The sequence below is a fragment of the Serratia sp. CY55921 genome (assembly GCF_052167655.1).
Lineage (GTDB): Bacteria > Pseudomonadota > Gammaproteobacteria > Enterobacterales > Enterobacteriaceae > Serratia > Serratia ureilytica.
In genome coordinates this window covers 1-112826 of record NZ_JBJNMU010000008.1, presented here as the reverse complement: position 1 = coordinate 112826, position 112826 = coordinate 1, and the positions used below count along the sequence as shown (strand labels likewise).

Genomic DNA, 112826 nt, shown 5'->3' with positions numbered 1-112826 from the left:
TGGAACAGAAAGGTGAAGGCAATACTATCGAGTATTTCGTTAATACGACCTTCAACTATCCGACCATGGCCGAAGCCTACCGGGTGGCGGCGCTAAACGGCTTAAACCGCCTGTTTTAACGCGCTGTCGATGTAGCCCTGCATGTGTTCGCGGATCGCCTCGGCCAGTTGCTCATAACGGCTGCGCAAAGGGGAGCCGGGGCGGTACACCAGCGCGATGGTGCGCTTCGGCTCCGGCTTGTAGCAATCCAGATAGCAGACGCCGTCGCGTTCGCGCTGCGGCGGTACCGCCAGTGACGGCAGCAGGGTAATGCCGCTGCCGGCCGCGACCATATTGCGCAGCGTTTCCAGACTGGTGGCGCGGAAGTGGGTATCTTCGTCCGCGCCCGCCTGGAAGCAGAAGCCCATCGCCTGATCGCGCAGGCAGTGGCCATCCTCCAGCATCAGCAGTTTCTCACCCGCCAAATCCGGCATCGGCACGCGCTCGCGCTGCGCCCACGGGTGATCGGAGTACACCGCCAGCTTCATCGGTTCATCGAACAAAGGCACTTCGATAAACGCCTCGGTTTCCTTAACCAATGCCAGAATGGCGCAGTCCAGTTTGCCGCTGTCGAGTTGCGCCAGCAGCTGATGGGTTTGCGCTTCGTGCAGGTACATTTCCAGTTTCGGGAACGTTTTGTGCAGCGTCGGGATGATCTGCGGCAGCAGATAAGGCCCCACGGTCGGGATCAGGCCGATGTGCAACGGCCCGGACATGGCTTCGCCCTGCTGGCTGGCCATCTCCTTCAATACTTTCACTTCTCGCAGCACAGTACGCGCCTGCTCCACCAGCAACAGACCCGCCTGGGTGAACAGCACCTTGCGGCTGGTGCGTTCGAGCAGCATGACGCCCAACTCGTCTTCCAGCTTGCGGATCTGCCCGCTCAGCGTGGGTTGGCTTACATGGCATGAATCGGCCGCGCGGCGGAAGTGCCGGTGCTCGGCCAAGGCGACCAGATACTCTAAATCACGAATATTCATTGTTTCCCTCCATTCCATGATAGCTCATGGCGATAGATAAGATAGCAATGAGCGATTAGATCTATCAAGCCCCAGCGACAATAATGTGTCCCAACGAAGCGATATCGCGCTAAATGCTAAAAATTACTTTTCCTAATTAAGGGGTTAATCAATGTTTACCAGTCAAGAAGGCAAGAAAGTTCCTCAGGTTACTTTCCACACCCGTCAGGGCGACCAATGGATTGATGTGACCACTGATGACCTGTTCAAAAACAAAACCGTCATTGTTTTCTCGCTGCCGGGCGCGTTCACGCCGACCTGTTCTTCGAGCCACCTGCCGCGCTACAACGAACTGTCCAGCGTATTCAAGCAGCACGGCGTCGACAGCATTCTTTGCGTCTCCGTGAACGACACCTTCGTCATGAACGCCTGGAAAGCCGACCAACATGCGGAAAACATCACCTTCGTGCCGGACGGCAACGGTGAATTCACCAAAGGCATGAACATGCTGGTCGAGAAAGCGGATCTGGGCTTTGGCCCTCGCTCATGGCGCTACTCGATGCTGGTACGCAACGGCGTGGTCGAGAAAATGTTTGTTGAGCCGAACAAGCCGGGCGACCCGTTTGAAGTGTCCGACGCCGACACCATGCTGAAATACCTGGCGCCGGAATTCAAAGTGCAGGAATCGGTCTCCCTGTTCACCAAACCGGGCTGCCCATTCTGCGCCAAAGCCAAGCAGATGCTGCAAGAGCGCGGCATTCAGTATGAAGAGATTGTGCTGGGCAAAGACGCTACCACCGTCAGCCTGCGCGCCGTCAGCGGCCGCGCCACGGTGCCGCAGGTCTTCATCGGCGGCCGTCACATTGGCGGCAGCGACGATCTGGAAACATTCCTGTCAGCTTAATAAGTAATAACAAAGCCAACGTGAACTTTGGCGGGCTACGGCCCGCCCTTTTTTTACCTTTCAGGAGCGGATATGAAACTGTTGAACGTTGATGTCGCGGTCATCGGCGGCGGCACCGCAGGGCTCGGCGCCTATCGCGCGGCCAAACTGTCTACCCCCAGCGTGGTGATGATTGAAGGCGGGCCTTACGGCACCACCTGTGCGCGCGTTGGCTGCATGCCATCCAAATTACTGATCGCCGCCGCCGAAGCGGTGCATCAAATCGAACGTGCGCCGGGCTTTGGCGTGCACCCAACCGGCAAAACGCGTATCGACGGACGCGAGGTGATGGCGCGCGTCAAACGCGAACGCGATCGTTTCGTCGGCTTCGTGCTGGAAGGCGTGGACGAGATCCCGGCCGCCGACAAAATTCAGGGCTATGCCCGCTTTATCGACGACAACACGCTGCAGGTCGATGACCATACGCGCATCGTGGCGCAGCGCATCGTGATCGCCACCGGCTCTCGCCCCAGTTGGCCGGCGCCGTGGAATGAACTGGGCGATCGCCTGATCGTCAACGACGATCTGTTCAACTGGGATGACTTGCCGCAGTCCGTGGCGGTATTCGGCCCTGGCGTGATCGGGCTGGAGTTGGGGCAAGCGCTGCACCGCCTCGGCGTCGACACCAAGGTCTTCGGCATCGGCGGCGCCGTCGGGCCGCTGACCGACAGCGCCGTGCGCGATTACGCTGCGAAGGCGCTGGGGGAAGAATTCTACCTCGACGCCGACGTGAAAGTGGAGATGATGCAGCGCGAAGGCGACCGCGTATTTATCCGCTATCAGGATCTGCAGGGCCAGTCGCAGGAGATCCTGGTGGACTACGTGCTGGCCGCCACCGGCCGCCGCCCCAACGTCGATCGGCTGGGTCTTGAAAACACCGGCCTGCAGCTCGACGCTCGAGGCGTGCCGCTGGCCGACCGCCTGACGATGCAAACCAGCGTGCCGCATATCTTTATCGCCGGCGACGCCAGCAACCAACTGCCGCTGTTGCATGAGGCCAGCGATCAGGCACGCATCGCCGGCGCCAATGCCGGCAGCTTCCCGGAGATCAATCCGGGTCTGCGCCGCAGCGCGATTTCGGTGGTGTTCTCCGATCCGCAGATCGCCATGGTCGGCTCGACCTTCCGCGAGCTGAGCGAGAAGTTCAGCGCCTGCGGATGTTTTGAAGTGGGCAAGGTCTCGTTTGAGAATCAGGGCCGCTCGCGGGTGATGCTGCGCAACAAGGGCGTTCTGCACGTTTACGGCGAGCAAGGCACCGGCCGTTTCCTCGGCGCGGAAATGATCGGCCCGGACGCCGAACACATTGCGCACCTGTTAGCCTGGGCGCACCAACAGCAGATGACCGTCGATCAGATGCTGGACATGCCGTTCTATCATCCGGTGATCGAAGAAGGCTTGCGCACTGCGCTGCGCGACCTGCAGGCGAAGCTCAAACTCGGCACGGCCGAAATCGAACGCTGTCAGCGCTGTCCGGGCGAATAACGCCTTCTTATCCGTTCACACCTACCGGGCCTTCAGGCCCGGTTTTTTTGCGCAGCGCTTTCCAGATTTTCCTCCCTCCTCTTGCCTCACGGCCCTCCTGCGCTCATTTTTTATGCTTCGATATTGAAGTGATATCAATAACGATACTAAAACAAAGGCAACTGAACGAGATCAGGGATGACATCGCTGATTTGCAACAGCGGCAGAACAGCATCGCCGGCTGGCGATCGGCGCGATGGAAGAAGGCGTGAGCCTGAACCGTTATCTCTGCGCACGCCTGGCGGGGTAACGGTTCAAGGGCGGCGCCAGGCCGCCCTCGTCGTCAAGCCAAACGCTGTTTCGCTGCGGCGATGGCCGCGGCCACCTGCTGCGGCGCGACGCCGCCTTTGGCCGCACGTTTGTCCAGGCAGGATTGCAACGCCAGGATTGGGTAGACGTCGTCGCCGATCGTCGCGCTGAACTGCTGCAAATCCGCCAGCGGCAGCGCTTCCAGCGGTTTGCCCTGGCGAATGGCTTCTACCACCGCCTCACCGACGATATGGTGCGCTTCGCGGAACGGCACGCCTTTGGCGACCAGGTAGTCCGCCAGCTCGGTGGCATTCGCATAACCCTGCTCCGCCGCTTCCCGGCAGCGCGGGCGCTTCACCTGAATGCCGTCCAGCACCAGCGCCGCCATCTGCAGGCAGTCCATCCAGGTGTCGAGCGCGTCGAACAGCCCTTCTTTGTCTTCCTGCATGTCTTTGTTGTACGCCAGCGGCAGGCCTTTCAGCGTCATCATCATGCCGGTCAGCGCGCCCTGTACGCGGCCGCACTTGCCGCGGATCAGCTCCAGCGCGTCCGGGTTTTTCTTCTGCGGCATCAGCGAAGAGCCGGAGGTCACGCGGTCAGACAGCTCGACAAACGCCGCCTCGCCGCTGTTGAAGAAGATCAGATCTTCGGCGAAGCGCGACAGGTGCACCATGCTGATGGCGGCGTTGGACAGCAGCTCCAGCACGTGATCGCGATCGGATACGCTGTCCAGGCTGTTGCGGGTCGCCGAGGCGAAGCCCAGCCAGCCAGCCAGCTGCTCGCGATCGATAGGATACGCGGTGCCGGCCAGCGCGCCGCTGCCCAGCGGGCTGACGTCCAGCCGTTTCAGGGTATCCTGCAGGCGGCTTTCATCGCGCGCCAGCATCTCGACATAGGCCAGGCACCAGTGCGCGAAAGTCACCGGCTGCGCGCGTTGCAGGTGGGTATACCCCGGCATCACCGCATCCTGGTTGGCTTCGGCGGTCTCCACCAGCGCCTGCTGCAGCTGGACGATCGCCTGATGCAGATCGCCGATCTGCTGTTTGCACCACAGCTTCAGATCGGTCGCGACCTGATCGTTGCGGCTGCGGCCGGTGTGCAGCTTCTTGCCCAAATCGCCGACCTTCTCGATCAGCTTCTGCTCCACCCAGCTGTGGATGTCTTCGGCATCGCTTTGGACGATCGCCAAAGGATCGGCCTGGACTTCCGTCAGCAAGGCATTCAGCGCCTGCTCCAGCTGCTGTTGCTCCGTTGCCGTCAACACGTTAACGGTCACCAGCGCCTTCGACCAGGCCACCGAGCCCACGATATCTTGCTCCGCCAGGCGATAATCGAACCGCAGCGAATCGTTGAGTTGCTTGAACCGCTGATCCGCCGCCTGAGTGAACCGTCCGCCCCAAAGTGCCATACCTTTACTCCTGAATTTTTATGCGAAAGGGCGCAGCATGCTGCGCCCTTGCAGAGTCACGCCAATCGGTTATTTATTCTTTTTCTCGTTCAACGCGCGGATGCGTGAAGACAGAGAGAACAGGCGGATAAAGCCGCCCGCGTGGCTGTGATCGTAAACTTCGTCTTCGCCGAAGGTGGCGAACTCTTCGGAGTACAGGCTGTTGGCGGATTTTTTCTGGGTCGCCGTCACCTGGCCTTTGTACAGCTGCAGTACCACTTCACCGTTCACCTCTTCAGCCAATGCTTCGGCAGAGGCCTGCAGCGAGCGGCGCAGCGGCGCGAACCAACGGCCGTCGTACACCACATAGGACATCTCCAGGCCCAGCTGCTCGCGCCATTTGAAGCTGTCGCGATCCAGCACCAGCTGCTCGATGGCGCGCAGCGCCGCCACCATGATGGTGCCCCCCGGGGTCTCATAGCAGCCGCGGGATTTGATGCCCACCAGACGGTTTTCCACGATGTCGATACGGCCGACACCGTGCTTGGCGCCCAGCGCGTTCAGGGTTTCCAGGCACTGGTACGGCGACAGCGCTTTACCGTTAACCGCCACGACGCGGCCTTTCTCGACGGTAACGGTCACCTGCTCAGGCTGGTCCGGCGCTTCCTGCGGATCGACGGTCCATACCCAGCAATCCTTGTTTGGCGCGTTCCACGGGCTTTCCAGCACGCCGCCTTCGGTGGAGATGTGCCAGGCGTTCTCATCGCGGCTGTAGATTTTCTCCAGCGATGCGGTGGTCGGGATATTGCGCTCTTTCAGGTAATCCAGCAGCGCTTCACGGGAACGCAGGTTCCACTCGCGCCACGGCGCTACCACTTTCAGCTGCGGCGCCAGCGCGGTGTAGGTGGTTTCGAAACGCACCTGATCGTTGCCTTTGCCGGTCGCGCCGTGGCACAGCGCGTCTGCGCCCACTTTCAACGCCAGCTCGACCTGCGCCTTGGCGATGATCGGCCGCGCCATCGAGGTGCCCAGCAGGTAGCTGCCCTCGTACAGGGCGCCGGTCTGCAGCACTGGATAAACGTAATCGCGGATAAATTCTTCACGCAGATCGACCACGTGACATTCAGAGGCACCGGACTGCAGGGCTTTTTGCTCCACGCCTTCCAGATCGCTGCGCTCCTGGCCGATGTCCGCCACGAACGCCACCACTTCACAGCCGCCGTAGTTCTCTTTCAGCCATGGAATGATGGCCGAGGTATCCAGGCCGCCGGAGTACGCCAGAACGATTTTTTTGATGCCTTGGTTTTGCATGGTCTATTCCTTTCTAATTCTAAAATTAAGCGAGGATCCGGGTGCCAATCGACACGCCGTTAAACAAAGCAGGAAGCTGATCGGCATGGCGCCAGCTGGCGATATCCACCGGGCGGCCGAGGGTGCGGGCAGCGTCGAGCGCCGCATTCACCTTCACCACCATACCATCGGTGATGATACCTTGCGCGATCAGTTGTTCCGCTTTTTGCGCCGTCATTTCCGCAATGCGTTGGCCCTTGCCGTCGAGGATGCCGCTGACGTCCGACAGCAGGATAAGGTCCGCCCCCAGCGTCGCCGCCAGCGCCGTCGCCGCCTGATCGGCGTTCACATTCATTAACTGCCCTTCGGCGGTGATGCCGATGGAGCTGACAACCGGCAGGTAGCCGGCGCCCAGCAGGGTATTGAGCAGCGCGGGCGAACCGGGCTGCGCGTTGCCGACGTGGCCCAATGCCGGATCGAGCGGGGTCACGACCGCGCTGCCGCCGTCCGCCAGGCTCAGGCCGACGGCGTTGATTTGGTGTTTAATCGCCCACGCCAGCAGCGTTTTGTTGGCGGTGCCGGCCAGCGCCCCGGTGATGATGTCGATCTGATCGGCCGGCGTGACCCGCAGGCCGTTCTTTTTCACCACCGGCAAAGCGAGCTGCTTCATCAGCTCGTCCACCACGCAGCCGCCGCCGTGCACGATCACCAGCGGGCGCTGGTGCTGCTGCCGATAGCTGTCCAACGCGGTAAACAGACGCTCCAGCGCTTCTTCACTGTCTAATAACACGCCACCTAACTTGATAATTAACGGGTTCATTGCTGTTTACTCACGCTGGTTTAAAGGAGTGATTGGGTTTCCGGGAAGCCGAAACGGATATTCAGGCATTGCACCGCCTGCGCCGCCGCGCCTTTCAGCAGATTGTCTTCCACCGCCACGGCGATCAGATGCTCGCCCTGCACCGCAAAACCGATGTCACAGAACGGCAGCCCCACCACCGATTTCAGCGCCGGCACGCCCTGGTCGTACAGCCGCACCAGCGGCTTGTCGTCATAGGCGGCATGATAGGCAGCCGCGACGTCCTGCGCGGTCACCCCGGCTTTCAGACGGCAGGTGATGGTTTCAAGGATGCCGCGCGGGAAATTGCCCAGGTGCGGCGTAAAGATGACCGGCACGCCGAGGTGCGCGGCGATCTCCGGCTGGTGCCGGTGAGTGAAAATACCGTACGGCTGCAGGCTCACTTCGCAGAAGCTGGTGGTCATGCTGGCCTTGCGCCCGGCGCCGCTAACGCCGCTGGTGGCGTTGATCACCGGCCACTGATCCAGATTCAGCAACTGTTTTTCGATCAACGGTTTCAGCGCCAGCTGCGCCGCCGTCGGGTAACAGCCCGGCACCGCGATCAGCTGCGCCTGTTTAATCTTGTCGCTCTGCCACTCCGCCAGGCCGTACACCGCCTGCTCCAGCAGGGCGCCATGCTGATGCTCGAAACCGTAGTACTGGCTATAAAAACCGGCGTCCTGCACGCGAAAGGCGCCGGACAGATCGAACACCACGCAGCCCGCCGCCAGGAAAGCCGGTGCGATATCGTGGCTGACTTCATGGGCGGTGGCGAGGAACACTACATCGATGCCCTGCGCCGCCTTGGCGACGTCGGTCAACGGCTGCAGCGGCAGATCGACGATGCCTTTCAACTGGGGATGGAGATCGGAAAGCAACTTTCCTGCATCTGCACTTTGCGCTGAAACCGCTAAAGCGGTTATGTTCATGTGTGGGTGGCGATTCAGGTAAGCCGTGAGCTCCGCTCCGGCGTAACCGCTGGCACCAACGATCAGCGTATTCAACATGTGGCCTTTCACCTTCTAAACTGACGTGCGGTCGCTTGCGACCCAGGTAACAGGGCTAGCCAGCGTTGTTGCGCCGTTCACCCACGGAGCCAGGCGTTGATGCTTTTATAAACATCCGGGCATCGGGTTCCCTTACGCTTCGGCTTACTGTATTTTTATTCAAAATAAATGCATGAATATTGATACTATCCTAACCTAAGGCTGTCAACAGTGAAGATGAAATTACCTCCATTTATTGAGCTGTACCGGGCGTTGATCGCCACTCCGTCAATCAGCGCCACCGATGCCGGCCTCGATCAGAGCAATGAGGCGTTAATCAACTTGCTGGCCGGATGGTTTGCCGACCTGGGCTTTCGAGTCGACGTACAGCCGGTGCCGGAGTCGCGCCACAAATTCAACCTGCTGGCCAGCATCGGCGAAGGCAGCGGCGGCCTGCTGCTGGCTGGCCACACCGATACGGTGCCCTACGACGAAGGCCGCTGGACGCGCGATCCCTTCACCCTGACCGAGCACGACAACAAGCTCTACGGGCTGGGCACCGCCGACATGAAAGGCTTCTTCGCCTTTATTCTGGATGCGGTGCGCGATATCGACGCGAGCAAGCTGACCAAGCCGTTGTACATTTTAGCCACCGCAGATGAAGAAACGACGATGGCCGGCGCGCGTTACTTCGCCGCCTCTACCGCCATTCGTCCGGATTTCGCCATCATCGGCGAGCCGACCTCGCTGCAGCCGGTGCGCGCGCACAAGGGCCACATGGCCAACGCCATTCGCATCGTCGGCCAGTCCGGCCACTCCAGCGATCCGGCGCGCGGCGTCAACGCCATCGATCTGATGCACGAGTCCATCGGCCGCCTGATGGAGCTGCGCAAGACCCTGCAGGAGCGCTACAACAACCCGGCGTTCGCCGTGCCTTATCCCACCATGAACTTCGGCCATATCAGCGGCGGCGACGCGGCCAACCGCATCTGCGCCTGTTGCGAACTGCACCTGGATATCCGCCCGCTGCCCGGCATGACGCTCGACAACATCAACGAACTGATGCATCAGGCGCTGGAGCCAGTGAGCCAACGCTGGCCGGGCCGCCTGACCATCGAAGAGCTGCACGCGTCGGTACCGGGCTACGAATGCCCGACCGACCACCGCATGGTAGCGGTGATCGAGGAGCTGCTGGGCACCCGCACGCAGGTGGTCAACTACTGCACCGAAGCGCCGTTCGTGCAACAGGTCTGCCCGACGTTGGTGCTCGGCCCCGGTTCCATCGATCAGGCCCACCAGCCGGACGAATACATCGACACCGCGTTTATCGAACCGACGCGCAAACTGTTGGGCCAGCTGGTCAATCACTTTTGCCGGCAATAAACCCGACATTTAGCAGGGGAAATGCTTTATGCTTCCCCTAACTCAAAATAAGTAGAAGGCAGCGAAATAAGCCACGCTGATAACCCACGCGGCGTAATTAAATTTCAGAAAATGCGCCGATTTTGATGTTTTTTTGCTAAAAATAGTGTCAATTGACGATTGGACAGGAACGCGATGGGATCAGGCAGGCGGTCTGCGCCTGACGCGTGAAATTTATTTACAAGATAAAAATCATACATACAGAACTGGGTCAGGGGTTATATGAACGAACAATATTCGGCAATGCGCAGTAATGTCAGTATGCTCGGCAAATTGCTCGGCGATACCATCAAAGAAGCGCTGGGCGAGCATATTCTCGATCGCGTTGAGACCATCCGTAAGCTTTCCAAATCCTCACGCGCCGGCAACGAAGCGCATCGCCAGGAGCTGCTCTCCACCCTGCAGAACTTGTCCAACGACGAGCTGCTGCCGGTGGCGCGCGCCTTCAGCCAGTTCCTCAACCTGACCAACGTCGCCGAGCAGTACCACAGCATTTCGCCCAACGGCGAAGCCGCCAGCAACCCGGAAGCGCTGGCCCAACTGTTCAGCCGCCTCAAAGACAAAAAGCTCAGCGACAAAGAGCTGCAGCACGCGGTGTCGCAACTCTCCATCGAGCTGGTGCTGACGGCGCACCCGACGGAGATCACCCGCCGCACCCTGATCCACAAGCTGGTGGAGGTCAACACCTGCCTCAGCCAGCTCGATCACAACGATCTGGCCGACTACGAGCGCAACAAGATCATGCGCCGCCTGCGCCAGCTGGTAGCCCAGTCGTGGCACACCGATGAAATTCGCAAACACCGCCCTTCCCCGATCGACGAAGCCAAATGGGGTTTTGCCGTCGTGGAAAACAGCCTGTGGGAAGGCGTGCCGGCGTTCCTGCGCGAATTCAACGAACAGCTGGAAAACTCCATCGATTACAGCCTGCCGGTAGAAGCGGTGCCGGTGCGCTTCACCTCCTGGATGGGCGGCGACCGCGACGGCAACCCGAACGTCACCGCCGAAATTACCCGCCATGTGCTGCTGCTCAGCCGCTGGAAAGCCTGCGACCTGTTTACCCGCGACATCCAGGTGCTGGTCTCCGAGCTGTCGATGACCGAGTGCACCCCTGAGCTGCGCGCCCGCGCCGGCGGCGATGAGGTGCAGGAGCCTTACCGCGAAATCATGAAGCAGCTGCGCAGCCAGCTGATGAGTTCCCAGGCTTATCTTGAAGGTCGCCTGAAGGGCGAGCGCGTGCTGAAACCGCACGACCTGCTGGTGAACAACGAGCAGCTGTGGGAGCCACTGTATGCCTGCTACCAGTCGCTGCAGGCCTGCGGCATGGGCATCATCGCCAATGGTCAACTGCTGGATACCCTGCGCCGCGTGCGCTGCTTCGGCGTGCCGCTGGTGCGCATCGACGTGCGTCAGGAGAGCACCCGCCATACCGAAGCCATCGCCGAGCTGACCCGCTATCTGGGGCTGGGCGATTATGAAAGCTGGTCGGAAGCCGATAAACAGGCGTTCCTGGTCCGCGAACTGAACTCCAAACGCCCGCTGGTGCCGCTGAAATGGCAACCGAGCGCCGACACGCAGGAAGTGCTGGAAACCTGCCGGGTGATTGCCGAAGCGCCGCAGGGCTCGATCGCCGCCTATGTGATTTCGATGGCGCGCACGCCTTCCGACGTGCTGGCGGTGCACCTGCTGCTGAAAGAGGCCGGCTGCCCGTTCGCGCTGCCGGTCGCCCCGCTGTTCGAAACCCTCGACGACCTGAACAACGCCGACGACGTAATGACCCAGTTGCTGAACATCGACTGGTATCGCGGCTTCATCCAGGGCAAACAGATGGTGATGATCGGCTATTCCGACTCGGCGAAAGACGCCGGCGTGATGGCCGCTTCCTGGGCGCAGTACCGCGCGCAGGACGCGCTGATCAAAACCTGTGAAAAGGCCGGCGTGGCGCTGACGCTGTTCCACGGCCGCGGCGGTTCCATCGGCCGCGGCGGCGCTCCGGCGCATGCGGCGCTGCTGTCGCAGCCGCCGGGCAGCCTGAAGGGCGGCCTGCGCGTCACCGAACAGGGCGAGATGATCCGCTTCAAGTTCGGCCTGCCGGAAGTCACCATCAGCAGCCTGGCGCTGTATGCCGGCGCGATCCTCGAGGCCAACCTGCTGCCGCCGCCGGAACCGAAGAAAGAATGGCGGGCGCTGATGGACGACCTGTCCGAGACCTCCTGCCGAATGTATCGCGGCTACGTGCGTGAAAACCCGGACTTCGTGCCTTACTTCCGCGCGGCCACGCCGGAACTGGAGCTGGGCAAACTGCCGCTGGGCTCGCGCCCGGCCAAGCGCAAGCCGAACGGCGGCGTAGAGAGCCTGCGCGCCATTCCGTGGATCTTCGCCTGGACGCAGAACCGCCTGATGCTGCCGGCCTGGCTCGGCGCCGGCGCCGGATTGCAGGAAGCGGTGAAAGCCGGCAAACAGGCGGAGCTGGAGGCGATGTGTCGCGACTGGCCGTTCTTCTCCACCCGCATCGCCATGCTGGAAATGGTGTTCGCCAAAGCCGACCTGTGGCTGGCGGAATACTACGATCAGCGCCTGGTGGATAAATCGCTGTGGCCGCTGGGCCAACAGCTGCGCGATCAGTTGGAAAGCGACATCAAGGTGGTGCTGACCATCGCCAACGATGCGCACCTGATGGAAGACCTGCCGTGGATCGCCGAATCCATCGCGCTGCGCAACGTCTATACCGACCCGTTGAACGTCTTGCAGGCCGAATTGCTGCACCGTTCGCGCCAGCAGGAGCAGCCGGACGCCCGCGTGGAGCAGGCGCTGATGGTTACCATCGCCGGCGTCGCCGCCGGGATGCGCAACACCGGCTAGTGAGCCTCATCGCGGCCCCGTTTACCGGGGCCGTTTTTTTTATGTCTCCCCCACAAAAAAAGGGCGCCGCGGTAAAGCGGCGCCCTTTTCAATGGAGCAAGCCCGTCAGGCGGCGGCCACTGGTCGCACGCCCAGCGTGTGGCAGATGGCGTAGCTCATCTCGGCGCGGTTCAGCGTATAGAAGTGGAAATCTTTCACCCCTTCGCGGCTCAGGATCTTCACCATGTCCATGGCGATGTTGGCGCCGACCATTTTGCGGGTCTCCGCATCGTCGTCCAGCCCTTCGAACATGCTGGTCATCCAGCTTGGCACCCGCACGTTGGTCATGGTGGCGAAGCGCTGCAGCTGCTTGAAGTTGGACACCGGCAGAATGCCCGGCACGATTTCCACGTCGATACCGGCGGCGACGCAGCGGTCGCGAAAGCGCAGGTAGCTCTCAACGTCGAAGAAGAACTGGGTAATCGCGCGACTGGCGCCGGCATCGATCTTGCGTTTCAGGTTAATCAAATCGGCCTGGGCGCTCTTCGCCTCCGGGTGCACTTCCGGGTAAGCGGCGACGGAAATGTCGAAGTCACCCACGTCTTTCAGCAGCGCCACCAGATCGGTCGCGTACATTTCCGGCTTGCCGCCGCCCGGCGGCAGATCGCCGCGCAGCGCCACGATATGGCGGATGCCGCTGTTCCAGTAATCGGTCGCGATGTCGCGCAGCTGCGCCGGGCTGGCATCGATGCAGGTCAGGTGCGGCGCCGCCTCCAGGCCGGTGCGTTCCTTGATCCCTTTGATGATGCTGTGGGTGCGATCGCGCTCGCCGGAGTTGGCGCCGTAGGTGACGGAAACGAATTTAGGTTTGAGAATGCTCAGACGATCGATCGACTGCCACAGGGTCTCTTCCATCTCGCTGGTGCGTGGCGGGAAGAACTCGAATGATACGTTAATCTGGCCGTTCAACTCCGCCAGACTCTGATTCAGCGCTTCCCGCTGGTTTGCGTGGAAAAAACTCATACCCTGCTCACCTCTTATCGATCACTGTTTTTATTTCATCTTGATGAGCGTCTATACGTTTAGACGTCTAGATAGAAAATGCCGCATGTTGGCTAAAGAGTCAACAGGAAAATGAGGGGAATAAGATGATTAATCCTCACCCGCTCAACGAGGGAATTTCATGATCGCGGCAAAGATAAGTATGGCAGGAAAAGCCAAGGGGCGCGGTGAGCCCGCGCCCGCAGAGGATTAAAGCAGCTGCGCCAATCGGTTAAGGTCTGACTGGATCGCGCCGGCGGTCACATCGCGGCCGGCGCCCGGCCCGCGGATCACCAGCGGATTATCGCGATACCAGCGGCTTTCGATGGCGAACACGTTGTCGCACGGCAACAGCGAGGCCAGAGGATGCTCAGGGCGCACCGCCTCCACGCCGACCCGCGCCTTGCCGTTGGCGTCGAAACGCGCCACATGGCGCAGCACCAGGCCCATTTCGCTGGCGGCCTCAAAGCGCTGTTGCATCTGCTGATTCAGCGCCTCACCGTTCTCGAAGAACTGATCGACGGAGCCCAGCTCGCACCCCGCCGGCACCAGCGACTCGACCCGCACCTGGTTCGGTTCGATGTCGTAGCCCGCCTCGCGCGCCAGGATCACCAGCTTGCGCATCACGTCCTGGCCGGAGAGATCGACCCGCGGATCCGGTTCGGTCAGCCCCTGCTGCCAGGCCTGGTCCACCAGCTCGGTGAACGGCACTGTGCCGTCATACTGCAGGAACAGCCAGGAGAGCGTGCCGGAGAAGATGCCGCTGATCGCCAGAATGCTGTCGCCGCTGTCGCGCAGATCGCGCACCGTGTGGTTGACCGGCAGGCCGGCGCCGACGGTGGCGTTATACAGCCAGTGGCGGCCGGTTTTGGCGAAGGCGTCGCGTATTTGGCGATAGCTGTCGCTGCACGAGGCCCCCGCCAACTTGTTGGCGCTGATCACGTGGAAACCGTAGCTGGCGAAATCCAGATACTGCCCGGCCAGCTCTTCGCTGGCGGTCACGTCGAGCACCACCAGATCGTCGAACGGGTGCGCGCGCATCCACAGGAACAGCGATTCTTCATCCAGCTCCTGCGCTTCGTCCTCAAAGAATGCCAGCGCGCGGCTGGCGTCCAGCCCGTCATAGTTCAGCAGGCTGCGGCGGCTGTCCACCACCCCCGCCAGGATAAATTCGAAGCCGCTGCGCGCGGAGATATTGGTCTGCTCACGGGCGAACAGCTCCAGCCAGCGCGACCCGATATTGCCCTTGCCGAACAGCACCAGACCGATGCGCTTCTCGGCGCGGAACAGGCTTTGGTGCAGCCCCTGGATCAGCAGCGCGGTCGGCCCCTGGCGCAATACCGCCACCAGGCTGATGCCATCTTCCGCCTGCCAGATAAACTCGACCGGCTGATCTTTCAGCTGCTGATAGAAACGGTGGCTGTGCAGCGGGTTCTTGCACACCCCGGCGCCGACCATCGCCACCAGCGCCAACCCTTCGCGCAGGCGCAGCTCGCCTGGCAGCACCGCGGCCTGCAGCGTCGCCAGCGCGCTGTTGACCACCTCGGAGGTGTAGCACAGCTGCACCAGGTTGCGGTCTGGGTGGATGCCCACCGCCAGCGGTTTGATCTGCGCGCGCTTGAGCACCAGATCCAACTCTTTCTGCGCCAGTTTGAAGTCATGCTGAGCGGCAACGTGCAGTTCAATCAGGCACACATCGTCGTGGCTGGTGACAATCTTGGCGCCGGTGCCGGAAGCCAATACGCGCTCAATGCGCGTCGAGCCCTGCTCCGGCTGATAGCTGCAGCGCAGTTGAAGATCGATATCGCTACCGGAGACCGGCTGCAGGGTACGGGTGTGTAACACCGGCGCAGCCAGACGCGCCAGCTCGCTGGCTTCGTCCAGACGCAGCAGCGGCAGCAGGCAGGCGTCTTTCACCTTGCGCGGATCGGCGCTGTAAACCCCGGCCACGTCGCTCCAGATGGTGACGCGCGCAGCGCCGGCCAGCGCGCCGACCTGAGTGGCGGAGTAGTCGCTGCCGTTACGCCCCAACAGCACGGTTTCCCCGGCGTCGTTGCGCGAAATGAACCCGGTCACCACCAGGCGTTTACCCGGGTGTTGGGCCATCAATTGTTGCAACAGCGGGTAAGAACGGCCTTCATCCACCTGCGGCTGCGCGGCGCGCTCGGCGCGCAGGAAGTCACGCGCATCCAGCCAGGCCGCCTGCATGTCCAGGTGGTTGAGCACCGCCGCCATCAGGCGCGCCGACCAAATCTCGCCGTGCCCGACCACTTCGGCGTAGCACACCTCGTCGACATTGCCGTCCAGCAGCGCCGCCAGGCGTTCCAGATCCTGAATGAACTCGGCGATCAGCGGCTCGGCGCTTTCCGGCGGCAACAGGCCGCTGATAAGATCGCTGTGATAACGACGCAACGTCTGCTGCACCTGGTGCGCAGACAGGCGATCGCTCTGGCTGAGCTTCAGCCAGTTGATCAACTGGTTGGTGGTACTGCCGGCGGCCGATACCACCATCATGTCGCCCGGCTGGCTGTATTCCGCCATAATCCCGGCCACACGCAGATAACACTTCACATCCGCCAGACTGCTGCCGCCAAACTTGTGCAGTTGACGCCCGCTCACCGGCCCTGCTACAGCAATTGCATTCATGCTTACCTCGTTGCCGCCGCCTGGAAAGCGCGTTCCAGATCGGCAATCAAATCTTCACTGTCTTCAATACCCACGGAAATGCGCAGCAGGCTCTCGGAGATGCCGGCCGCTGCCCGCGCCTCCGCCGCCATGCCGGCGTGAGTCATGGTCGCTGCATGCGAGATCAGGCTTTCTACGCCGCCCAACGATTCTGCCAGAGTAAACAGCTCAAGGGCAGAGAGAAAACGGCGCAGCACCGCTTCATCGCCGTCCAGTTCAAAACTCAGCATCGCGCCGAAACCGCGCTGCTGACGACGGGCGATCTCATGCCCCGGATTCTCCGGCAGGGAGGGATGATACAGCTTTTTCACCAGCGGTTGCTGCTGTAAATAGTCAACAATCGCTTCAGCGTTTTGTTGCGCCGCCTTGATGCGTGGCGACAACGTGCGCATGCCGCGCAGCAACAAATAGCTGTCGAACGCGCCGCCGGTCACGCCGATGTTGTTCGCCCACCAGGCCAGCTCGACCGCCAGCTCAGGATCTTTGGCGATCACCGCGCCGGCCACCACGTCCGAATGCCCGTTCAGGTATTTGGTGCAAGAATGGACCACCAGATCGGCACCGAGTTCGATCGGCTGTTGCAGGGCCGGGCTGAGGAACGTGTTGTCCACCACCGTCAACGCGCCCGCCGCGTGCGCGGCAGCGCAGATCGCCGCGATGTCCACCACCCGCAGCAGCGGATTGCTGGGGCTTTCTATCAACACCAGCTTCGGCTTTTGCGCCAGCGCCTGTTGCAGGGCGGCCTCATTGCCTTGATCGACGAACAGCACGCGATAAGCGCCGCGCTTGCTCAGGCTGTCGAATAACCGATAGCTGCCGCCGTAACAGTCGTGCGGCGCCACCAGCAGATCACCGGGCTTCAGCAGTACGGTGGTCACCAGATGGATCGCCGACATCCCGCTGCCGGTCATCACCGCGCCGGCGCCGCCTTCCAGCTCCGCCAACGCGCGCTGCACCACGTCGCGCGTCGGGTTGCCGCGGCGCGAGTAGTCATGAGCTCGGGGTTGATTGAAGTCGGTAAAGTTATAGGTGCTGGACAGATGAATCGGCGGGACAACGCAGCCGTACTGTTCGTCGTCGTTCAGGCCGCTGCGTACGGCAATCGTGGCTGGTTTACGCGTCATGGGCTCGCTCGGCTCTCGGTTCGGTGAATGAGGCCTAAAGAGTAATCGCAGGATTGATAGACGTCAATACATCTGGACATCTAAACTTCTTTGCGTATAGATTGAGCAATGACACAATACCCGCTAAAATTATGCCGATATGACATGACGATAAGATGTTAAGCGGCAATGCCTGGCCGAAGCGGGGCATTCAGTGACCCTGGTCGCGTAAAATTGACATTTATTTAGTGAGAACAGTGAAGATCGGGCATAATTGGCCGGTTTTTAGAATTTTGTAATTTTTCTGACAAAGTTAAGGTGTCCCATGGCTGAGTGGAACGGCGAGTATGTCAGCCCTTACGCTGAACACGGTAAAAAAAGCGAGCAAGTCAAAAAGATCACGGTATCCATTCCGCTGAAGGTCCTGAAAATCCTCACCGACGAACGGACCCGTCGCCAGGTGAACAACCTGCGCCACGCCACCAACAGCGAACTTCTGTGCGAAGCGTTTCTGCATGCCTTTACCGGCCAGCCGCTGCCGAACGATGAAGACCTGCGCAAAGAGCGCAGCGATGAAATCCCGGAAGCCGCAAAAGCGTTGATGCGCGAACTGGGTGTCGATCCCGATACCTGGGAATATTGAGAACCGCCCGGCGAACGTCGGCGGCAGAAAAGAAAAAAGGCGCCCAGGGCGCCTTTTTCATCGGTCGATAAGAAATCTTATTTCTTAGCGCCTGGTACGCTGAAACGCTTGTTGAAGCGGTCAACGCGGCCACCGGTAGCAACGTCACGCTGCTTGCCAGTGTAGAACGGGTGGCATGCGCCACAAACGTCCAGGTTCAGATCGTGGCCCACGGTGGAGCGGATCTTCATCACGTTACCGCAAGAGCAGTTAGCAGTAACTTCTTCGTATTTTGGGTGGATACCTTGTTTCATGGGAAACCTCAGTTAAGGCCGTGTCGCTATCCAGCCCTGTTTCGCCAGACACCACACGTGGTTGATAATAGAATTTTGGTATCGAATTATACCAAAGGCGGCAAATTATACAGCATTAGTCGGGGCGCGCAATCGGAACCGTACATTTGCCGATGCGCCGTGTAAACTGATGCCCACTTTTTTCAATTTGGATGAGATCATGCCCGTCGTACACGTTGCTTTGCCGGTCCCCCTCGCCCGCACCTTCGACTATCTGCTGCCGCCCGGCATGCAGCCGGTGGCCGGCGCGCGCGTGGGCGTGCCCTGGGGCAGGCAGCATGCAATCGGCATCGTCACCGGCTGCAGCGACACCAGCGAACTGCCGTTGGACAAACTCAAACCGATCGACAGCGTGATCGACACGGAATCGCTGTTCTCCCCCAGCCTGTGGCGCATCCTGCGCTGGGCCAGCGATTACTACCACTATCCCATCGGCGAAGTGCTGTTCCACGCGCTGCCGATCCTGCTGCGCCAAGGCAAACCGGCCGAGGCCGCGCCGCTGTGGCAGTGGTTCGCCACCGAAGAGGGGCGCGCCACGCCGCCCGAAAGCCTGAAACGCGCGCCGAAACAGCAGCAGGCGCTGGCGGCGCTGCTGCAACGCCCGGTCTATCGCCATCAGGTCAGCCAGCTTGAGCTGACGGAAAGCGCCCTGCAGGCGCTGCGCGCCAAAGGGCTGATCGATCTGCGCGCTCAGGTCGCGGCCACGCAGGACTGGCGCCCCAACTTTGCGGTGCTCGGCGAGCGGCTGCGGCTGAATACCGAACAGACCACCGCCGTCGGGGCGATCCGAAGCGAAGATGAGCAGTTTGCCGCCTGGCTGCTGGCCGGGGTCACCGGCTCCGGCAAGACCGAAGTGTATCTCAGCGTGCTGGAAAACGTGTTGGCCAAAGGCCGGCAGGCGCTGGTGCTGGTGCCGGAAATCGGCCTGACGCCGCAAACCATCGCCCGCTTTCGCGAGCGCTTCAACGCGCCGGTGGACGTGCTGCACTCCGGGCTGAACGACAGCGAACGGCTGGCGGTTTGGCTGCGCGCGCGCAGCGGCGAAGCCGCGATCGTCATCGGCACCCGCTCGGCGCTGTTCACGCCGTTCCGGCAACTGGGCGTTATCATCATCGACGAAGAGCACGACAGCTCTTATAAACAGCAGGAAGGCTGGCGCTACCACGCCCGCGATCTGGCGGTGTTCCGCGCCCGGGAAGAAGATATCCCGATGGTGATGGGCTCCGCCACGCCGGCACTGGAAACGCTGCACAACGTGCAACTGGGCAAATATCGCCAGTTGAAGCTCACCCAACGCGCGGGCAACGCCAAACCGGCGGCGCAGCATCTGATCGATCTGAAAGGGTTGCCGCTGAAGGTCGGCCTGTCGCAGCCGCTTTTGAAAAGCATGCAGCACCATTTAAAAGCCGGCAATCAGGTGATGCTGTTCCTCAACCGCCGCGGTTACGCCCCGGCGCTGCTGTGCCACGAGTGCGGCTGGATCGCCGAGTGCCAGCGCTGCGATCACTATTACACCTTCCACCAGCATCAGCGCCAGCTGCGCTGTCACCACTGCGACAGCCAGCGACCGGTGCCGCACCAATGCCCGCAGTGCGGCTCCACCCACCTGGTATCGGTCGGCGTCGGCACCGAACAGCTGGAACATGAGCTGGCGCCGCTGTTCCCCGACACGCCGATCACCCGCATCGATCGCGACACCACCAGCCGCAAAGGGTCGCTGGAACAGCACCTGGCGGATATTCATCGCGGCGAAGCGCGCATTCTGATCGGCACGCAAATGCTGGCCAAGGGCCACCATTTTCCCGACGTCACGCTGGTGGCGTTGCTGGACGTGGACGGCGCGCTGTTCTCCGCCGACTTCCGCTCCGCCGAGCGTTTCGCTCAGCTGTATACCCAGGTCTCCGGGCGGGCCGGCCGAGCGGGCAAGCAGGGGGAAGTGCTGCTGCAAACCCACCATCCGGAGCACCCGCTGCTGCAGGTGCTGCTGCAACAGGGTTACGACGCCTTCGCCAAACAGACGCTGGCGGAGCGCAACAGCGTGTTTCTGCCGCCTTACACCAGCCACATCATCGTGCGCGCCGAAGATCACGACAACCAGCAGGCCCCGCTGTTCCTGCAGCAGCTGCGCAACCTGCTGGAAGCCAGCCCGCTGAAGGACGATTCGCTGTGGGTGATGGGCCCGGTGCCGGCGCTGCAGTCCAAACGCGGCGGCCGTTTCCGCTGGCAGCTGCTGCTGCAGCACCCGACGCGGCGCGTCCTGCAACAGCTGATGAAAAGCTCGCTGCCGCTGATCGGCACCCTGCCGCAAACGCGCAAGGTGAAATGGACGCTGGATGTCGATCCGATCGACAGCTGATCCCGGAAAAGTCCGATTTAGCTGCCGCAGTGCAAACGTTTACCCTTGAAATTGCGAGCGAACGCTAAAAAACCTTCTCAGGTCACATTTTTTATGCAAATTAGGTAACAAAGGCGGGGCGTATTCTGTTTAGAATGTCTGCGAGGGCAAATTTTGTCGCCACATCGCAGCGCGACGGAGTGCCCGAACGCGAGTGGCGCTCAATGACAACAATCTCGCCACCGCATGCCGGACATTGTGAGCAAACAGCAGTAGTGGCGTCGGCATGGGGCTGACGCAAGGAGAAAGGCGTTGGAACACAAGAAAGAGTTATCCATGGCGACCATGAAAGACGTCGCCGAAATGGCGGGCGTTTCAACGGCTACCGTATCGCGTGCGCTGATGAACCCGGAAAAGGTGTCAACGCCGACGCGCCAGAAAGTGGAACAGGCCGTCCTGGCCGTGGGTTATTCTCCTCATGCTCTGTCACGCAATATCAAGCGCAACGAATCCCGCACCATCCTGGTGATCGTGCCCGACATCTGCGATCCGTTTTTCGCCGATGTGATCCAGGGGATCGAACAGACCGCCGCCCAACAAGGCTATCTGGTGCTGATCGGCGACTGCGCGCAGCAGAACCAGCAAGAACGCACCTTCGTCAATCTGATCATCACCAAACAGATCGACGGCATGCTGCTGCTGGGCTCTAATCTACCGTTCGACGCCAGCAAGGAAGAGCAGCGCAACCTGCCGCCGATGGTGATGGCCAATGAGTTCGCGCCCGAGCTGGAACTGCCGACGGTGCATATCGACAACCTGACCGCCGCCTTTGAAGCCGTGCATTATTTGCATCAATTGGGCCACCGGCAGATCGCCTGCGTCGCCGGGCCGGAACAGATGCCGCTGAGCCATTATCGGCTGCAAGGTTATGTTCAAGCGCTACGCCGTAATGGCATTACCGTCGAAAGCAGCTATATTACCCGGGGTGATTTTACCTACGAAGCCGGCGCGCAAGCGCTGACCCAGTTGATGGCTCAGCCGAAACCGCCGACGGCGGTGTTCTGCCACAGCGACGTCATGGCGATCGGCGTGCTGTCCCAGGCGAAGAAAATGGGGCTGCGGGTACCGCAGGATCTGTCGATCGTCGGCTTTGACGACCTCAAGCTGGCGCAGTATTGCGATCCGCCGCTGACCACGGTGGCGCAGCCGCGCTTCCAGATCGGCCAGCAGGCGATGTTGTTGCTGTTGGAGCAGTTGAACGGCCAGACGGTGGCCAGCGGCTCCCGACTCTTGGACAGTGAATTGATTATCAGAGGCAGCACCGCTGCTCCGAAACGCTAGTCAAATATTTTAGGGTTCAGTAACATGACGGACTTATCCTCTCATCAGGACACAGCGGAATAATAGTGGCACAAAAAGACTATGTAAGCCGTGGGCGCGCAGCAGGAGCTAAGCGCAAAACCCCCAGCCGTAAAAAACGCAGTTCTCCGAAGGTTTCCAAAACCGTGCTGGCGTTAGCCGTCGCGTTGCTGGTTGTCTTTGTCGGTGGCCTCTATTTCATTACGCACAACAAGCCGGAAGACGCGCCGTTGTTGCCTGCGCACACCACTCGCCCAGGCAACGGCCTGCCGCCGAAGCCGGAAGAGCGCTGGCGCTATATCAAAGAGCTGGAAAACCGACAGATCGGCGTGCAAACCCCGACCGAACCGACGGCCGGCGGCGAGCTCAATTCCAAAACTCAGCTGACCGCCGAACAACGGCAACTGCTGGAGCAGATGCAGGCCGACATGCAACAGCGCCCGACGCAACTGAATGAAGTGCCGTATAACGATCCGGGCCAGGCCAACGCGCGCGGCAACCGCCAGCAGCAGATGCAACAACCGCAAATGCAGCAGCAGCCGGTACAGCAACAGCAGCAGGTCACTCAGGCGCCGCGCAACCCGTTCAACAACGGGGCCACCACCGCGCCGGTGCAGCAGCACCAGCAGCCGAAGCAAGTCACCCCGCCGCCGGCGCAGGTGAAACAGCCTGAGCCGAAGCCGCAACCGAAGCCGGAGCCCAAACCGGAAGTGAAACAGGAAACGGCCAAGCAGGACACCAAACCGGAATCGAAACAGAAGTGGATGGTGCAATGCGGTTCGTTCCGCGCCACCGATCAGGCTGAATCCGTGCGTGCGCGCCTGGCGTTCGAGGGCATCGAGAGCCGCATCACCGCCGGTGGCGGTTGGAATCGCGTGGTGCTCGGCCCCTACAGCAGCCGCGCCGCAGCGGACAAAACCCTTTCGCGCCTGAAGGGCGTCGGCATGTCGAGTTGCATTCCCCTCTCCGTTGGGGGTTGAAAAGCGTCAATCCCCCCCCATCTATACTCTCAATATGCCTCGTAGCGTCTGCGAAAGCAGGCGCTGCGGGGACTTCTTTCCGTCTTTAACGAGGGTCTGCTCGTGACAACAATTGTAAGCGTACGCCGCAACGGCCAGGTCGTCATCGGTGGTGATGGCCAGGCAACCCTGGGTAATACGGTGATGAAGGGTAACGTCAAGAAAGTGCGTCGCCTGTATAACGACAAAGTGATCGCCGGTTTCGCCGGTGGCACCGCTGACGCCTTCACGCTGTTTGAACTGTTTGAACGCAAACTGGAAATGCATCAGGGCCACCTGGTGAAAGCCGCCGTCGAGCTGGCGAAAGACTGGCGCACCGACCGCATGCTGCGCAAGCTCGAAGCGCTGCTGGCGGTCGCCGATGAAACCGCCTCGCTGATCATCACCGGCAACGGCGATGTGGTGCAGCCGGAAAACGATCTGATCGCCATCGGCTCCGGCGGCCCGTACGCCCAGGCCGCCGCCCGCGCCATGTTGGAAAATACCGAGCTGAGCGCCCGCGACATCGTTGAGAAATCCCTCAACATCGCCGGCGACATCTGTATTTACACCAACCATTTCCACACCATTGAAGAATTGCCTTCCAAAGCGTAAGGATCGAATACCATGTCTGAAATGACCCCGCGCGAGATCGTCAGCGAACTGGACAGCTATATCATTGGCCAAAACAAGGCCAAACGCGCTGTCGCCATTGCCCTGCGCAACCGCTGGCGCCGGATGCAGCTCAACGAGATGCTGCGTCACGAAGTGACCCCGAAAAACATTCTGATGATCGGCCCGACCGGCGTCGGTAAAACCGAAATCGCCCGCCGTCTGGCGAAGCTGGCCAACGCGCCGTTCATCAAGGTTGAAGCCACCAAGTTCACCGAAGTGGGCTATGTGGGCAAAGAAGTGGACTCCATCATTCGCGATCTGACCGATGCCGCCATCAAAATGGTGCGCATGCAGTCGATCGAGAAAAATCGCACCCGTGCCGAAGAGTTGGCCGAAGAGCGCATTCTCGACGTGCTGATCCCGCCGGCCAAAAACAACTGGGGCCAGCCGGAAGAAGGCCAGGAACCGTCCGCCGCCCGCCAGGCATTCCGCAAGAAACTGCGCGAAGGCCAGCTGGATGACAAAGAGATCGAAATCGATCTGGCCGCCGCGCCGATGGGCGTGGAAATCATGGCGCCTCCGGGCATGGAAGAGATGACCAACCAGCTGCAGTCGATGTTCCAGAACCTCGGCGGCCAAAAGCAAAAACCGCGCAAGCTGAAGATCAAAGAAGCCTTCAAGCTGCTGGTGGAAGAAGAAGCCGCCAAGCTGGTGAACCCGGAAGAGCTGAAAGAGCAGGCGATCGAAGCGGTTGAGCAGCACGGCATCGTGTTTATCGATGAGATCGACAAAATCTGTAAGCGCGGCGGCCAAAGCTCCGGCCCGGACGTTTCCCGCGAAGGCGTGCAGCGCGATCTGCTGCCGCTGGTGGAAGGGTGCACCGTGTCCACCAAGCACGGCATGGTGAAAACCGACCACATTCTGTTCATCGCTTCCGGCGCGTTCCAGACCGCCAATCCGTCGGATCTGATCCCGGAACTGCAGGGCCGTCTGCCGATCCGCGTTGAGCTACAGGCGCTGACCACCGAAGACTTCGAGCGCATCCTGACCGAGCCGAGCGCGTCGCTGACCGAACAGTACAAAGCGCTGATGGGCACCGAAGGCGTCAATATCGAGTTCACCGCCGACGGCATCCGCCGCATCGCCGAAGCCGCGTGGCAGGTCAACGAAAGCACCGAGAACATCGGCGCGCGTCGTCTGCACACCGTGCTGGAGCGTCTGATGGAAGATATTTCCTACGATGCGAGTGAAATTAATGGCCAATCCATTACAATTGATGCGGATTACGTGCGCAGTCATCTGGATGAACTGGTGGCGGATGAAGATTTGAGTCGTTTTATCCTATAATCGCTCAATCATTGTCTTGTCAGTCATCTGTGTGGGAGGCATTGCCTCCCACAATTATTTCTAACGGACACCGCAACTTACTGACAGAAGCGAAACATGAGCTCATCAACCTCCACCACCCCGATTTCCGCATGGCTCGAAAGTCTACGCCCCCGCACCCTGCCGTTGGCCTTTGCCTCCATCGTGGTCGGCTCGGCGATCGCCGCCTGGCACGGCAGCCTGAAACCTGAAGTGGCGCTGCTGGCGCTGGTGACCGCCGGTCTGCTGCAGATCCTCTCCAACCTGGCGAATGACTACGGCGATGCGGTCAAAGGCAGCGACAAAGAAGATCGCATCGGGCCGTTGCGCGGCATGCAAAAGGGCATGATCACCCAGGCGCAGATGAAACGGGCGCTGGTGGTGACGGTAGTGCTGATCGCCATCGCCGGCTGTTCGCTGATCGCCGTCGCCTGCGAGCAACCCAGCGACGTGGTGGGCTTCCTGGTGCTGGGCGGGCTGTCTATCGTGGCGGCCATCACCTACACCGTCGGCAACAAACCCTACGGGTATTTGGGGCTGGGCGACATCTCGGTGCTGGTGTTCTTCGGCTGGCTGAGCGTGGCCGGCACCTACTATTTGCAGACGCACACCTTCGACAGCGTCGTGATGCTACCGGCCACCGCCTGCGGCCTGCTGGCGACGGCGGTACTCAACATCAACAATCTGCGCGATATCGAAAGCGATCGCGAAAACGGCAAGAATACGCTGGCGGTGCGTCTCGGCCCGCACAAGGCGCGCATTTACCACGCCCTGCTGCTCAGCGGCGCGGTGCTGTGTTTCGCGCTGTTCACGCTGTTCAACCTCCACAGCCTGTGGGGTTGGCTGTTCGTGCTGGCGATCCCGCTGCTGGTGCGCCACGGCCTGCGCGTGCTGCGCGATCCGACGCCGGTCGGCATGCGGCCGATGCTGGAGCATATGGTCAAGGCGGCGTTGCTGGCCAATCTGCTGTTCGCCATCGGCGTGGCGCTCAGTTAAAAACTGATGATTTTGCCAACAGGGCGAATAAAGGGATATACTGAACATTCCTGCGGCAAACAGACGTAAAATCCTATGAAATACGATACTTCCGAACTTTGCGACATCTATCATGAAGAGGTGAACGTTGTTGAACCTCTGTTCTCCAATTTTGGCGGGCGTACTTCATTTGGCGGGCAGATCACCACGGTGAAATGCTTTGAGGATAACGGCCTGTTATTCGATCTGCTTGAAGAAAACGGTCGCGGCCGCGTGCTGTTGGTCGACGGCGGCGGTTCGGTACGCCGGGCGCTGATCAACGCCGAACTGGCGCGCCTGGCCGCCCAGAACGAATGGGAAGGCATCGTGGTGTACGGCGCGGTGCGCCAGGTGGACGATCTGGAAGAGCTCGACATCGGCATTCAGGCGATGGCGGCGATCCCGGCGGGTGCCGTAAGCGAAGGCGTGGGCGAAAGCGATATCCGCGTCAACTTCGGTGGCGTCACCTTCTTCTCCGGCGACCACCTGTATGCCGACAACACCGGCATCATCCTCTCCGAAGACCCGCTCGACATCGAGTGATTTTCGGACATGAAAAAGGGCGCCTCAGGCGCCCTTTTCGTTGCTGCATGGCGTAAGGAATCAAACCTCTTCCATTTTGCCCAGCAGCGCGCGCAGGCGATCTTGCCATACGTGCTGTTCTTCTTTCAGCTGTTGGTTTTCGCGCACCAGCGCTTCGTGGTTGCCGGAGGCAGCCTGCACTTCCTGCGACAGAGAGTTGTTTTTGTCTTTCAGCTCTTCAATTTCCATCTGCAACAAGGTGATGGTATCAATCGCCTGCTGTACTTTTGCTTCCAGTTTCTCAAATACTTCAAATGACATGCTTCAGTCCCCTCATGATAGCAAGGCGTACATCTATAAGTAGCGGCCGCAACGTCGGCTGCAGCTACTGCGAATATTGCATCGCGCTCAGTGACGCGCGCCGTTACGGAAGGCGCGCCAGTCTCGATTCGTTAAAAACGATTGTAAGTAGCCAGTCTCCGCCTGTCTAGCAACATACCGGATCATCGCGCAGTCTGTTGCAATTTTCCTGCCCTCGCCATCAGTAAAAACTGAAAATCCCCGCCGCCGCCGCCGCGAGTTGTTAACGCCCCTCGCCAAACCACTGGTCAGATCACACTTTTATGGCTCAGAAAGAACACTGAACGACGCGAAATCGCTCAATTTTATGACGCGCCACACACATTTTGATTTCGCTATTTCTCGTTTATGTTCGTTAACGATAAATTTACATCACGTCCTCATTCAATAATTGGACGAGATGAAAAAAACTGTGCCCATAGGTCAGATGTATACCTGGCTGAGCCTATAAACCAACAACCGCCGTTTTGCAGGACACCAACATTATGAGCCAAACCACCAGTCCGACATTAAAAGGCCAGTGCATCGCCGAGTTTCTCGGCACGGCGCTGCTGATCTTCTTTGGCGTAGGCTGCGTTGCCGCACTGAAACTGGCGGGCGCCAGCTTCGGCCAGTGGGAAATCAGCATCATTTGGGGCCTCGGCGTCGCCATGGCCATCTATCTGACCGCCGCCATTTCCGGCGCGCATCTCAACCCGGCGGTCACCCTCGCCCTGTGGCTGTTCGCCTGCTTCGACGGGCGCAAAGTGGTGCCTTACATCATTGCGCAGATCGCCGGCGCCTTTTGCGCCGCCGCCCTGGTCTACGGGCTGTACTACAACCTGTTCTTCGACTTCGAAGCGGCTCACCATATGGTGCGCGGCAGCAACGAAAGCCTTGAACTGGCCGGCATTTTCTCGACTTACCCTAACGCGCACATCTCCGTCGGCCAGGCCTTCCTGGTAGAAATGGTGATCGCTGCGATCCTGATGTGCCTGATCCTGGCGCTGACCGACGACGGCAACGGCATTCCGCGCGGCCCGCTGGCGCCGCTGCTGATCGGTATTCTGATTGCCGTGATCGGCGCCTCCATGGGACCATTGACCGGCTTTGCGTTGAACCCGGCGCGTGACTTCGGGCCGAAACTGTTCGCCTACCTGGCCGGCTGGGGCAAAGTCGCCTTCACCGGCGCGCGCGACATCCCGTACTTCCTGGTGCCGATCTTCGCCCCTATCGTCGGCTGTGGCCTGGGCGCTTTCGGTTACCGCGCGCTGATTGGCCGCCACCTGCCGTGCGACGTCTGCGTGACGGAAGAAGAGCCCGACGCCAAGACCCAGCAGCGTAAAGCGTGATGGGTGCAGTTTTAAACGGTTAACAACAGCAGGATAATTACCATGACTGTAGAAAAAAAATACATTGTCGCACTCGACCAAGGGACCACCAGCTCACGCGCCGTCGTGCTCGATCACGACGCCAACATCGTTGCGGTATCGCAACGCGAATTCCCGCAGATCTATCCAAAGGCCGGCTGGGTTGAGCACGACCCGATGGAGATCTGGGCGTCGCAAAGCTCGACGCTGGTAGAAGTGCTGGCGAAGGCCGACATCAATTCCGATCAGATCGCCGGCATCGGCATCACCAACCAGCGCGAAACCACCATCGTCTGGGAAAAAGAGACCGGCAAGCCTGTCTACAACGCCATCGTCTGGCAGTGCCGCCGCACCGCCGACATCTGCGAGAAGCTCAAGCGTGACGGCCTGGAAGAGTACATCCGTCACAACACCGGCCTGGTGGTTGACCCCTACTTCTCCGGCACCAAGGTGAAATGGATCCTGGACAACGTCGAAGGCGCCCGCGAGCGTGCCAAGCGCGGCGAACTGCTGTTCGGCACCGTCGATACCTGGCTGGTGTGGAAGATGACCCAGGGGCGCGTACACGTCACCGATTACACCAACGCCTCACGCACCATGATGTTCAACATCCACGAGCTGGACTGGGACGAACGCATGCTGGAAGTGCTGGACATTCCGCGCGCCATGCTGCCGAAAGTCCGTCCTTCCTCCGAGGTATACGGCCAGACCAACATCGGCGGCAAGGGCGGCACGCGTATTCCTATCGCCGGTATCGCCGGCGACCAGCAAGCGGCATTGTACGGCCAGCTGTGCGTTCAACCGGGCATGGCGAAGAACACCTACGGCACCGGCTGCTTCCTGCTGATGAACACCGGCAAAGAAGCGGTGCGCTCGAAAAACGGTTTGCTGACCACCATCGCCTGCGGCCCGCGCGGCGAAGTGAACTATGCGCTGGAAGGCGCGGTGTTCATCGGCGGTGCGTCTATCCAATGGCTGCGCGACGAGCTGAAACTGATCAGCGACGCCGCCGACTCCGAATATTTCGCCACCAAGGTGAAAGACAGCAACGGCGTCTATGTGGTGCCGGCCTTCACCGGCCTGGGCGCGCCCTACTGGGATCCGTATGCCCGCGGCGCCATCTTCGGCCTGACCCGCGGTGCCAACAGTAACCACATCATCCGCGCCACGCTGGAATCCATCGCCTTCCAGACGCGCGACGTGCTGGACGCCATGCAGGCCGACGCCAACACCCGCCTGCAATCGCTGCGCGTGGACGGCGGCGCGGTCGCCAACAACTTCCTGATGCAGTTCCAGTCCGATATCCTCGGCACCCGCGTAGAGCGCCCTGAAGTGCGTGAATCGACGGCGTTGGGCGCCGCGTTCCTGGCGGGCCTGGCCATCGGCTACTGGAACGATCTGGATGAAGTGAAGAGCAAAGCGGTGATTGAGCGTGAATTCCGCCCAAGCATCGAAACCACCGAACGCAACTACCGCTACAGCGGCTGGAAAAAAGCGGTGGCTCGCGCGCAGGCGTGGGAAGATCACGATTAAACCCAGCCTTGCCGTTACCCCCAAATTGCGCTGCCTGCGGGCGGCGCTTTTTTTTGCCCCGCCCCGCCGCCGCCGCGCTGTGATAGACTTTGCCGATATTTTCTTCCCTTTCTCACAGACAGGTTTGCCATGAAACGTGAATTAGCCATCGAATTTTCCCGCGTTACCGAAGCCGCCGCGCTGGCGGGCTACAAATGGTTGGGACGCGGCGACAAGAACGCCGCCGACGGCGCGGCGGTCCACGCCATGCGCATCATGCTCAACAAGGTGGATATCGATGGCCGCATCGTGATTGGCGAAGGCGAGATCGACGAAGCGCCGATGCTGTATATCGGCGAGCAGGTCGGCAGCGGCCAGGGCGACGCGGTCGACATCGCGGTCGATCCGATCGAAGGCACCCGCATGACCGCCATGGGCCAGTCCAACGCGCTGGCGGTCTTGGCGGTGGGCGATCGCGGCACCTTCCTGCACGCGCCGGACATGTACATGGAGAAGCTGGTGGTCGGCCCGGCGGCGCGCGGCGCCATCGATCTCAATCTGCCGCTGGCGGAGAACCTGCGGAACGTCGCCGCGCGGCTGGACAAACCCTTGTCACAGCTGACGGTCATCGTGTTGGCCAAACCGCGCCACGACGGCGTCATCGCGCAGATGCAGCAGTTGGGCGTGCGGGTGTTCGCCATTCCTGACGGCGACGTGGCGGCCTCCATTCTCACCTGCATGCCGGAAAGCGAAGTCGATGTGATGTACGGCATCGGCGGCGCGCCGGAAGGGGTGATCTCCGCCGCGGTGATCCGCGCGCTGGACGGCGACATGCAGGCGCGTTTGCTGTCACGCCATGAAGTGAAAGGCGACAGCCCCGAGAACCGCCGCCTCGGCGAGCAGGAGCTGGCGCGCTGCCGTGAGATGGGCATCGAGGCCGGTCAGGTCTTGCGCCTGGACCAGATGGCGCGCAACGACAACGTCATCTTCTCCGCCACCGGCATCACCAAGGGCGATTTGCTGGAGGGCATCAGCCGCCAGGGCAACATGGCCACCACCGAAACGTTGCTGATCCGCGGCAAGTCGCGCACCATCCGCCGTATCCGTTCGACCCACTATCTGGATCGCAAAGACCCGGCGCTGCACGAGTTTCTGCTGTAACGAAACAGGGCGCCGAATGGCGCCCTGATGATTGATGGCAAACCTCATGCCCTTGCCGGGTCGGCAGAGAACAGTGAATAAAAAACAAGGAAAATCAATTTATTGATTTTCGGCTAATAACCACAAAGGGGGAGAAAAACCACGCTTTTTCTTCCCTTTGTCAACGGTATGAGGGCGCCGAATGGCGCCCTGTCGTTATGCGGTATGTCCTTGATGCTGCATGCGATTGGACAGCGGCCACCAGCACAGCAGGATCAGCAGCGCCATCGCGAACATCAGCAAGCCGAGGCTGAACTGCCCGGTTTGCGGCAGCATGGCGGAAAGCCAGGTCGCCAGACCGGACCCCATGTTCTGCATGCCGCCCACCAATGCGCCCGCCGCGCCGGCCAGGTAAGGGAACGGCTCCATCGCCCCGGTGGTCGCCAGCGGGAACAGCATGCCGGCGCCGAAGAAGAACAATGCGGCCGGCACGATCAGCGTCCAGATGTTCATTACGCCGAACCAGCCCGGGATCCACATCATCGCTCCCGCCAGCAGGCAGCTAATCACCGAATGCCACATCAGGGTGTGGAAGGTCTTGCCGTCGCGCCCGGCGTACCAGGCGCCGAAAAACGCCGCCGGGATCGGCAGAATGAACAGGATACTGACGGTCAGGCCGCTCAGCCCCAACACACCGCCCATCAACACGCCGCAGCTGGCTTCAAATACCGCAATCCCCGCCAGCGCGCCGATCAGCATCACCAGATAGCAGCTGAAGGTGCTGTCGCTCAGCAGCTGGCGGAAACTAGCCAGCATGCGGCGTTTTTCCGTCTGGACCGGACGGGTCTCCGGCAGCCAGCGGAACATCGCGAAGGCGACGCAGGCGCACAGCGCCAGCAGGAAGGCATAGCAGGCTCGCCAGCCGAACACCATCGCCAGCGCGCCGCCGATCACCGGCGCCAACAGCGGGCTGACCAAAATCCCCATATTCAGCAGGCTGTTGGCATAGCGCAGCGCGGTGCCGGCATACAAATCGCGCGGCATGGTGCGCGCCATCACGCCCGCCACGCCGGTGCCCATGCCCTGGATGGCGCTGGCGGCGACCAGCATCGTCAGGTTGGTGGACAGCAGCGCGCCCAGCGCCCCCACCAGGAAGATCATCATGCCGGTCAGGATCACCGGACGGCGCCCGATACGATCCGATATCGGCCCGTAAATCAGCTGGGAGAAACCGTAGGTCAGCAAATACGCCGCCATCACCCGCTGCACGGCGCCGGTGCGCACCGACAGATCGTGAGCGATGTCAGCAATAACGGGAACATAAATGGTTTGCGCCATCTGGCCGACGGCGACCAACAGGATAAGCATCACCAGCAGGTGAAAGTTCTCTAGTTTTCTCATTATCTTCGTTAACGTTTCAACTCGTCACAGCGTCCCGGTATGGCCGTTGCAGCAGCCAGAACGGCGAGCAGCCCTCTATGGCGGCATAAGCTAATCAAATCTGATTTTTTTAGCGAGTTTCAGACAAATATTGATCCAGGTCACACTGGCAGCAAACCCGACCAGGCTCGTAAATTAAACTGTACGTCTAACGCTTTGGGGGTAAAAATTAGCGCGTTTGCAGTAGCTGCGCTTTAGCATTTAATCGATAATTATTTTCATCAACTTGAAATAAAATAACACCATAGGGATTTGGTTCATGAAAACACCTGAGCTGATTTTATTGCAGTTAAAGGCTCTCGGCCCGCACTCCGCCAAAATGCTGGCGGAGCGTCTGGACATCACGCCGATGGGCATCCGACAACATCTGCAATCCCTGGAAAAACGTGAGCTGGTTTGTTACGAAGAAGCGCGCAGCAAGGTCGGCCGCCCGACGCGCTACTGGTCGCTGACCGAGCGGGGGCACGCCTACACGGCCGACGATCAGGAGCGACTGCGGGAATCCGCGCTGCAGCTGTTTGGCGGCGCCGGCGTGGAACCGTTGCTCATCGCGCGCGAAGAGAAGCTTTATCTGCGCTATGCCGAAGAGCTGTCCGCCGAGCGCAGCCATCAGGATCGGCTAACCCGCCTGGTTCGCCTGCGGCAACACGACGGTTACATGGCCGAATTGCTCGATCATCCGCACGGTGCGCTGCTGGTGGAAAACCACTGTCCGATCGGCGTGGCCGGTTCCAACTGCAGCAGCCTGTGCAATTCCGAGCTGCAGCTGTTTCACCGGCTGTTCGGCAACGACTACCGGGTAGAGCGCACCGCGCACGCCATTTCCGGCTCACGACATTGTGCTTATTTGATTCGACCACGGGAGCTTTAGAGTATGGCTGAATGGGTAAACGGCAAGGTTACGCAGGTAAAACAATGGACCGACGGGCTGTTCAGCCTGGTGGTCAATGCCCCCATCGATCCTTTCACCGCCGGGCAATTCGCCAAGCTGGCGCTGGAGATCGACGGTGAACGGGTGCAGCGCGCCTACTCCTACGTCAATGCCCCCGATGACGCCAACCTGGAGTTCTATCTGGTCACGGTGCCGGAAGGCAAACTGAGCCCGCGCCTCAATCAGCTGCGGCCGGGATCGGACCTGATGGTGACCAAAGAAGCCGCTGGCTTCTTCGTGCTGGACGAGGTGCCCGACTGCGACACGCTGTGGATGCTGGCGACCGGCACCGCCATCGGCCCCTATTTATCGATTCTGCAGCAAGGTGCCGGCCTGGAGCGCTTTAACAACCTGGTGCTGGTGCACGCCGCGCGTTTTGCGCGCGACCTGAGCTACCTGCCGCTGATGCAGCAACTGCAGCAACGCTACAACGGCAAGCTGCGCATCCAGACCGTCGTCAGCCGTGAAGAGACGCCCGGCTCACTGACCGGCCGTGTACCGGCGCTGATCGAGGACGGCCGACTGGAAGCGGCGATCGGCTTAGCCATCGACGCCGAAACCAGCCACGTGATGCTGTGCGGCAACCCGCAAATGGTGCGAGATACGCAGCAAACGCTGAAAGACCAACGCCAGATGCGCAAGCACCTGCGCCGCAAGCCGGGCCATATCACCAGCGAACACTACTGGTAACCCGGCGGGGATCAGCGGAACTTCACCGGTTCGGCTTCCGGGCCGAACCGGTTGTCTCCCGGCGTGCCGACGAAGGCACCCAAATCGATCATCATCATCACGATAATCAGCGTCGGAATGAAACGCCCGACGCCCCATTGCCAGATCGGCGCCAGCATCTGCCAGTTCCCCGCCGCCAGCATCCACGCCAGGATCAGCAGCAGCGCCCACCAGCCGGCCTTGTTGCGATCGTGCAGGCGCTTGACCAGCACCGCCGCCGTCGGCCACAGCAGCGCCACGATAAAGAAAGCGATGGATTGGATGGCGATCAGCTGATAGTTGGCCAGCGTAAACGCCGCCGCCATCAGCACCAGCCACAGCCCCATCCAGATCCAGAAGTCGCGCCGCCCGATGCGGCCCTTAAAAGAAAAACACCACTGTTGTAACGTCATCGATTCCTGCGCTCTAAGCCTGCCCATATTCTGCGCCGCAGTGTAACATAGGCGCTGCCGGGCCGAGTTTTCCGCCTCGCATAACGCGGCGCGCCGCACAGCTTTCTCGTCAGCGAACCGATAATGGCGTGGGATCTTTGACAAGGCCTGCGGGTTATCGCTTTAATCGGAGCCATCTTTGTCCTTGATGCCATACGCCATGCTGAGAAAAACCCTCGCCATCGCCTGCCTGCTGCAGGCCGCCGCCAGCGCCTGGGCCGAACCGCCCGCCGCCGAAGCGAAACCGACCGCGCCTTACCTGCTGGCCGGCGCGCCGACGTTCGACCTGACGGTGATCAAATTCCGCGAAAAGTACAACCGCGACAACCCGAAGCTGCCGATTGGCGAATTCCGCGCCATTCCCGCCGCCGAAGACGATTCGCCGCTGCTGACGCGCGCCGCCAGTAAACTCAACGAAAACCTGTACGCCTCCACCGCACTGGAGAAAGGTACCGGTAAAATCAAAACGTTGCAGATCACACATCTGCCGCTGCAGCAGGCCAATGAAGAAAAAGCCGCGCGCACCATCGCCATCAACTACATGGCGGCGCTGATGCGTCAGTTCGAACCGGCGCTGACGGTGGAACAGAGTCAGAACAAGGTGAACAGCCTGCTGGAAAAAGGCAAAGGATCGCGTTTTTACCAACAGCAAGTCGGCGCCATTCGCTATGTCGTCTCGGACAACGGCGATAAAGGGGTCACCTTCGCGGTTGAACCGATTAAGCTGGCGCTTTCCGAGCCGTAACGGCGCGGCATTTAATGACGAAAAGCAAAGCCTTCGCGCTTAATGATCTCTATACTGTTGGGCAGGTAAACTGCCGGTCCGGCAGTTGTCATTTCGACTCTCGCGTTCCCTAGTTGGAGGAAAAAACATGCGTCATCCATTAGTTATGGGTAACTGGAAGCTTAACGGCAGCACCCACATGGTCAACGAACTGATCGCCGGTCTGCGCAGTGAGCTGAGCAGCGTTGACGGCTGTGGCGTCGCCATCGCCCCGCCGGTGATGTATCTGGATCAGGCCAAGCACGCGCTGGCCGGCAGCCGCATCGCGCTGGGCGCGCAGAACGTGGACGTTAACCTGTCCGGCGCCTTCACCGGTGAAGTTTCCGCCAACATGCTGAAAGACGTCGGTGCTCAGTACATCATCATCGGCCACTCCGAGCGTCGCACCTACCACAAAGAAAGCGACGAAGTGATCGCCGAGAAATTCGCCGTGCTGAAAGAAGCCGGTCTGATCCCGGTGCTGTGCATCGGTGAAACCGAAGCGGAAAACGCAGCGGGCAAAACCGAAGAAGTGTGTGCGCGCCAGATCGACGCCGTACTGAAAACGCTGGGCGCACCGGCGATGAAAGGCACCGTGATCGCCTATGAGCCGGTCTGGGCCATCGGTACCGGCAAATCCGCCACCCCTGCGCAAGCGCAGGCCGTGCACAAATTTATCCGCGATCACATCGCCAAACACGATGCCGCGGTCGCCGCTGAAATCATCATCCAGTACGGCGGTTCGGTGAACGACAAGAACGCCGCAGAGCTGTTCTCCCAGCCGGACATCGACGGCGCGCTGGTGGGCGGCGCCTCGCTGAAAGCCGACGCTTTCGCCGTGATCGTCAAAGCCGCTGCCGCAGCGAAAAAAGCCTGATTGTCTTAGGCTTGCCATAAAAAAACCCCGGCAAGCCGGGGTTTTTTATTGCCGCTCAAACGGGATCAGCGTTTGCTTATCTCGTCGAAGACGCCGCCGGTGGCGAAGTGCACCTTCTGCGCTTCGGTCCAACCGCCGAAGGTGTCATCCACGGTGAACAGCTTCAGCTGCGGGAACTGGCCGGCGAACTTGGCCGCCACCGCCGCATCGCGCGGGCGATAATAGTGCTGCGCCGCAATAGTCTGCCCTTCCGGCGAATACAGATACTTCAGGTAGGCGGTCGCCACGTCGCGGGTGCCGCGTTTATCGACCACCTTATCCACCACCGACACCGTCGGTTCGGCCAGAATCGATTCGCTCGGGGTGATGATCTCGAACTTGTCTTTGCCCAGCTCTTTCTCCGCCAGCAGCGCTTCGTTTTCCCAGGCGATCAGCACGTCGCCGATGCCGCGCTCAACGAAGGTGTTGGTCGAGCCGCGCGCGCCGGAATCCAGCACTTCTACGTTCTTGTACAGGTCTTTGACGAACGCCTGCGCCTTGGCCTTATCGTTGTTGTTGTGATGCAACGCGTAGCCCCAGGCGGCGAGGTAGTTCCAGCGGGCGCCGCCGGAGGTTTTCGGATTCGGGGTGATCACCGACACGCCCGGCTTGATCAAGTCAGGCCAGTCATGAATTTGTTTCGGGTTGCCTTTGCGCACCAGGAAGACGATGGTCGACGTGTAAGGCGCCGAGTTGTCCGGCAGGCGTTTTATCCAGTCTTTCTCAATGCGCCCGCGTTCGGCGATGGCGTCGACGTCATAGGCCAACGCCAGCGTCACCACGTCGGCCTCGATGCCGTTGATCACCGAAGTCGCCTGTTTGCCGGAGCCGCCGTGCGACTGACGCACCGTCACCTTGTCGCCGGTTTCCGCCTGGTAGTGCTTGCTGAATGCCGTGTTGTAAGCCTGATAGAACTCACGCGTCGGATCGTATGACACGTTCAGCAACTGAATATCCTTCGCCATGGCGCCGGACGCCAACAGCACCAATGTCAGACCTACACCCCATTTACGCATCGACAGGCTCTCCCAGAAAATTAACGCAACCTCAATCGGTTGATTTAGCATCAGAGCCTGCCAGAAACTTTCCCGGCAATTAAAGAATAAAAAATTTTGGGCTAGATGATTCTGGAATATGTCACCGGCGAGCATAAAAAAGCCCCCGCAAGCGGAGGCTTTCGGCGCGCGGTGAGCGGCGAATCAGTACAGCTTTTTCGCCGTTTCCAGCCAGTCGCCCTTGAACGGACGCTTCATGTTTTCGATCGCGTCGATGATGTCGTGATGCACCATCTTTTCGTTCTGGATACCGACGCAGCGGCCGCCGTAACCCTGCAGCAGCAGTTCGATGGCGTAGGCGCCCATGCGCGAGGCCAGGATGCGGTCATAGGCGACCGGTGAACCGCCGCGTTGAATGTGGCCCAGCACGGTAGCGCGGGTTTCACGCTTGGTTTCCTGCTCGATGTGGCGCGCCAGCTCATCGATATCGCAGATGTGCTCGGTGATCGCTACGATGGCGTGCTTTTTGCCCTTGGCGATACCGGCCTTGATTTCGCACACCAGATCTTCGCGATTGAATTCGATTTCAGGCAGCACGATGAATTCGCAGCCGCCGGCAATCGCCGCCGCCAGCGTCAGATCGCCGCAGTAACGGCCCATCACTTCCACGATAGAGATGCGCTGGTGCGACGAGGAGGTATCGCGCAGGCGGTCGATCGCTTCCACCACGGTTTCCAGCGCGGTGAAGTAACCGATGGTGTAGTCGGTACCGGCGACATCGTTATCGATGGTGCCTGGCAGGCCGATGCACGGGAAGCCTTCTTCCGTCAGGCGTTTGGCGCCCATGTAGGAACCGTCGCCGCCGATCACCACCAGCGCGTCGATACCGCGATTCTTCAGGTTTTCAATCGCCTTGGCGCGCACGTTTTCATCCCTGAATTCCGGGAAGCGGGCAGAGCCGAGGAAGGTGCCGCCGCGATTGATCATGTCGGACACGCTATAGCGGTCCAGCTGCTCCATGCGATCTTCGTACAAGCCAAGGTAGCCATCGTAAATACCAAAAACTTCCAGACCTTCTGAAAGCGCAGAACGCACAACGCCGCGGATTGCAGCGTTCATACCCGGCGAATCACCGCCGCTCGTCAGTACACCGATTTTCTTGATCATGACTACCTCTGAACTGTGTAGATGCAATTTCTTAAGAATTCTGTCTCCGCCGATCGTCTTGAAACCTCTCCGGCTGCAGAAAACCAGCTTTACGGCTTATTGCTGGATATTATATCAAAAACACCCAGCTGAATTGATTCAAGTCACGCAATATAACGGTTAAAACACCGCATGGCACGCTGAGCTAACTCAGATATTCATGATAATACGTTGCGCTATGCCTCTATATGATTATAGCTCCCAATGCCCCTGCCTACCCGGCGGCACCACGGAGCACGGATCCAGGTGAATGATGACGTCCGCCCCTGCAAAACGTTGCCGCAGGGCTTGTTCCACCTGATCGGCCAACCGGTGCGCCTCGCGCAGCGGCAGCGTGTCCTCCATCTCCAGATGCAGCTGGATGAAACGCGTCGGCCCCGACTGACGCGTGCGCAGATCGTGTGCGCCTTTCACGCCGGGCCAGGAGGAAACCACGGCGATAATCGCCTGGCGTTCGTCATCCGGCAACGCCCGATCCAACAGCGACTGCACCGCTTCATAGCCCATGCGCAACGCGCTATAGAGGATGTAAACGCCGATGCCCAGCGCGAACAACGCATCCGCCCGTTGGAAGCCGTACCAGCTTAGCCCAAGAGCGATAAGAATAGCACCATTCATCATGACATCTGACTGATAATGCAGCATATCTGCGCGTACGGCCTGACTGCGCGTTTTTCTGACCACCCAGCGTTGATAGGTGACCAGAATCAGCGTGCTGACCAACGCGATCACCGTCACCACGACCCCGACGCCGGGATCGCGCAGCGTTTGCGGCGCATACAGGTGCTGGAAGCCGGTGAGGAACAAAAACAGGGCGGAGCCGGAAATAAACATGCTTTGCGCCAGCGCCGCCAGCGATTCCGCTTTGCCGTGGCCGAAGGTGTGCTCGGCATCGGCCGGCTGTAGCGAATAGCGCACCACCAGAAGGTTGGTCAGCGAGGCGGCGATATCGACCAACGAATCCACCAGCGCCGCCAACAGGCTGACCGAACCGGTGTGGTACCAGGCGACGATTTTAATCAACAGCAGCGACGACGCCAGCGCGGTTGCGGCCAACGCGGCGGACTTTACCAGGCGTGCATAGCGCTGTTCCATAAGGGGTCCCGGCCAAAAGGTGTGGCGCTCAATATAGCGAAATGTCGGATAAAAAAAACCCCGCCATCATGGCGGGGAAGACAGGGATGGTGTCTATGGCAAGGAAAAACAGGGGACTACTCAGTCGTACTTCACTTCTGGGCAGAAGCTTGCTGCAAACCAGAAATTTGTTGCTCCATCTGCTGCATGCGCTGCTGATGTTTCTGGTCTAAAACACTTTTTTGCTCTGGCGTCAGCAGGTTATACATTTGGTTGCGCACCCGGGCCATTTCGACCTGGCGCTTGACCTGCTGTTGGGCCATCTTTTCCGCCTGGGCGTACACGGCGGCTTCGTCAAATTTCTCTGCGGTCACCAGTTTATGCATGGCTTCCATTTCAGCTACATTGACACCAGGCAGATCGTGCCGGGCCTGGCGCATCAAATCGCGCATTTGCTGGCGCTGCTGTTCGCTGAGGCTGACACCGTCGAACATATGGTGCTGGCCGGGTATTCGGGTCATCGCGTCGTTGCCGGGAGGTTGGGCTGTGTCCGGTATAGTGTCGGCAGCGAAGGCAGCGGTCGAACCAATTGCCAGCAGTGATGCCATAACTAATGCGGTCACCTTACGCATTTCAACTCCTCAAGCTTTCTCACTTTGCGAATCAACGAGGAGCAGTGTACCGCCACACCTGAAAACCTGCGTCAGTGCATGTAAAACTACGTAAAGTCATGGAATGGCAACAGTTGATGACGTATTTTGCGTCTGGAGGTAAATCATAATGAACAAGATTCTGTTAGTTGACGACGACCGCGAGTTGACCTCGCTGTTAAAAGAACTGCTTGAAATGGAAGGTTTTAATATCGTCGTCGCGCACGATGGCGAGCAGGCGTTGTCGCTGCTGGACAGCTCCGTCGATCTGCTGCTGCTCGACATCATGATGCCGAAGAAAAACGGCATCGATACGCTGAAAGAACTGCGCCAACATCACCAAACGCCGGTCATCATGCTGACCGCGCGCGGCAGCGAGCTGGACCGCGTGCTGGGCCTGGAGCTGGGCGCCGATGATTACCTGCCGAAACCCTTCAACGATCGCGAGCTGGTCGCGCGCATTCGCGCCATTCTGCGCCGTTCTAACTGGAGCGAACAGCAGCAACAGGTCGACAGCGGCGCCCCGACGCTGGATGTCGATGGCCTGCAGCTGAACCCCGGCCGCCAGGAGGCCAGCTTCGACGGCCAGGTGCTGGATCTGACCGGCACCGAGTTCACCCTGCTGTATCTGCTGGCGCAGCATCTCGGCCAGGTGGTGTCGCGCGAACTGCTGAGCCAGGAAGTGCTGGGCAAACGCCTGACTCCGTTCGATCGCGCTATCGACATGCACATCTCCAACCTGCGGCGTAAGCTGCCGGATCGCAAAGACGGGCATCCGTGGTTCAAAACCCTGCGCGGGCGTGGTTATTTGATGGTATCTGCAACATGATCAACAGTTTGACGGCACGCATCTTCGCCATTTTCTGGTTCACGTTAGCCCTGGTGCTAATGCTGGTGCTGATGGTGCCCAAGCTCGACTCCCGCCAAATGACCTCGCTGCTCGACAGCGAGCAGCGGCAGGGGTTGATGCTGGAACAGCACGTCGAGGCCGAGCTGCAAAACGATCCGGCCAACGATCTGATGTGGTGGCGCCGCCTGTTCCGCGCCATCGACAAATGGGCACCGCCGGGCCAACGCCTGCTGCTGGTCACCAGCGAAGGCCGGGTGATCGGCGCGCAGCGCAACGAAATGCAGATAGTCCGCAACTTCATCGGCCAATCCGATAACTCGGATCATCCGAAGAAGAAAAAATACGGCCGCGTCGAGCTGGTCGGGCCGTTCGCGGTGCGCGACGGCGAAGACAACTACCAGCTGTACCTGATCCGTCCCGCCAACAGCCCGCAATCCGATTTCATCAACCTGATGTTCGACCGGCCGCTGCTGCTGCTGATCGTCACCATGCTGATCAGCGCCCCGCTGCTGCTGTGGCTGGCCTGGAGCCTGGCGAAGCCGGCGCGCAAGCTGAAGAACGCCGCCGATGACGTGGCGCGCGGCAACCTGAAGCAGCATCCGGAGCTGGAGGCCGGTCCGCAGGAGTTCCTGGCCACCGGCGCCAGCTTCAACCAAATGGTCAGCGCGCTGGAGCGCATGATGAACGCGCAGCAGCGGCTGATCTCGGACATCTCGCACGAGCTGCGCACGCCGCTGACTCGCCTGCAGCTGGCCACCGCGCTGATGCGCCGCCGCCACGGCGAAGGCCATGAACTGGCGCGCATCGAAACCGAAGCGCAGCGGCTGGATTCGATGATCAACGATCTGCTGGCACTGTCGCGCGGGCAGCAGAAGGGCGAGCTGGCGCGCGAGCAGTTGAAGGCCAACGAACTGTGGGCCGACGTGCTGGACAACGCCCGTTTCGAAGCGGAACAGATGGGCAAGCAGTTGGAGATCGCTGCGCCGCCCGGCCCGTGGACGCTGTTCGGCAACGCGAGCGCGCTGGACAGCGCGTTGGAAAACATCGTGCGCAACGCCCTGCGTTATTCGCACACCCGCATCGCCGTGGCGTTCAGCGCCGACAATCAGGGCGTGACCATCCAGGTTGACGACGACGGCCCCGGCGTCAGCGCCGAAGATCGCGAGCAGATTTTCCGCCCGTTCTACCGCACCGATGAGGCGCGCGACCGTGAGTCCGGCGGCACCGGCCTTGGCCTGGCTATCGTCGAGGCGGCGGTCAATCAGCATCGCGGCTGGGTGAAGGCCGAAGACAGCCCGCTTGGCGGTCTGCGGCTGGTGCTGTGGCTACCGCTGCATCATCAACGCCTATCGTCTAAGACAGAACAGTAAGAGTTTGCTATCCTGCGCCCCTCGTTCACGAGGGGCCTGCAACATGCTGAACATCGTTTTATTTGAACCCGAAATTCCACCCAATACCGGCAATATCATCCGCCTGTGCGCCAATACCGGCTTTAATCTGCATCTGATCGAACCGCTGGGTTTTCCGTGGGACGACAAGCGTCTGCGCCGCGCCGGGCTGGATTACCATGAGTTCACCCGCGTCCACCGTCATGCCGACTACGCCGCTTTTCTCGCCGCCGAGGATCCGCAACGGCTGTTTGCTCTCACGACCAAAGGCACGCCGGCGCACAGCGCCGTCAGCTATCAGGCCGGCGACTACCTGCTGTTCGGCCCGGAAACGCGCGGGTTGCCCGCCGACATCCTCGATGCACTGCCCGCGCAGCAAAAAATCCGCATCCCGATGCAGGCGCAAAGCCGCAGCATGAACCTGTCGAATGCCGTCGCGGTGGTGGTTTATGAAGCCTGGCGGCAGTTGGACTATGCCGGCGCGCTGATCAAGGCGTAATCGGCAACCACGCGCCATACTGAAGGAGGCATCGTTGCGATGCTCTCTCCAGGAACGGCACATGGCTTTCGTCGAGGATATTGTCACCCAGCTTCGCCGGCTCGAGTCGGCGCTGAACGAGGCGCTACAGCGGCTGCAACAGGCGCCGGACAGCGAAGCGCTGCACGATTTGCGCGTCAGTCTGCGCCGTATCCGCAGCCTGCTGCGCCCGTTGCACGGTTGCCCCGGCGCAACGCGGCTCGATCGGGCCGCCGCCCAGTTGGGCAGGCTCACGACGCCGCTGCGCGATCTCGAGGTGCTGATCGCCGAACTGGCGCACCATCATCTGGATTGGCAGGCCAACGTGCGCCAGAGCGATTTTCAGGCCCGCTGCCGCCAACTGCTCGCCAACCCGCAGCTCATCAGCTTCCCTTCGCTATTGCACGCCTGGCCGCACCACTTTCGCCGCACCGCGCAACGCGCCGCCAAACACCGTGTGAACCGACACCTGCAGCGCCAGCAACGGCAATTGCGCCGGGCATTGGCTGATACCGGCTACGATCGCCACCGTCTGCGGCTGCTGGTTAAACGCCTGCGTTACGCGGCCGAAGCCTACCCGCAACGCCTTCCCCTTTCTCCCGCCGCGATGGCGAGCCTGAAAGCGGCGCAAAATGCCCTCGGTGATTGGCACGACCGGGAGGTTTGGTGCCTGCAAGCCGAACATCAGGCGGATCTCTGGCCATTGTTGCCACAGTGGCAAGCTGAGCTACGCCTGACGCTGGCCAGAGCGGATGCCTCACTCGCCGCCTTATCACCGACGCTGGCGACAAAAACCGGCGGCGCATCACGATCCTGAAAAAAGGCCGCGACAGGGCACGCCCGGCCCCGAAAATGCCCGCTACGCCGCAGATAATGCGCTATGTTTTGTAAGGGTAATCACCACTCATCATAGGAAACCACATGAAAAAACAACGCTTGAGCGTTGCCATGGCCGTTCTGGCAGCGGGCCTGTTGCTGGCGGGCTGTTCGTCCAAAGTCACCCAAACGTCGCAATATTCGGGCTTCTTGTCCGATTACAGCAAACTGCAGGAAACCACCTCGCCAAGCGGTCATAAAACGCTGCGCTGGGTAGATCCGAGCTACAAGGAATCCAACTATCGCGGCATCTATTTCCAACCGGTGGTCTATTTCCCGGCGGAGAAACCCACGGCGCGCGTCAGCCAGGACACGTTGAACAAGATTAAGGCCTACGCGACCCAGCGGATCAAAACCGCGCTGCAGAACCGCTTTACCATTCTGCCAAGCCCGGCGGGCTCGCGCGTGCTGGTGGCCAAACTCGCCATCACCGCCGTTTCGGCCGAAAACGAAGACATGAAGTTCTATGAGGTGGTGCCGGTCGCTGCGGTGGTTGCCAGCACCATGGCGGCTACCGGGCACCGGACGCAAAATACCGCGCTGTATATCGAAGGCGAGTTGATCGACCAGGATACCGGTAAAACGGTGATGGAAGTGGTGCGCAAGGCCTACGGTAAAACCGTCAACAACGACAGCACGCCGGTCACGGCGGATGACGTCAAGGCGGCGATCGACGATATCGTTACCGATATCACCCAGTTCCCGAAACAGGGCTGACCGCCGCTTGAAAAACACAGGGGGAGCCGAAGCTCCCCCTGAATGGACCCGCAGGCACGGCTTAGATGCCGTCGCCGTACTCGAATCCGTGGTTGGTGCCGTTGAAGTATTGATCCATATCCATCGACGGCGTATCGCTCTCCGGGCGCCCGACGATACGCGCCGGTACGCCGGCGGCAGTGGTATGCGGCGGCACCGCCTGCAAGACCACCGAGCCCGCGCCAATCTTGGCGCCCTTGCCCACTTCGATATTGCCGAGAATTTTGGCGCCGGCGCCAATCATCACCCCTTCGCGGATTTTCGGGTGACGGTCGCCGCTGGTTTTACCGGTACCGCCCAGGGTGACCGACTGCAGAATAGAAACGTTGTTTTCCACCACCGCCGTTTCACCAATCACGATGCCGGTGGCGTGGTCGAGCATGATGCCGCAGCCGATGGTCGCCGCCGGGTGGATGTCTACGCCGAAGGCGACGGAAATTTGATTTTGCAGGTAGATCGCCAGCGCTTGCCGCCCTTGCTGCCACAGCCAGTGGCCGATGCGGTAAGCCTGCAGCGCGTGGAACCCTTTCAGGTAAAGCAGCGGCGTGGAGTATTTATCGACCGCCGGGTCACGCAGCCGCACCGCGAGAATATCGCGCGCCGCCGAAACGATCATCTGATTGTCGGACTTGTAGGCCTCTTCCACCACCTCGCGCACCGCGATGGCGGGCATGATCGGCGTCGCCAGCTTGTTGGCCAACATATAGCTGAGCGCGCTGCCCAGGTTCTCATGCTTGAGCAACGTCGCATGGAAAAAGCTGGCCAGCATCGGTTCACAATCAGCCAGTGCTCGCGCTTCTGATTTAATGCTGTTCCAGACCTGTTCCAACTCTTCTGACGACATCACATACCCCTTTGCCTTGCCAAACGGGCCGCTTCACACGGTGGCGCGGAGCGGCCCAGGTCATTTGCGGGGTCAGCATTCCGCTGCCCCGACATATCGTTTTATGTCACGCGCTGGGTTTTTCGTCCTTTCGGGCTCGCCCCAGCAGGCTCAGCGCCGCTTCGCGGGCGTCCTTGTGGCAGTAAAGCACCTGATAGATCTGTTCGGTGATCGGCATTTCAACGCCGTGCCGCTGCGCCAACGCCAACACCTCTTTGGTATTGCGATAGCCCTCGACCACCTGACCGATGCTGTCCTGCGCTTCCTGCACGCCTTTGCCCTGCCCCAGCATAATGCCGAAGCGGCGGTTGCGCGACTGGTTGTCCGTGCAGGTTAGCACCAGATCCCCCAGCCCCGCCATGCCCATGAACGTCGAAGGATCGGCGCCCAGCGCAGAACCCAGACGGCTCATTTCCGCCAGCCCACGCGTAATCAACGCGGTGCGGGCGTTGGCGCCGAAACCGATGCCGTCGGACATGCCGGCGCCGATGGCGATCACGTTCTTCACCGCGCCGCCAAGCTGAACGCCGATGAAGTCGGGATTGCTGTAGACGCGGAAGCTCTTGCCGCAGTGCAGCAGCTGTTGCAGATCGTCGGCGAACTGCGCATCGGTCGCCGCCAGCGCAATCGCCGTCGGCAGGCCGGCGGCCAGCTCTTTGGCGAACGTCGGCCCGGAGAGCACCGCCAGCGGGATCGCCTCGCCCAACGCCTCACGCGCCACGTCCTGCAGCAACCGACCGGTTTCCGCTTCCAATCCCTTGGTGGCCCACACGATGCGGGCGTCCGGGCGCAGATGCGGCTTCAGCTGGCGCAACACGTCGCCGAACACATGGCTCGGCACCACCACCAGCACGTCGCGGCTGGCGGCCAGCGCACGCGCCAAATCGGCTTCAAGCAGCAGGGTATCGGGGAAAGGAACGTCGGGCAGAAACGCCTGATTGCAGCGATCGCGCTGCAACGTTTGAATTTGCGCGGGGTTATGCCCCCACAACACCACGGTGTGGCCGTTACGCGCCAGCGTGATGGCCAATGCGGTGCCGTACGAGCCGGCACCGATGACAGTCATTGAAGCATTGACGGTGTTCATCAGGCATCCTGATGTGGTGCGGCACCTTCGCCTTCCGCCTGCTGCTGCAGATAGTTCATGAACAGCGCGTCAAAGTTGACCGGTGCCAGGTTCAGCTGCGGGAATGTGCCGCGGGAAACCAGGCTGGTGATGCACTCGCGCGCATACGGGAACAAGATGTTCGGGCAGTATGCGCCCAGGCAATGCGCCAGCTGCGTGCCTTCGATGCCTGCTACCGAGAAGATGCCCGCCTGTTGCACTTCGCACAGGAACGCCGTCTCTTCGCCCAGGGTCGCCGTCACGGTTACGCGCAGTACCACTTCATACACTTCGTCAGCCAGTTGGCTGGACGCGGTATCCAGATCAAGTTTAACTTCCGGCTGCCATTCCTGCTGGAAAACCTGCGGCGCGTTCGGCGCTTCGAAGGAGATGTCCTTGGTATAAATACGTTGGATCTGGAAAGCCATTTCAGTGCTGTTTTGTTCTGACATGTGAGTAATACCCTTGGTTAAACGTCCTTATTGACACTCGGTGAACCGGCAAGCTGCTTAAAGCAGCGGATCCAGGCCGCCGCGAGCATCGAGTTCATATAAATCATCACAGCCGCCGATATGCCGGCCGTCGATGAAAATCTGCGGCACGGTGGTGCGCCCGCTGCGCTCGATCATCACTTCGCGCTTGGCGTTATCGCCATCGATGGCGATCTCGTTAAACGCCGCGCCCTTGCTGTTCAACAGCGCCTTGGCGCGATGGCAGAACGGGCAAGTCGCTTTGGTGTAGATATCAATGTTAGCCATGGATTGCCACCTCAAATAGGTTTAACGGTTACTTGCCGCGCACCAGCGGCAGGTTTTCTCCGCTCCAGCCGGCGATGCCGTCTTTCAGCATCGTCACCTTTTCAAAACCGGCCTTGCTCAGGTTCTCCGCCGGTTCGCGGGAGGCGGTGCCGTTGGCGCACACGACGATGATCGGCTGCGCTTTGTGTTTTTCCAGCTCGCCCAGGCTGCCGCTTTTGATTTCGCTGGCGGTCAGGTTGATGGCGCTGGCCAGGTGACCACGGCGAAAATCGTCGCGGCTGCGGGTGTCGACCACCACGGCATCTTCTTTGTTGATCAGGCGGATAGCTTCACCGCGAGCGATCTCTTTGACCTTGGAGAAACGGCTTTTGAAGGTCATGACGATCACGGCGACCAGCAGAGCGATCCAAGCCAGGCTCAGAATAGGGTGTCTGCTTACGAATGGCATAATTTCTTGCAGCATGGGGTGTAACAACTCCCGTCAGTTAAGGGATAAATAAGTCAAGGTTCCAGAGTATACCTGCCGAGTGCGGCAAATACAGCCAATAAGCAAGCGCGATTGTAGAAACTGCGGGCTGCGCTGAGAAATTCCCGAGGTCAGAGCATAAAAGCCCGCGCGATTCGCCGCAACCTTGATCTCTTTGGGCTATTTATCGCCGGCGGCGGTGTAAAATCAGCCGGTTTTTCGAGGGCGAACAGCCATGCTTCCGGCGGGCGCATGGCTATTCGCAGCTTAAAAAGTTCATAAGAGGTCAATGCAATGTCGAGCAACAAAAAACCGATGGTACTGGTGATCCTGGACGGTTACGGCCACCGTGAAGAGCGGCAGGACAACGCGATCCTGAACGCCGGCACCCCGGTGATGGATCGCCTGTGGCGGGAGCAGCCGCATACGCTGATCGCCGCTTCAGGACTGGATGTCGGCCTGCCCGACGGCCAAATGGGCAACTCCGAAGTCGGCCACGTCAACCTGGGCGCCGGGCGCATCGTATACCAGGATCTGACCCGGCTGGACAAAGCGATCGCCGACGGCGACTTCTTCGCCAATCCGGTCCTGACCGCCGCCGTCGATAAGGCCGTGGCGGCCGGCAAAGCGGTGCATATCATGGGCCTGCTGTCGCCGGGCGGCGTGCACAGCCACGACGAGCACATCCTGGCCATGATTAAACTGGCCGCCCGGCGCGGCGCCAAAGCCGTCTATCTGCATGCCTTCCTCGACGGACGCGACACGCCGCCGCGCAGCGCCGAAGCCCCGTTGCAGCGCTGCCGCGAGGCCTTCGCCACGCTGGGCGTCGGGCGCATCGCTTCACTCATTGGGCGCTACTACGCCATGGATCGCGACAACCGTTGGGATCGCGTGCAGCTGGCCTATGACCTGCTGACCGCGGCTAAAGGCGACTACGTGGCCGACGATGCGGTAGCCGGTTTGCAGGCCGCCTACCAGCGCGGTGAAAACGACGAGTTCGTCAAACCGACCGTCATTCGCGCCGCCGGCGAGGCCGATGCCGCGATGCAGGACGGCGATGCGTTGATCTTCATGAACTTCCGCGCTGACCGCGCGCGCCAGATCACCCGCGCCTTCGTGAACGCGGATTTCGACGGTTTCCCACGCGCCAAACAGGTGCAGTTCGGCGATTTCGTGATGCTGACCGAGTACGCCGCCGACATCGACACCGCCTGCGCCTATCCGCCGGCGTCGCTGGCCAACACCTTCGGCGAATGGCTGATGAAGCACGACAAAACCCAGCTGCGCATCTCGGAAACCGAAAAATACGCCCACGTCACCTTCTTCTATAACGGCGGCGTGGAAGCGCCGTTCAAAGGGGAAGACCGCGTGCTGGTCAATTCGCCGAAGGTCGCCACCTACGATCTGCAGCCTGAGATGAGCGCCGCCGAACTGACCGACAAACTGTTGACCGCCATCCGCAGCGGCAAATACGACGCCATTATCTGCAACTACCCGAACGGCGACATGGTGGGGCATACCGGTGTGTATGAAGCGGCGGTCAAAGCGGTGGAAACGCTGGACGCCTGCATCGCCCAGGTGGTTGACGCGGTGCGCGACGTCGACGGTCAGTTGCTGATCACCGCCGATCACGGCAACGCCGAGCAGATGCGCGATCCGGCCACCGGCCAGGCGCATACCGCCCACACCAGCCTGCCGGTGCCGCTGATTTACGTCGGCAAACCGGCGCAGGCGGTCGAAGGCGGCAAGCTTTCGGACATCGCGCCAACCCTGTTAACGCTGATGGGAATGGAAATCCCGCAAGAGATGACTGGTAAGCCGCTGTTCATCGTGGAATAATCCTTCTCCATGAGGGAGAAGGCGTTTTTTGCACTATCAAGGGTAACCCGAAGCGCAAACGCAGGCAGCCGGCCGCTGCCTGAACGCACCGCGCCAAGGACGTTCACCGCCATGTGCGCCAGCGTATTTTGCGCTGGCGTCTTGCTGTTGCCGCTCGCCGGCCAGGCGGCGGAAGACAATAAATCCCAGCTGAAAGACATTCAGCAGAGCATCGCCGAGAAAGAAAAAGCGGTGAAGCAGCAGCAACAGCAGCGCAGCTCGCTGCAGGATCAGCTGCGGCAGCAGGAAAAAACCATCGCTCAGGCCAGCCGCCAGTTGCGCGACACCCAGGGCACGCTCACCCAGTTGGGCAAGGACATTTCCGGCCTGAACGCCTCGATCGCCAAGCTGCAAAAGCAGCAATCGACCCAGCAAAACCTCCTCGCCAAACAGCTCGACGCCGCCTTCCGGCAAGGGCAACACAGCGCCGTGCAGCTGATCCTCAGCGGTGAAGAAAGCCAGCGCAGCGAACGTATTCTGGCCTATTTCGGTTATCTGAACGAAGCGCGCCAGAAAACCATCGAAGAGCTGAAACAGACCCGCGCCGAGCTAGCGAAGCAAAAAACCACGCTGGTGGCCAAACAGGGCCAGCAAAAATCCTTACTGAGCGAACAACAGACGCAGCAGCAGAAGCTGGAGCAGGCGCGCGGCGCCCGCAAGAAAACGCTGACCGCGCTGGAAGCCTCGCTGGAAAAAGACCAACAACGCCTGGTGGAACTGCGCCAAAACGAAGCCCGCATGCGCGACAAGATCGCCCGGGCGGAGCGCGAAGCCCGTGCGCGCGCCGAACGCGAAGCGCGTGAAGCGGCCAAGGTGCGCGAACAGGTGCGCATCAAGGAACAGCAGGCGAAGAAAACCGGCACCACCTACAAACCTAGCGAAGCCGATCGCTCGCTGATGGCGCGAACCGGCGGCCTCGGTCGCCCGGCCGGCCAGCTGATGTGGCCGGTGCGCGGCCGCACGCTGCACGGCTTTGGCGAGCAGCAGCAGGGCGAGCTACGCTGGAAAGGCATGGTGATCGAAGCCCGCGAAGGCAGCGAAGTGAAAGCCGTCGCCGATGGCCGCGTGCTGCTGGCCGACTGGCTGCAAGGCTATGGCCTGATGGTGGTGGTCGAACACGGTAAAGGCGACATGAGCGTGTACGGCTATAACCAAAGCGCGTTGGTCAACGTCGGGGCGCAGGTGCGCGCCGGCCAGCCGATCGCTCTGGTCGGCACCAGCGGCGGCCAGGGAACGCCGTCGCTCTATTTCGAAATCCGTCGTCAGGGACAGGCGGTTAACCCACTGCCGTGGTTGGGAAGATAGATTTGCGCTATGTCAAAACCCGTACAGCTCTGTTAATAGGCTGTCTGCTGCAGGTTTACGCTGCGCAGGCAGGGAAACTCTCCATCGTCATCGACGACGTGGGCTACCGCCCTCACGAAGAAAACGCGGTGCTGCAAATGCCGACGGCGATCTCGGTCGCGGTATTGCCCAACGCGCCGCATGCCCGCCTGATGGCCACCCGCGCCCACAGCCAGGGCCGCGAAGTCTTGATCCACATGCCGATGGCGCCGCTCAGCAAGCAGCCGCTGGAACGCGATACCCTGCAGCCCTCCATGAGCAGCGACGAGATCCAGCGCATCATCCGCAATGCGGTGAACAACGTGCCCTACGCGGTCGGCATGAACAACCACATGGGCAGCGCCATGACCTCCAGCCTGCCGGGCATGCAGAAAGTGATGCAGGCGCTCGAAAGCTACCGCCTGTACTTCCTCGACAGCATGACCATCGGTAACAGCCAGGCGACCCGCGCCGCGGCCGGCACCGGCGTGAAGGTGATCAAACGCAAGGTGTTCCTCGACGATACCGCGAACGAAGCCGACATCCGCCGCCAGTTCAACCGCGCGGTCGAATTGGCGCGGCGCAACGGCTCCGCCATCGCCATCGGCCACCCACGCCCGGCGACGGTGAAAGTGCTGCAGCAGATGCTGCCGTCGCTGCCCGCCGATATCGTGCTGGTCAAACCGAGCGCGCTGCTGAACGAACCACAGGGCAACGGCGGCGGCAGCTACGTCCCACCGCCGGTCAAACCGCAAAAACCGCAGCCGAAAAATCCGTTCAGCGGCGGCATCAAGCAGTGCAAGGTCAAACCGCCGAAGGAAAAAGCCAACGCCGGCACCGCGCTGGGCGTCATCGCCGACAGCATTGCCACCTCGCCGCCGGTGACCTTCATCAAGCGTCATTGGCAACACTGGACGCAAGCCAAACCGCAAGCATAAAAAAAGGCCGGAATTCCGGCCTTTTTCACGTCTGCCGAGATTAATCCCAGCTCAGCACCACTTTACCCGACTTGCCGGAGCGCATGGCGTCGAAGCCCTGCTGGAACTCGTCGATCGAGAAACGGTGGGTGATGATTGGGGTCAAATCCAGGCCGGACTGGATCAGCGCCGCCATCTTGTACCAGGTTTCGAACATTTCGCGGCCGTAAATCCCTTTGATAAACAGCCCTTTGAAGATGACCTGGTTCCAGTCGATCGACATATCCGAAGGCGGAATGCCCAGCATGGCGATGCGTCCGCCGTGGTTCATGGCATTGAGCAGCGTGCGGAACGCCGGCGGCGCGCCGGACATTTCCAGACCGACGTCGAATCCTTCGGTCATACCCAGCTCGGCCATCACGTCGTTGAGGTTTTCCTTACTGACGTTCACCGCGCGGGTCACGCCCATCTTGCGCGCCAGTTCCAGACGGTATTCGTTAACGTCGGTGATCACCACATGGCGGGCGCCGACGTGTTTGCACACCGCCGCCGCCATGATGCCGATCGGGCCGGCGCCGGACACCAGCACGTCTTCCCCGACCAGATCGAACGACAGCGCAGTGTGTACCGCGTTACCGAACGGATCGAAGATCGAAGCCAGTTCGTCGGAGATGTTATCCGGGATCTTGAAGGCGTTGAACGCCGGGATCACCAGGTATTCCGCGAAGCTGCCCGGACGGTTCACGCCCACGCCGATGGTGTTGCGGCACAGGTGCGTGCGGCCGCCGCGGCAGTTGCGGCAGTGGCCGCAGGTGATGTGGCCTTCGCCGGACACGCGATCGCCGATGCTGAAGCCTTTGACTTCCTGACCGATCGCCACCACTTCGCCCACGTATTCATGGCCGACCACCATCGGAACCGGAATGGTTTTTTGCGACCACTCGTCCCAGTTGTAGATATGCACATCGGTGCCGCAGATCGCGGTTTTGCGGATTTTGATCATGATGTCGTTGTGGCCCAGCTCCGGCTGAGGCACGTCGGTCATCCAAATCCCTTCTTCCGCTTTCAGTTTTGACAGTGCTTTCATGGTTTTACCTTATGCAATAACGCCAAGATCCTTACCGATACGTGTAAACGCCGCCACTGCGCGTTCGATTTGCTCCGGGGTGTGGTCGGCGGACATCTGGGTGCGGATGCGCGCCTGGCCTTTCGGCACCACCGGATAGAAGAAACCGGTCACATAGATGCCTTCCTTGAGCAACGCATTGGCGAATTCCTGCGCCAGCTTCGCCTCCCCCAGCATGACCGGGATGATGGCGTGATCGGCGCCGGCCAGGGTGAAGCCGGCGGCGGTCATTTTTTCGCGGAACAGACGCGCGTTGGCCCACAGGCGATCGCGCAGCGCATCGCCCTCTTCCAACAGTTCCAGCACTTTGATCGACGCGGCGACGATCGCCGGCGCCAGCGAGTTGGAGAACAGGTACGGGCGCGAACGTTGGCGCAGCCACTCCACCACTTCTTTCTTGGCGGCGGTGTAGCCGCCGGACGCGCCGCCCAGCGCCTTACCTAACGTACCGGTAATGATATCGACGCGGCCCATCACTTCGCAGTATTCATGGGTGCCGCGCCCGTTGGCGCCGACAAAGCCCACCGCGTGGGAGTCATCCACCATCACCAGCGCCTGATACTCGTCCGCCAGATCGCAAACCCCTTTCAGGTTGGCGATCACGCCGTCCATCGAGAACACGCCGTCGGTGGCGATCAGAATGTGGCGCGCGCCGTCGGCTTTGGCCTGTTTCAGCTGCGCGGCCAGCTCGGCCATGTCGTTATTGGCGTAGCGATAGCGCTTGGCCTTGCACAGCCGCACGCCGTCGATGATCGACGCATGGTTCAACGCATCGGAGATAATGGCGTCTTCCGGTCCGAGCAGGGTTTCGAACAGCCCGCCGTTGGCGTCGAAGCAAGAGGAGTACAGGATCGCGTCTTCCATGCCCAAAAAGGCCGCCAGTTTCTGTTCGAGCTGCTTGTGGCTGTCCTGGGTGCCGCAGATGAAGCGCACCGACGCCATGCCGAAACCGTGGCTGTCCATCCCCGATTTGGCGGCGGCGATCAGCGCCGGATGGTTGGCCAGGCCCAGGTAGTTATTGGCGCAGAAGTTGATCACATGACTGCCGTCGGCGACGGCGATGTCCGCCTGTTGCGCGGAGGTAATGATGCGTTCTTCCTTGAACAGCCCTTCACTGCGCGTGGCGGCAAGCTGTTGTTCCAACTGCTGATAAAAAGACGCTGACATTCGGTTATCTCCAGGATTGGGCTAATTGCGGCATATTTTACTGATTTGTAACCAAACTGACGAGAATGCGCGGGAGAGAATATTAAAATTGCAGCAGATATCACGGCAAACGGCGGACTTCAATGGCAATGCGGGATATTCGGAGCCCTTCCGCTGTTTGCCGCGGCATGAAATGCTATGATAACCGCCATTGAGCGTGGGGCATTGTGCCCCACCAGGCAGCTTAGCAGGGGTAACCCAATGATTATCGTTACTGGCGGCGCCGGCATGATCGGCAGCAACATCATTAAGGCACTGAACGACAAGGGATATCGCGATATCCTGGTGGTGGACAACCTGAAAGACGGCACCAAGTTCGTCAACCTGGTCGATCTGGACATCGCCGACTATATCGATAAAGAAGACTTTATCGCCAGCATCGTGGCCGGCGACGATCTGGGCGAGATCGAAGCGGTGTTCCACGAAGGCGCCTGCTCTGCGACCACCGAGTGGGACGGCAAGTACATGATGGACAACAACTATCAGTACTCCAAAGACCTGCTGCACTACTGCCTGGATCGCGAAATTCCGTTCCTGTACGCCTCCTCCGCCGCCACTTACGGCGGCCGCGAAGAGTTTATCGAAGAGCGTCAGTATGAAGCGCCGCTCAACGTGTACGGTTATTCCAAATTCCTGTTCGATCAGTACGTGCGTGATATCCTGCCGGAAGCGGACTCGCAGATCTGCGGCTTCCGCTACTTCAACGTTTACGGCCCGCGCGAAGGCCACAAAGGCAGCATGGCCAGCGTCGCCTTCCACCTGAACACCCAGATCAACCGCGGCGAAAACCCGAAACTGTTCGCCGGCAGCGAAAACTTCAAGCGTGACTTCATCTACGTCGGCGACGTGGCGGCGGTCAACCTGTGGTTCTGGGAAACCGGCAAATCCGGCATCTTCAACTGCGGCACCGGTCGGGCTGAAACCTTCCAGGCGGTGGCTGACGCGGTGGTGGACTTCCATCAGCAAGGCGCGGTGGAATACATCGAGTTCCCAGAGAAGCTGAAGGGCCGCTATCAGGCGTACACCCAGGCCGATCTGACCAAGCTGCGCGCCGCCGGCTACGACGCACCGTTCAAAACGGTCGCCGAAGGCGTGAAAGAGTACATGGCCTGGTTGAACCGCACCGCATAAGCTGAAGGAATTAACGCTGGGTATGAAAATACTGGTTATCGGCCCTTCTTGGGTTGGCGACATGATGATGTCGCAAAGTCTCTATCGCACCCTGAAGGCCGAATATCCGACGGCGGAGATCGATGTGATGGCGCCGGCCTGGTGCCGCCCGTTGCTGGCGCGCATGCCGGAAGTCAATCAGGCGCTGGCGATGCCGCTGGGCCACGGCGCGCTGGGGCTCGGCGAACGCCGCCGCCTGGGGCGCGCTCTGCGCGCCAACCGTTACGATCGCGCTTACGTTCTGCCCAACTCGTTCAAATCCGCGCTGGTGCCTTTCTTCGCCGATATCCCGCAGCGCACCGGCTGGCGGGGCGAAATGCGCTACGGCCTGCTGAACGACGTGCGCGTGCTCGACAAGGCGGCTTTCCCGCTGATGGTGCAGCGCTATGTGGCGCTGGCCTATGACAAAGGCCGCGTTCAGCGCGCCGACGATCTGCCGCAGCCGCTGCTGTGGCCGCAGCTGCGGGTGAGCGACGAAGAGATCGCCGAAACCACCTCAGCCTTCAACCTGACCGACAGCCGCCCGATCGTCGGCTTCTGCCCAGGCGCGGAGTTCGGCCCCGCCAAGCGCTGGCCGCACTATCACTACGCGGCGCTGGCTCAACGGCTGATCGAGAGCGGCTATCAAATCGCGCTGTTCGGTTCGGCAAAAGACCATGAGGCCGGCGAACAGATCCGCGCCGCGTTGCAGGACGACGCGCGCGATTTCTGCCTTAATCTGGCCGGAAAAACCCAGCTGGAGCAGGCGGTGATCCTGATCGCGGCCTGCCGGGCGGTGGTCAGCAACGACTCCGGTTTAATGCACGTTGCCGCAGCGTTGAACAAACCGCTGATAGCCTTGTACGGCCCAAGCAGCCCCGACTTCACGCCGCCGCTCTCCGACAAGGCGCGGGTGATTCGCTTGATCAGCGGCTACCACAAGGTGCGTAAGGGCGATGCCGAACAGGGGTATCACCAAAGTTTGATCGATATTCAGCCGCAGCAAGTGTTGGATGCGCTGACGCCGTTGCTTGTCGCCAGCGAGGAATAGTCATGCAGGTGTTAATCGTAAAAACGTCCTCGATGGGAGACGTGCTGCATACGCTGCCCGCCCTGACCGATGCGCTGCAGGCCATTCCCGATATCCGCTTCGACTGGGTAGTGGAAGAAGGTTTCAGCCAAATCCCCACCTGGCACCCGGCGGTGGATCGCGTGATCCCGGTGGCCATTCGCCGCTGGCGCAAAAACTGGTTCGGCAGCGACACCCGACAGCAGCGCTGCGACTTCAAGCGCGCGCTGCAAGAACGCCGTTACGATGTGGTGATCGACGCGCAGGGCCTGATGAAAAGCGCCGCGCTGATCACGCGCGTCGCCAAGGGCAACAAACATGGCCCGGACTGCAAAAGCGCGCGCGAACCGTTCGCCAGCTGGTTCTACAACGTGCGCCATGAGATAGACAAACGGCAGCACGCGGTGGAACGCACGCGCGAGCTGTTCGCCAAAAGCCTCGGCTACGATAAACCGGGCAGCTACGGCGACTATGCCATCGCCGCGCGTTTTCTCAGCCAGCCGCCGGTCGATGCCGGTCAATATCTGGTGTTTTTGCACGCTACGACCCGCGACGACAAGCATTGGCCGGAGCAGAACTGGCGCGAGCTGATCGCGCTGACGGCCGACAGCGGGCTGAAGATCAAACTGCCCTGGGGGGCGGAGCATGAACATCAGCGCGCGCTGCGGTTGGCGGAAGGTTTCCCACATGTCGAGGTGCTGCCGAAGCTCAGCCTGCAGCAGGTGGCTGACGTGCTGGCGGGCGCCAGGGGCGTGGTCTCGGTCGACACCGGGCTAAGTCATCTGACCGCCGCGCTCGACAGACCGAACATCACGCTGTTCGGGCCAACCGATCCCGGCCTGATCGGCGGCTATGGGCAAAATCAGCACTCGCTGATTTCGCCGGAAAAAAGCATGGCGACAATCGACGCCGATACGGCATGGCAGGCGTTGCAAAAGGTTATAGCATGAAAAAACTGCATATTATCAACCTGGGTAAAATGGGCGGCGTCGAGCGCCTGTTCCTGCAGTACATCAACGATACCACCGACGGCAGCAACCAGGTCTTGTGCATCAGCGGCGACATTGGCGAAGAGATCCGCCGCCAGTTGCCTGCGCATCAGCCCGTCACCTTCGCCAACCGCCTGATCAATGCACTGCCGTTGCGCTGCCCGCAGTTCCTGCGCAAATTTTTGCTGAAGTGGAAAATTGAACGGGCGAACGCCGATGTGGTGATCGTCTGGGACCTGGTTCCGGGGCTGGCGGCCAAACCCAAGCGCGGCAAGCTGGTTTACTACGATCACGGCTGCTCCTGGCGTTACCCCAAGAATAAAAAGACGCTGCGTTTCTTCGCCATGCTGGACGGCGTCATTTCCGCTTCACACGCGTCGAAGCGGGTGATGGAGCTGCGCTTTAATCTGCCTTGCCCCAATCACGTGGTGATCAACCGCATCAAGACGCCGGCGGGGATCGACACTGCGCCGAAAACGCTGTCACAGCCGATCAGAATCGGCACCGCCTCGCGTCTGGTCAGCCTGAAAGGCATCAGCGTTTCATTATTGATGATGCAGGAACTGCTGCGACGCGGGCATGACGTCACGCTGGAAGTGGCCGGCAAAGGGCCGGATCGCGCGGCGTTCGAGGCGCTGGCGACTCGGCTTCAGCTCGGCGACCGCATCACTTTCAGCGGTTATCAGGATGACGTCGCCGGCTTCTTCAATCGCACGCACATCTACATGAGCACGCCGATCACCGAGCCGTTCGGCTTGTCCTGCATGGAATCGCTCTATTTCGGCGTGCCGGTCATCTTCCCGCAGGTTGACGGCCAGCCGGAAGCGGTGAAAGACGGCGTCTGCGGCATTGGCCTGGTTCCGTCGGTCACCATCGAACAACACCGGCAGCTCACCGATATCGAGGTCGACTTCCCGCATGAAGTCTACGATCCGTTAACCGACAGCCTGGTGTCGCCCAAGCTGTTGTCGCATATCGACTGTGCGGATGCCGTTGAGACATTGCTGGCGGGCGAAACCTACCAGACGTTGAGCCGAAACGCGCAGCGCTATCCTGCTGAACATTTCAACTATGCTCAGTTCAAAGCTGAGTTTGACGACACGCTGCGATCCTTCATCGTTTAATCAACACGTGAGCCGGAAAACACGCCCGATGCTAAAACAAAAAACGCCGCACCCTGCCTTCAGTTATTTGATTTATCTGGGATGCGCCATCGCTTTTTGCACCATTCCTTTCGGTTCCGCGACCGGACGCAATCTGTTTTACGTTTCCAGCTACATCGCCTTTATCGCCGTTTGCCTGTATCCGCGCTACTACTTCAGCAACGTTAAAAATCTGCTGTTGCCCGCGCTGATGTTCTGCGTCGGCATGGGCACCATCCTGTGGATGCATCACTTCAAACAGCCGGGTGAGTACATCAACATTTATCGCTCTTATATGTCGACCGGCAAACTGCAGCTCGCAACCGCTTTCATCTTGCTGATTGCGCTCAATGAGCGGCTGTGCGTGCAGCGCCTACTGATCGTCGTGGCCCTCGTTACCGGCCTGGCGATCAACGGCTATTCTCTCTATCAGGGATTGCGGCTGGATATTCCTCGCGTGGAGCTTAACTTCGATCGCGCCACGGTCGCTGCCTATCTGATGACCGCCATCGATCTGGTGATGATGCAAGCCATCCTGATGCTGCGCACCCGCTACCGCCTGGTGCTGTACATTGCGGCGTTCCTGCTTTCCTTCTCTGCGTTGGTGCTGACCGGCACCCGCGCGGCGATGCTGGTTTACCCGGTGGCGATTTGTCTGTCGCTGCTGGCGACCAAGCATCTGGTTTCCAGGAAACACAAGCTCGCGTTGATGGCCTCGGTACCGCTGCTGCTCGTAGCCTGCGGCCTGGTGTTCAAACCGCAGATAGAAGAACGCATTCAGGCCTTTGAGACCGACATGCGTCTGATGGATCAGCCACAGACTGAAAACTCGATCATTTCCCGACTGTCGATGCAAACGCTGGCATGGCGCACCGGCTCACAAGCTCCTTGGGGTCAATCCGCCGAGCAGCGCGGTGAAGAGATCCGCGCCATCGTCGCGCAGCAACCTCGCCTGTCTGGCGTCATGCCTTACATCAACGTGCATCTGCATAACGAGCTGCTGGAAACCTATTCGCTCAAGGGGGTCTGGGGGACGTTGCTGTTGCTGGCGCTGTATATCGGCCTGTTCTTCTCTTCATTCCGGCCGCAGCGCAACGCGCTGTTGCTGAGCGTGAGCGCCAGCCTGTTCGTTTACGGTCTTAGCGATGTCATCTTCTTCAGCACGGAAGGCACCGTCATGTTCTGTCTGGCGCTGATCGCCGCCGTGCTCTCCGTGGCGAAACCGCCTTCCGCCCAGGAGCAGACCGCGTGAAAACTCATCAGCCACCGCTGCTCAGCGTTATCGTGCCGTTTTACAATAACGAAGCGTTCGTCATCGCTGCGCTGGATTCGTTATTTACGCAGATTTCTGATGAGATTGAGGTGGTCATCATCGACGATGGCTCTACCGATGCGTCAGGGGCGCTGGTCAGCCGGTATCTGGCGCAGCGGCAGCATCCGCACGTGGCTTTTATTTCACAGGCCAACGGCGGCATTGCGCACGCCCGCAATGTCGGCCTGCAGCGAGCCACCGGGCGCTACGTCACCTTTCTCGACGGCGACGATCTGCTGAGCGACGACTATCTGGCGATCCTGCGGCCCCTGCTGATCGCCGATGAATATGACCTGATCGATTTTAATTATCAGAAGTTCACCGAACAACTGCCGAAACCCGAGAACCGCGCGACGCAGCCCGCAGCCTACGACTTTTCCTCGTTGGGGCTGGGCAGCCTGCAACCGCTGTTCGCACGCTCGATGTGGCACCTCTGGAGCCGGGTATATAAGCGCACGCTGCTGGCAGGGGAAACGTTCGAAGACGGCAGGCGTTATGAAGACGTGATTTTCACGCCTTTTCAGTATTTCAAAACTCGCCGCATCGCCCATCTTGACTGCGAACTCTATTTCTACCGGGATAACAGCCAGGGCATCACCCGCAATATCAAACCCAAAGATATTGAAGATTTGCTGTTCGCCATGGAGAAGATGCTGCGCTTTGTGGCGCAGCATCCTGGGGATGAGCCGCTGCGCCGGTTGGCCGCCCTGATGCTGGCCAACTGCTTTTCCGAGGTGAAAAGCATGTCCAAGGCGGTGTACGGTTATTATCATTACGCGCCGGCAACGCTGCAAATTCTGCGCCGCGCCGCCGCTGTCTGCCGCAACAGCGACGTGCCGGGCAAAAAAGTCCGCCAGATGCGCTATGCGCGAGTGGATACCTTTCTTTCGAAGCTGCGCGGGCGCAAACCACGCTAACCGCATCGGCCTGGCGGCCGATGCGTCGCCGCACCTCTAGCGCGCTAAAGGCACGTGCGCGACCAGTTCGTCATAAATCCGCTGCGGCTGAATGACCCCCATCGGGCTTTCCGCCTCCAGCGGCATCGTATAGCCGGTACGCGACACCTGAATGATGCGGTGCAGTTCAGGATCCTGAATCGGCCCGGTGGAGCGTGAATCGGCGGTCACGAACAGGCTGATGGTTTTCACCTTCAGTGCCACCGCCAGATGCAGCGGCCCGGTGTCGCCGGTGACCAGAACATGGAAACTGTCGAGCAACGTCAGCAAGCCTTGCAGCCCCGTTTTACCGATTTGATTATCCACGCAGGCCAGCGTTTGCGGGCCGATCAGGCTCATAAACTGTTGGGCTTTGCCGTCGTCAAGCGGTGCGCCAATCAGCACGATGCGCACATTGGGGTGCTTCGCCACCAGCTCATCGGCCAGGCGCGCATAGTGCGACACCGGCCAGCAACGCGACTCCGTCGATGCCCCAAGTTGAAAACCGATGGTGGGATGGTCGCTGCTTTTGACGCCGCGCTGATAGTCCACGGGAATTTCCATCGTCGGATCGTCGCTGCGGCAACCCAAAATGGAAATCAGCTCCAGCTTGCGGCGCACGAAATGGCCGTAATAATGGAAGATATAGTTGGTTAACCAAGGTTCCAGCCCGCAAATGCCCGAGCTGTAGTTATCCCTGATGATGTACTTTGCCCCCGCCATGACGGCGCTGATGATGTCATAAGGCAGGTGAGAGTGCAGGATCAGCGCCAAATCCGGCTGATGTTCGCGCAGCGATTTCAGCAATGGGCGTATCGTCTTGATCTTGCTGTCCCAATACACCACGCGATCGTAATAGCGGCCGTTTTCCACCAGTTCGCGGTTTTTCTTGTGCACCACCAGCGTGATGTGCGCGTTGGGATAGCGTTCCCTCATCGCCCTCAGTGCCGGCGTGTTGAACATGAAGTCGCCCAACGCCGTGGTGGAATAGATGACGATATTGTCAAACTGCTGGGCGCCGTCGAACGTCGCCTTGTCCTGAAAACGGCCGTACTTCGCCGTATAGCGCCGCAAAAACCAGTCGGCAACCTTGATTTTCCATTTCTTCGACATGTGCGTGCTTAGTTCGCTTTAAGTTGATAATACTCGGCCAGCGTCATGCCCACCGTGCGCTGCTGCAGCCAGTCAAACAGCTGCTCCAGATCGCGGTACAGCACTTCGATATCCTGCTCGGTTTTGAACGTCGGGCTGCCGCCCGGCATAAACTCGGAGGAGTGCAGCATAAACTCGACGTAGTCATGCCCCTGCGCCAACGACGTCTCGGCCACGCTTATCATCTTGGCCACGTTGCCGCCACTCGGCCGCAGCCAGTTGACGGACGGCGAACGCCGCTTGCCGCGCAGCCGATCATAGCCCTGCTTGAACGCATTCATCAGCGCCGAATGCTTGTACTGGATGCTCATCGGCACTTCCAGCAGCGACGAAGCGCCCGGCTTGGCGATGTTCTGCGGATCGATGAAATAGGCCTGCGACGGGAACCGGCTGTAATCGGTACCGCCGTTGCCCTGCGGGTTGCCCGGCGAAAACTGCCAGTTGACCCGCGGCGTGACCGAACAATCCACCTGATAGCCGTATTCCAGCAGCAGTGAGGCATAGTATTCGTTGAACGCCCAACGGCCGGCGCGATGGCTGAGCATTTTGGTCTGGAAGGCGTCCTCCAGCAGTTTGGTCATGTGGTCGACCTTGGCGCGTATCTGATCGGCGGGATACTCGATCAAATAAGGCTTGTGGCGCCAGTCGTCATCGGTGAGCGGCGTCAGCGGCGGGCTGTTCCAGGCGTGCAGATGCATGCCGACTTCACCGGCACCGCGGGCGATCACGTCACGCGCGAACTCGACGTAAGCCGGATCCATCGCCATTTCATAGTTGGTGAGATAAACCGGCTTGAAGGCATATTTCTCGCACAGCGCCTGAAAGCGCGGCAAGAAACGCGTGTTTTCGGTCGCGATGCGATCGTGGTTTTGCCACAGATTATCGCCTTCGGTATCAATGGTGATGAGAAACGCCGGTTTAGTCATGAATATCGAACCTGATATCAACAGAATACGCTATGTTACGCAGCCCGTTTCGCCAGGGCAAACGACTTTGCTGCCTGGTTTGGACAACGTTGAAGCGCATTCGTCCCCGGCTCGGCGATTTTTTTGCGGCCCGGCAAGAAAACCGTGCAACAGTAGCCACATGCGATCGGGTCATTTAGAATCAAAGATTGGTTTCCCAGAAAGCGACTCATGATGAACGACGCGCCAGCCCTAACTTCCGCCCCATCCGTACAGCGTATTCTGATCATAAAATTGCGCCACCACGGCGATATGCTGCTGGTCACGCCGGTCATCAGCAGCCTGCGGCAAAACTACCCGCAGGCCCGGATCGATGTGCTGCTGTATCAGGAAACGCAGGAGATGCTGGCCAGTAATCCGGAACTGTCGACCCTGTTCGCCATCGATCGCCAATGGAAAAAACAGGGCGCCCGCGCTCACCTCGGACATGAGCTGGCGCTGCTGCGCCGCCTGAAGGCGCAGCGCTACGATCTGGTGGTCAATCTGGCCGATCAGTGGCGCAGCGCCATCATCACGCGCCTGACCGGCGCGCGCATCCGTTTGGGCTTCGATTTCCCCAAACGCCGCGGCTTCCTGTGGCGCCACTGCCACACGCAGCTGGTGCCGGTAGACAATCACGCCCACTTGCATACCGTCGAACAAAATCTCTCGTTGCTGGCGCCGCTGAACCTGCCCGCGCTCAATGAGCATGTCACCATGAGTTATGATCCGCAGGATTGGCAGACCTGTGAGCAACTGTTGCAGAAACAGGGCGTCGCCGGCAGTTATATTGTGGTGCAGCCCACCTCGCGCTGGTTCTTCAAATGCTGGAGCGAAGAGAAAATGGCCGCCACCCTCACCGCCTTGCAGGCCGACGGCCACCAGTTGGTGATCACCTCCGGCCCCGACGCCAGAGAAAAAGCCATGGTCGAGCGCATTTTGGCGCTCTGCCCGCCGCAGGGTGTGATCTCGTTGGCCGGCCAGCTGACGCTGCGCCAACTGGCCGCCCTGATTGACCACGCCAAGCTGTTTATCGGCGTGGATTCGGTGCCGATGCATATGGCCGCCGCGCTGCAAACGCCGTGCGTGGCGTTATTCGGCCCTTCCAAGCTGACTTTCTGGCGGCCATGGCAGGCTACCGGCGCCGTGATCTGGGCCGGCGACTTTGGCGAACTGCCCGACCCGGACGCCATCGATACCGGCACCGATGAACGGTATCTCGACCTCATTCCTACAGACGCGGTGATTGCAGCCGCGCGGAGCACGCTGGCATGAAAGCATTTCGTTTGGCGATCGTTCGCCAAAAATACCGCCCGGACGGCGGAGCCGAACGTTTCGTTTCCCGCGCCCTGGAGGCGCTGGAGCAACAGGATCTCGATCTGAACGTCATCACTCGCGAATGGCAGGGTGACGCCAATCCAAACTGGCATATTCACCTGTGTAACCCGTTGAAACTCGGCCGCATCAGTCGCGAACGGGGCTTCGCCGTGGCGGCCAGGGCGCTGTGGCAGAAAGAGCGCTTCGATCTGGTGCAAAGCCATGAGCGCATTCCCGGCTGCGATATCTACCGCGCCGGCGACGGCGTACACCGCCGCTGGCTGCTGCAACGCGCGCGGCTGCTGCCCGAGTGGCGCCGCAAGTGGCTGTTTTCCAACCGTTATCACCGCTATGTGATGTGCGCCGAGCGCGCCATGTACGCCGCACCGGAGCTGAAAGCCGTCATCTGCAACGCCGAGATGATCAAACGGGAAATCATCGCCGACTTTGGCGTGCCCGCCGACAAAATCACGGTGATCTATAACGCCATCGACAATCAAAAGTTCCTGCCCGCCGACGAGGCCCAGCGCCGACGCCTGCGTGAGCAATATCAGATCCCGCAACAGGCGCACTGCCTGATCTTCGTCGGCTCCGGTTTCGAGCGCAAAGGGCTGGCCGCCGCCATCCGCGCCGTGGCGGCGACCGACAGCCACCTCTTGGTGGTCGGTAAAGATAAAGCCGAAAAGCGTTACCGGGCGCTGGCGCAGTCGCTGGGCTGCGGCGATCGCATTCACTTTATGGGCGTGCAGAAGCAGACTCTGCCGTTCTATCAGGCCGCGGATGCGCTGCTGCTGCCGACGCTGTACGATCCGTTCCCGAATGTGATTCTGGAAGCGATGTCCTGCGGCCTGCCGGTTATCACCAGCACCACCTGCGGCGGCGCCGAGTTTATCACCCCGGGCCAGAACGGCTTCGTGACCGACGCGCTCGACGTGCCGGCCATCACGGAAGCCATTCGGGCGCTGCCGCGCCAGGCGCTGGGATCCTCCATGGGCGAAGCGGCAAGATTGCGCATTATGACGGCTACGCCGGCGCATCTCTCCGAACAGCTCATTTCCCTCTATAACCGGTTACTGGATTAGCTATGCGTATTCTGATGATCATCGATGGCCTGCCGGGAGGCGGCGCGGAAAAAGTGGTGCTGACCCTGTGCCAAGGCATGCAGCAACAGGGGCATGACGTCAGTCTGATCTCGCTGCGTGACGTCTGCAATTACCCTATCCCGTCAGGCATTGATTATCAGGTGGTGGCCGATCGCAGCCGTGCCCCCTGGCGCAAGCTGACCGAGCTGTCGCGCCGCGCCGCCGCGCTGGATCGGGCGGTAGCCGAACACGAGCGCCAACACGGCGCGTTCGATCTGGTGTTCTCCAACCTGCACAAAACCGATCGCATCGTCAGCCGCAGCAAGCGGCTGGCTTCGGATCGTCTGTGGTTCTGCATTCACGGCATTCTCTCCACCTCCTACCTCGGCCACCGCAAAGGCCTGGATCGCTGGCTCAAGCAACGTAAAATCGCCAACGTTTACCAGGGGAGAAATATCGTCGCCGTTTCACAGGCGGTCGGCGGCGATCTGCAGCAGAATTTGCCGATCCACCCGCGTCGGCTGGCGGTCATCAATAACCCGTTCGACATCGACGCCATCCGGCAACAGGCGGCGGCACCTTGCGAACTGGCCGGTCAGGACTATCTGGTGCACGTCGGCCGCTTTCACGCCACCAAGCGGCATGACCGCCTGCTGAAAGCCTATGCGCAATCCGGTATTCAGGCGCCGCTGGCTTTGATCGGCACCGGGGATGACGCCCGCGTCGCCGAGGTCAAGCGTCTGGCGGCAGACTTGGGTATCGCAGAGCGCGTGCTGTTCCTCGGCTTCCAGGCCAATCCCTATCCGTTTATCCGCCATGCCTCGCTGTTGGTGCTCAGCTCCGATAGCGAAGGGTTTGGCAATGTGCTGGTAGAATCGCTGTTGTGCGGCACGCCGGTGGTCAGCACCCGCTGTCCGGGCGGCCCTGCGGAAATTCTGGAAAAAGCCGGCATGGCTAACGCGTTGGCGGAATTAAACGAAGCGTCGCTGGCAGAAAAAATGGCGGAAATTTACGCCAATCCGCCGCAGATAAATCAACAGCAATTGCTGAGCTATGGGCTGGAGCCTATTTGCCGTCAATATATTGAGCTGAAAGAAAAATAATAAAGTAATAAATAAGGCAGGTGATACCTGCCTTATTTTCTTCGCTAGCTTAGCGCCTGCATTTTCTGCCAAACCTCATCGACAGAAACATCTTCACAGTGCCCCGACTCACTCTGCAAAATATGATGACGGCCGGTCCATGGATGCCAGGACGTTTTATCGGTATCGCCAAAGAACACCACCATATCCTTATTCAGCGCGGCGGCAAGATGCATCTGCCCGCCGTCGCTGCACAGCACCCGGTCGCATAAATCGAACCCGCCCAACAGCTCGCGCACCGAGGCCGTCGGATAAAGCGCAACGCGTTCGTTTTGGCACAACGCCAACAGCTGTTCTGCGCGCTGCTGATCGCCGATGTCGTCCGGCGCCAGCGTGCCCTGCGGCGACCAGAAGATCAGCACGCCGGTGCGGGGATCGGCGGTCAGGCGGTTGATGATTTCGGCATAGCGTTCAACCGGCCAGCGCCTTTTCGGGCTGCGGCTGCTGATATGCACGGCGCAAACCCGTTCGACCGACGGCAGGCGTTCCTGCAGCCGCTGCGCCGCCAGCTGCCGCTCTTCCGGCGTCAGGAATACCCGCACCGGCGGGATCGGAATGGCTTGATCGGTTATCGCCGATAAATAGCTGTAGGTGTGTTCGACCTGATGTAGACCGCGGAAATCGTCCTTGCGGAACGGGCGCTGAATATCTTTCGTGCCCAAATCGGCGCCGATGATATGGGTGGCGCCGGCCATTTTCGCTAAACGCAGGCTGTATTTGCAAGGCACCGGGTTAGCCAGAATGACCGCATCGAACTTTATTTTGCGCAGCTTCAGGAAGATCATCAGACGTTCGAAATAAACGCCCAACGTCGTTTCATTTTTCGCCTTGTGCTTGGCCTTTTTATAGACAAAGACTTTCTCGAGATGAGGGTTGTTTTTAACAACGTCCTGGCTGACTTTATTGATCAGCAGATAAACTTTTGCGTCTGGATAGGCAATTTTCACCCCTTCAATCAGAGGCGTGGTGCAAACAAGATCGCCGATGTTGTCGCGGCGAATAATTAAAATATTCTTCATTCCGAGCCTATCGGCGAAATCGCTCGCCGGTTGTCTGAAACTGACACCCAAGGTTACCAAATTAGCGCCTTTCCCTTCCAGTTATGGTACTATTCCGAATAACCCATATAAATGAAATTGATAGAATGTTGCTGCGTTTATATCAGGTACTACTCTACCTCATCCAACCCCTGATCTGGCTCCGCTTACTGCTGCGCAGCCGCAAAGCTCCAGCCTACCGTAAACGCTGGGCGGAACGCTATGGCTTCTGCGCCGGGAAAGTCGTGCCGGGCGGCATTATGCTGCATTCCGTCTCCGTCGGCGAAACGCTGGCGGCCATCCCGCTGGTGCGGGCGCTGCGCCATCGTTACCCCGCTTTGCCGATAACTGTGACCACAATGACCCCGACAGGTTCAGAACGCGTCCAGTCCGCTTTCGGCAAAGACGTGCATCATGTCTATCTGCCCTACGATCTGCCCGGTTCCATGAACCGCTTCCTCGACCAGGTGAATCCCAAGCTGGTGATCATCATGGAAACCGAGCTATGGCCTAACCTGATCAACGCACTGCATCAGCGGCAAATCCCCCTGGTGATCGCCAATGCGCGCCTGTCGGCGCGATCCGCCGCCGGCTATAAGAAAATTGGCGGATTCATGCGCGATATGCTGCGCCGCATTACGCTGATCGCCGCACAGAACCAGGAAGACGGCGATCGTTTTATCGAACTGGGCCTGAAACGCTCGCAGCTGGCCGTTACCGGCAGCCTGAAATTCGATATCTCCGTCACCCCGGAACTGGCCGCCCGCGCCGTTACGCTGCGCCGCCAATGGGCGCCGCGCCGCCCGGTGTGGATCGCCACCAGCACCCATGAAGGCGAAGAAACCATCTTGCTCGAAGCGCACCGCAAGCTGCTGGAAAAACACCCCGACCTGCTGCTGATCCTGGTGCCGCGCCACCCGGAACGCTTCCCGACCGCCAAGGAACTGGTACAGAAGGCCGGCTTCAGCTACACCCTGCGCAGCAGCGGCGAAATCCCGTCCGGCAGCACCCAGGTGGTGATCGGCGATACCATGGGCGAACTCATGCTGTTGTACGGCATCGCCGATCTGGCCTTTGTCGGCGGCAGCCTGGTGGAACGTGGCGGGCATAACCCGCTGGAAGCTGCCGCCCACGCCATCCCGGTGCTGATGGGCCCGCACACCTTCAACTTTAAAGACATCTGCGCCAAGCTTTCGCAGGCCGAAGGCCTGATCACCGTGACCGACGTGGATTCGCTGGTAAAGGAAGTGGAAACCCTGTTGACCGACGAAGACTACCGCCGTTACTACGGCCGCCATGCGGTGGAAGTGTTGTATCAGAATCAGGGAGCGTTGCAGCGCCTGCTGCAGCTGCTGGAACCGCACCTGCCGCCCCGGAGTCACTGAATGAGCAGCCGCAAAAGCCTGTCGGTGGTGATGATCGCCAAAAACGAAGCCGGGCTGTTGCCGGACTGCCTGCGCTCTGTCGCCTGGGCCGATGAAATCATCGTGCTGGACTCCGGCAGCGAGGACGACAGCGTCGCCGTCGCCGAAAGTCTGGGCGCCAAAGTCTTCACGCACACCGACTGGCAAGGATTCGGCAAGCAGCGCCAGCTGGCGCAAAGCTACGCCAGCCATGACTACGTATTGATGATCGACGCCGACGAACGCGTCACCCCCGAACTGCGGCAATCCATCGAGCGGGTGTTGAACGCGCCGGACGACGGCGCCGTTTACAGCTGCGCGCGGCGCAACCTGTTCCTTGGCCGCTTCATGCGCCACAGCGGCTGGTATCCCGACCGCGTCAACCGCCTGTACGCCAATTCACGCTATCGCTATAACGACGATCTGGTGCACGAGTCGCTGAACATCGGCGACGCCAAAGTGATCCCCCTCAGCGGCGATATGCTGCACCTGACCTGCCGCGACTTCTTCGCCTTTCAGCGCAAACAGCTGCGCTATGCCGAAGAATGGGCCACACAGCGCCACCGGGCCGGCAAGCGTTGCGGCTATCTGTCCATCCTGACCCACACGCTCGGCGCCTTCGTCAAAACCTGGCTGCTGCGGGCCGGCTTCCTCGACGGTAAACAGGGGTTGCTGTTAGCGGTGGTCAACGCGCAATATACCTTCAATAAATATGCCGCATTATGGGCATTGGGCCGCAACTACTCAGAGAAGTGAATCATGACCAGCAAAGCCATCTATCCCGGGACCTTCGATCCCATGACCAACGGCCACCTGGATTTAGTGACGCGCGCGTCGCTGATGTTCGATCACGTGATTCTGGCCATCGCCGCCAGCCCGAGCAAAAAGCCGCTATTCAGCCTGGATGAGCGCGTGGCGCTGGCGACGCAGGTCACCTCGCATCTGGACAATGTGGAGGTACTGGGCTTCAGCGAGCTGATGGCGCATTTCGCCGCTCACCAGAATGCCAATATCCTGGTGCGCGGCCTGCGGGCGGTGTCTGACTTTGAGTATGAACTGCAGCTGGCGAACATGAACCGCCATTTGATGCCGACGCTGGAAAGCGTGTTCCTGATGCCTTCCGAAGAGTGGTCGTTCATCTCCTCCTCACTGGTGAAGGAGGTCGCCCGCCACGGCGGCGATATCGCGCCTTTCCTGCCCGATGTGGTCACTCAGGCGCTGATGGCGAAGCTCGCCGCCGCGTGATACTCAGCGCTGGCAGCGTCGGCAAAAGAAGGTGCTGCGTTGCCCGTGCTTGGCGGATTCAATCGGCGTGCCGCATGCGCGGCAGGGTTCTCCCGCCCGTCCATAAACCTGCAGCTCCTGCGCGAAGTACCCCGGTTTGCCGTCCGACTGCAAAAAGTCGCGCAATGTGGTGCCGCCCTGCTCGATGGAGCGTTGCAACACCGCCTTGATGGTCTTCGCCAACAGCGCCGCTTCGGCTTTGGTCAAGGATCCCGCCGGACGATCGGGCAGGATCCCGGCGCTGAACAGCGATTCACTGGCGTAAATGTTACCGACCCCGACCACCAGCTTATTATCCATCAGCCACGGTTTGATCAGCGTGCGCTTATTACGTGATTTTTCATACAGGTAGTCGCCGTTGAACGCCTCACTCAGCGGTTCTGGCCCCAGATGCGCCAACACGCTGCTGGTCGCCAGGTCTTCGCACCACAGCCAGGCGCCGAAGCGGCGCGGATCGGTATAGCGCAGGATCATACCGTTGTTGATCACCAGATCGACGTGGTCGTGTTTGCCGGCTTCGTCTTCGTTTTCCTCACGCAGCATGCGCAGGCTGCCCGACATGCCCAGATGCACGATAATCCAACCGCGCTCCAGCTCAATCAGCAGGTATTTGGCCCGACGCTGCACGCTGAGCACCGGCTGATCGCTCAGCGTCAGGATCTGCTCGGAAACCGGCCAGCGCAGGCGCGCGTTGCGCACCACCGCATACTGAATGCTGTGGCCGACAAGATAAGGCTCTATACCGCGTCTGCTCGTCTCAACTTCCGGTAATTCAGGCATCTGGCTTCCCCTCCGATGTTTTCTACCCTTTATAAAACAAAAAACCCGGCCAAGGCCGGGTTTTTCATTAATCCACTAAAATTATTTAATTTTAGCTTCTTTGTATACTACGTGCTGACGGACAACTGGATCGAATTTCTTCAGTTCCAATTTTTCCGGCTTAGTACGCTTGTTCTTCGTGGTGGTATAGAAGTGACCAGTACCAGCAGAAGAAACCAGCTTGATCTTCTCGCGAACACCTTTAGCCATGATTCAGTTCCTTAATACTTCTCACCACGGGCACGCAGATCGGCCAGAACCGTCTCAATACCCTTCTTATCGATAACACGCATACCTTTAGCAGATACACGCAGAGTTACAAAGCGCTTCTCAGCCTCAACCCAAAAACGGTGTGAGTGCAGGTTAGGCAGAAAACGGCGTTTGGTCGCGTTCATTGCGTGGGAACGGTTGTTACCGCTCACCGGGCGCTTGCCAGTAACTTGGCAGACTCGGGACATGTCTATTCTCCAAAAATCAAATCAGCTCGAGCTTCGTATAGGGTATGGCCGCCTCGTCAGGCTTTTAGAGCCCATCTCAGCAAACTTCATACTGAGGAGACTCTCGTCATCAGGTAGAAACCACACATCAGGTCAGAAACCTGCTGAGATAGGCTCTTGCGCCAAACCCAAGATTCTCAAAGGTGGCGTAGTATACGCTCTGAAGCGTAAGTGCTCAAGTCCCGAACAGCTAAAGATCCCACAAGGATCGCGAAAAAATCGCTTAAAGCCATCCGCGCTCGGCAAAAGAGACGCATTCACCCCGACCGATCACCAAATGATCGAGCACTCGGATCTCCAATAACTGGCAGGCTTTCACCACCTGTTCAGTTATCAAACGGTCGGCATGACTGGGTTCAGCCTTACCCGAGGGGTGATTATGCGCGAGAATCAGCGCGGCGGCATTAGCCTTCAACGCTTCACGCACAATTTCTCTCGGGTAGACGACGACGCTGCTGATGGTACCAGCAAACATCTCCTGATGGCGAATAACCCGATGCTGATTGTCTAAAAACAATACCAAAAAGACCTCTCGCTCACGATGCGCCAGCAGGCTTTGCAGATAATGCTGGGTGACGCGCGGGTTAAGCATGGCGTTTTCCTGCGAGAGATGGCTGGAAAAGAAGCGAAGCGCCAGCTCGGCAATCGCCTGCAGCTGCGTATAGCTGGCGTCGCCTAGGCCTTTTTGACTGCAAAACGCCTGATGATCGGCCGACATCAGATGGTAAAGCGAGCCGAATCGGCGCAGCAGCTGCTCCGCCAGCTGCATTACGTGCACGCCGGGCAACCCGGTGCGCAAGAAAATGGCCAACAGCTCTGCGTCGGACAGCGCCGCGGCCCCCTGCATCAACAGCTTTTCACGCGGCGCCAGCGCGCCCGGCCAGCACGCCACAGTCGGGTTGCTCATCGTGTTCCTCCCTGAAAGGGCTACAGCATGCCATGCGCCCCCCGGCGCGTTCGACAGGTGTTTGATAACATTGCGAAGTGTTTCGCAAAGCACAATGTAACGCCCTGCAGCCATTGCAGAATCGCTCACCTGAACGGCGGATATGCTAAAATGGCGCATCTTTCGGCTTTCAATCGGACAATGATGATGACGGGACTTTCCGGCAAACATATTGTGCTTGGCATCAGCGGCGGCATCGCCGCCTACAAATGCCCAGAGCTGGTGCGCCGCCTGCGCGACAGGGGCGCGGAAGTGCGCGTGGTGATGACCCACGCCGCCAAGGCGTTCATTACGCCGCTGACGCTGCAGGCCGTTTCCGGCCACCCGGTGTCCGACGATCTGTTGGATCCCGCCGCCGAAGCCGCCATGGGCCACATCGAACTTGGCAAATGGGCGGATCTGGTGATTCTGGCGCCGGCGACCGCCGATCTGCTGGCGCGCGTCGCCGCCGGCATGGCCAACGATCTGCTGACTACCGTCTGCCTGGCGACCGACGCCCCTATCGCCGCCGCCCCCGCCATGAACCAGCAGATGTATCGCGCCGCCGCCACGCAGGCCAACCTGCAAACGCTGCAGGCGCGCGGCATGCTGCTCTGGGGGCCGGACAGCGGCAGCCAGGCCTGCGGCGACGTCGGCCCGGGCCGCATGCTGGATCCGCTGGACATCGTCGAGCTGGCGAACGGTCATTTCTCCGCCCCGCAGGATCTGCAACATTTGCAGGTTATGATCACCGCCGGCCCGACGCGCGAAGCGCTGGATCCGGTACGCTTCATCAGCAATCACAGCTCCGGCAAAATGGGCTTCGCCATCGCCCGCGCCGCCGCCGCCCGCGGCGCGCAGGTGACGCTGATCGCCGGGCCGGTGAGCCTGCCGACGCCGCCGAAGGTCACACGCGTGGACGTCACCAGCGCGCTGGAGATGGAACAGGCGGTGCAACAGCGCGCCGCTCAGCAGCAGATTTTCATCTCCTGCGCCGCCGTAGCCGACTACCGTCCCGAGCGGATCGCCGATGAAAAAATAAAAAAACAGGGTGATGAAATCGTCCTCAAGATGGTAAAAAACCCCGATATCGTCGCCGGCGTGGCGGCGATGACCAAAAATCGACCGTTTGTCGTGGGGTTTGCCGCCGAAACCCAGAATGTGGAAGAATACGCGCGGCAAAAACTGGCGCGTAAGAAGCTGGATTTGATTTGCGCTAACGATGTATCGCTTGCAGAGCACGGGTTCAACAGCGACACCAATGCCCTGCACCTTTTTTGGCAGGATGGAGAGAAACGCCTGGCGCTGAGCGACAAGGCACTCCTTGGCCAACGTTTAATAGACGAGATAGTCAGCCGTTATGATGAAAAAAATCGACGTTAAGATCCTCGACCCGCGCATCGGTCAGGATTTCCCGCTACCGGCCTACGCCACTCCGGGCTCCGCCGGTCTCGACCTGCGCGCCTGCCTGGACAGCGCGGTGGAGCTGGCGCCGGGTGAAACCACGCTGCTGCCTACCGGTCTCGCGATCCATATCGCCGACGCCGGCCTGGCGGCGGTGATCCTGCCGCGCTCAGGCCTGGGCCATAAGCACGGCGTCGTGCTGGGCAATCTGGTCGGCCTGATCGACTCCGATTACCAGGGCCAGCTGATGGTGTCCGTTTGGAACCGCGGCCAGAAGCACTTCACCATCGAGCCGGGCGAACGCATCGCGCAGATGGTCTTCGTGCCGGTGGTGCAGGCCGAATTCAACCTGGTGGAAGAGTTCGACAGTAGCGAGCGCGGCGAAGGCGGCTTCGGCCACTCGGGGCGCCACTAAGCGCCACCCAATGCACGATGGCCGGCAGGGAAACGTCGCCTGAACCTTGCCTTTCCGGGGAGAAGGATGTCTCTGCGGCAAGGTTTTACCGCGACAATTGCAGCGCACACCAGGCAGCGCGGAAAAAGGCCGTGAAGGCCGCTGACCCCAGCATCGTAAAAAAGCTATCACATAAGCCGCACAGAGCCTGCTCTGCAGCGGCCGGTGCCCGGGTTTCCGTCAGTTAAGTTTTAGCAAGGGTCTAATCAGACATGGCAGAAAAAGAAAATACGAAAAGGAATCGGCGCGAGGAAATATTGCAGGCGTTAGCCCAGATGCTGGAATCCAGCGACGGCAGCCAGCGCATTACCACCGCCAAGCTCGCCGCAAACGTGGGTGTTTCTGAAGCTGCGCTGTACCGGCATTTCCCCAGCAAGACACGGATGTTCGACAGTCTGATCGAGTTTATCGAAGACAGCCTGATCACCCGCATCAACCTGATCTTGCAGGACGAGAAAGAGACGTTTAATCGTCTGCGCCTGATTTTACTGCTGATTCTGGGCTTTGCGGAACGTAACCCGGGGCTGACGCGCATCATGACCGGCCACGCGCTGATGTTTGAACAGGATCGCCTGCAGGGCCGCATCAACCAGCTGTTCGAACGCATCGAGGCGCAGCTGCGTCAGGTGTTGAAAGAGCGCAAATTGCGCGAAGGCAAAGGCTTCATCGTCGATGAAACGCTGTTGGCCAGCCAGCTGCTGGCCTTCTGCGAAGGCATGTTGTCGCGCTATGTGCGTTCGGAATTCCGCTATCGCCCAACGCAGGAATTCGACGCCCGCTGGCCGCTGTTGGCGGCCCAGCTGCAATAACGATAACGCCGGGCATGCCCGGCGTTTTTACTTATATCCCGTACTGCTCGCGGTAAGCGCGCACCGCCGCCAGGTGGTCCGCCATTTCCGGTTTCTCTTCCAGATAGGCGATCAGATCCTTCAGCGTCACGATCGAAATCACCTTGCAGTGGTAGTCGCGTTCCACTTCCTGAATGGCGGAGATATCCGCGCGGCCGCGTTCCTGACGGTCGAGGGAGATCAGCACGCCCGCCAACGAAGCGCCGCTGGCGCCGATGATTTCCATCGACTCACGGATCGCGGTACCGGCGGTGATCACATCGTCCACCAGCATCACGCGGCCCTGCAGCGGGCTGCCCACCAGCGAACCGCCCTCGCCGTGGGTCTTGGCTTCCTTGCGGTTAAAGCAGTAAGGCACGTCGCGCTCATGGTGTTCCGCCAGCGCAACCGCCGTGGTAGTGGCGATAGGAATGCCTTTATAGGCCGGGCCAAACAGCAGATCGAAATCGATGCCGGAATCCATCAGGGCTTCGGCATAGAAGCGCCCCAACAGCGCAAGATCGCGCCCGGTATTAAACAGGCCGGCGTTGAAGAAATACGGGCTGGTGCGGCCGGATTTCAGGGTAAACTCGCCGAATTTCAATACCTGCTTGTTAAGCGCGAACTCGATAAACTGGCGCTGATAGGCTTTCATTACTGCTTCTCCTCGTCTGAATCTGCTTGGGTCTTGTCATTACTGCCGCCCGATCGGCGGGCATAAAAAAGGCGACTTCTCAGTCGCCTTGAAAAATTAGTCCGCCAGCGCCGCTTTCTGCGCCTGGAAGATGGTTTCGATGCCTCCTCGGGCCAGCGCCAATAGCGCCAACAGCTCATCGTGGCTGAACGGCTCGCCTTCGGCGGTGCCCTGCACTTCAATCATGCGGCCGTCTTCCATCATCACCACGTTCATGTCGGTTTCCGCCGCGGAATCTTCCACATACTCCAGATCGCACAGCGCTTCGCCGTTGACGATGCCGACGGAAACCGCCGCCACCATGCCCTTCATCGGATTGGCTTTCAGCTTACCGTTGGCCACCAGGGTGTTCAGCGCATCGGCCAGCGCCACGCAGGCGCCGGAGATGGAAGCGGTGCGGGTACCGCCGTCGGCCTGCAGTACGTCGCAGTCGAGAGTGATGGTGAATTCACCGAGCTTTTTCAGATCCACCGCGGCGCGCAGCGAACGGGCGATCAGGCGCTGGATCTCCAGCGTGCGGCCACCCTGTTTGCCTTTGGCGGCTTCACGGGCGTTGCGGCTGTGGGTGGAGCGCGGCAGCATGCCGTACTCGGCGGTGATCCAACCTTGCCCCTGGCCTTTCAGGAAGCGCGGAACGCCCTCTTCTACCGTGGCGGTGCACAAGACTTTGGTATCGCCAAACTCAACCAGCACTGAACCTTCAGCGTGTTTGGTATAGTGACGGGTCAGTGTCAGGGGGCGAACTTGCTGTGGTGCTCTGCCTGCAGGACGCATGGGCTCTCTCCGGCTTCAAATCAACTATTGGCTGCGCATTATACGGGCTTCGTGACGTAATGCCTATCCTGCCCGCAGCCACGACGCTATAATCGCCCCATCTTTTCCTATTACGGGTACGCATCAATGATCCGCAGCATGACCGCCTACGCCCGGCGTGAAATCAAGGGTGAATGGGGCAGCGCAGCCTGGGAGCTGCGTTCCGTTAACCAGCGCTACTTAGAAACCTACATCCGCCTGCCGGAGCAATTCCGCAGCCTGGAGCCGGTGATCCGTGAACGTATCCGTGGCCGCCTGACCCGCGGCAAAGTCGAATGCAACCTGCGTTTCGAACTGGATCCAAGCGCGCAAAGCTCGCTGATCCTGAACGAAAAACTGGCCAAACAGCTGGTCGAAGCCGCCAACTGGGTGAAAATGCAGAGCGACGAAGGGGAAATCAACCCGATCGACGTGCTGCGCTGGCCGGGCGTGATGTCCGCGCAGGAGCAGGATCTGGACGCCATCAGCGCCGAGCTGATGAAGGCGCTGGACGGCGCGCTGGATGACTTTATCGTCGCACGCGAAAGCGAAGGCGCCGCGCTGAAAACGCTGATCGAACAGCGCCTCGACGGCGTCAGCGCCGAAGTGGTCAAAGTGCGCGCCCAGATGCCGAACATCCTGCAATGGCAGCGCGAGCGCCTGGTCAGCAAGCTGGAAGAGGCGCAGGTGCAGCTGGAAAACACTCGCCTGGAGCAAGAGCTGGTGCTGATGGCGCAGCGCATCGACGTCGCCGAAGAACTGGACCGCCTGGAAGCGCACGTGAAAGAGACGCACAACATCCTGAAGAAGAAAGAAGCCGTCGGCCGCCGCCTCGACTTTATGATGCAGGAATTCAACCGCGAATCGAACACCCTGGCCTCCAAGTCAATCAATGCCGACGTCACCGCCTCCGCCATCGAGCTGAAGGTGTTGATCGAGCAAATGCGCGAGCAGATCCAGAACATCGAGTGATCCGCTCCGCACGCCATCAAGCCCGCGCCACGCGGGCTTTTTTATGGCTATAGATCAGCGATAGGCGGCCGCCTGTTCCTCACCGATCAACCCCATTGTCTGCAGTTGCACCGCAATGCTCCAGGTTGAACGCTCGAACTCATCGCTCAGCGCCTCCAGCGTCGCCCCGGCCGCATGGCTCTCGCGCAGCCGCAGTTTTTCTTCTTCCGGCCAGGGGAAGTAGGCATTGGCCGGCCGGCCCTCGGCCAGATTCTTCTGCCGCTTTTCTTCCGGCGTCAGCCTGGCTTTTTTCTGCAGTTCAGATTCACCGTCAAACTCGTCGGCCAACGCGAACAGCAGGCGGATAGCCTCCGGCGCGCAGGCCGCTGAAGCCGGTCTCAATAGCTCGCCGGTGTCGGGATTAACGCCGTTGGCCAGCGCCCTGAGCAACGTGCCGATATTCATCGTTCGTCTCCTTGTTCGATAAAATGCGCGCCGATCGCGACCGGCGCCTTGTCCAAACATGTTTCTCTTCCTCAGCCAAGAAAGCCACGCTTTGTGCCATGAAAAATCGCCCATTGCGAGCCAGATTCCAGGTGCCTGAACGTGCGGGACGGTGGTTGCATCAGGCTGCGAGCCGGCAGGCATCATGGAAGACGGCTCACTAAGGCACTTCGGGGGCTTATGAAAAACTGCCGAGCAGCGCGTGCGGATGACAATCGGCAAGATATCCCGCACGCCATAAGTATTTTGTTCTAATTATCACGCAAGGTAATGAAAGGACGGCGATGCTGTGGCTAAATGTGTTTTTTTCCTGCCCGTGAACCGTACGGACCGTTTATGCCACAAATTCTGCAATTTATTATGGCCCTGGTGGTGATCATCGCCCTGGCGCTGCTGGTCAGCAATAATCGCAAGAAAATCCGCCTGCGCTATATCATCCAGCTGTTGGTGATCGAAGGCGCGCTGGCCTATTTCTTCCTGCACTCCGCCAGCGGGCTCAGCGTGATCAAACACGTCGCCGGCTTCTTCGACACCCTGCTCGCCTACGCCGCACAAGGGTCGGAGTTCGTGTTCGGCGGCATGAGCAAAGATGGCCTGGCGTTTATCTTCCTCGGCGTTTTGTGCCCTATCATCTTTATTTCCGCCCTGATCGGCATTTTGCAGCATTTCCGCATCCTGCCGCTGATCATCCGTCTGGTGGGCACCCTGCTGTCCAAGGTCAACGGCATGGGCAAGCTGGAATCGTTCAACGCCGTCAGCACGCTGGTGCTGGGGCAGTCGGAGAACTTCATCGCCTACAAGGGCATCATCGGCGACATCTCGCCGCGCCGCATGTACACCATGGCCGCGACCGCCATGTCGACGGTATCGCTCTCCATCGTCGGCGCCTACATGTCGATGATCGACGCGCAGTACGTGGTGGCGGCGTTGATCCTTAATATGTTCAGCACCTTCATCATCCTGTCGATCATCAACCCGTATCAGGTCGAAGACGAGCCGGAGCTGAAGCTGAACAAGCTGCACGAAGATCAGAGCTTCTTCGAAATGTTGGGCGAGTACATTCTGGCCGGCTTCAAAATTGCGATGATCATCGCGGCGATGCTGATCGGCTTTATCGCGCTGATCTCCGCCATCAATGCGCTGTTCTCGGCGGTGCTCGGCATCAGCTTCCAGCAAATCCTCGGCTACGTGTTCTATCCGCTGGCCTGGCTGATCGGCATCCCGGCGGAAGAGGCCCTGAAGGCGGGCAGCATCATGGCGACCAAACTGGTGGCCAACGAATTCGTGGCGATGATTGAGCTGAAGAAAATCGCGGCGGAGCTGTCGCCGCGCGGGCTGGGCATTCTGTCGGTGTTCCTGGTGTCGTTCGCCAACTTCGCCTCCATCGGCATCGTCGCCGGCGCCATTAAGGGGCTGAACGAGCAGCAAGGCAACGTGGTTTCCCGTTTTGGCCTGAAGCTGGTTTACGGCTCGACGCTGGTGAGCCTGTTGTCGGCGGCCATCGCCGGCCTGGTGCTGTAATCCCCACTCCCGGCCGCAGGGCCGGGAGTTCGCTTTAAAACGCCACGCACACCGGCGCATCCACCCGCATTACCGAATCCTGCGCAAACTGCTGCTTATAGCCGCTGCGCAGCGCCTCGATATTCGCCTCGCTCTCTTTGCCCGGCGCATGGATCAACAGCAGCGCCTTGCTGTTCTCGCGCGCCAGCTTGCCGTCGTGACCCAGCCACTGCCCTTTGGCATCAAACACCGTCAGCCCGTCTTTAAAACGCGGCGTCACCTGGCTATCGACGAAGGTTTGCCACTCGGCGGCGGTGATCGCCGGCCCCGCCGGCCGGTTCAGGCCGAAGTAGAGCGTTGTCTGCACCAGCGGATCGCCGGTGCGACAAGCCGGGGTGGGGGAAACAGCCTGGTGGCCTGGCGCCACGCAGCCGCTCAGCAGCAGGGCAGCCACCATGGCGCCGGCGGCCAGTCTCGGGGAGTTTTTCATCTGCAATCTCGATTTTTCGGTTGAAGGATTCGCTGCAAAAATCATAGTCAGCGATGGAAATTAGCGCGAAATTTCTAATGCTTTTATTAACAGCCAGATGTTAAAAAAGGCTGGTTATCGGCAATAAAAATGGAGTTTGGATTAGCTATATTAATCCGAAACGCCATCGGTGAAAAAAACTCAGTGGCGCGCGTCCTCGGCGGCGATTACCCTGCCGGCCATCATTCTGACGCAATTACGCTGTGAACCCCTTATGTTACTGAGCATCCTTTATATCATCGGCATTACCGCCGAAGCCATGACCGGCGCGCTGGCGGCCGGCCGCCGCCAAATGGACATGTTCGGCGTGATCATCATCGCCTCTGTCACCGCAATCGGCGGCGGGTCGGTGCGCGATATGTTGCTCGGGCATTTTCCGTTGGGCTGGGTCAAACACCCGGAATACATCGTCATCGTCGCGATAGCGGCGATCGTCACCACCTGGGTGGCTCCTCTGATGCGCCATCTGCGCCGCCTGTTCCTGGTGCTCGACGCCGTCGGCCTGATCGTCTTCTCCATCATCGGCGCGCAGGTGGCCCTGGATATGGGGCACAGCGCCATTATCGCCGCCATCGCCGCGGTGATCACCGGCGTCTTTGGCGGGGTGCTGCGCGATATGTTCTGCAACCGCATCCCGCTGGTTTTCCAGAAGGAGATCTACGCCGGCATCTCCTTCAGCGCCGCCTGGCTGTATATCGGCCTGCAGCACCTCAGCCTGCCGCACAATCTGGTGGTGATCCTCACCTTGGTCGCCGGCCTGAGCGCGCGTCTTATCGCCCTGCGCTTCCGCCTCGGCCTGCCGGTGTTCAACTACCAGCATCCGGATCACTGATCTCGGGGCGGCAACGCGCCGCCGCCGAGGCCAAAACTGCAAAAATGTCGCCCTTCAGCGCGCATATTCGCCCTTTCGGCGCTTTTTCCACGCAAAGCCGCGGGCAAAATGCGAGCTAACGCTGCACCCGGCGCGTTAGCCGTGTATACTGTGCGGAGAAAATACACATCCGCTGTTTTTGGCATATCAACCGTTATCAACGAACATCATCATGGCTCAAGGCACGCTTTATATTGTCTCTGCTCCCAGTGGCGCAGGTAAATCAAGTCTGATTCAGGCTTTGTTAAAGACGCAACCGCTGTACGACACGCAGGTTTCGGTTTCGCACACCACGCGCGACAGTCGCCCGGGTGAAAATCACGGCGAGCACTATTTCTTCGTCTCGAAAGACGAATTCCGCCGGATGATCGAGCAGGACGCGTTTCTTGAGCACGCCGAAGTGTTCGGCAACTATTACGGCACCTCGCGCGCCGCCATCGAACAAGTCTTGTCGACCGGCGTGGATGTGTTTCTGGATATCGACTGGCAGGGCGCGCAGCAAATCCGCGCCAAAATGCCGCAGGCGCGCAGCATCTTCATTCTGCCGCCGTCGAAGGAAGAACTGGGCCGCCGCCTGCGTGGGCGCGGGCAGGATTCCGAAGAGGTGATCGCCAAACGCATGGCTCAGGCCGTGGCGGAAATGACGCATTACGCGGAGTACGATTACCTGATCGTGAACGATGATTTCGATCTGGCGCTGTCCGATCTGAAGACCATCATTCGCGCCGAACGCCTGCGTTTGGGCCGCCAGTTGCTGCGGCATGACGCTTTAATCAGCAAACTATTGGCAGACTGAAGGCAGTTTCAGTATCATGCCCAGTCTTTTCGTCACCTGTGGAGTAGCACAAATATGGCACGCGTAACTGTTCAAGACGCTGTAGAGAAAATTGGTAACCGTTTTGACCTGGTGTTGGTCGCTGCTCGTCGGGCGCGTCAGATCCAGACCGGCGGCAAAGATGCACTGGTTCCGGAAGAGAACGACAAGTACACCGTTATCGCCCTGCGCGAAATCGAAGAAGGCCTGATCACCAGCCAGATCCTCGACGTGCGTGAGCGCCAGGAACAGCAAGAGCAGGAAGCCGCAGAGATTCAAGCGGTTACCGCGATTGCTGAAGGTCGTCGTTAATTAGACTGCGAGTCCGCCTTGTACCTGTTTGAAAGCCTGAATCTGCTGATTCAACGTTACCTGCCCGAGGAGCAGATTAAGCGCCTCAAACAGGCATACCTCGTCGCGCGCGACGCGCACGAGGGCCAGACACGCTCCAGCGGTGAGCCCTACATTACTCACCCGGTCGCCGTGGCCTGCATCCTGGCGGAAATGCGTCTCGATCACGAGACGCTGATGGCGGCGTTGCTGCACGACGTCATCGAAGACACCCCAGCCACCTATCAAGATATGGAACAGCTGTTCGGCAAGAGCGTCGCCGAACTGGTTGAGGGCGTCTCCAAGCTCGACAAGCTGAAGTTCCAGGACAAGAAAGAAGCGCAGGCGGAAAACTTCCGCAAGATGATCATGGCGATGGTGCAGGATATCCGCGTCGTGCTGATCAAGCTGGCCGACCGTACGCACAACATGCGCACCCTCGGTTCGCTGCGCCCCGACAAACGCCGGCGCATCGCGCGTGAAACCCTGGAAATCTACAGCCCCCTCGCCCACCGTCTGGGTATTCATCACCTGAAAACCGAGCTGGAAGAGCTGGGCTTCGAGGCGCTGTACCCAAACCGTTATCGCGTGATCAAGGAAGTGGTGAAAGCCGCGCGCGGCAACCGCAAAGAGATGATTCAAAAAATCCTCTCCGAGATCGAAGGGCGGCTGACCGAGGCCGGCATCGCCTGCCGCGTCAGCGGAAGGGAAAAACACCTCTACTCCATCTACCTCAAGATGCACCTGAAAGAACAGCGTTTCCATTCCATCATGGATATCTACGCGTTCCGGGTGATCGTGAAAGAGGTCGATACCTGCTACCGCGTACTCGGCCAGGTGCACAGCCTGTATAAACCGCGCCCGGGGCGGGTGAAAGATTACATCGCCATTCCCAAGGCCAACGGCTATCAATCGCTCCATACCTCGCTGATCGGCCCGCACGGCGTGCCGGTCGAAGTGCAGATCCGCACCGAAGACATGGACCAGATGGCTGAGATGGGGGTGGCCGCGCACTGGGCTTACAAAGAAAGAGAACAGGGCGAAACCGGCACCACGGCGCAGATCCGCGCCCAACGCTGGATGCAAAGCCTGCTGGAGCTGCAGCAAAGCGCCGGCAGTTCGTTTGAATTTATCGAGAGCGTTAAATCCGATCTGTTCCCGGATGAGATTTACGTTTTCACCCCGGAAGGCCGCATCGTCGAGCTGCCCGCCGGCGCCACGCCGGTCGACTTTGCCTATGCGGTGCATACCGATATCGGCCATGCCTGCGTCGGCGCACGCGTCGATCGTCAGCCATACCCGCTGTCGCAGTCGCTGACCAGCGGCCAGACCGTCGAGATCATCACCGCGCCGGGCGCACGGCCCAACGCCGCCTGGCTGAACTTCGTGGTCAGCTCGAAAGCGCGCGCCAAGATTCGCCAGATGTTGAAGAACCTCAAGCGCGACGACTCCGTCGGCCTCGGCCGCCGTCTGCTCAACCATGCGTTGGGCGGCAGCCGCAAGCTGGCCGAAATCCCGCAGGAAAACATTCAGCACGAGCTGGACCGCATGAAGCTGGCGACGCTGGACGATCTGCTGGCGGAAATCGGCCTCGGCAACGCCATGAGCGTAGTGGTGGCGAAGAACCTGCAGGGCGATCAGTCCAGCCTGGGCACCACCTCCGGCGTGCGCAACCTGGCCATCAAGGGCGCCGACGGCGTGTTGATCACCTTCGCCAAGTGCTGCCGTCCGATTCCGGGCGACCCGATTATCGCTCACGTCAGCCCGGGCAAAGGGCTGGTGATCCACCATGAATCCTGCCGCAATATTCGCGGCTATCAGAAAGAGCCTGAGAAGTTCATGGCGGTCGAGTGGGATAAAGAGACCGAGCAGGAGTTCATCGCCGAGATCAAGGTGGATATGTTTAACCACCAGGGCGCGTTGGCCAACCTGACGGCGGCAATCAACGCGGCCGAATCCAATATTCAGAGCCTGAACACCGAAGAGAAAGACGGTCGGGTTTATAGCGCCTTTATCCGCTTGACCACCCGCGATCGCATCCATTTGGCAAACATTATGCGTAAAATCCGTATCATGCCGGATGTGATCAAAGTTAACCGCAACCGAAACTAGCGCTTATGAGTCCTGAACGCTATGCGCGGATTTGTGAAATGCTCGCGACCCGGCAGCCGGATTTGACGGTCTGCCTGGAGCAAGTGCACAAACCGCATAACGTCTCCGCCATTATCCGCACCGCCGACGCCGTCGGCGTGCATCAGGTCCACGCCGTGTGGCCCACCACCCGCATGCGCACCCTGGTTTCCTCCGCCGCCGGCAGCAACAGCTGGGTCAGCGTCAAGACCCATCGCACCATCGGCGACGCGGTCGGCCACCTGAAAGCGCAGGGCATGCAAATTCTGGCCACCAACCTGTCTGCGCGCGCGGTCGATTTCCGCGAGGTGGACTACACTCGGCCAACCTGCGTGCTGCTCGGCCAGGAAAAAACCGGCATCACCGAAGAAGCGCTGGCGCTCGCCGATCAGGACATCGTCATTCCGATGATCGGCATGGTGCAATCGCTCAACGTCTCCGTGGCTTCGGCGCTGATCCTGTATGAGGCGCAGCGCCAGCGGCAAAACGCCGGCCTGTATCGCCGCGACAACAGCATGCTGGACGAAGAAGAGCAGCAGCGTCTGCTGTTCGAAGGCGGCTATCCGGTGCTGGCCAACGTGGCCAAGCGCAAGGGGCTGCCGCGTCCGCAGATCGACGAACAGGGCCAGGTGGTCGCCAGCGCCGAATGGTGGGCGGCCATGCAGGCGACGGTGCGCAAATGAAAGGCCGCCTGCTGGATGCTGTCCCACTCACCACGCTTTCCGGGGTTGGCGCCAGCCAGGCGGGCAAACTGGCCAAGCTTGGCCTCGACACCATTCAGGATCTGCTGCTGCACCTGCCGCTGCGCTACGAAGACCGCACCCGCCTCTACCCGATCAACGATCTGCTGCCAGGCATCTACGCCACGGTAGAAGGGGAAGTGCTGCGCAGCGACATCAGCTTCGGCCGCCGCCGCATGCTGACCTGCCAGATCAGCGACGGCACCGGCATCCTCACCATGCGGTTCTTCAACTTCAACGCCGCAATGAAGAACAGCCTGGCCACCGGCCGCCGCGTGACCGCCTACGGCGAGATCAAACGCGGCAACCACGGCGCGGAGATCATCCATCCGGAGTACCGTATTCAGGGCGAAACCAGCGAGGTTGAGCTGCAGGAGTCGCTGACGCCGGTCTACCCCACCACCGAGGGGGTGCGGCAGGCCACGCTGCGCAAGCTGACCGACCAGGCGCTGGAGCTGCTGGATACCTGCGCCATCGCCGAACTGCTGCCGCCGGAGCTGAGCGGCGGCCTGATGAGCCTGCCGCAGGCGCTGCACACCCTGCATCGCCCGCCGCCGGACATCCAGCTGGCGGATCTGGAGCTGGGCAAACACCCGGCGCAAAAGCGTCTGATCCTCGAAGAGCTGCTGGCGCATAACCTCAGCATGCTGGCGGTGCGTGCCGGCGCGCAGAGTTATCAGGCGCAGCCGCTGCTGCCGGACGATCGGCTGAAAAACCGTTTTCTCGCCCAGTTGCCGTTCTCGCCAACCGGCGCGCAAACGCGCGTGGTGGCCGACATCGAAGCCGATATGCAAAAAGACTTCCCGATGATGCGGCTGGTGCAGGGCGACGTCGGCTCCGGCAAAACGCTGGTGGCGGCGCTGGCGGCGCTGCGCGCCATCGCGCACGGCAAGCAGGTGGCGCTGATGGCGCCGACCGAGCTGCTGGCCGAACAGCATGCCAACAACTTCCGCCAGTGGTTCGAGCCGCTGGGGCTGGAGGTCGGCTGGCTGGCGGGCAAACAGAAAGGCAAGGCGCGCATCGCGCAGCAGGAAGCCATTGCCAGCGGCCAGGTGTCGATGGTGGTCGGTACCCACGCCATCTTCCAGGAGCAGGTTCAGTTCAACGGCCTGGCGCTGGTGATCATTGATGAGCAGCACCGCTTCGGGGTGCATCAGCGGCTGGCGCTGTGGGAGAAAGGCGAAGAGCAAGGCTTCCATGCCCATCAGCTGATCATGACCGCCACGCCGATCCCGCGCACGCTGGCGATGACCGCCTATGCCGATCTCGATACCTCGGTCATCGACGAGCTGCCGCCGGGCCGCACGCCGGTGACCACCGTCGCCATTCCCGATACCCGCCGCGCCGACATCATTCAACGGGTGAAAAACGCCTGTCTGGAAGAAGGACGGCAGGCTTACTGGGTGTGTACGCTGATCGAAGAGTCCGAGCTGCTGGAAGCGCAGGCGGCGGAAGCCACCTGGGAAGAATTGAAAGCCGCGCTGCCGGAGCTGAAGGTGGCGCTGGTGCACGGCCGCATGAAAGCGCAGGAAAAGCAGGCGGTGATGCAGGCGTTTAAACAGGGCGAGCTGCAGCTGTTGGTCGCCACCACGGTGATCGAGGTCGGCGTCGACGTGCCGAACGCCAGCCTGATGATCATCGAAAACCCGGAACGGCTGGGCCTGGCGCAGCTGCACCAGCTGCGCGGCCGCGTAGGGCGCGGCGCGGTGGCTTCACACTGCGTGCTGCTGTACAAAACGCCGCTGAGCAAAACCGCGCAAACGCGCCTGCAGGTGCTGCGCGACAGCAACGACGGCTTCGTCATCGCGCAGCGCGATCTGGAGATCCGCGGCCCGGGCGAGCTGCTCGGCACCCGCCAGACCGGCAGCGCCGAATTCAAGGTGGCGGACCTGTTGCGCGACCAGGCGATGATCCCCGAAGTGCAGCGCGTCGCTCGCCATCTCCATCAGCACTACCCGGAACACGCCCAGGCGCTGATCGAACGCTGGCTGCCGGAGAAGGCGCGCTACTCCAACGCATAAAAAAGGGCGCCGCAGGCGCCCTTCTCATGATGACTCGCGATATCACCCCACCGCCGGGAACACCGGCAACAGCAGATACAGCTTGATGACGATGGCGTTGGCGATATCGATAAAGAACGCCCCCACCATCGGCACCACCAGAAATGCCAGGTGCGACGGGCCGAAGCGATCGGTGATCGCTTGCATGTTGGCGATCGCCGTCGGCGTGGCGCCCATGCCGAAGCCGCAGTGGCCGGCGGCCAGCACCGCCGCATCGTAGTTCTTGCCCATCACCCGGTAGGTGACGAAGATCGCGTACAGCGCCATCACCAGCGTCTGTACGGCCAGGATCGCCAGCATCGGCAGCGCCAGCGAAGCCAGCTCCCACAGGCGCAGGCTCATCAACGCCATCGCCAGGAACAGCGACAGGCTGACGTTGCCCAGCACCGATACCGCCCGCTCGAACACGGTATAGAAACCGGTGAAGGCCAGCGTGTTGCTGAGGATCACCCCGACGAACAGCACGCAAACGAAGTTAGGCAGTTCAAACACCGTACCGCTCAGCAGACCGGCAATCAGTTGCCCCAGGCTCAAACAAATGGCGATCATAGCGATGGTTTCAATCATCACCAGCGAGGTGATCAGGCGGCCACTTTCCGGCTTCTCGAAGCCGCTCGGCTGCACGCTGTCTTCCGGCGTGCCTTCCGGCGTAGAGGAGTGTTTAACCAGATAGCGCGCCACCGGGCCGCCGATCAGGCCGCCCAGCACCAGGCCGAAGGTGGCGCAGGCCATGGCGACTTCCGTCGCGTTTTCAAAGCCGTAGCGCTCGATGAACAGCTTGCTCCAGGCCGCCCCGGTGCCGTGGCCGCCCGACAGGGTGATCGAACCGGCGATCAGGCCCATCAACGGATCCAGCCCCAGCATTTTCGCCATGCCGATGCCGATGGCGTTCTGCACCAGCAGCAGCCCCAACACCACGAACAGGAATACCATCAGCGCTTTGCCGCCGGCGCGCAACCGCGCCAGGTTGGCGTTCAGGCCGATAGTGGCGAAGAAGGCCAGCATCAGCGGATCCTTCAACGACATGTCAAAGCTGATTTCCCAGTTGGCGAATTTTTTCAGGACTAACAGCAGGAGGGCCACCAGCAAACCGCCGGCGACGGGAGCGGGAATAGTATATTTTCGCAGCAGAGGAATACTTCTGACGCACTTGCCCCCAAGGAGCAAAACCAGCGTCGCCGCGACTAACGTGCCATAAGTATCAAGATGAAACATCCAGGTACTCCATGTAAGGGAAAAGATCCAAATAAAAATAATAAGTTATAGAAAACCACGTAGTTTTTAAACTTGATGAGTGCAGGATTAGAAGTAAAAAACGCTGAGATGACAAGAAAAAATGAATGAAAATGCGACATAAACGGGAAAGTCGGCAACATAATATTTAGGCGCAACCGTTTGCTTTTGCGGGGCGGCGCATTAAAATGCCTGCTTTGCCGTATCTGGAAACGCCACACCATGAGCATGTCATCCTCCGAGCTTGATGCCGCACGCCAAACCGCCTCTGAACCCCGCGCCAGCGAACTGATTTATCGCCTCGAAGACCGCCCGCCGCTGCCGCAAACGCTGTTTGCCGCCGGCCAGCACCTGTTGGCGATGTTCGTTGCGGTGATCACTCCGGCGCTGCTGATCTGCCAGGCGCTGGGTCTGCCGGCGCAGGATACCCAACACATCATCAGCATGTCGCTGTTCGCTTCCGGTCTGGCTTCCATTCTGCAAATCAAAACCTGGGGGCCGGTGGGCTCCGGGCTGCTGTCGATTCAGGGCACCAGCTTCAACTTCGTTTCGCCATTGATCATGGGTGGCCTGGCGCTGAAAAACGGCGGCGCCGACGTGCCAACCATGATGGCCGCGCTGTTCGGCACCCTGATGGTCGCCTCCTGCACCGAAATTTTGCTGTCGCGCGTGCTGCATCTGGCGCGCCGCATCATCACCCCGCTGGTTTCCGGCATCGTGGTGATGATCATCGGCCTGTCGCTGATTCAGGTCGGCCTGACCTCGATCGGCGGCGGCTACGCCGCGATGAACGATCACAGCTTCGGCTCACCGAAAAACCTGCTGCTGGCCGGCGCGGTGCTGGCGGTCATCATCCTGCTGAACCGCCAGCGCAACCCTTACCTGCGCGTCGCCTCGTTGGTGATCGCCATGGCGGTCGGCTACCTGCTGGCCTGGGCGATGGATATGCTGCCCGCCGACGCACCGGCGGCCCCCACGGCGGCGATCACTATCCCCACGCCGCTCTATTACGGCCTGGGCTTCGACTGGAACCTGCTGCTGCCGCTGATGCTGATCTTTATGGTCACGTCGCTGGAAACCATCGGCGACATCACCGCCACCTCCGACGTCTCCGAACAGCCGGTCAGCGGGCCGCTGTATATGAAGCGCCTGAAGGGCGGCGTGCTGGCCAACGGCCTGAACTCGATGCTGTCGGCGGTGTTCAACACCTTCCCCAACTCCTGCTTCGGCCAGAACAACGGCGTGATCCAGCTGACCGGCGTCGCCAGCCGCTACGTCGGCTTCGTGGTGGCGCTGATGCTGATCGCGCTGGGGCTGTTCCCGGCGGTGGCCGGCTTCGTGCAGCACATCCCCGAACCGGTACTGGGCGGCGCGACCATCGTGATGTTCGGCACCATCGCCGCCTCCGGCGTGCGCATCGTGTCGCGCGAGCGTCTGAACCGGCGCGCCATCATGATCATGGCGCTGTCGCTGGCCGTCGGCATGGGCGTCTCCCAGCAGCCGCTGATCCTGCAGTTCGCGCCGGACTGGCTGAAAACCCTGCTCTCTTCGGGCATCGCCGCCGGCGGCATTACCGCCATCGTGCTGAACCTGGTGTTCCCGCAGGAACACGAGAAAAAGTAACCCGCCCATTGGCGTTCAAACGGCCGCTTGCGGCCGTTTTTTATTGTCTATCAGACCATTGCCCTTGAGATGCCCGGCCAATTGCGGCATAAACAGGGTATCTTTTTTGACCGATGCGGATGTAGACGATGAAATTTATCGGAAAGCTGTTGCTGACGTTGCTGCTGCTGATCGTGCTGGCGGTGGTGGTGCTGTATCTGGTGGGGCAAACCCGCTGGGCGGCAGGCCGTCTAAGCGCCTGGATCAGCGACAACAGCGAATACCGCCTGTCGATAGGAAAAATCACCCACTCGTGGAATCAGCCGGGCCAGATCGGTCTGGAAGACGTGCAGCTGGCGCGCAGCGGCCAACCTCAGGCGCTGGTCGCCAAACGCGTCGATCTCGGCCTCAGCCTGCGCCAAATCACCGAACCGCGCTATTTTTACAGCGTCACGCTGCGCGACGGCACGCTGAACGTGCAGCCACAGGCTGCTGCGCTGCCCGTACAGGCCGACGTGCTGCAACTGAGCAACATGGCGCTGCAGTCCAACGATAGCGAGTGGCAGCTCAACGCGCAGCAGGTCAATGCCGGCATCACGCCGTGGCGCCCGCTGGCCGGCCATCTGCTGGGGGACAACAACCAGTTCCAGTTCAGCGCCGGTTCGATGACGCTGAACGGCATCCCCGCCTCGAAGGTGTTGGTGCAGGGGGAGCAAAAACAGGGCCAGTTGCTGTTGAACAACTTCGGCGCCGATCTGGCGCAGGGCGACCTGACCGGCGTGGCCAGCCGCGCCACCGACGGCAGCTGGCAGGTGGATCGCCTGCGGCTGAGCGGCGTGCGCATGCAGACCCCGATGACGTTGGCGGAATTCATGCGGCGCTTCACCGCTCTGCCGCCGGTCACCCTCAAGCGTTTCGATCTGATCGATGCGCGCCTGGAAGGCAAGGCGTGGGCGGTTAACGATCTCGACCTGTCGCTGCAAAACGTCAGCGTCGAAAAAGGCGACTGGCGCAGTGAAGACGGCTCGCTCAACGTCAACGCCGGCGACGTGGTCAACGGCGGTTTCCACCTGATCGATCCGATCGCCACCCTGCGGCTCTCCTCCGCCGGCATCGCCATTCAGCAGTTCACCACCCGCTGGGAAGGCGGGCTGCTACGCACCTCCGGCAACTGGCTGCGCGCCGGCAAACGCCTGCAGCTGGATGAAGTGGCCATGGCGGCGCTGGAGTACACCCTGCCTATCGACTGGCGCGAGCTGTGGCTGAAACCGCTGCCGGACTGGCTGGCGGAGGTGTACGTCACCAAGCTGACCACCAACCGCAATCTGATTATCGATATCAACCCGGCATTCCCGTTCCAGATCACCGCGCTGGACGGTTACGGCAGCAACCTGCTGCTGGCGCGCGACCACCAGTGGGGCATTTGGTCCGGTTCGCTGAACCTGAACGGCAGCGAGGCCACCTTCAACAAAATCGACGTGCGGCGCCCTTCGCTGGCGCTGAACGCCGACGCCAACCAGATCGCCGTCACCGAGCTCAGCGCCTTTATGCCCAATGGGTTGCTTGAGGCCAAAGCGACCGTCGATCAGCTGCCGGGCAAGCCGTTCCAGCTGACGCTGCACGGCCGTTCGGTACCGATCAACACCTTGCAGCAATGGGGATGGCAGCCGGTGCCGCTGACGGGTGACGGCAACCTTGAGCTGCAGTTGAAAGGGCTGCTGAACAGCGATGGGCCGTTCAAGGCCTCATTGAAAGGCAATCTGCAGGCCACCGCCGGCGACGGCCAAGCGGTGAACCAACAACTGCCGTAGTGCACTGCGCGGCCCGCCCTCAGGGCAGGGCCGCCGCCTTACTCCTCCAGCGCTTCAGAGCCGCCCTGATCCAACGGCACATCCGGCTCGGCCGGCAACACCATATAGGTGCCTTCGAATACTGCGCCCTTGTCCTCGTCACCGAACAGATGCACTTCGGCGTGTACGCGCGCGCGGCGGCCGCGCGCCAGACGCGCCAAATCGCCGCTCAGCGAGCCGAGATCCGCCACCGCCCGCGGCCTACCGGTAATCGGTTTGCTGTAGCGAATGTGCGCGTCCGCCAGAATGATGGTGCCGCCCAGATGGCGCTCGCGCAGCAGCAGCCAAATCAGCCCCCAGGCGGTCAGCGTCGCCAGTGAGAACAGGCTGCCGGCAAACAGCGTATGGTGCGGATTCTGGTTGCCGATCTCCGGCATGGTGGTGACGAAGCGCTGGCCGGTGTATTGGCTGATACGCACGCCCATCTTTTCGCTCAGCGGGATGTGTTCATACCAGGCCTGCTGCAATTGGCCGCACCAGTCGGGGCGATGCAGGATATCGTCCAGCGTCGCCACCGGTTTGATCATCAAAAAGTGACGGATCGGGGTGGTCTGCGGCGCGGTGATCTCGCCCTGATTGACGAAGCCCAGTTTGGCGAAGAAATCCACCGCGTCTTCACGGGCGCTGCACACCACCCGCTTCACGCCTTCCTGCCGCGCGACGGACTCCAGCGTCATCGCCACCAGCGTCCCCAGCCCTTTATCCTGCAGCGTCGGATCTACCGCCAGAAAACGGATCGCCGCCTCGTTGTCGGCATTGATGTACAACCGCCCGATGGCGACGATTTTACCGGCCTCGTCCACCACCATTTGGTGATGGGCCATGGCGTCATAGGCATCCTTTTCCGAACCCACCGGCTGGTGCAGCGGCTTGCGCAGCATTTCCCAGCGAAACTGGTAATACTCCTTCAGTTCTTGCTCTGTTACGGGTACTCGTAGGTGATACATAGACGCCTGTTCTCCGAATGCTTAGACCTGTAGCCAGAATGTCACCGGACCATCGTTGACCAGCGCCACCTGCATGTCGGCGGCGAACTCGCCGGTCTGGGTCTCTACGCCGCGTTCGCGGCACTGGCCAACAAAATATTGATACAACCGATCGGCGACCAAAGGCGCGGCGCCGCGCGAGAAGCTGGGCCGCATGCCCTTCTGGGTGTCCGCCGCCAGGGTGAACTGCGAAACGACCAGCACGCTGCCCCCGGCCTGCTGGACGTTGAGATTCATCTTATCGTTCTCGTCGCCGAAAATGCGGTATCCCAATACGCGTTCGCACAGGCGCTGCACTTTTTGCTCGTTATCGCCCTGCTCCACGCCCAATAACACTAACAAACCGGGGCCAATCTTGCCTACTGTCTCGCCACCCACCGTGACGCTGGCGTTTAACACCCGTTGAATCAACGCAATCATTCCTGCTGCCCTTCTGGTTTTTGTTCCTGTTGCTCCGCCTTCTGCCGGCGGTAGTCGCGGTATTCGCCGATGGTCACGGTGATTTCCGCGCCGAGTAACACGATACACCAGCTCCAGTAGACCCACAGGAATAAAATCGGGATCACCGCCAGCACGCCGTAAATCAGCTGATAGGAGGGGAACATGGTGACGTACAGCGCGAATCCCTTCTTGCCCAGTTCGAACAGCAATCCGGCCACCACCGCGCCAATCAGCGCGTCTTTGGGCGGCACGCGCACCGTCGGCACGATGCAATACAGCAGCCAGAAGGAGATGCACGACAAAATTAGCGGAAAGATGCGCAGCACCTGATCCACCAGGCCGTTGACGCCGGTCTGCGCCAGCCAGTTGAGCGACAGCAGGTAGGAACTGATGGCCATGCTGGCGCCCACCAGCAGCGGCCCCAGCGTCAGCACCATCCAGTACACGGCGAAGGAGAAGACGATCGGCCGTTTGTTCTTGCTGCGCCAGATGGTGTTCAGCACGCTGTCCACCGAGGAGATCAACAGCAACGCGGTAACGATCAGCCCGCAGGTGCCGACGGCGGTCATCTTGTTGGAATTGGCGACGAACTGTTCCAGGTAGTTCTGGATCACGTTGCCGGCGGCCGGCACGAAATTGGAAAATATAAAGCTCTTCAGCTGTTCGCTGATGTCGGAAAACATCGGGAAAGCGGCGAACAGGGCGAATACCACGGTGACCAGCGGCACCAGCGACAGCAGGGAAACATAGGCGAGATGGCCCGCCAACATCGTCAGGCCATCGTGGTCGATGCGTTGGTACAGCAGCCGTCCGAAGGTGACGCTTGGCTTAATCGCAGAAGGCAGCTTCTTGCGGCGGAAAAACGACATGGTCACTCCTTGATGTCCGTTGATACGCCTTAAGCTTAACGCGCCCTGCGCTCATTGAGCAAAATAGGCCGGCACCACGTCGCGATCGGTGACGTGCACCGTCTTGATCCCCAGCGCCTGCGCGGCGAGGACGTTCGCCGGGTGATCGTCAAAGAACACCGCGTCGGCGGCGGCGGTGTTTTCCGCAGCCAGCACATGCCGGTAGATGTCAGCTTCAGGTTTGCGCATGCCGAGATCTTGCGACAAATAGAGATGATCGGCGGCGGCGGCCACTTCAGGGTAATGCTGCGGCCAGTAATTGCAGTGCAGACGGTTGGTGTTCGACAGCACCACCACCCGGTGACCTTCGTTGCGCAGGCGCTGCATGATGTCGATCACCTCCGGGCGCAGCGCGACGAATACCGCCTGCCAGCCGGTAGCGAACTGCTCAAAGCTGAGCGCGATGCCCATTTCATCGCACAGTTTGCCGGCGAAGTCTTCGTCGCTGATTTCACCGCGCTCATGCTGCTGGAACACCTCACCCATGGTGAAACGATCGGACAGCACCGCCAACGGCGTGCCGCTCAAATTGCTCCACACGCCCAGCACACGCTTGAAATCGATATCGACGATCACATTACCTAAATCAAAGATATACAGCATAGTCCTCTCCTGATGGGCCGGTGAGATTTCACTGTAGCGGGAAAAGGAACAGCTGAACAGGGAGCGAACGGAAAAGCGCATAGCGCGCCGCACAAACGGGGAACAACAGAGGAAAAAACTCAGGGCGCGAGAACCGCGCCCTAAGCATGAGACACTCAATCAGCGATTAAGCGTCTTTTGGACCGCGGCTGGCACGCTTACGATCGTTTTCCGTCAGGTGACGCTTACGGATACGGATCGAGGTTGGCGTCACTTCTACCAGTTCGTCGTCATCGATGAACTCCAGAGCTTGCTCCAGGGTCATTTTGATCGCCGGAACCAGGGTAGTCGCTTCGTCGGTACCGGAAGCACGCATGTTGGTCAGCTTCTTACCGGTCAGGCAGTTTACGGTCAGGTCGTTGGAACGTGAGTGAATACCGATGATCTGGCCTTCATACACTTCCGCACCGTGGCCCAGGAACAGCTTGCCGCGATCCTGCAGGCCGAACAGCGCGAACGCGACCGCTTTGCCCTGGCCGTTGGAGATCAGCACGCCGTTCTGACGCTGGCCCACTTCGCCCGGACGCACGTCGTCGTAGTGGCTGAAGGTGGAGTACAGCAGACCGGTACCCGAAGTCATGGTCATGAATTCGTTACGGAAGCCGATCAGACCGCGGCTTGGGATCACGTAGTCGAGACGCACGCGGCCCTTACCGTCCGGATCCATGTTTTTCAGGTCGGCTTTACGCTCACCCATCGCCTGCATCACGGAACCCTGATGCTGCTCTTCGATATCCAGCGTCACGTTCTCGAATGGCTCCTGCTTGCGGCCATCGATTTCGCGGAAGATAACTTTCGGACGGGAAACCGCCAGCTCGAAACCTTCACGGCGCATGTTTTCGATCAGCACCGACAGGTGCAGCTCGCCACGACCGGATACGCGGAAGGCGTCAGCATCATCGGTTTCTTCAACGCGCAGCGCCACGTTGTGCACCAGCTCTTTGTTCAGACGGTCAAGGATCTGACGCGACGTCACGTACTTACCTTCTTTACCGCAGAACGGCGAGGTGTTGACGTTGAAGAACATGGTTACGGTCGGTTCGTCGACGGACAGCGCCGGCAGCGCTTCTACGGCGTTGGTGTCGCAGATGGTGTCGGAGATGTTCAGCTCGCCCAGGCCGGTGATGGCGATGATGTCGCCCGCTTCCGCCAGGGTGCTGTCGATACGCTCCAGACCCAGGTGACCCAGCACTTTACCCACTTTACCGTTGCGAGTTTTACCTTCGCTGTCGATGATGGTGACCTGCTGGTTCGGCTTCACTTTACCGCGCTTGATGCGGCCGATGCCGATAACGCCCAGGTAGTTGTTGTAGTCCAACTGGGAGATCTGCATCTGGAATGGCGCTTCCAGCTCAACCTGCGGCGCAGACACGTGGTCGACGATCGCCTGATACAGCGGGGTCATGTCTTCCGCCATGTCGGTGTGGTCGACGCCGGCGATGCCGTTCAGCGCAGAAGCGTAGATGATCGGGAAGTCGAGCTGCTCGTCGGTCGCGTCGAGATTTACGAACAGGTCGAACACCTGATCCACAACCCAGTCAGGGCGTGCGCCAGGGCGGTCAACCTTGTTGATTACCACGATCGGCTTCAGACCGTTGGCGAACGCCTTTTTGGTCACGAAGCGGGTTTGCGGCATAGGGCCATCCATTGCATCCACAACCAGCAGCACCGAGTCAACCATCGACATCACGCGCTCTACCTCACCGCCGAAGTCGGCGTGTCCTGGGGTATCCACGATGTTGATGCGGTAACCATTCCAATTAATGGCGGTGTTTTTTGCGAGGATGGTAATCCCACGCTCTTTCTCCAAATCGTTGGAGTCCATTACGCGTTCGGTGGCTTCCGCACGCTCTCCGAAAGTACCGGATTGTTGCAGCAGCTTGTCAACCAGGGTGGTTTTACCATGGTCAACGTGGGCAATAATGGCGATGTTACGCAAATTTTCGATCACAGCTTTGCCTCGGGCATTAGAAATAGCGCGCTATTGTACACGTATTAAGCGAGGGACTAAACAAGATCACAACCATCTCTTATAAACAACCGCGTACCGGTCAGTTTGTGATCCCTTTCACGGTGCAAAAAGCCGCAATCGTTGCACTTTTGCACCATTTCAGTGCCCACCTCCACCCTTATTGCACCATTACGGTGCAAATTATCGCTGATGGTGCATACTGTGTCTGGGTAAAACCCGCGCAGAAAGGCGATGAAAGCCTTTTTAAAAAGTTGGCACGCTTTTCGCTTTAGTCTTTTCAAGGCGAAAAAAAGCCAGTTCCACAGATTCGTTCCACGACGACGACAATGATAAACCGGGAGAGTTAAGTATGTCCGCTGAACACGTTTTGACGATGCTGAATGAGCATGAAGTGAAATTCGTAGACCTGCGTTTCACTGACACCAAGGGTAAGGAACAGCACGTGACTATCCCGGCTCATCAGGTAAACGCCGACTTCTTCGAAGAAGGCAAAATGTTTGACGGCTCCTCTATCGGTGGTTGGAAGGGCATCAACGAATCTGACATGGTACTGATGCCGGATGCCAGCACGGCGGTTCTGGATCCGTTCTTCGAAGAACCTACGCTGATCATTCGCTGCGACATTCTCGAGCCGGGCACCATGCAAGGCTACGATCGCGACCCGCGCTCCATCTCCAAACGCGCCGAAGACTTCCTGCGCTCCTCCGGCATCGCGGACACCGTGCTGTTCGGGCCAGAGCCTGAGTTCTTCCTGTTCGACGACATCCGCTTCGGCAGCAGCATCCGCGGTTCCCACGTGGCCATCGACGACATCGAAGGCGCCTGGAACTCCGGCACTCAATACGACGGCGGCAACAAAGGCCACCGTCCGGCGGTGAAAGGCGGTTATTTCCCGGTTCCACCGGTCGACTCTTCGCAGGATCTGCGTTCCACCATGTGTCTGACCATGGAAGAGATGGGCCTGGTGGTTGAAGCGCACCACCACGAAGTGGCGACCGCCGGTCAGAACGAAGTGGCGACCCGCTTCAACACCATGACCAAGAAAGCCGACGAAATTCAGATCTACAAGTACGTGGTGCACAACGTGGCGCACGCCTTCGGTAAAACCGCGACCTTCATGCCGAAACCCATGTTCGGCGACAACGGTTCCGGCATGCACTGCCACATGTCGCTGTCCAAGAACGGCACCAACCTGTTCGCCGGCGACAAATACGGCGGCCTGTCTGAAACCGCGCTGTTCTACATCGGCGGCATCATCAAGCACGCCAAGGCGATCAACGCGTTGGCAAACCCGACCACCAACTCGTACAAACGTCTGGTGCCAGGCTACGAAGCGCCGGTGATGCTGGCCTACTCCGCCCGTAACCGCTCCGCGTCCATCCGCATCCCGGTGGTCGCCAGCCCGAAAGCGCGCCGCATCGAAGCCCGCTTCCCGGATCCGGCGGCTAACCCATACCTGTGCTTCGCCGCACTGCTGATGGCCGGCCTGGACGGCATCATCAACAAGATCCACCCTGGCGACGCCATGGACAAAAACCTGTACGACCTGCCGCCGGAAGAAGAAGCCGAGATCCCAAAAGTGGCCGGCTCGCTGGACGAAGCGATGGCCGCGCTGAACGAAGACCGCGAGTTCCTGACCCGCGGCGGCGTGTTCACCGACGATGCGATCGATGCCTACATCGAACTGCGCAAAGAAGAGATGGACCGCGTTCGCATGACGCCACACCCGGTCGAGTTCGAACTGTACTACAGCGTCTAAGCCCTACCCGCGCCGTCTGCAAAGGCGGACGGCGCCCACAATTTTTGTTATCGCTTTTTTGTTGCCGTGGAAACTTTCAGCCCATCTTCGGATGGGTTTTTTTCTCCACCGTATTTTCTGCAAAACTATTCCATACCGCGCCGATCCCGGATGGAGTAGGATAGATGCACTAAAAAGGTGCAGGAGTCTGCTGTATGGCAACTGGCAAGCTGCCCGATGCTGGGCAGATCCTCAATTCACTCATCAACAGCATCCTGCTGTTGGATGACTCACTGGCGGTTCACTACGCCAACCCTGCGGCACAGCAGCTGCTGGCGCAAAGCTCCCGCAAGCTGTTCGGCACGCCGCTGCCCGATTTGCTCGGTTATTTTTCGCTGAACGTCTCTCTGATGCGTGAAAGCCTGCGCGCTGGTCAGGGCTTCACCGACAACGAAGTGACCCTGGTGGTCGATGGCCGCGCGCATATTCTTTCCCTGACCGCTCAGGCGCTGCCGGAAGGCTATATCCTGGTCGAGCTGGCACCGATGGACAATCAGCGCCGCCTGAGCCAGGAACAGCTGCAGCATGCCCAACAGGTGGCCGCCCGCGATCTGGTACGCGGTTTGGCGCACGAGATTAAAAACCCGCTGGGCGGCCTGCGCGGCGCGGCACAGCTGCTGGCCAAAGCGCTGCCCGATCCGGCGCTGACCGAATACACCAAGGTGATCATTGAGCAGGCCGATCGGCTGCGCAATCTGGTGGATCGTCTGCTCGGGCCGCAGCGCCCCGGTCAGCACATCACCCAGAGCATCCATCAGGTCGCGGAGCGCGTCTGCCAGCTGGTGTCGCTGGAAATGCCGGATAACGTCACGCTGGTGCGCGACTACGATCCCAGCCTGCCGGAAATGGCCCACGACCCGGATCAGATAGAACAGGTGCTGCTGAACATCACCCGCAATGCGCTGCAGGCCTTGGGCGAGGCGGGCGGCACCATTACGCTGCGCACCCGCACCGCGTTTCAGATAACGTTGCACGGCACCCGCTATCGCCTGGCGGCGCGTATCGATGTCGAAGACGACGGCCCCGGCGTGCCGGCGCAGCTGCAGGACACGCTGTTCTACCCGATGGTCAGCGGCCGTGAGGGCGGTACCGGCCTGGGATTATCCATCGCCCGCAATCTGATCGATCAGCATTGCGGAAAAATTGAGTTCAACAGTTGGCCAGGTCATACCGAATTCTCGGTCTACCTGCCCATTCGTCAGTGAGGTTTGCAATGCAACGAGGGATAGTCTGGATCGTCGATGACGATAGCTCCATCCGCTGGGTGCTTGAGCGCGCGCTCACCGGCGCGGGCATGAGCTGCGCCACCTTCGAAGGCGGCAATGACGTGCTGGAAGCCTTGGCCACGCAAACTCCCGACGTGTTGCTGTCCGATATCCGTATGCCGGGCATCGATGGTCTGGCGCTGCTCAAGCAGATCAAACAGCGCCACCCGATGCTGCCGGTGATCATCATGACCGCGCATTCGGATTTGGACGCGGCCGTCAGCGCCTATCAGCAAGGGGCCTTCGACTACCTGCCGAAACCGTTCGACATCGACGAAGCGGTGGCGCTGGTCGAGCGCGCCATCAGCCATTATCAAGAGCAGCAGCAGCCGGTACGCAGCCAGCCGGCCAGCGATCCGGCGGCGGACATCATCGGCGAAGCGCCGGCGATGCAGGACGTGTTTCGCATCATCGGCCGGCTGTCGCGTTCGTCGATCAGCGTGCTGATCAACGGCGAATCCGGCACCGGCAAAGAGCTGGTGGCGCATGCGCTGCACCGCCACAGCCCGCGCGCCAAGTCGCCGTTCATCGCCCTGAACATGGCCGCTATTCCCAAGGATCTGATCGAGTCCGAGCTGTTCGGCCACGAGAAAGGCGCCTTCACCGGCGCGAACCAAATCCGTCAGGGGCGCTTTGAACAGGCCGACGGCGGCACGCTGTTCCTCGACGAGATCGGCGATATGCCGCTCGACGTGCAAACGCGCCTGCTGCGGGTGCTGGCGGACGGCCAGTTCTACCGGGTCGGCGGCTATGCGCCGGTGAAGGTCGACGTGCGCATCATCGCCGCCACGCACCAGAACCTGGAATTACGGGTACAGGAAGGCAAGTTCCGCGAGGATCTGTTCCACCGCCTGAACGTGATCCGCGTACACCTGCCGCCGCTGCGCGAGCGTCGGGAAGACATCCCGCGGCTGGCGCGCCACTTCCTGCAGATCGCCGCCAAGGAGCTGGGCGTAGAGGCCAAGAACCTGCATCCGGAAACAGAAACCGCGCTGACCCGCCTGCCTTGGCCGGGGAACGTGCGCCAGCTGGAGAATACCTGCCGCTGGCTGACGGTGATGGCCGCCGGGCAAGAGGTGCTGATTCAGGATCTGCCGAGCGAACTGTTCGAAACCGCCGCACCGGAGAGCCCCAGCCACAGCCTGCCGGACAGCTGGGCCACGCTGCTGGCGCAGTGGGCCGATCGCGCGCTGCGTTCCGGTCATCAAAATCTGCTGTCGGAAGCCCAGCCGGAGATGGAGCGTACACTGCTCACCACCGCCTTGCGTCACACCCAGGGGCACAAACAGGAAGCCGCACGCCTGCTGGGCTGGGGGCGCAATACCCTGACCCGCAAGCTCAAAGAACTGGGCATGGAATAGGCGCTGAGGTTGATGATAAAAAACGCAGCCCAGCGCACAAAAAAACGCCAACCGCAGACTTTACAGCCGGTGCGGGCGCAGTATGATCGTGTCGCACACTCCGGAGGTTGACGATGCTGGACTCATTCATCGTGTTCATTTCTCAGGGCGCGGAGCTGGGCTCCGCCGCCAGCCACACCCCGCAGGCGGCGGTCGCCGCGGTGTTGTGCGCCGCGCTGATTAACTTCTTCAGTTAAAAAAACAGCCGCATCAGCGGCTGTTTTTTCATCCTCAGATCACCCGAGAGAACTGCTGGCTGCGCGCCTGTTGCCGCAGATAGCGGTCGAAGCACATGCAGATATTGCGGATCAGCAACCGCCCGCGCGGCGTAACGCGAATGCCTTGCTCGTCGCGCTCCACCAGCCCATCGCGTTCAAACGGCGCCAGCAGCTGCAGGTCTTCGGCGAAGTAAGCGGTGAAATCGATGCCGTATTGCCGTTCAAGTGGCTGATACGCCAACCGGAAGTTGCAGATCAACGTTTTGATCAGATCGCGCCGCAGGCAATCGTCGTCCGTCAGCGCCAACCCGCGCCACAGGGCGTTGCCCTGCGCCGGTACGCTCTCATAGTAATGCTTCAGCTCTTTCTGGTTCTGCGCATAGCTGTCGCCGAGCATGCTGATGGCCGACACGCCCAACCCCAGCAGATCGCTGTCGCCCTGGGTGGTGTAGCCCTGGAAATTGCGGTGCAGCTTGCCTTCGCGTTGCGCAATCGCCAGCTCATCGTCCGGGCGTGCAAAGTGATCCATGCCAATAAACTGATAGCCGGCGTCAGTCAGGAACGCGATGCTTTGCTGCAGGATATCCAGCTTCTGCTGCGCGCTGGGCAGATCGGCATCTTTGATTTTGCGCTGGGCTGCGAATAAATTCGGCATATGCGCGTAGTTGAACACGCTGAGGCGATCGGGATTCAGTTCAGCCACCCGCTGCAGCGTGAAGGCGAAGCTTTCCGGCGTCTGTTTCGGCAGGCCGTAGATCAGATCAATATTGGTCGAGCGGAAGCCCAGCACTTTGGCCCGCTCGATCAGGGCGAAGATAAAGGCTTCATCCTGCTCGCGGTTGACCAACGCCTGCACCTGCTTGTTGAAATCCTGCACCCCCATGCTCAGGCGGTTAAAGCCTTCGGCGCGTAAATGATCGAGCACATCCAGCGCTATCTCGCGCGGATCGACTTCGATCGACATCTCCGCATCGGGCAGAAAATCAAAATGTTCGCGCAGCAGCGCCACCAGCCGGCTGATTTGCGCCTTGTCCAGGTAGGTTGGCGTACCGCCGCCCCAGTGCATCTGGCCAACCTTGCGGCCGGCGAACAGCGGCGCACGGCTGGCGATCTCTTGCGCCAGGACATTCAGGTATTCATCGGCCTTGTGCGTCTGACGCGTCACCAGTTTGTTGCAGCCGCAGAAGTAGCACAGCTTATGGCAGAAAGGGATATGCACGTACAGCGACAGCGGGCGCTCAGGGTAGCGCGCCGCGGCGCGTTGAAACGCCGCTTCGTCGTAGCGCTGGTTAAACTCCAGCGCCGTGGGGTATGAGGTATAACGCGGCCCTGAGTAGTTATATTTTTGGATCAGGGCCAAATCCCAGACAATCGTCTGCTCTGACATGCTCACTCCTTCCGATATCTTTTTCTACCGGGCCGGGAGAGAGGCGGTTGTCTGCGCTGTCTGGCCACGGAAGCGCTGCGAAAACGCGCTTTGCGCTTAGACAGCCGCCATAGTTTACCGAATAACCACAGCAGATAACACATCAAGAGTAGGGCTATTGTCGGGATCAGCCACATGGCGCGTTAAAAAGCGTCCTTCGGGTTGCCGCCTTTCAGCAGCTTCAGAATATCTTCCTGCTTCTCCTCTTCTTCCTCGTCGTCTTCATCGCCCAGCTCGATGCCCAGCACGTCCATCAGCACATCGATGCGATCCAGCGTCTTGTCGACATACGCCTGCTCTTGCGCGTTCAGCGTTTCGCCATCGTCGATGCGATCCAGCAGCGCGTTCAGACGTTCGTCATTTTCCAGCTTCGCCAGCTCTTCTTCCGGCGACAGGCGCGGTTTCGCTTCGGCCTTTGGCTTCGGCTGCGGTTTGGCCTTCACTTTGGTTTCGTCGACCACCAGCGCAACCGGCACTTTACTGCCGATACGCGGATCTTTGGCTTCCGCCGCCGATTTGTTTTTCTGGCTGCCGGACTCGACCTGAGTGCGTGAACCGGAAGCGTGACCGCGGCGTTTTTTCAGGCGTTTGCGCTCACGCGCTTCCTGATCGAGCTCCATACGGCTTTTCTTTTTCGTTTTTGACTTCGCCGCGCTGCCGCGAGGTGCTTTTGATGGCTGGTTCATAGCGTGTGCTCTTAGGTATGTAGATTCAGTATAGAATTGCGGCGGAATCTAGCAGAAAGCGGACAAAGAAAAAAGGCGGCAGGTTAAACCTGCCGCCTATTTCGCACCTTCTTGCGAAGGGTATTCCTGTTACGCGCTCCTTGCGTACATGCAACATCCCGGTTTTTCCTTCTGCTATAACCGCATTCCCTGCCACTACGTCCTTCATCCTGAAAGGAAAATCGTCCGTGGCGCAATCCATTCGCATCCGCTCTTCCCGAGCGCGCTTCCTGCGGGCATCCAAACTGCCGATACTTCACCATCCGATGTGCCTGCCGCCTATTCCGGTGCGAAAGGGTCACTTCCTTTTGCGTTCATCCTGGCACTCATTGCACGCCCTGTGCATTCCCTGAGATTTGTCATCCTTCCCGGATGTTCCCTAATCCTGCGCAACCCTGCGTTAACGAGTACTTTACGTTATTGTTGCGAAGGCTCAAGGCACCAGAGGCCGATTTGACTGACATTTCCACACAACGAAAAAACAACACATTGTTTTAAAAAAAGAAAAATAAATATCGCTTTCGAATAAAGCGACATTACCCGCGATTCGAATGGCAAATGTCTCACAACGTACGAGCGGCTTAACCGTCGTTTTATCGCGCCCCGCCGCTTAAAAACGGAGAAACACGCCATTTTTACCGCTGATGCAGTTATAATCGCCAACCAGTTAGCCATCCTCACGGAGACGAAAAATTTTGACCAGCAAGAACTACAACTATCATGTGACCCATTTCGTCACCAGCGCACCCGATATTCGCCATCTTCCGGGGGATGCAGGAATTGAAGTCGCCTTTGCCGGCCGTTCCAACGCCGGTAAATCCAGCGCGCTGAATACGCTGACCAACCAAAAGAGCCTGGCGCGCACCAGTAAGACGCCGGGGCGCACCCAGCTGATTAACCTGTTCGAAGTGGAAGACGGCATTCGTCTGGTCGACCTGCCGGGTTATGGCTACGCCGAAGTGCCGGAAGAAATGAAGCGCAAATGGCAACGCGCGCTGGGCGAATACCTGCAGATGCGCAACAGCCTGAAAGGGCTGGTGGTGCTGATGGATATCCGCCATCCGCTGAAAGATCTCGACCAACAGATGATCCAGTGGGCGGTCGACGTCGGCACGCCGGTGCTGGTGTTGCTGACCAAGGCCGACAAGCTGGCCTCCGGTGCACGCAAGGCACAGCTCAACATGGTGCGTGAAGCGGTGCTGCCGTTTATGGGGGATATCCAGGTCGAAGCCTTCTCATCGCTGAAAAAGATCGGCGTCGACAAGCTGCGCCAGAAGCTGGACACCTGGTTTAACGAGATCCCGCCGGAAGTGCTGCCGGAAGAGGACATCGGCGAATAAGCCCTGATCACACGTTTGAGCCGATGCCTCGCCGCATCGGCTTTTTTATGCCCGCAGATCGGCCGCAGGCGGGATTTTTCGTTATCTAATTACATTTTTGAAATAAAGCCATCATAAAGACTTATCGCCAAAACGGGCTTGTTTCGCCGAATTACGCGGATTGAGGGAGCGGAAGTTGAAATGAAAGTCGGGGCTGAGCGATAGGAAAAACGTATGGTTTGCTGCTGTTTTTACAATAAAAAACGCCCCAGTCAATACTGACTGGGGCGGCTAAATATTCAGCCAAATCCGATTACGTGAAGTAAAAGGTCTGAAAGATAGAACATCTTACCTCTGTACCCTACGCCTGTAACTCTACATCATTTTTTCGCAGGGCAAAAGAATTTTTTGTAGTTTACTTACACAATTTGAGACGCAAGAACGGCGAAGTTGGGGAAACTATCGCCGCATCTTGTAGCTTAATTACGAAAAGTGCTTAGCTTCTCGCCAGTTAGCGCATACGGCGATAACCCGGCGATCAGTGCGCCTCATCCCAGTTCATGCCGACGCCCACATCGACCTTCAGCGGCACCGCCAGCGTCATGCTGCCTTCCATCAGTTGGCGGATACGTTGGCTGGCTTCGTCGATCACCGACTCGTGCACCTCGAACACCAATTCATCGTGCACCTGCATGATCGCGCGCACCAACGGCTTCTCCTGCCCCTGCAGCCAGGCGTCGACCTCTATCATCGCACGCTTGATGATATCGGCCGCCGTGCCCTGCATCGGGGCGTTGATGGCGGCGCGCTCGGCCGCCTTGCGGCGCATGGCGTTGCTGGAGCGGACGTCCGGCAGATACAGACGGCGGCCGTCCAGCGTGCTGACATAGCCCTGCTCGGAAGCCTGCTGACGGGTGCGCTCCATGTAATCCAGCACGCCCGGGTAACGTTCGAAGTAGAGATCCATATAGCGCTGGGCTTCCCCACGCGGGATCCCCAGCTGACGCGCCAGGCCGAAGGCGCTCATGCCGTAAATCAAACCAAAGTTAATCGCCTTGGCGCTGCGGCGCTGCTCGCCGGTCACTTTATCCAACGGCACGCCGAAAACTTCCGACGCCGTGGCGCGGTGAATGTCTTTCCCTTCGGCGAAGGCCTTCAGCAGCCCTTCATCCTGAGACAGATGCGCCATGATGCGCAGCTCGATCTGCGAGTAGTCGGCCGCGACGATGCGGTAGCCTTCCGGCGCAATAAAGGCCTGGCGAATGCGCCGCCCTTCTTCGTTGCGCACCGGGATGTTCTGCAGGTTCGGATCGCTCGAGGAGAGGCGGCCGGTGGCGGTCACCGCCTGATGGTACGAGGTATGCACCCGCCCGCTGACCGGATTGATCATCAGCGGCAGCTTGTCGGTATAGGTGGTCTTCAGCTTCGCCAGGCCGCGGTATTCCAGAATCACCTTCGGCAGCGGGTAGTCGAGCGCCAGCTCGGCCAGCACTTCTTCGTTGGTGGATGGCGCCCCGCCCGGAGTTTTCTTCAGCACCGGCAGCTTTTGTTTTTCGTACAAGATAGCCTGCAGCTGCTTGGTCGACGCCAGGTTGAACGGCTCTTCCGCCAGCTCGTGGGCCTGCGCCTCCAGCTCAGCCAGACGCTTGGCCAGCTCCTGGGAGTGGGCCGATAAAATGGCCGGATCGATCAGCACCCCGGTGCGTTCAATATGCGACAGCACCGGCAGCAGCGGCATTTCAATCTCGTTGAACACCGTCAGCAGTTCCGCGCTCTGTTTCAGCTGCGGCCACATCGCCAGATGCAGCTGCAGCGTGACATCGGCGTCTTCGGCAGCGTATGGCGCCGCCTGCTCAAGCGCGATCTGATTGAACGTCAGCTGGTTCTTGCCCTTGCCGGCGATCTCTTCGAAAGTGATGGTTTTGTGGCCAAGATAACGATCGGCCAGGCTGTCCATATCATGACGGCCGCCGACGCTGTCCAGCACATAGGACTCCAGCATGGTGTCGTAGGCGATGCCGCGCATCTCGATGCCATAACGCGCCAGCAGGCTCATATCGAACTTCAGATTTTGCCCGACCTTGAGCGCTTTCTCGTCTTCCAGCAGCGGCTTGAGCGTCTCCAGCACGTAAGCGCGATCCAGCTGCGCCGGCGCATCCAGATAATCGTGCGCCACCGGCAAATAAGCCGCTTCGCCCGGCGCGATCGCAAAGGACAGGCCGATCAGATTGGCGGTCAGGGTATCCAGGCCATCGGTTTCGGTATCGAAGGCAAACACGTCGGCTTTTTTCAACCGCGCCAGCCAGTCGGTAAAGGTCGCTTCGTCCAGGATGGTGACATAACCGTCCTGAGACAGCTTGGCCTCCGCCAGCGCTTTCGGCGCTTCCGCGGCTACAGCTGGTTTGGCGGTGCCGGCAGCTTTCGCGCCCGCGCCTTTCTTGTTTTCCAACCAGACGCCGGCTTCTACGTCCGCCAGCCAGCGTTTGAACTCGTACTGTTTGAACAGCTGTTGCAACGTGTCGACATCCGGCGCGGAGACCGTCAGGTCCGCACAGGTCAGATCCAGCTCGACGTCGGTTTTGATCGTCGCCAGCTTATAGGAGAGGTACGCGACCTCTTTATTCTGTTCCAGCTTGGCCGCCATGGTTTTGGCGCCGCGGAAGCTCAGCGTGGCGATGTTCTCCAGATTGCCGTACAGCGCATCCAGGCCGCCGATACCCTGCAGCAACGCCTGGGCGGTTTTCTCGCCCACGCCCGGCACGCCGGGAATGTTGTCCGATGAATCGCCCATCAGCGCCAGGAAGTCGATGATCAGCTCCGGCGGAATGCCGTACTTGTCGCACACTTCCTGCGGGCCGAGGATCGTGTTGTTCATGGTGTTGATCAGGGTGACGTTCGGCGTCACCAGCTGCGCCATGTCTTTGTCGCCGGTGCTGATCAGCACCGCGTGGCCGGCCTTTTCAGCCTCCAGCGCCAGCGTACCGATGACGTCATCCGCCTCTACGCCGGGCGTCACCAACAGCGGCAGGCCCATCGCCTTGACCATGTTATGCAGCGGCTCGATCTGCGCGCGCAGATCGTCCGGCATCGGCGGCCGGTGCGACTTGTATTCAGCGAACAGATCATCGCGGAAGGTCTTCCCTTTGGCATCAAACACCACGGCAACGTGGCTCGGTTGATACTGCAACAGCAGACTGCGCAGCATATTCAGCACGCCGTACATCGCGCCGGTCGGCTCGCCCGCCGAATTGGTCAGCGGCGGGAAGGCGTGATAAGCGCGGTAGAGGTAAGAGGAACCGTCAACCAGGATTAGTGGGTTTTCTGCAATCTGGGCCATAGCGTTTCTTTATCGTGATCGGACATAGGGGTAAGCATGCCATAGCTGGCCGCCGGAGACGAACCTTAGCGTGCATTGCGGACGAAAATGATGTGATTGTGCGCGAGGATCCGCAAGATCTTACCTGTGGATAACTTTGTGCATAGAAAAGAGACCGAATTATAACGCTGCGATTATCGTTATAACGGCGAATAAAATTCCTATTTAAATCACCGCGTTAAAAGAACGAATTCCGGCGACGCTTAATTATTGGCTTTTATTGGATTTGTGGATATAACTTTCGCCGGATTTTAATCGCACTATTAATCAAATTCGGCGCCTCAATTACCATAGCACAAGCTGGACAAGTTGCACGAAAACTCAGCAAATGGTTATCCGATGAGACGAAAAACAGTGATTTTTAGCGGCGCTTTACCCCGACGATTTCTGTTAAAATGCGTTTTTGTTCATGCGCTTTGGCATGCAACGATGTTCCCACCAACCGTCAGCCCATAATCATGCCAAGATTGTTAACGCCTGTTATCTTTATCATTTCCGTCATACTTACCATTCTGGTGACGGTGTTATGCTCCATCCCCATCACGCTGGCCGGCATCGTGAAACTCGTGGTGCCCATTCCCGCCGTTTGGCGATATATCTCGGCTTTCGCCGATTTCATGATGTGGTGTTGGTGCCAAGGGCTGGCGCTGTTATTGCGCATTAACGGGCAATTGCGTTGGGATATTGAAGGGCTGGAAGGGTTGGATCGCAAAAACTGGTATCTGCTGATCAGCAACCACGAAAGTTGGTCAGACATTGTCGTGTTATGCGTGCTGTTCAGAAATCATATTCCAATGAATAAGTATTTCCTCAAACAGCAGCTCGCCTGGGTGCCGTTTGTCGGCCTGGCCTGCTGGGCGCTGGACATGCCATTCATGAAGCGTTACTCCCGCGCCTATTTGCTCAAGCACCCGGAAAAACGCGGCAAGGATATCGAAACGACGCGCCGTTCCTGCGAAAAATTCCGCCAGCGCCCAACCACCATCGTCAATTTCGTCGAAGGTTCACGCTTCACCGAAGCCAAGAAAATTAAAAGCAATTCACCTTATCGCAATTTGCTGGCGCCCAAAGCCGCCGGCATCGCGTTTACCCTTAGCGCGCTGGGCAATCAGTTCGACAAAGTGTTGAACGTCACCCTGCTTTATCCGGAAAATAACCAGCGGCCCTTTCTGGATATGCTGTGCGGCCGCCTGACGCGTATCGTGGTGAGAATAGAGACGCTACCGATCGATGAAACCCTGCACGGTGATTATTTCAACGATAAACAGTTCAAGCGGCGCTTCCAGCTGTGGCTGAATACGCTGTGGCAGGAAAAAGACCGGTTGCTGGATAAATTGAAGCGGCAATACGGATAAAAAAACGCCGGCAATGCCGGCGTTTTTCATGTTGAATCAGGCTTATTTCTGCTGGCTGAGGAATTTAACCACATCGGCGAACTGCTTCACGTAAGCGTCCATCGAGCTGGTGTCCAGGCCATCGTTTTTAACCATGTATTTGCCGTTGACGAATACCGCCGGCACGCCGCGCAGCTGCAGATCTTCTGCGGCTTTCTCCTGTTGAACCACCAGAGATTTCACCACGAAGCTGTTCCAGGCCGCGTCATAATCTGCGGCGGTTACGCCCGCTTTCACGAAGACGTTACGGATATCGTCCGGCGTTTGCACGGTCTGGGTTTTCTGCACCGCTTCAAACATCAGCGGGCTTACTTTGTCTTCCACGCCCAGCGCCATCGCGACCGCCCATGCCTGAGTCAGCTGTTTGCCCAACGGCCCCAGGAACTCCACGTGGTACTTGGTCATTTTGGTGCCGGCAGGCAACGCTTTTTTTACGTTCTCGGACACGTGATAGACCTGCTCAAACTGGTAGCAGTGTGGGCAGTAAAAGGAGAAGAACTCCAGCACCTGCGGCTCACCGGTCACCGGCTTGTCCAGGGTCACGTACTGAGTGCCATCGCTAAACTGTGCCGCCGAGGCGCTGAATGCCATCACCATGCCAACGAGCGCCAACCATATTTTTTTCATAAGACTAAACTCTCCATTGTGTTAAAGCTTCAATACATTGGCGTCAGCTGCAGAGGAGGCTCCTGCAACAGCTTAACCTGTTCATTAAACGCCGCAGTCTGAGATAACCAGAAATCAGACTCCGCCATCCACGGAAAACTCTTAGGGAAGGCCGGATCCTGCCAACGGCGAGCGACCCAGGCCAGGTAATACACCATGCGCATCGCCCGCAGTGGCTCAATTAACGCCAGCTCGCGCTGATCGAACTCGGCAAATTCGCCGTACGCCTCCAGCAAAACGTCCAGCTGCATCAGTTGGTCGCGACGTTCGCCGTGCAACAGCATCCACAGATCCTGAACCGCAGGGCCGTTGCGCGCGTCATCAAGATCGACGAACAGCGGGCCATCGCGCCACAGAATATTTCCCGGATGGCAATCGCCGTGCAAACGCCGCGGCTGCCATTTCAGATGCCAGTGTGGCTTGATCGCCGCAATCAGGTTATCCGTCGCCTGCAGGAAGGCATCACGCTGAGCCACCGGCAACAGCTCGCAATTGGCCAGCACCTGACGCGGGGCAACAAGATACTCTTCAATCCCCATGGTTGGCCGCTCGGCAAACAAACGCTCGCCGCCGACCTGATGGATACGCCCCAGAAAACGGCCTACCCATTCCAACTGATCCAGATTGTCTATCTCGTATTGCCGGCCCCCCACGCTGGGGAACAGGGCAAAGAAAAAACCGCCGTGCGTATGCAGCGTAGCGCCTTGCAGCGCCAGCGGCGCCACCGCCGGGATCTCCGCGCCGGCCAGATCCAGAGCGAACTGATGTTCCTCACTGATTTGTGCGGCGCTCCAGCGCTCCGGGCGGTAAAACTTCACCACGTAACGTCGACGATCCTCGTCCATAAACTGATAGACGCGATTCTCATAGCTGTTCAGCGCCGTCAGGCCGGAATCGACGCGCAGGCCAATCCCTTCTAGCGCGTCCATGATCAAATCAGGCGACAGGGTGTCGAAATTAAAAGCTGAGTTATTCATAACGTTCGTTTGATCGCTGACAGCACGGTGCCGGGAATGAGAAATAGTAGCATTAATGGCGCATTTCACGCGCTATGCTTTCTCGCACCGCACGAGGATCAATCCTTGATAACGCCGCGAGCACGCAGCAACGCCGTTTTAAAATCTTCTTCGTAATCTTTCTTCAGGCCCGGGATCTGATCCGTGCCGGCGCTGCCGCGCATTTTCAGATGGTAAATAAGAATATCGTCGCTCAACTCGGACAACTCGCCCTGGAAACCCGCTTCCTTCGCCAGCTTTTGCAAAAACTGCATCAAATTGAGATCGGGATCTTCCTGCCAGGCCGGGTGCAACAGCTCGATCAACTCGTTTACGCGATGCGTTTTCATCTCAATATCGTCCAATAGCATGAATAAACTCACAAAGTAACAGGCTTACCCACGCAGTGAAAGAACCGGCTTGTCAATAAAGGTAAATCCTGATGTCGCGCCGGCTTTAGCGCTACAATCAGCGCATCGACAAGGCGGGATAAACGAGATGCATAAAGAAATCAGCGGCGTCATTTTGGCCGGCGGACGGGCCACGCGCATGGGCGGTGAGGACAAAGGCCTAGTGTCGATTGGCGGGATCGCACTCTATCAACACGTATTGGCTCGGTTACGCCCGCAGGTGGCTTCCGTCGCCATCAGCGCCAATCGCAATCAGGCACGTTACCAGGCGAGCGGTTTGCCGGTGATTGGCGATCTGACGCCCGATTTCGCCGGGCCGCTGGCAGGCATGCTGGCCGGGCTCAAACAGGCTCCCAGCGAATGGGTGGTCTTCGTCCCTTGTGATGTCCCCGACTTTCCCGCCGACTTAGTCGCTCAGCTATGGCAGCAAAAAGGCGCGGCGCAGGCGGCCTTTGCCAGCGATGGTGAACGAGATCACCCCACGCTGGCGTTACTGCATAGCCAAATAGCGCCGCAGCTGGCCGACTATCTGGCGCGCGGTGAACGCAAGCTGATGCTGTTCTTGCATCAAATTGGCGCACAACGCGTAGTGTTCAGCGGGCAGCAAGCGGCATTTCATAACCTGAATACGCCGGCTGACTGCCTGAATTGGCAACAAACGCGAGAGCTCAAAAAATGAATCGTTCATTGCCTCCCTTGCTGGCCATCGGCGCCTACAGCGGAACGGGGAAAACGACCCTGCTCAAACAGCTGATCCCGTTGCTGAAACAACGCCAGGTAAGGATTGGACTGATCAAACATACGCATCACGACATGGATGTGGATACGCCGGGTAAAGACAGCTATGAGCTGCGTAAAGCAGGCGCCGAGCAAACGCTGGTCGCCAGCGATCGTCGCTGGGCATTAATGACCGAAACGCCGGAGCAACAACCTTTGGATCTGCGCTATCTGGCTGGGCGCTTTGACGCCGATAAGGTCGACTTGATTCTGGTGGAAGGGTTCAAACATGAGCCGGTCAGCAAGATCCTGCTTTATCGGGCCGAGATCGGCAGACCGTTGGAAGACATGCTGGATCAGTTTGTCGTCGCGATAGCCAGCGATCGACCGCTATCCATTTCGGCTAAGCAGCTGGATCTCAATCAACCGGAAAGCATCGCCGACTTTATTGTCGAGTGGTTGAAAGGCGCAGCGTAGCTGCGCTTTTTTACGTTTTACGCACAGCAAAAAGCCCTGAACGTCAGTTCAGGGCTTTCGGCTTTGTTTGATGCCTGGCAGTGTCCTACTCTCGCATGGGGAGACCCCACACTACCATCGGCGCTACGGCGTTTCACTTCTGAGTTCGGCATGGGGTCAGGTGGGACCACCGCGCTATT

Annotated in this window: 108 protein-coding genes, 1 rRNA gene and 1 pseudogene (1 of these 110 running past the window's edge); 62 read left to right on the top strand and 48 right to left on the bottom strand. The window is 59.8% G+C overall.

Features of this window, described 5'->3' with window-relative positions; genetic code table 11:
• Positions 1 to 119, top strand: partial view of a Si-specific NAD(P)(+) transhydrogenase gene (gene sthA, locus ACJ8M3_RS23245; RefSeq protein ID WP_004931047.1) — the 3' portion only. It extends 1279 nt beyond the left edge of the window; 119 of the gene's 1398 nt are visible here — the last part of the coding sequence; the start codon falls outside the window, past its left edge; the stop codon is at positions 117 to 119.
• Here sthA and oxyR read toward each other — a convergent pair.
• Positions 102 to 1019 carry a DNA-binding transcriptional regulator OxyR gene (oxyR, locus tag ACJ8M3_RS23240; protein WP_033652202.1) on the bottom strand — a complete coding sequence of 306 codons (918 nt, stop codon included), beginning with the start codon at positions 1017 to 1019 and terminating at the stop codon, positions 102 to 104. The two genes, sthA and oxyR, sit on opposite strands and share 18 nt — an antisense overlap.
• Positions 1020 to 1170: 151 nt before the next feature.
• Here oxyR and ACJ8M3_RS23235 point away from each other — a divergent pair, with 151 nt between their 5' ends.
• The 3 genes and pseudogenes from ACJ8M3_RS23235 to ACJ8M3_RS23225 all read left to right on the top strand — a co-directional run.
• Entirely contained in the window at positions 1171 to 1902 is a 732-nt protein-coding gene (locus tag ACJ8M3_RS23235; RefSeq protein WP_015379403.1) for a glutathione peroxidase, read from the top strand.
• 72 nt (positions 1903 to 1974) lie between these two features.
• A complete protein-coding gene (locus ACJ8M3_RS23230; RefSeq protein WP_033645220.1) occupies positions 1975 to 3423 on the top strand; it encodes a dihydrolipoyl dehydrogenase in 1449 nt (482 codons plus the stop codon).
• 208 nt (positions 3424 to 3631) lie between these two features.
• A pseudogene (locus ACJ8M3_RS23225) lies at positions 3632 to 3712 on the top strand (toxin-antitoxin system HicB family antitoxin); the annotation flags it as partial.
• A 33-nt stretch (positions 3713 to 3745) separates the two neighbouring features.
• Here ACJ8M3_RS23225 and argH read toward each other — a convergent pair.
• From argH to argC, 4 genes are all read right to left on the bottom strand, one after another.
• The gene (argH, locus tag ACJ8M3_RS23220) at positions 3746 to 5119 is read right to left on the bottom strand and encodes an argininosuccinate lyase (RefSeq protein WP_004931059.1); all 1374 of its coding nucleotides are present in this window, start codon (positions 5117 to 5119) and stop codon (positions 3746 to 3748) included.
• Between the two features lie 69 nt (positions 5120 to 5188).
• Complete coding sequence (locus tag ACJ8M3_RS23215; RefSeq protein WP_004931061.1) at positions 5189 to 6409, bottom strand: argininosuccinate synthase; 1221 nt, start codon at positions 6407 to 6409, stop codon at positions 5189 to 5191.
• 25 nt (positions 6410 to 6434) lie between these two features.
• The gene (argB, locus tag ACJ8M3_RS23210) at positions 6435 to 7208 is read right to left on the bottom strand and encodes an acetylglutamate kinase (RefSeq protein ID WP_033645219.1); all 774 of its coding nucleotides are present in this window, start codon (positions 7206 to 7208) and stop codon (positions 6435 to 6437) included.
• Positions 7209 to 7228: 20 nt separating this feature from the next.
• Entirely contained in the window at positions 7229 to 8233 is a 1005-nt protein-coding gene (argC, locus tag ACJ8M3_RS23205) for an N-acetyl-gamma-glutamyl-phosphate reductase (protein WP_047025846.1), read from the bottom strand.
• Positions 8234 to 8449: 216 nt separating this feature from the next.
• On the opposite strand from argC, the gene argE reads away from it, so the two are divergent.
• Together argE and ppc are read left to right on the top strand one after the other, a co-directional pair.
• Positions 8450 to 9595 carry an acetylornithine deacetylase gene (gene argE, locus ACJ8M3_RS23200; protein WP_015379410.1) on the top strand — a complete coding sequence of 382 codons (1146 nt, stop codon included), beginning with the start codon at positions 8450 to 8452 and terminating at the stop codon, positions 9593 to 9595.
• A 261-nt stretch (positions 9596 to 9856) separates the two neighbouring features.
• The gene (gene ppc, locus ACJ8M3_RS23195) at positions 9857 to 12493 is read left to right on the top strand and encodes a phosphoenolpyruvate carboxylase (protein WP_089195300.1); all 2637 of its coding nucleotides are present in this window, start codon (positions 9857 to 9859) and stop codon (positions 12491 to 12493) included.
• A 105-nt stretch (positions 12494 to 12598) separates the two neighbouring features.
• Here ppc and metF read toward each other — a convergent pair whose 3' ends face one another.
• From metF to metB, 3 genes are all read right to left on the bottom strand, one after another.
• Positions 12599 to 13495 (bottom strand): methylenetetrahydrofolate reductase, encoded by an 897-nt coding sequence (metF, locus tag ACJ8M3_RS23190; protein WP_033645217.1) that lies wholly within the window; start codon positions 13493 to 13495, stop codon positions 12599 to 12601.
• Positions 13496 to 13723: 228 nt separating this feature from the next.
• Entirely contained in the window at positions 13724 to 16159 is a 2436-nt protein-coding gene (locus ACJ8M3_RS23185; RefSeq protein WP_033645216.1) for a bifunctional aspartate kinase/homoserine dehydrogenase II, read from the bottom strand.
• A 2-nt stretch (positions 16160 to 16161) separates the two neighbouring features.
• Positions 16162 to 17322 (bottom strand): cystathionine gamma-synthase, encoded by a 1161-nt coding sequence (gene metB, locus ACJ8M3_RS23180; RefSeq protein WP_033645215.1) that lies wholly within the window; start codon positions 17320 to 17322, stop codon positions 16162 to 16164.
• 304 nt (positions 17323 to 17626) lie between these two features.
• Here metB and metJ point away from each other — a divergent pair, with 304 nt between their 5' ends.
• Complete coding sequence (gene metJ, locus ACJ8M3_RS23175; protein ID WP_004931076.1) at positions 17627 to 17944, top strand: met regulon transcriptional regulator MetJ; 318 nt, start codon at positions 17627 to 17629, stop codon at positions 17942 to 17944.
• Between the two features lie 77 nt (positions 17945 to 18021).
• Here the strand turns inward: metJ and rpmE are convergent, their stop codons facing one another.
• Positions 18022 to 18237 carry a 50S ribosomal protein L31 gene (rpmE, locus tag ACJ8M3_RS23170; protein WP_004931078.1) on the bottom strand — a complete coding sequence of 72 codons (216 nt, stop codon included), beginning with the start codon at positions 18235 to 18237 and terminating at the stop codon, positions 18022 to 18024.
• A gap of 199 nt (positions 18238 to 18436) precedes the next feature.
• On the opposite strand from rpmE, the gene priA reads away from it, so the two are divergent.
• The 7 genes from priA to rraA all read left to right on the top strand — a co-directional run bounded on the left by priA (position 18437) and on the right by rraA (position 26505).
• Positions 18437 to 20632 carry a primosomal protein N' gene (priA, locus tag ACJ8M3_RS23165; RefSeq protein WP_442514746.1) on the top strand — a complete coding sequence of 732 codons (2196 nt, stop codon included), beginning with the start codon at positions 18437 to 18439 and terminating at the stop codon, positions 20630 to 20632.
• Between the two features lie 291 nt (positions 20633 to 20923).
• The gene (gene cytR / locus ACJ8M3_RS23160) at positions 20924 to 21952 is read left to right on the top strand and encodes a DNA-binding transcriptional regulator CytR (protein WP_025304661.1); all 1029 of its coding nucleotides are present in this window, start codon (positions 20924 to 20926) and stop codon (positions 21950 to 21952) included.
• 65 nt (positions 21953 to 22017) lie between these two features.
• Positions 22018 to 22950: a cell division protein FtsN gene (gene ftsN, locus ACJ8M3_RS23155; RefSeq protein WP_033645213.1), complete on the top strand. Its 933-nt coding sequence runs from the start codon at positions 22018 to 22020 to the stop codon at positions 22948 to 22950.
• 102 nt (positions 22951 to 23052) lie between these two features.
• The gene (gene hslV, locus ACJ8M3_RS23150; protein ID WP_004931085.1) at positions 23053 to 23583 is read left to right on the top strand and encodes an ATP-dependent protease subunit HslV; all 531 of its coding nucleotides are present in this window, start codon (positions 23053 to 23055) and stop codon (positions 23581 to 23583) included.
• Positions 23584 to 23595: 12 nt separating this feature from the next.
• Positions 23596 to 24930 (top strand): HslU--HslV peptidase ATPase subunit, encoded by a 1335-nt coding sequence (gene hslU, locus ACJ8M3_RS23145; RefSeq protein ID WP_033645212.1) that lies wholly within the window; start codon positions 23596 to 23598, stop codon positions 24928 to 24930.
• A gap of 96 nt (positions 24931 to 25026) precedes the next feature.
• Positions 25027 to 25944, top strand: coding sequence for a 1,4-dihydroxy-2-naphthoate polyprenyltransferase (locus tag ACJ8M3_RS23140; RefSeq protein ID WP_089192411.1), 918 nt, complete (start codon positions 25027 to 25029; stop codon positions 25942 to 25944).
• A gap of 75 nt (positions 25945 to 26019) precedes the next feature.
• Positions 26020 to 26505, top strand: a complete 486-nt coding sequence (gene rraA, locus ACJ8M3_RS23135; protein WP_004931090.1) for a ribonuclease E activity regulator RraA — start codon at positions 26020 to 26022, stop codon at positions 26503 to 26505.
• Positions 26506 to 26565: 60 nt separating this feature from the next.
• On the opposite strand, the gene zapB is transcribed toward rraA, so the two are convergent.
• Complete coding sequence (gene zapB, locus ACJ8M3_RS23130; protein WP_004931092.1) at positions 26566 to 26805, bottom strand: septal ring assembly protein ZapB; 240 nt, start codon at positions 26803 to 26805, stop codon at positions 26566 to 26568.
• 524 nt (positions 26806 to 27329) lie between these two features.
• Between zapB and ACJ8M3_RS23125 the strand changes: the two genes are divergently transcribed.
• The 3 genes from ACJ8M3_RS23125 to glpX all read left to right on the top strand — a co-directional run bounded on the left by ACJ8M3_RS23125 (position 27330) and on the right by glpX (position 30866).
• Positions 27330 to 28175, top strand: coding sequence for an MIP/aquaporin family protein (locus ACJ8M3_RS23125; protein ID WP_004931095.1), 846 nt, complete (start codon positions 27330 to 27332; stop codon positions 28173 to 28175).
• Positions 28176 to 28217: 42 nt separating this feature from the next.
• A complete protein-coding gene (gene glpK / locus ACJ8M3_RS23120; protein ID WP_025304664.1) occupies positions 28218 to 29726 on the top strand; it encodes a glycerol kinase GlpK in 1509 nt (502 codons plus the stop codon).
• Positions 29727 to 29855: 129 nt separating this feature from the next.
• Positions 29856 to 30866: a class II fructose-bisphosphatase gene (gene glpX, locus ACJ8M3_RS23115; RefSeq protein ID WP_089197548.1), complete on the top strand. Its 1011-nt coding sequence runs from the start codon at positions 29856 to 29858 to the stop codon at positions 30864 to 30866.
• A 195-nt stretch (positions 30867 to 31061) separates the two neighbouring features.
• Here the strand turns inward: glpX and emrD are convergent, their stop codons facing one another.
• The gene (emrD, locus tag ACJ8M3_RS23110; RefSeq protein WP_096242678.1) at positions 31062 to 32246 is read right to left on the bottom strand and encodes a multidrug efflux MFS transporter EmrD; all 1185 of its coding nucleotides are present in this window, start codon (positions 32244 to 32246) and stop codon (positions 31062 to 31064) included.
• Between the two features lie 298 nt (positions 32247 to 32544).
• On the opposite strand from emrD, the gene ACJ8M3_RS23105 reads away from it, so the two are divergent.
• A complete protein-coding gene (locus ACJ8M3_RS23105; protein ID WP_089197550.1) occupies positions 32545 to 33156 on the top strand; it encodes a helix-turn-helix transcriptional regulator in 612 nt (203 codons plus the stop codon).
• A gap of 3 nt (positions 33157 to 33159) precedes the next feature.
• On the top strand, positions 33160 to 33906 hold the full coding sequence (gene fpr / locus ACJ8M3_RS23100) for a ferredoxin--NADP(+) reductase (protein WP_089197551.1): 747 nt from the start codon (positions 33160 to 33162) through the stop codon (positions 33904 to 33906).
• Positions 33907 to 33917: 11 nt separating this feature from the next.
• On the opposite strand, the gene ACJ8M3_RS23095 is transcribed toward fpr, so the two are convergent.
• The gene (locus ACJ8M3_RS23095) at positions 33918 to 34337 is read right to left on the bottom strand and encodes a DUF805 domain-containing protein (RefSeq protein WP_016929710.1); all 420 of its coding nucleotides are present in this window, start codon (positions 34335 to 34337) and stop codon (positions 33918 to 33920) included.
• Between the two features lie 199 nt (positions 34338 to 34536).
• On the opposite strand from ACJ8M3_RS23095, the gene ACJ8M3_RS23090 reads away from it, so the two are divergent.
• Together ACJ8M3_RS23090 and tpiA are read left to right on the top strand one after the other, a co-directional pair.
• Positions 34537 to 35121 (top strand): DUF1454 family protein, encoded by a 585-nt coding sequence (locus ACJ8M3_RS23090; RefSeq protein ID WP_033652211.1) that lies wholly within the window; start codon positions 34537 to 34539, stop codon positions 35119 to 35121.
• 127 nt (positions 35122 to 35248) lie between these two features.
• Complete coding sequence (tpiA, locus tag ACJ8M3_RS23085) at positions 35249 to 36016, top strand: triose-phosphate isomerase (RefSeq protein ID WP_033652212.1); 768 nt, start codon at positions 35249 to 35251, stop codon at positions 36014 to 36016.
• Between the two features lie 65 nt (positions 36017 to 36081).
• On the opposite strand, the gene ACJ8M3_RS23080 is transcribed toward tpiA, so the two are convergent.
• From ACJ8M3_RS23080 to cpxP, 4 genes are all read right to left on the bottom strand, one after another.
• Positions 36082 to 37071 (bottom strand): sulfate ABC transporter substrate-binding protein, encoded by a 990-nt coding sequence (locus ACJ8M3_RS23080; RefSeq protein WP_033645235.1) that lies wholly within the window; start codon positions 37069 to 37071, stop codon positions 36082 to 36084.
• Between the two features lie 183 nt (positions 37072 to 37254).
• A complete protein-coding gene (pfkA, locus tag ACJ8M3_RS23075; protein WP_004931116.1) occupies positions 37255 to 38217 on the bottom strand; it encodes a 6-phosphofructokinase in 963 nt (320 codons plus the stop codon).
• 231 nt (positions 38218 to 38448) lie between these two features.
• Positions 38449 to 39351: a CDF family cation-efflux transporter FieF gene (fieF, locus tag ACJ8M3_RS23070; protein WP_033631333.1), complete on the bottom strand. Its 903-nt coding sequence runs from the start codon at positions 39349 to 39351 to the stop codon at positions 38449 to 38451.
• 131 nt (positions 39352 to 39482) lie between these two features.
• On the bottom strand, positions 39483 to 39962 hold the full coding sequence (gene cpxP / locus ACJ8M3_RS23065) for a cell-envelope stress modulator CpxP (RefSeq protein WP_004931122.1): 480 nt from the start codon (positions 39960 to 39962) through the stop codon (positions 39483 to 39485).
• 148 nt (positions 39963 to 40110) lie between these two features.
• Here cpxP and cpxR point away from each other — a divergent pair, with 148 nt between their 5' ends.
• The 5 genes from cpxR (at position 40111) to ACJ8M3_RS23040 (ending at position 44328) form a co-directional block, all read left to right on the top strand.
• Positions 40111 to 40809: an envelope stress response regulator transcription factor CpxR gene (gene cpxR / locus ACJ8M3_RS23060; RefSeq protein ID WP_004931124.1), complete on the top strand. Its 699-nt coding sequence runs from the start codon at positions 40111 to 40113 to the stop codon at positions 40807 to 40809.
• Positions 40806 to 42200, top strand: coding sequence for an envelope stress sensor histidine kinase CpxA (gene cpxA / locus ACJ8M3_RS23055; protein WP_015379421.1), 1395 nt, complete (start codon positions 40806 to 40808; stop codon positions 42198 to 42200). The genes cpxR and cpxA overlap by 4 nt, the downstream gene beginning before the upstream one ends.
• A gap of 43 nt (positions 42201 to 42243) precedes the next feature.
• Complete coding sequence (gene trmL / locus ACJ8M3_RS23050; protein WP_033645205.1) at positions 42244 to 42717, top strand: tRNA (uridine(34)/cytosine(34)/5-carboxymethylaminomethyluridine(34)-2'-O)-methyltransferase TrmL; 474 nt, start codon at positions 42244 to 42246, stop codon at positions 42715 to 42717.
• Between the two features lie 61 nt (positions 42718 to 42778).
• A complete protein-coding gene (locus tag ACJ8M3_RS23045) occupies positions 42779 to 43552 on the top strand; it encodes a CHAD domain-containing protein (RefSeq protein ID WP_089197552.1) in 774 nt (257 codons plus the stop codon).
• A gap of 104 nt (positions 43553 to 43656) precedes the next feature.
• Positions 43657 to 44328: a DUF3313 domain-containing protein gene (locus ACJ8M3_RS23040; RefSeq protein WP_033645203.1), complete on the top strand. Its 672-nt coding sequence runs from the start codon at positions 43657 to 43659 to the stop codon at positions 44326 to 44328.
• A 61-nt stretch (positions 44329 to 44389) separates the two neighbouring features.
• Here ACJ8M3_RS23040 and cysE read toward each other — a convergent pair whose 3' ends face one another.
• The 5 genes from cysE to ACJ8M3_RS23015 form a co-directional block, all read right to left on the bottom strand.
• Positions 44390 to 45211, bottom strand: coding sequence for a serine O-acetyltransferase (gene cysE, locus ACJ8M3_RS23035; RefSeq protein ID WP_025304676.1), 822 nt, complete (start codon positions 45209 to 45211; stop codon positions 44390 to 44392).
• Between the two features lie 106 nt (positions 45212 to 45317).
• Positions 45318 to 46337 carry an NAD(P)H-dependent glycerol-3-phosphate dehydrogenase gene (gene gpsA / locus ACJ8M3_RS23030; RefSeq protein WP_033645202.1) on the bottom strand — a complete coding sequence of 340 codons (1020 nt, stop codon included), beginning with the start codon at positions 46335 to 46337 and terminating at the stop codon, positions 45318 to 45320.
• A complete protein-coding gene (gene secB, locus ACJ8M3_RS23025; RefSeq protein WP_004931139.1) occupies positions 46337 to 46807 on the bottom strand; it encodes a protein-export chaperone SecB in 471 nt (156 codons plus the stop codon). Before secB ends, gpsA begins: the two co-directional genes overlap by 1 nt.
• A gap of 57 nt (positions 46808 to 46864) precedes the next feature.
• Positions 46865 to 47113, bottom strand: a complete 249-nt coding sequence (grxC, locus tag ACJ8M3_RS23020; RefSeq protein WP_004931142.1) for a glutaredoxin 3 — start codon at positions 47111 to 47113, stop codon at positions 46865 to 46867.
• 28 nt (positions 47114 to 47141) lie between these two features.
• Positions 47142 to 47576: a rhodanese-like domain-containing protein gene (locus ACJ8M3_RS23015; RefSeq protein ID WP_033645201.1), complete on the bottom strand. Its 435-nt coding sequence runs from the start codon at positions 47574 to 47576 to the stop codon at positions 47142 to 47144.
• A 297-nt stretch (positions 47577 to 47873) separates the two neighbouring features.
• Between ACJ8M3_RS23015 and gpmM the strand changes: the two genes are divergently transcribed.
• The 3 genes from gpmM to ACJ8M3_RS23000 are packed head-to-tail and all read left to right on the top strand — an operon-like array spanning position 47874 to position 51718.
• Entirely contained in the window at positions 47874 to 49418 is a 1545-nt protein-coding gene (gpmM, locus tag ACJ8M3_RS23010) for a 2,3-bisphosphoglycerate-independent phosphoglycerate mutase (protein ID WP_033645200.1), read from the top strand.
• Positions 49419 to 49427: 9 nt separating this feature from the next.
• On the top strand, positions 49428 to 50762 hold the full coding sequence (gene envC / locus ACJ8M3_RS23005) for a murein hydrolase activator EnvC (RefSeq protein ID WP_028128084.1): 1335 nt from the start codon (positions 49428 to 49430) through the stop codon (positions 50760 to 50762).
• Between the two features lie 2 nt (positions 50763 to 50764).
• Complete coding sequence (locus tag ACJ8M3_RS23000) at positions 50765 to 51718, top strand: divergent polysaccharide deacetylase family protein (RefSeq protein WP_046687967.1); 954 nt, start codon at positions 50765 to 50767, stop codon at positions 51716 to 51718.
• Positions 51719 to 51758: 40 nt separating this feature from the next.
• Here the strand turns inward: ACJ8M3_RS23000 and tdh are convergent, their stop codons facing one another.
• The gene (gene tdh / locus ACJ8M3_RS22995) at positions 51759 to 52784 is read right to left on the bottom strand and encodes an L-threonine 3-dehydrogenase (RefSeq protein WP_033645198.1); all 1026 of its coding nucleotides are present in this window, start codon (positions 52782 to 52784) and stop codon (positions 51759 to 51761) included.
• A gap of 9 nt (positions 52785 to 52793) precedes the next feature.
• Positions 52794 to 53990 (bottom strand): glycine C-acetyltransferase, encoded by a 1197-nt coding sequence (kbl, locus tag ACJ8M3_RS22990; protein WP_033645197.1) that lies wholly within the window; start codon positions 53988 to 53990, stop codon positions 52794 to 52796.
• A gap of 240 nt (positions 53991 to 54230) precedes the next feature.
• On the opposite strand from kbl, the gene rfaD reads away from it, so the two are divergent.
• Genes rfaD through ACJ8M3_RS22960 form a run of 6 tightly spaced genes read left to right on the top strand, consistent with a single transcriptional unit; the run spans position 54231 to position 60607 of the window.
• The gene (gene rfaD / locus ACJ8M3_RS22985; protein WP_089197553.1) at positions 54231 to 55160 is read left to right on the top strand and encodes an ADP-glyceromanno-heptose 6-epimerase; all 930 of its coding nucleotides are present in this window, start codon (positions 54231 to 54233) and stop codon (positions 55158 to 55160) included.
• Positions 55161 to 55182: 22 nt separating this feature from the next.
• Positions 55183 to 56229 carry an ADP-heptose--LPS heptosyltransferase RfaF gene (gene rfaF, locus ACJ8M3_RS22980; RefSeq protein ID WP_033645195.1) on the top strand — a complete coding sequence of 349 codons (1047 nt, stop codon included), beginning with the start codon at positions 55183 to 55185 and terminating at the stop codon, positions 56227 to 56229.
• 2 nt (positions 56230 to 56231) lie between these two features.
• Positions 56232 to 57197 carry a lipopolysaccharide heptosyltransferase RfaC gene (gene rfaC, locus ACJ8M3_RS22975; RefSeq protein ID WP_033645194.1) on the top strand — a complete coding sequence of 322 codons (966 nt, stop codon included), beginning with the start codon at positions 56232 to 56234 and terminating at the stop codon, positions 57195 to 57197.
• Positions 57194 to 58360 (top strand): glycosyltransferase, encoded by a 1167-nt coding sequence (locus ACJ8M3_RS22970; RefSeq protein ID WP_089197554.1) that lies wholly within the window; start codon positions 57194 to 57196, stop codon positions 58358 to 58360. The genes rfaC and ACJ8M3_RS22970 overlap by 4 nt, the downstream gene beginning before the upstream one ends.
• A gap of 28 nt (positions 58361 to 58388) precedes the next feature.
• Positions 58389 to 59630 carry an O-antigen ligase family protein gene (locus tag ACJ8M3_RS22965; RefSeq protein WP_033645192.1) on the top strand — a complete coding sequence of 414 codons (1242 nt, stop codon included), beginning with the start codon at positions 58389 to 58391 and terminating at the stop codon, positions 59628 to 59630.
• On the top strand, positions 59627 to 60607 hold the full coding sequence (locus ACJ8M3_RS22960) for a glycosyltransferase (RefSeq protein ID WP_089197555.1): 981 nt from the start codon (positions 59627 to 59629) through the stop codon (positions 60605 to 60607). The genes ACJ8M3_RS22965 and ACJ8M3_RS22960 overlap by 4 nt, the downstream gene beginning before the upstream one ends.
• A gap of 36 nt (positions 60608 to 60643) precedes the next feature.
• On the opposite strand, the gene ACJ8M3_RS22955 is transcribed toward ACJ8M3_RS22960, so the two are convergent.
• Positions 60644 to 61738, bottom strand: coding sequence for a glycosyltransferase family 9 protein (locus tag ACJ8M3_RS22955; RefSeq protein ID WP_033645190.1), 1095 nt, complete (start codon positions 61736 to 61738; stop codon positions 60644 to 60646).
• 8 nt (positions 61739 to 61746) lie between these two features.
• Positions 61747 to 62703 (bottom strand): polysaccharide deacetylase family protein, encoded by a 957-nt coding sequence (locus ACJ8M3_RS22950; RefSeq protein WP_033645189.1) that lies wholly within the window; start codon positions 62701 to 62703, stop codon positions 61747 to 61749.
• 210 nt (positions 62704 to 62913) lie between these two features.
• Between ACJ8M3_RS22950 and rfaQ the strand changes: the two genes are divergently transcribed.
• From rfaQ to ACJ8M3_RS22935, 3 genes are read left to right on the top strand one after another with little or no spacing between them, the layout of a single operon-like run.
• The gene (gene rfaQ / locus ACJ8M3_RS22945) at positions 62914 to 63996 is read left to right on the top strand and encodes a putative lipopolysaccharide heptosyltransferase III (protein ID WP_033652252.1); all 1083 of its coding nucleotides are present in this window, start codon (positions 62914 to 62916) and stop codon (positions 63994 to 63996) included.
• Positions 63993 to 65120, top strand: a complete 1128-nt coding sequence (locus ACJ8M3_RS22940; RefSeq protein ID WP_033645187.1) for a glycosyltransferase family 4 protein — start codon at positions 63993 to 63995, stop codon at positions 65118 to 65120. Before rfaQ ends, ACJ8M3_RS22940 begins: the two co-directional genes overlap by 4 nt.
• A 2-nt stretch (positions 65121 to 65122) precedes the next feature.
• The gene (locus ACJ8M3_RS22935) at positions 65123 to 66223 is read left to right on the top strand and encodes a glycosyltransferase (RefSeq protein WP_089197556.1); all 1101 of its coding nucleotides are present in this window, start codon (positions 65123 to 65125) and stop codon (positions 66221 to 66223) included.
• 44 nt (positions 66224 to 66267) lie between these two features.
• Here ACJ8M3_RS22935 and ACJ8M3_RS22930 read toward each other — a convergent pair whose 3' ends face one another.
• Complete coding sequence (locus tag ACJ8M3_RS22930; protein WP_033645185.1) at positions 66268 to 67281, bottom strand: glycosyltransferase family 9 protein; 1014 nt, start codon at positions 67279 to 67281, stop codon at positions 66268 to 66270.
• 125 nt (positions 67282 to 67406) lie between these two features.
• On the opposite strand from ACJ8M3_RS22930, the gene waaA reads away from it, so the two are divergent.
• Genes waaA through coaD form a run of 3 tightly spaced genes read left to right on the top strand, consistent with a single transcriptional unit; the run spans position 67407 to position 69947 of the window.
• Positions 67407 to 68684 carry a lipid IV(A) 3-deoxy-D-manno-octulosonic acid transferase gene (gene waaA, locus ACJ8M3_RS22925; protein ID WP_019452200.1) on the top strand — a complete coding sequence of 426 codons (1278 nt, stop codon included), beginning with the start codon at positions 67407 to 67409 and terminating at the stop codon, positions 68682 to 68684.
• On the top strand, positions 68685 to 69458 hold the full coding sequence (locus ACJ8M3_RS22920; RefSeq protein WP_033645184.1) for a glycosyltransferase family 2 protein: 774 nt from the start codon (positions 68685 to 68687) through the stop codon (positions 69456 to 69458). It abuts the gene before it with no gap.
• 3 nt (positions 69459 to 69461) lie between these two features.
• Positions 69462 to 69947, top strand: a complete 486-nt coding sequence (coaD, locus tag ACJ8M3_RS22915) for a pantetheine-phosphate adenylyltransferase (RefSeq protein WP_033645183.1) — start codon at positions 69462 to 69464, stop codon at positions 69945 to 69947.
• Positions 69948 to 69950: 3 nt separating this feature from the next.
• Here coaD and mutM read toward each other — a convergent pair whose 3' ends face one another.
• From mutM to radC, 4 genes are all read right to left on the bottom strand, one after another.
• A complete protein-coding gene (gene mutM / locus ACJ8M3_RS22910; protein WP_046687975.1) occupies positions 69951 to 70766 on the bottom strand; it encodes a bifunctional DNA-formamidopyrimidine glycosylase/DNA-(apurinic or apyrimidinic site) lyase in 816 nt (271 codons plus the stop codon).
• An 81-nt stretch (positions 70767 to 70847) separates the two neighbouring features.
• Positions 70848 to 71015, bottom strand: a complete 168-nt coding sequence (rpmG, locus tag ACJ8M3_RS22905) for a 50S ribosomal protein L33 (protein ID WP_002442576.1) — start codon at positions 71013 to 71015, stop codon at positions 70848 to 70850.
• A gap of 11 nt (positions 71016 to 71026) precedes the next feature.
• The gene (rpmB, locus tag ACJ8M3_RS22900; protein ID WP_004931195.1) at positions 71027 to 71263 is read right to left on the bottom strand and encodes a 50S ribosomal protein L28; all 237 of its coding nucleotides are present in this window, start codon (positions 71261 to 71263) and stop codon (positions 71027 to 71029) included.
• 262 nt (positions 71264 to 71525) lie between these two features.
• Positions 71526 to 72209 carry a RadC family protein gene (gene radC / locus ACJ8M3_RS22895; protein ID WP_016929682.1) on the bottom strand — a complete coding sequence of 228 codons (684 nt, stop codon included), beginning with the start codon at positions 72207 to 72209 and terminating at the stop codon, positions 71526 to 71528.
• A 183-nt stretch (positions 72210 to 72392) separates the two neighbouring features.
• Here radC and coaBC point away from each other — a divergent pair, with 183 nt between their 5' ends.
• From coaBC to slmA, 3 genes are all read left to right on the top strand, one after another.
• Positions 72393 to 73610, top strand: coding sequence for a bifunctional phosphopantothenoylcysteine decarboxylase/phosphopantothenate--cysteine ligase CoaBC (gene coaBC, locus ACJ8M3_RS22890; RefSeq protein WP_033634306.1), 1218 nt, complete (start codon positions 72393 to 72395; stop codon positions 73608 to 73610).
• Positions 73588 to 74046: a dUTP diphosphatase gene (gene dut, locus ACJ8M3_RS22885; protein WP_033645181.1), complete on the top strand. Its 459-nt coding sequence runs from the start codon at positions 73588 to 73590 to the stop codon at positions 74044 to 74046. The genes coaBC and dut overlap by 23 nt, the downstream gene beginning before the upstream one ends.
• A 251-nt stretch (positions 74047 to 74297) precedes the next feature.
• Entirely contained in the window at positions 74298 to 74894 is a 597-nt protein-coding gene (gene slmA, locus ACJ8M3_RS22880; RefSeq protein WP_025304700.1) for a nucleoid occlusion factor SlmA, read from the top strand.
• 31 nt (positions 74895 to 74925) lie between these two features.
• Here the strand turns inward: slmA and pyrE are convergent, their stop codons facing one another.
• The gene (pyrE, locus tag ACJ8M3_RS22875; protein WP_042785593.1) at positions 74926 to 75567 is read right to left on the bottom strand and encodes an orotate phosphoribosyltransferase; all 642 of its coding nucleotides are present in this window, start codon (positions 75565 to 75567) and stop codon (positions 74926 to 74928) included.
• Between the two features lie 96 nt (positions 75568 to 75663).
• On the bottom strand, positions 75664 to 76380 hold the full coding sequence (gene rph / locus ACJ8M3_RS22870; RefSeq protein WP_025160305.1) for a ribonuclease PH: 717 nt from the start codon (positions 76378 to 76380) through the stop codon (positions 75664 to 75666).
• A 126-nt stretch (positions 76381 to 76506) separates the two neighbouring features.
• On the opposite strand from rph, the gene ACJ8M3_RS22865 reads away from it, so the two are divergent.
• A complete protein-coding gene (locus ACJ8M3_RS22865; RefSeq protein WP_033652259.1) occupies positions 76507 to 77370 on the top strand; it encodes a YicC/YloC family endoribonuclease in 864 nt (287 codons plus the stop codon).
• A 54-nt stretch (positions 77371 to 77424) separates the two neighbouring features.
• On the opposite strand, the gene ACJ8M3_RS22860 is transcribed toward ACJ8M3_RS22865, so the two are convergent.
• Positions 77425 to 77814 carry a hypothetical protein gene (locus ACJ8M3_RS22860; protein WP_033652260.1) on the bottom strand — a complete coding sequence of 130 codons (390 nt, stop codon included), beginning with the start codon at positions 77812 to 77814 and terminating at the stop codon, positions 77425 to 77427.
• Between the two features lie 375 nt (positions 77815 to 78189).
• On the opposite strand from ACJ8M3_RS22860, the gene ACJ8M3_RS22855 reads away from it, so the two are divergent.
• Entirely contained in the window at positions 78190 to 79374 is a 1185-nt protein-coding gene (locus ACJ8M3_RS22855) for a NupC/NupG family nucleoside CNT transporter (protein ID WP_089195310.1), read from the top strand.
• A gap of 34 nt (positions 79375 to 79408) precedes the next feature.
• On the opposite strand, the gene ACJ8M3_RS22850 is transcribed toward ACJ8M3_RS22855, so the two are convergent.
• Complete coding sequence (locus ACJ8M3_RS22850; RefSeq protein ID WP_047573283.1) at positions 79409 to 79843, bottom strand: DUF3574 domain-containing protein; 435 nt, start codon at positions 79841 to 79843, stop codon at positions 79409 to 79411.
• Positions 79844 to 80096: 253 nt separating this feature from the next.
• On the opposite strand from ACJ8M3_RS22850, the gene ACJ8M3_RS22845 reads away from it, so the two are divergent.
• The 6 genes from ACJ8M3_RS22845 (at position 80097) to recG (ending at position 86788) form a co-directional block, all read left to right on the top strand.
• A complete protein-coding gene (locus ACJ8M3_RS22845; protein ID WP_025304704.1) occupies positions 80097 to 80714 on the top strand; it encodes a trimeric intracellular cation channel family protein in 618 nt (205 codons plus the stop codon).
• 211 nt (positions 80715 to 80925) lie between these two features.
• Complete coding sequence (gmk, locus tag ACJ8M3_RS22840; protein ID WP_033636481.1) at positions 80926 to 81549, top strand: guanylate kinase; 624 nt, start codon at positions 80926 to 80928, stop codon at positions 81547 to 81549.
• 54 nt (positions 81550 to 81603) lie between these two features.
• Positions 81604 to 81879 (top strand): DNA-directed RNA polymerase subunit omega, encoded by a 276-nt coding sequence (rpoZ, locus tag ACJ8M3_RS22835; protein ID WP_004931221.1) that lies wholly within the window; start codon positions 81604 to 81606, stop codon positions 81877 to 81879.
• 18 nt (positions 81880 to 81897) lie between these two features.
• Positions 81898 to 84009, top strand: a complete 2112-nt coding sequence (gene spoT, locus ACJ8M3_RS22830; protein WP_015379445.1) for a bifunctional GTP diphosphokinase/guanosine-3',5'-bis pyrophosphate 3'-pyrophosphohydrolase — start codon at positions 81898 to 81900, stop codon at positions 84007 to 84009.
• A gap of 5 nt (positions 84010 to 84014) precedes the next feature.
• Complete coding sequence (gene trmH / locus ACJ8M3_RS22825; protein WP_004931227.1) at positions 84015 to 84710, top strand: tRNA (guanosine(18)-2'-O)-methyltransferase TrmH; 696 nt, start codon at positions 84015 to 84017, stop codon at positions 84708 to 84710.
• Positions 84707 to 86788 carry an ATP-dependent DNA helicase RecG gene (gene recG / locus ACJ8M3_RS22820; RefSeq protein WP_033645178.1) on the top strand — a complete coding sequence of 694 codons (2082 nt, stop codon included), beginning with the start codon at positions 84707 to 84709 and terminating at the stop codon, positions 86786 to 86788. Before trmH ends, recG begins: the two co-directional genes overlap by 4 nt.
• Positions 86789 to 86830: 42 nt before the next feature.
• Here the strand turns inward: recG and gltS are convergent, their stop codons facing one another.
• Positions 86831 to 88042, bottom strand: a complete 1212-nt coding sequence (gene gltS / locus ACJ8M3_RS22815; protein WP_033645177.1) for a sodium/glutamate symporter — start codon at positions 88040 to 88042, stop codon at positions 86831 to 86833.
• Positions 88043 to 88282: 240 nt separating this feature from the next.
• Between gltS and ACJ8M3_RS22810 the strand changes: the two genes are divergently transcribed.
• Positions 88283 to 89683 (top strand): nucleobase:cation symporter-2 family protein, encoded by a 1401-nt coding sequence (locus ACJ8M3_RS22810; RefSeq protein ID WP_033645176.1) that lies wholly within the window; start codon positions 88283 to 88285, stop codon positions 89681 to 89683.
• A 128-nt stretch (positions 89684 to 89811) separates the two neighbouring features.
• Complete coding sequence (locus ACJ8M3_RS22805; protein ID WP_089197557.1) at positions 89812 to 91473, top strand: AsmA family protein; 1662 nt, start codon at positions 89812 to 89814, stop codon at positions 91471 to 91473.
• Between the two features lie 38 nt (positions 91474 to 91511).
• Here the strand turns inward: ACJ8M3_RS22805 and fabY are convergent, their stop codons facing one another.
• The 5 genes from fabY to typA form a co-directional block, all read right to left on the bottom strand.
• Positions 91512 to 92459 carry a fatty acid biosynthesis protein FabY gene (fabY, locus tag ACJ8M3_RS22800; protein ID WP_004931235.1) on the bottom strand — a complete coding sequence of 316 codons (948 nt, stop codon included), beginning with the start codon at positions 92457 to 92459 and terminating at the stop codon, positions 91512 to 91514.
• A gap of 21 nt (positions 92460 to 92480) precedes the next feature.
• Positions 92481 to 92918 carry a D-aminoacyl-tRNA deacylase gene (dtd, locus tag ACJ8M3_RS22795; protein ID WP_089197558.1) on the bottom strand — a complete coding sequence of 146 codons (438 nt, stop codon included), beginning with the start codon at positions 92916 to 92918 and terminating at the stop codon, positions 92481 to 92483.
• Complete coding sequence (locus ACJ8M3_RS22790) at positions 92915 to 93808, bottom strand: virulence factor BrkB family protein (protein WP_025304713.1); 894 nt, start codon at positions 93806 to 93808, stop codon at positions 92915 to 92917. The genes dtd and ACJ8M3_RS22790 overlap by 4 nt, the downstream gene beginning before the upstream one ends.
• A 51-nt stretch (positions 93809 to 93859) precedes the next feature.
• The gene (gene yihX, locus ACJ8M3_RS22785; protein ID WP_033645174.1) at positions 93860 to 94450 is read right to left on the bottom strand and encodes a glucose-1-phosphatase; all 591 of its coding nucleotides are present in this window, start codon (positions 94448 to 94450) and stop codon (positions 93860 to 93862) included.
• 166 nt (positions 94451 to 94616) lie between these two features.
• A complete protein-coding gene (typA, locus tag ACJ8M3_RS22780) occupies positions 94617 to 96440 on the bottom strand; it encodes a ribosome-dependent GTPase TypA (protein ID WP_004931243.1) in 1824 nt (607 codons plus the stop codon).
• Between the two features lie 370 nt (positions 96441 to 96810).
• Here typA and glnA point away from each other — a divergent pair, with 370 nt between their 5' ends.
• The 4 genes from glnA to ACJ8M3_RS22760 all read left to right on the top strand — a co-directional run bounded on the left by glnA (position 96811) and on the right by ACJ8M3_RS22760 (position 101121).
• The gene (gene glnA, locus ACJ8M3_RS22775) at positions 96811 to 98220 is read left to right on the top strand and encodes a glutamate--ammonia ligase (protein ID WP_033645173.1); all 1410 of its coding nucleotides are present in this window, start codon (positions 96811 to 96813) and stop codon (positions 98218 to 98220) included.
• 194 nt (positions 98221 to 98414) lie between these two features.
• A complete protein-coding gene (gene glnL, locus ACJ8M3_RS22770; RefSeq protein ID WP_004931246.1) occupies positions 98415 to 99464 on the top strand; it encodes a nitrogen regulation protein NR(II) in 1050 nt (349 codons plus the stop codon).
• A gap of 8 nt (positions 99465 to 99472) precedes the next feature.
• Complete coding sequence (gene glnG / locus ACJ8M3_RS22765) at positions 99473 to 100885, top strand: nitrogen regulation protein NR(I) (RefSeq protein ID WP_033652266.1); 1413 nt, start codon at positions 99473 to 99475, stop codon at positions 100883 to 100885.
• 113 nt (positions 100886 to 100998) lie between these two features.
• Complete coding sequence (locus ACJ8M3_RS22760) at positions 100999 to 101121, top strand: YshB family small membrane protein (protein ID WP_015379453.1); 123 nt, start codon at positions 100999 to 101001, stop codon at positions 101119 to 101121.
• 34 nt (positions 101122 to 101155) lie between these two features.
• On the opposite strand, the gene hemN is transcribed toward ACJ8M3_RS22760, so the two are convergent.
• Both hemN and yihI read right to left on the bottom strand, forming a co-directional pair.
• A complete protein-coding gene (hemN, locus tag ACJ8M3_RS22755) occupies positions 101156 to 102529 on the bottom strand; it encodes an oxygen-independent coproporphyrinogen III oxidase (RefSeq protein ID WP_089197559.1) in 1374 nt (457 codons plus the stop codon).
• Between the two features lie 182 nt (positions 102530 to 102711).
• On the bottom strand, positions 102712 to 103254 hold the full coding sequence (gene yihI / locus ACJ8M3_RS22750; RefSeq protein ID WP_015379455.1) for a Der GTPase-activating protein YihI: 543 nt from the start codon (positions 103252 to 103254) through the stop codon (positions 102712 to 102714).
• A gap of 734 nt (positions 103255 to 103988) precedes the next feature.
• On the opposite strand from yihI, the gene yihA reads away from it, so the two are divergent.
• Positions 103989 to 104633, top strand: coding sequence for a ribosome biogenesis GTP-binding protein YihA/YsxC (gene yihA / locus ACJ8M3_RS22745; protein WP_004931258.1), 645 nt, complete (start codon positions 103989 to 103991; stop codon positions 104631 to 104633).
• 278 nt (positions 104634 to 104911) lie between these two features.
• On the opposite strand, the gene ACJ8M3_RS22740 is transcribed toward yihA, so the two are convergent.
• Entirely contained in the window at positions 104912 to 104959 is a 48-nt protein-coding gene (locus ACJ8M3_RS22740) for a spot 42 RNA, inhibition of DNA synthesis (RefSeq protein WP_071892919.1), read from the bottom strand.
• 191 nt (positions 104960 to 105150) lie between these two features.
• Positions 105151 to 107949, bottom strand: coding sequence for a DNA polymerase I (gene polA / locus ACJ8M3_RS22735; RefSeq protein ID WP_089197560.1), 2799 nt, complete (start codon positions 107947 to 107949; stop codon positions 105151 to 105153).
• 497 nt (positions 107950 to 108446) lie between these two features.
• Here polA and ACJ8M3_RS22730 point away from each other — a divergent pair, with 497 nt between their 5' ends.
• Positions 108447 to 109343, top strand: a complete 897-nt coding sequence (locus ACJ8M3_RS22730) for an acyltransferase (RefSeq protein ID WP_033645170.1) — start codon at positions 108447 to 108449, stop codon at positions 109341 to 109343.
• Positions 109344 to 109385: 42 nt separating this feature from the next.
• Here the strand turns inward: ACJ8M3_RS22730 and dsbA are convergent, their stop codons facing one another.
• The 3 genes from dsbA to ACJ8M3_RS22715 all read right to left on the bottom strand — a co-directional run bounded on the left by dsbA (position 109386) and on the right by ACJ8M3_RS22715 (position 111393).
• Positions 109386 to 110009 carry a thiol:disulfide interchange protein DsbA gene (dsbA, locus tag ACJ8M3_RS22725; protein ID WP_025304721.1) on the bottom strand — a complete coding sequence of 208 codons (624 nt, stop codon included), beginning with the start codon at positions 110007 to 110009 and terminating at the stop codon, positions 109386 to 109388.
• A gap of 29 nt (positions 110010 to 110038) precedes the next feature.
• The gene (locus tag ACJ8M3_RS22720) at positions 110039 to 111025 is read right to left on the bottom strand and encodes a serine/threonine protein kinase (RefSeq protein WP_089197561.1); all 987 of its coding nucleotides are present in this window, start codon (positions 111023 to 111025) and stop codon (positions 110039 to 110041) included.
• A 98-nt stretch (positions 111026 to 111123) separates the two neighbouring features.
• On the bottom strand, positions 111124 to 111393 hold the full coding sequence (locus ACJ8M3_RS22715; protein WP_004931268.1) for a YihD family protein: 270 nt from the start codon (positions 111391 to 111393) through the stop codon (positions 111124 to 111126).
• A 148-nt stretch (positions 111394 to 111541) separates the two neighbouring features.
• Between ACJ8M3_RS22715 and mobA the strand changes: the two genes are divergently transcribed.
• Together mobA and mobB are read left to right on the top strand one after the other, a co-directional pair.
• A complete protein-coding gene (gene mobA, locus ACJ8M3_RS22710; RefSeq protein ID WP_033645168.1) occupies positions 111542 to 112132 on the top strand; it encodes a molybdenum cofactor guanylyltransferase MobA in 591 nt (196 codons plus the stop codon).
• Positions 112129 to 112647 (top strand): molybdopterin-guanine dinucleotide biosynthesis protein MobB, encoded by a 519-nt coding sequence (gene mobB / locus ACJ8M3_RS22705; RefSeq protein WP_089197562.1) that lies wholly within the window; start codon positions 112129 to 112131, stop codon positions 112645 to 112647. Before mobA ends, mobB begins: the two co-directional genes overlap by 4 nt.
• A gap of 72 nt (positions 112648 to 112719) precedes the next feature.
• On the opposite strand, the gene rrf is transcribed toward mobB, so the two are convergent.
• A 5S ribosomal RNA gene (gene rrf, locus ACJ8M3_RS22700) occupies positions 112720 to 112826 on the bottom strand; the annotation flags it as partial.

Bases quoted from the DNA above. Each gene is read 5' to 3' on its own strand.
- envC (WP_028128084.1), top strand. From the start codon at position 49,428: ATGAGGGAGAAGGCGTTTTTTGCACTATCAAGGGTAACCCGAAGCGCA.
- ACJ8M3_RS23045 (WP_089197552.1), top strand. From the start codon at position 42,779: ATGGCTTTCGTCGAGGATATTGTCACCCAGCTTCGCCGGCTCGAGTCG.
- ACJ8M3_RS22805 (WP_089197557.1), top strand. From the start codon at position 89,812: ATGAAATTTATCGGAAAGCTGTTGCTGACGTTGCTGCTGCTGATCGTG.
- rfaF (WP_033645195.1), top strand. From the start codon at position 55,183: ATGAAAATACTGGTTATCGGCCCTTCTTGGGTTGGCGACATGATGATG.
- fieF (WP_033631333.1), bottom strand. From the start codon at position 39,351: ATGGAACAGCGCTATGCACGCCTGGTAAAGTCCGCCGCGTTGGCCGCA.
- argC (WP_047025846.1), bottom strand. From the start codon at position 8,233: ATGTTGAATACGCTGATCGTTGGTGCCAGCGGTTACGCCGGAGCGGAG.
- ppc (WP_089195300.1), top strand. From the start codon at position 9,857: ATGAACGAACAATATTCGGCAATGCGCAGTAATGTCAGTATGCTCGGC.
- cpxA (WP_015379421.1), top strand. From the start codon at position 40,806: ATGATCAACAGTTTGACGGCACGCATCTTCGCCATTTTCTGGTTCACG.
- ACJ8M3_RS23105 (WP_089197550.1), top strand. From the start codon at position 32,545: ATGAAAACACCTGAGCTGATTTTATTGCAGTTAAAGGCTCTCGGCCCG.
- mobA (WP_033645168.1), top strand. From the start codon at position 111,542: ATGCATAAAGAAATCAGCGGCGTCATTTTGGCCGGCGGACGGGCCACG.
- rfaD (WP_089197553.1), top strand. From the start codon at position 54,231: ATGATTATCGTTACTGGCGGCGCCGGCATGATCGGCAGCAACATCATT.
- yihX (WP_033645174.1), bottom strand. From the start codon at position 94,450: ATGCTGTATATCTTTGATTTAGGTAATGTGATCGTCGATATCGATTTC.
- ACJ8M3_RS23235 (WP_015379403.1), top strand. From the start codon at position 1,171: ATGTTTACCAGTCAAGAAGGCAAGAAAGTTCCTCAGGTTACTTTCCAC.
- emrD (WP_096242678.1), bottom strand. From the start codon at position 32,246: ATGAGAAAACTAGAGAACTTTCACCTGCTGGTGATGCTTATCCTGTTG.
- ACJ8M3_RS22730 (WP_033645170.1), top strand. From the start codon at position 108,447: ATGCCAAGATTGTTAACGCCTGTTATCTTTATCATTTCCGTCATACTT.
- ACJ8M3_RS22965 (WP_033645192.1), top strand. From the start codon at position 58,389: ATGCTAAAACAAAAAACGCCGCACCCTGCCTTCAGTTATTTGATTTAT.
- ACJ8M3_RS23230 (WP_033645220.1), top strand. From the start codon at position 1,975: ATGAAACTGTTGAACGTTGATGTCGCGGTCATCGGCGGCGGCACCGCA.
- pyrE (WP_042785593.1), bottom strand. From the start codon at position 75,567: ATGAAAGCCTATCAGCGCCAGTTTATCGAGTTCGCGCTTAACAAGCAG.
- ACJ8M3_RS23090 (WP_033652211.1), top strand. From the start codon at position 34,537: ATGCTGAGAAAAACCCTCGCCATCGCCTGCCTGCTGCAGGCCGCCGCC.
- ACJ8M3_RS22720 (WP_089197561.1), bottom strand. From the start codon at position 111,025: ATGAATAACTCAGCTTTTAATTTCGACACCCTGTCGCCTGATTTGATC.
- dut (WP_033645181.1), top strand. From the start codon at position 73,588: ATGATGAAAAAAATCGACGTTAAGATCCTCGACCCGCGCATCGGTCAG.
- glnG (WP_033652266.1), top strand. From the start codon at position 99,473: ATGCAACGAGGGATAGTCTGGATCGTCGATGACGATAGCTCCATCCGC.
- tpiA (WP_033652212.1), top strand. From the start codon at position 35,249: ATGCGTCATCCATTAGTTATGGGTAACTGGAAGCTTAACGGCAGCACC.
- ACJ8M3_RS22920 (WP_033645184.1), top strand. From the start codon at position 68,685: ATGAGCAGCCGCAAAAGCCTGTCGGTGGTGATGATCGCCAAAAACGAA.
- recG (WP_033645178.1), top strand. From the start codon at position 84,707: ATGAAAGGCCGCCTGCTGGATGCTGTCCCACTCACCACGCTTTCCGGG.
- ACJ8M3_RS22810 (WP_033645176.1), top strand. From the start codon at position 88,283: ATGAGCATGTCATCCTCCGAGCTTGATGCCGCACGCCAAACCGCCTCT.
- gpmM (WP_033645200.1), top strand. From the start codon at position 47,874: ATGTCGAGCAACAAAAAACCGATGGTACTGGTGATCCTGGACGGTTAC.
- secB (WP_004931139.1), bottom strand. From the start codon at position 46,807: ATGTCAGAACAAAACAGCACTGAAATGGCTTTCCAGATCCAACGTATT.
- metF (WP_033645217.1), bottom strand. From the start codon at position 13,495: ATGAGTTTTTTCCACGCAAACCAGCGGGAAGCGCTGAATCAGAGTCTG.
- rfaC (WP_033645194.1), top strand. From the start codon at position 56,232: ATGCAGGTGTTAATCGTAAAAACGTCCTCGATGGGAGACGTGCTGCAT.
- ACJ8M3_RS22855 (WP_089195310.1), top strand. From the start codon at position 78,190: ATGCCACAAATTCTGCAATTTATTATGGCCCTGGTGGTGATCATCGCC.
- glnL (WP_004931246.1), top strand. From the start codon at position 98,415: ATGGCAACTGGCAAGCTGCCCGATGCTGGGCAGATCCTCAATTCACTC.
- cpxR (WP_004931124.1), top strand. From the start codon at position 40,111: ATGAACAAGATTCTGTTAGTTGACGACGACCGCGAGTTGACCTCGCTG.
- gltS (WP_033645177.1), bottom strand. From the start codon at position 88,042: ATGTTTCATCTTGATACTTATGGCACGTTAGTCGCGGCGACGCTGGTT.
- trmH (WP_004931227.1), top strand. From the start codon at position 84,015: ATGAGTCCTGAACGCTATGCGCGGATTTGTGAAATGCTCGCGACCCGG.
- rpmB (WP_004931195.1), bottom strand. From the start codon at position 71,263: ATGTCCCGAGTCTGCCAAGTTACTGGCAAGCGCCCGGTGAGCGGTAAC.
- mutM (WP_046687975.1), bottom strand. From the start codon at position 70,766: ATGCCTGAATTACCGGAAGTTGAGACGAGCAGACGCGGTATAGAGCCT.
- radC (WP_016929682.1), bottom strand. From the start codon at position 72,209: ATGAGCAACCCGACTGTGGCGTGCTGGCCGGGCGCGCTGGCGCCGCGT.
- argB (WP_033645219.1), bottom strand. From the start codon at position 7,208: ATGAACCCGTTAATTATCAAGTTAGGTGGCGTGTTATTAGACAGTGAA.
- pfkA (WP_004931116.1), bottom strand. From the start codon at position 38,217: ATGATCAAGAAAATCGGTGTACTGACGAGCGGCGGTGATTCGCCGGGT.
- oxyR (WP_033652202.1), bottom strand. From the start codon at position 1,019: ATGAATATTCGTGATTTAGAGTATCTGGTCGCCTTGGCCGAGCACCGG.
- rraA (WP_004931090.1), top strand. From the start codon at position 26,020: ATGAAATACGATACTTCCGAACTTTGCGACATCTATCATGAAGAGGTG.
- ACJ8M3_RS22865 (WP_033652259.1), top strand. From the start codon at position 76,507: ATGATCCGCAGCATGACCGCCTACGCCCGGCGTGAAATCAAGGGTGAA.
- gmk (WP_033636481.1), top strand. From the start codon at position 80,926: ATGGCTCAAGGCACGCTTTATATTGTCTCTGCTCCCAGTGGCGCAGGT.
- ACJ8M3_RS22845 (WP_025304704.1), top strand. From the start codon at position 80,097: ATGTTACTGAGCATCCTTTATATCATCGGCATTACCGCCGAAGCCATG.
- metJ (WP_004931076.1), top strand. From the start codon at position 17,627: ATGGCTGAGTGGAACGGCGAGTATGTCAGCCCTTACGCTGAACACGGT.
- rfaQ (WP_033652252.1), top strand. From the start codon at position 62,914: ATGATGAACGACGCGCCAGCCCTAACTTCCGCCCCATCCGTACAGCGT.
- ACJ8M3_RS22790 (WP_025304713.1), bottom strand. From the start codon at position 93,808: ATGTCGTTTTTCCGCCGCAAGAAGCTGCCTTCTGCGATTAAGCCAAGC.
- dsbA (WP_025304721.1), bottom strand. From the start codon at position 110,009: ATGAAAAAAATATGGTTGGCGCTCGTTGGCATGGTGATGGCATTCAGC.
- ACJ8M3_RS23185 (WP_033645216.1), bottom strand. From the start codon at position 16,159: ATGAATGCAATTGCTGTAGCAGGGCCGGTGAGCGGGCGTCAACTGCAC.
- dtd (WP_089197558.1), bottom strand. From the start codon at position 92,918: ATGATTGCGTTGATTCAACGGGTGTTAAACGCCAGCGTCACGGTGGGT.
- argH (WP_004931059.1), bottom strand. From the start codon at position 5,119: ATGGCACTTTGGGGCGGACGGTTCACTCAGGCGGCGGATCAGCGGTTC.
- ACJ8M3_RS23215 (WP_004931061.1), bottom strand. From the start codon at position 6,409: ATGCAAAACCAAGGCATCAAAAAAATCGTTCTGGCGTACTCCGGCGGC.
- ACJ8M3_RS23080 (WP_033645235.1), bottom strand. From the start codon at position 37,071: ATGCGTAAATGGGGTGTAGGTCTGACATTGGTGCTGTTGGCGTCCGGC.
- grxC (WP_004931142.1), bottom strand. From the start codon at position 47,113: ATGGCTAACATTGATATCTACACCAAAGCGACTTGCCCGTTCTGCCAT.
- cysE (WP_025304676.1), bottom strand. From the start codon at position 45,211: ATGTCGTCAGAAGAGTTGGAACAGGTCTGGAACAGCATTAAATCAGAA.
- ACJ8M3_RS23015 (WP_033645201.1), bottom strand. From the start codon at position 47,576: ATGCTGCAAGAAATTATGCCATTCGTAAGCAGACACCCTATTCTGAGC.
- ACJ8M3_RS22955 (WP_033645190.1), bottom strand. From the start codon at position 61,738: ATGTCGAAGAAATGGAAAATCAAGGTTGCCGACTGGTTTTTGCGGCGC.
- rpmE (WP_004931078.1), bottom strand. From the start codon at position 18,237: ATGAAACAAGGTATCCACCCAAAATACGAAGAAGTTACTGCTAACTGC.
- ACJ8M3_RS22860 (WP_033652260.1), bottom strand. From the start codon at position 77,814: ATGAATATCGGCACGTTGCTCAGGGCGCTGGCCAACGGCGTTAATCCC.
- gpsA (WP_033645202.1), bottom strand. From the start codon at position 46,337: ATGAACACCGTCAATGCTTCAATGACTGTCATCGGTGCCGGCTCGTAC.
- trmL (WP_033645205.1), top strand. From the start codon at position 42,244: ATGCTGAACATCGTTTTATTTGAACCCGAAATTCCACCCAATACCGGC.
- ACJ8M3_RS23125 (WP_004931095.1), top strand. From the start codon at position 27,330: ATGAGCCAAACCACCAGTCCGACATTAAAAGGCCAGTGCATCGCCGAG.
- rpmG (WP_002442576.1), bottom strand. From the start codon at position 71,015: ATGGCTAAAGGTGTTCGCGAGAAGATCAAGCTGGTTTCTTCTGCTGGT.
- ACJ8M3_RS22970 (WP_089197554.1), top strand. From the start codon at position 57,194: ATGAAAAAACTGCATATTATCAACCTGGGTAAAATGGGCGGCGTCGAG.
- slmA (WP_025304700.1), top strand. From the start codon at position 74,298: ATGGCAGAAAAAGAAAATACGAAAAGGAATCGGCGCGAGGAAATATTG.
- hslU (WP_033645212.1), top strand. From the start codon at position 23,596: ATGTCTGAAATGACCCCGCGCGAGATCGTCAGCGAACTGGACAGCTAT.
- fpr (WP_089197551.1), top strand. From the start codon at position 33,160: ATGGCTGAATGGGTAAACGGCAAGGTTACGCAGGTAAAACAATGGACC.
- priA (WP_442514746.1), top strand. From the start codon at position 18,437: ATGCCCGTCGTACACGTTGCTTTGCCGGTCCCCCTCGCCCGCACCTTC.
- ACJ8M3_RS22930 (WP_033645185.1), bottom strand. From the start codon at position 67,281: ATGAAGAATATTTTAATTATTCGCCGCGACAACATCGGCGATCTTGTT.
- hemN (WP_089197559.1), bottom strand. From the start codon at position 102,529: ATGTCAGAGCAGACGATTGTCTGGGATTTGGCCCTGATCCAAAAATAT.
- ACJ8M3_RS22935 (WP_089197556.1), top strand. From the start codon at position 65,123: ATGCGTATTCTGATGATCATCGATGGCCTGCCGGGAGGCGGCGCGGAA.
- argE (WP_015379410.1), top strand. From the start codon at position 8,450: ATGAAATTACCTCCATTTATTGAGCTGTACCGGGCGTTGATCGCCACT.
- coaBC (WP_033634306.1), top strand. From the start codon at position 72,393: ATGATGACGGGACTTTCCGGCAAACATATTGTGCTTGGCATCAGCGGC.
- metB (WP_033645215.1), bottom strand. From the start codon at position 17,322: ATGACGCGTAAACCAGCCACGATTGCCGTACGCAGCGGCCTGAACGAC.
- tdh (WP_033645198.1), bottom strand. From the start codon at position 52,784: ATGAAAGCACTGTCAAAACTGAAAGCGGAAGAAGGGATTTGGATGACC.
- ACJ8M3_RS22850 (WP_047573283.1), bottom strand. From the start codon at position 79,843: ATGAAAAACTCCCCGAGACTGGCCGCCGGCGCCATGGTGGCTGCCCTG.
- waaA (WP_019452200.1), top strand. From the start codon at position 67,407: ATGTTGCTGCGTTTATATCAGGTACTACTCTACCTCATCCAACCCCTG.
- ACJ8M3_RS23040 (WP_033645203.1), top strand. From the start codon at position 43,657: ATGAAAAAACAACGCTTGAGCGTTGCCATGGCCGTTCTGGCAGCGGGC.
- yihI (WP_015379455.1), bottom strand. From the start codon at position 103,254: ATGAACCAGCCATCAAAAGCACCTCGCGGCAGCGCGGCGAAGTCAAAA.
- coaD (WP_033645183.1), top strand. From the start codon at position 69,462: ATGACCAGCAAAGCCATCTATCCCGGGACCTTCGATCCCATGACCAAC.
- glpK (WP_025304664.1), top strand. From the start codon at position 28,218: ATGACTGTAGAAAAAAAATACATTGTCGCACTCGACCAAGGGACCACC.
- rpoZ (WP_004931221.1), top strand. From the start codon at position 81,604: ATGGCACGCGTAACTGTTCAAGACGCTGTAGAGAAAATTGGTAACCGT.
- polA (WP_089197560.1), bottom strand. From the start codon at position 107,949: ATGGCCCAGATTGCAGAAAACCCACTAATCCTGGTTGACGGTTCCTCT.
- ACJ8M3_RS23095 (WP_016929710.1), bottom strand. From the start codon at position 34,337: ATGACGTTACAACAGTGGTGTTTTTCTTTTAAGGGCCGCATCGGGCGG.
- ACJ8M3_RS22950 (WP_033645189.1), bottom strand. From the start codon at position 62,703: ATGACTAAACCGGCGTTTCTCATCACCATTGATACCGAAGGCGATAAT.
- ACJ8M3_RS22760 (WP_015379453.1), top strand. From the start codon at position 100,999: ATGCTGGACTCATTCATCGTGTTCATTTCTCAGGGCGCGGAGCTGGGC.
- cpxP (WP_004931122.1), bottom strand. From the start codon at position 39,962: ATGCGTAAGGTGACCGCATTAGTTATGGCATCACTGCTGGCAATTGGT.
- ACJ8M3_RS22940 (WP_033645187.1), top strand. From the start codon at position 63,993: ATGAAAGCATTTCGTTTGGCGATCGTTCGCCAAAAATACCGCCCGGAC.
- glpX (WP_089197548.1), top strand. From the start codon at position 29,856: ATGAAACGTGAATTAGCCATCGAATTTTCCCGCGTTACCGAAGCCGCC.
- kbl (WP_033645197.1), bottom strand. From the start codon at position 53,990: ATGTCAGCGTCTTTTTATCAGCAGTTGGAACAACAGCTTGCCGCCACG.
- mobB (WP_089197562.1), top strand. From the start codon at position 112,129: ATGAATCGTTCATTGCCTCCCTTGCTGGCCATCGGCGCCTACAGCGGA.
- rph (WP_025160305.1), bottom strand. From the start codon at position 76,380: ATGCGTCCTGCAGGCAGAGCACCACAGCAAGTTCGCCCCCTGACACTG.
- ACJ8M3_RS22715 (WP_004931268.1), bottom strand. From the start codon at position 111,393: ATGAAAACGCATCGCGTAAACGAGTTGATCGAGCTGTTGCACCCGGCC.
- glnA (WP_033645173.1), top strand. From the start codon at position 96,811: ATGTCCGCTGAACACGTTTTGACGATGCTGAATGAGCATGAAGTGAAA.
- zapB (WP_004931092.1), bottom strand. From the start codon at position 26,805: ATGTCATTTGAAGTATTTGAGAAACTGGAAGCAAAAGTACAGCAGGCG.
- fabY (WP_004931235.1), bottom strand. From the start codon at position 92,459: ATGTATCACCTACGAGTACCCGTAACAGAGCAAGAACTGAAGGAGTAT.
- ACJ8M3_RS23140 (WP_089192411.1), top strand. From the start codon at position 25,027: ATGAGCTCATCAACCTCCACCACCCCGATTTCCGCATGGCTCGAAAGT.